The organism is Accumulibacter sp., assembly GCF_023806635.1.
In the GTDB taxonomy this organism is placed as follows: domain Bacteria; phylum Pseudomonadota; class Gammaproteobacteria; order Burkholderiales; family Rhodocyclaceae; genus Accumulibacter.
This window is the reverse complement of the sequence record NZ_JAMTDQ010000042.1, coordinates 1-102,420: the sequence shown is the minus strand read 5'-3', so window position 1 is coordinate 102,420 and position 102,420 is coordinate 1. Positions and strand designations below refer to the sequence as shown.

General features: G+C 64.3%; 85 protein-coding genes, 1 tRNA gene and 1 pseudogene. 43 read left to right on the top strand and 44 right to left on the bottom strand.

Features of this window, described 5'->3' with window-relative positions; all coding sequences use genetic code 11:
- The 10 genes and pseudogenes from NFW30_RS07820 to NFW30_RS07775 form a co-directional block, all read right to left on the bottom strand.
- Positions 1-344, bottom strand: a pseudogene (locus NFW30_RS07820) (protein TolA); the annotation flags it as partial.
- Positions 345-355: 11 nt separating this feature from the next.
- Positions 356-760 (bottom strand): protein TolR, encoded by a 405-nt coding sequence (tolR, locus tag NFW30_RS07815; RefSeq protein ID WP_295353194.1) that lies wholly within the window; start codon positions 758-760, stop codon positions 356-358.
- 4 nt (positions 761-764) lie between these two features.
- Positions 765-1,442, bottom strand: coding sequence for a protein TolQ (tolQ, locus tag NFW30_RS07810; protein ID WP_034932331.1), 678 nt, complete (start codon positions 1,440-1,442; stop codon positions 765-767).
- Entirely contained in the window at positions 1,439-1,879 is a 441-nt protein-coding gene (ybgC, locus tag NFW30_RS07805; RefSeq protein WP_295353200.1) for a tol-pal system-associated acyl-CoA thioesterase, read from the bottom strand. Before ybgC ends, tolQ begins: the two co-directional genes overlap by 4 nt.
- A 69-nt stretch (positions 1,880-1,948) precedes the next feature.
- On the bottom strand, positions 1,949-3,013 hold the full coding sequence (gene ruvB, locus NFW30_RS07800) for a Holliday junction branch migration DNA helicase RuvB (protein ID WP_295353203.1): 1,065 nt from the start codon (positions 3,011-3,013) through the stop codon (positions 1,949-1,951).
- The gene (locus tag NFW30_RS07795; protein WP_295353205.1) at positions 3,010-4,089 is read right to left on the bottom strand and encodes an AI-2E family transporter; all 1,080 of its coding nucleotides are present in this window, start codon (positions 4,087-4,089) and stop codon (positions 3,010-3,012) included. Before NFW30_RS07795 ends, ruvB begins: the two co-directional genes overlap by 4 nt.
- A 7-nt stretch (positions 4,090-4,096) precedes the next feature.
- Complete coding sequence (ruvA, locus tag NFW30_RS07790) at positions 4,097-4,672, bottom strand: Holliday junction branch migration protein RuvA (protein WP_295371960.1); 576 nt, start codon at positions 4,670-4,672, stop codon at positions 4,097-4,099.
- The gene (gene ruvC, locus NFW30_RS07785; RefSeq protein WP_295353211.1) at positions 4,669-5,253 is read right to left on the bottom strand and encodes a crossover junction endodeoxyribonuclease RuvC; all 585 of its coding nucleotides are present in this window, start codon (positions 5,251-5,253) and stop codon (positions 4,669-4,671) included. The genes ruvA and ruvC overlap by 4 nt, the downstream gene beginning before the upstream one ends.
- The gene (locus NFW30_RS07780; protein WP_295353214.1) at positions 5,250-6,113 is read right to left on the bottom strand and encodes a DMT family transporter; all 864 of its coding nucleotides are present in this window, start codon (positions 6,111-6,113) and stop codon (positions 5,250-5,252) included. The genes ruvC and NFW30_RS07780 overlap by 4 nt, the downstream gene beginning before the upstream one ends.
- 128 nt (positions 6,114-6,241) lie before the next feature.
- Positions 6,242-7,021: an IclR family transcriptional regulator gene (locus tag NFW30_RS07775; RefSeq protein WP_295353217.1), complete on the bottom strand. Its 780-nt coding sequence runs from the start codon at positions 7,019-7,021 to the stop codon at positions 6,242-6,244.
- A gap of 215 nt (positions 7,022-7,236) precedes the next feature.
- Here NFW30_RS07775 and NFW30_RS07770 point away from each other — a divergent pair, with 215 nt between their 5' ends.
- Complete coding sequence (locus tag NFW30_RS07770; protein WP_295353220.1) at positions 7,237-8,958, top strand: tetratricopeptide repeat protein; 1,722 nt, start codon at positions 7,237-7,239, stop codon at positions 8,956-8,958.
- Positions 8,959-9,020: 62 nt separating this feature from the next.
- Here NFW30_RS07770 and NFW30_RS07765 read toward each other — a convergent pair whose 3' ends face one another.
- On the bottom strand, positions 9,021-9,944 hold the full coding sequence (locus tag NFW30_RS07765; protein ID WP_295353223.1) for a LysR substrate-binding domain-containing protein: 924 nt from the start codon (positions 9,942-9,944) through the stop codon (positions 9,021-9,023).
- Between the two features lie 129 nt (positions 9,945-10,073).
- Between NFW30_RS07765 and NFW30_RS07760 the strand changes: the two genes are divergently transcribed.
- On the top strand, positions 10,074-10,541 hold the full coding sequence (locus NFW30_RS07760) for a hypothetical protein (RefSeq protein ID WP_295353226.1): 468 nt from the start codon (positions 10,074-10,076) through the stop codon (positions 10,539-10,541).
- A gap of 58 nt (positions 10,542-10,599) precedes the next feature.
- On the opposite strand, the gene NFW30_RS07755 is transcribed toward NFW30_RS07760, so the two are convergent.
- The 6 genes from NFW30_RS07755 to NFW30_RS07730 form a co-directional block, all read right to left on the bottom strand.
- Positions 10,600-11,358 (bottom strand): ABC transporter ATP-binding protein, encoded by a 759-nt coding sequence (locus NFW30_RS07755; RefSeq protein WP_295353229.1) that lies wholly within the window; start codon positions 11,356-11,358, stop codon positions 10,600-10,602.
- Entirely contained in the window at positions 11,355-13,127 is a 1,773-nt protein-coding gene (locus NFW30_RS07750) for a branched-chain amino acid ABC transporter ATP-binding protein/permease (RefSeq protein WP_295353232.1), read from the bottom strand. Before NFW30_RS07750 ends, NFW30_RS07755 begins: the two co-directional genes overlap by 4 nt.
- Positions 13,124-14,158 (bottom strand): branched-chain amino acid ABC transporter permease, encoded by a 1,035-nt coding sequence (locus NFW30_RS07745; protein ID WP_295353234.1) that lies wholly within the window; start codon positions 14,156-14,158, stop codon positions 13,124-13,126. The genes NFW30_RS07750 and NFW30_RS07745 overlap by 4 nt, the downstream gene beginning before the upstream one ends.
- Before the next feature lie 79 nt (positions 14,159-14,237).
- The gene (locus NFW30_RS07740; protein WP_295353237.1) at positions 14,238-15,392 is read right to left on the bottom strand and encodes an ABC transporter substrate-binding protein; all 1,155 of its coding nucleotides are present in this window, start codon (positions 15,390-15,392) and stop codon (positions 14,238-14,240) included.
- 92 nt (positions 15,393-15,484) lie between these two features.
- Entirely contained in the window at positions 15,485-16,258 is a 774-nt protein-coding gene (locus NFW30_RS07735; RefSeq protein ID WP_295353240.1) for a TSUP family transporter, read from the bottom strand.
- A gap of 6 nt (positions 16,259-16,264) precedes the next feature.
- Positions 16,265-17,026: a methyltransferase domain-containing protein gene (locus NFW30_RS07730; RefSeq protein WP_295353243.1), complete on the bottom strand. Its 762-nt coding sequence runs from the start codon at positions 17,024-17,026 to the stop codon at positions 16,265-16,267.
- Positions 17,027-17,216: 190 nt separating this feature from the next.
- Between NFW30_RS07730 and rfbA the strand changes: the two genes are divergently transcribed.
- From rfbA to NFW30_RS07585, 29 genes are all read left to right on the top strand, one after another.
- On the top strand, positions 17,217-18,095 hold the full coding sequence (rfbA, locus tag NFW30_RS07725; protein ID WP_295353244.1) for a glucose-1-phosphate thymidylyltransferase RfbA: 879 nt from the start codon (positions 17,217-17,219) through the stop codon (positions 18,093-18,095).
- A gap of 190 nt (positions 18,096-18,285) precedes the next feature.
- Positions 18,286-19,338 carry a Gfo/Idh/MocA family oxidoreductase gene (locus NFW30_RS07720; protein ID WP_295353247.1) on the top strand — a complete coding sequence of 351 codons (1,053 nt, stop codon included), beginning with the start codon at positions 18,286-18,288 and terminating at the stop codon, positions 19,336-19,338.
- A 7-nt stretch (positions 19,339-19,345) separates the two neighbouring features.
- Positions 19,346-20,413, top strand: a complete 1,068-nt coding sequence (locus NFW30_RS07715) for an FAD-dependent oxidoreductase (RefSeq protein ID WP_295353250.1) — start codon at positions 19,346-19,348, stop codon at positions 20,411-20,413.
- Positions 20,414-20,426: 13 nt separating this feature from the next.
- Positions 20,427-21,059 carry an acyltransferase gene (locus NFW30_RS07710; RefSeq protein WP_295353253.1) on the top strand — a complete coding sequence of 211 codons (633 nt, stop codon included), beginning with the start codon at positions 20,427-20,429 and terminating at the stop codon, positions 21,057-21,059.
- 75 nt (positions 21,060-21,134) lie between these two features.
- Positions 21,135-22,235, top strand: coding sequence for a DegT/DnrJ/EryC1/StrS family aminotransferase (locus tag NFW30_RS07705; protein ID WP_295353422.1), 1,101 nt, complete (start codon positions 21,135-21,137; stop codon positions 22,233-22,235).
- Complete coding sequence (gene wecB / locus NFW30_RS07700; RefSeq protein WP_295353256.1) at positions 22,232-23,368, top strand: UDP-N-acetylglucosamine 2-epimerase (non-hydrolyzing); 1,137 nt, start codon at positions 22,232-22,234, stop codon at positions 23,366-23,368. Before NFW30_RS07705 ends, wecB begins: the two co-directional genes overlap by 4 nt.
- Complete coding sequence (locus tag NFW30_RS07695) at positions 23,365-24,303, top strand: NAD-dependent epimerase/dehydratase family protein (protein WP_295353259.1); 939 nt, start codon at positions 23,365-23,367, stop codon at positions 24,301-24,303. Before wecB ends, NFW30_RS07695 begins: the two co-directional genes overlap by 4 nt.
- 12 nt (positions 24,304-24,315) lie before the next feature.
- Positions 24,316-25,251 carry an NAD-dependent epimerase/dehydratase family protein gene (locus NFW30_RS07690; protein ID WP_295353262.1) on the top strand — a complete coding sequence of 312 codons (936 nt, stop codon included), beginning with the start codon at positions 24,316-24,318 and terminating at the stop codon, positions 25,249-25,251.
- Between the two features lie 12 nt (positions 25,252-25,263).
- Positions 25,264-26,325, top strand: a complete 1,062-nt coding sequence (locus tag NFW30_RS07685) for an NAD-dependent epimerase/dehydratase family protein (protein WP_295353264.1) — start codon at positions 25,264-25,266, stop codon at positions 26,323-26,325.
- Positions 26,326-26,385: 60 nt separating this feature from the next.
- Complete coding sequence (locus NFW30_RS07680) at positions 26,386-27,366, top strand: NAD-dependent epimerase/dehydratase family protein (RefSeq protein WP_295353267.1); 981 nt, start codon at positions 26,386-26,388, stop codon at positions 27,364-27,366.
- Positions 27,366-28,511 (top strand): DegT/DnrJ/EryC1/StrS family aminotransferase, encoded by a 1,146-nt coding sequence (locus NFW30_RS07675; protein WP_295353270.1) that lies wholly within the window; start codon positions 27,366-27,368, stop codon positions 28,509-28,511. The genes NFW30_RS07680 and NFW30_RS07675 overlap by 1 nt, the downstream gene beginning before the upstream one ends.
- Before the next feature lie 3 nt (positions 28,512-28,514).
- Complete coding sequence (gene asnB / locus NFW30_RS07670; RefSeq protein WP_295371957.1) at positions 28,515-30,392, top strand: asparagine synthase (glutamine-hydrolyzing); 1,878 nt, start codon at positions 28,515-28,517, stop codon at positions 30,390-30,392.
- Positions 30,389-31,111, top strand: coding sequence for a metallophosphoesterase family protein (locus NFW30_RS07665; protein ID WP_295353276.1), 723 nt, complete (start codon positions 30,389-30,391; stop codon positions 31,109-31,111). The genes asnB (NFW30_RS07670) and NFW30_RS07665 overlap by 4 nt, the downstream gene beginning before the upstream one ends.
- Complete coding sequence (locus NFW30_RS07660; protein WP_295353279.1) at positions 31,108-32,160, top strand: ATP-grasp domain-containing protein; 1,053 nt, start codon at positions 31,108-31,110, stop codon at positions 32,158-32,160. The genes NFW30_RS07665 and NFW30_RS07660 overlap by 4 nt, the downstream gene beginning before the upstream one ends.
- A complete protein-coding gene (locus tag NFW30_RS07655) occupies positions 32,153-33,325 on the top strand; it encodes a methyltransferase domain-containing protein (RefSeq protein WP_295353282.1) in 1,173 nt (390 codons plus the stop codon). The genes NFW30_RS07660 and NFW30_RS07655 overlap by 8 nt, the downstream gene beginning before the upstream one ends.
- A 54-nt stretch (positions 33,326-33,379) precedes the next feature.
- Positions 33,380-34,798, top strand: a complete 1,419-nt coding sequence (locus NFW30_RS07650; RefSeq protein WP_295353285.1) for a hypothetical protein — start codon at positions 33,380-33,382, stop codon at positions 34,796-34,798.
- A 66-nt stretch (positions 34,799-34,864) separates the two neighbouring features.
- On the top strand, positions 34,865-36,172 hold the full coding sequence (locus NFW30_RS07645) for a GNAT family N-acetyltransferase (RefSeq protein ID WP_295353287.1): 1,308 nt from the start codon (positions 34,865-34,867) through the stop codon (positions 36,170-36,172).
- Positions 36,169-36,873 carry a WbqC family protein gene (locus NFW30_RS07640; protein ID WP_295353290.1) on the top strand — a complete coding sequence of 235 codons (705 nt, stop codon included), beginning with the start codon at positions 36,169-36,171 and terminating at the stop codon, positions 36,871-36,873. The genes NFW30_RS07645 and NFW30_RS07640 overlap by 4 nt, the downstream gene beginning before the upstream one ends.
- A gap of 24 nt (positions 36,874-36,897) precedes the next feature.
- Complete coding sequence (locus NFW30_RS07635) at positions 36,898-38,583, top strand: hypothetical protein (RefSeq protein WP_295353292.1); 1,686 nt, start codon at positions 36,898-36,900, stop codon at positions 38,581-38,583.
- Entirely contained in the window at positions 38,540-39,766 is a 1,227-nt protein-coding gene (locus NFW30_RS07630) for an ABC transporter ATP-binding protein (RefSeq protein WP_295353294.1), read from the top strand. Before NFW30_RS07635 ends, NFW30_RS07630 begins: the two co-directional genes overlap by 44 nt.
- Before the next feature lie 77 nt (positions 39,767-39,843).
- Complete coding sequence (locus tag NFW30_RS07625) at positions 39,844-40,983, top strand: ABC transporter ATP-binding protein (RefSeq protein WP_295353296.1); 1,140 nt, start codon at positions 39,844-39,846, stop codon at positions 40,981-40,983.
- A gap of 12 nt (positions 40,984-40,995) precedes the next feature.
- On the top strand, positions 40,996-41,781 hold the full coding sequence (locus NFW30_RS07620; RefSeq protein WP_295371953.1) for an ABC transporter permease: 786 nt from the start codon (positions 40,996-40,998) through the stop codon (positions 41,779-41,781).
- Positions 41,782-41,841: 60 nt separating this feature from the next.
- Positions 41,842-44,484, top strand: coding sequence for a glycosyltransferase (locus tag NFW30_RS07615; protein ID WP_295353301.1), 2,643 nt, complete (start codon positions 41,842-41,844; stop codon positions 44,482-44,484).
- 167 nt (positions 44,485-44,651) lie between these two features.
- Positions 44,652-46,553, top strand: coding sequence for an asparagine synthase (glutamine-hydrolyzing) (asnB, locus tag NFW30_RS07610; protein WP_295353302.1), 1,902 nt, complete (start codon positions 44,652-44,654; stop codon positions 46,551-46,553).
- 16 nt (positions 46,554-46,569) lie between these two features.
- Positions 46,570-48,465, top strand: a complete 1,896-nt coding sequence (gene asnB / locus NFW30_RS07605; RefSeq protein WP_295353305.1) for an asparagine synthase (glutamine-hydrolyzing) — start codon at positions 46,570-46,572, stop codon at positions 48,463-48,465.
- Positions 48,466-48,472: 7 nt separating this feature from the next.
- Positions 48,473-49,768: a hypothetical protein gene (locus NFW30_RS07600; protein WP_295353308.1), complete on the top strand. Its 1,296-nt coding sequence runs from the start codon at positions 48,473-48,475 to the stop codon at positions 49,766-49,768.
- 4 nt (positions 49,769-49,772) lie between these two features.
- Entirely contained in the window at positions 49,773-51,017 is a 1,245-nt protein-coding gene (locus tag NFW30_RS07595; RefSeq protein WP_295353310.1) for a glycosyltransferase, read from the top strand.
- The gene (locus NFW30_RS07590; protein ID WP_295353313.1) at positions 51,014-52,279 is read left to right on the top strand and encodes a glycosyltransferase family 4 protein; all 1,266 of its coding nucleotides are present in this window, start codon (positions 51,014-51,016) and stop codon (positions 52,277-52,279) included. Before NFW30_RS07595 ends, NFW30_RS07590 begins: the two co-directional genes overlap by 4 nt.
- A gap of 105 nt (positions 52,280-52,384) precedes the next feature.
- Complete coding sequence (locus NFW30_RS07585) at positions 52,385-53,344, top strand: aldo/keto reductase (RefSeq protein WP_295353316.1); 960 nt, start codon at positions 52,385-52,387, stop codon at positions 53,342-53,344.
- A 93-nt stretch (positions 53,345-53,437) separates the two neighbouring features.
- Here NFW30_RS07585 and NFW30_RS07580 read toward each other — a convergent pair whose 3' ends face one another.
- Positions 53,438-53,806, bottom strand: coding sequence for a DUF1622 domain-containing protein (locus NFW30_RS07580; RefSeq protein ID WP_295353319.1), 369 nt, complete (start codon positions 53,804-53,806; stop codon positions 53,438-53,440).
- A 366-nt stretch (positions 53,807-54,172) separates the two neighbouring features.
- On the opposite strand from NFW30_RS07580, the gene NFW30_RS07575 reads away from it, so the two are divergent.
- Positions 54,173-55,522, top strand: coding sequence for an adenylate/guanylate cyclase domain-containing protein (locus NFW30_RS07575; RefSeq protein WP_295353322.1), 1,350 nt, complete (start codon positions 54,173-54,175; stop codon positions 55,520-55,522).
- Between the two features lie 433 nt (positions 55,523-55,955).
- On the opposite strand, the gene NFW30_RS07570 is transcribed toward NFW30_RS07575, so the two are convergent.
- The 4 genes from NFW30_RS07570 to scpA all read right to left on the bottom strand — a co-directional run bounded on the left by NFW30_RS07570 (position 55,956) and on the right by scpA (position 62,806).
- Positions 55,956-57,944, bottom strand: a complete 1,989-nt coding sequence (locus NFW30_RS07570) for an acetyl/propionyl/methylcrotonyl-CoA carboxylase subunit alpha (RefSeq protein WP_295353325.1) — start codon at positions 57,942-57,944, stop codon at positions 55,956-55,958.
- Positions 57,945-57,963: 19 nt separating this feature from the next.
- Positions 57,964-59,496 carry an acyl-CoA carboxylase subunit beta gene (locus NFW30_RS07565; RefSeq protein WP_295353328.1) on the bottom strand — a complete coding sequence of 511 codons (1,533 nt, stop codon included), beginning with the start codon at positions 59,494-59,496 and terminating at the stop codon, positions 57,964-57,966.
- Between the two features lie 102 nt (positions 59,497-59,598).
- A complete protein-coding gene (gene meaB / locus NFW30_RS07560) occupies positions 59,599-60,597 on the bottom strand; it encodes a methylmalonyl Co-A mutase-associated GTPase MeaB (RefSeq protein ID WP_295353331.1) in 999 nt (332 codons plus the stop codon).
- Positions 60,598-60,631: 34 nt separating this feature from the next.
- Positions 60,632-62,806, bottom strand: a complete 2,175-nt coding sequence (gene scpA, locus NFW30_RS07555) for a methylmalonyl-CoA mutase (protein ID WP_295353334.1) — start codon at positions 62,804-62,806, stop codon at positions 60,632-60,634.
- A gap of 201 nt (positions 62,807-63,007) precedes the next feature.
- On the opposite strand from scpA, the gene NFW30_RS07550 reads away from it, so the two are divergent.
- Positions 63,008-63,682, top strand: a complete 675-nt coding sequence (locus NFW30_RS07550) for a GntR family transcriptional regulator (protein ID WP_295353337.1) — start codon at positions 63,008-63,010, stop codon at positions 63,680-63,682.
- The gene (locus tag NFW30_RS07545; protein ID WP_295353340.1) at positions 63,679-64,458 is read left to right on the top strand and encodes an enoyl-CoA hydratase-related protein; all 780 of its coding nucleotides are present in this window, start codon (positions 63,679-63,681) and stop codon (positions 64,456-64,458) included. The genes NFW30_RS07550 and NFW30_RS07545 overlap by 4 nt, the downstream gene beginning before the upstream one ends.
- Positions 64,459-64,465: 7 nt before the next feature.
- Here the strand turns inward: NFW30_RS07545 and NFW30_RS07540 are convergent, their stop codons facing one another.
- Genes NFW30_RS07540 through NFW30_RS07530 form a run of 3 tightly spaced genes read right to left on the bottom strand, consistent with a single transcriptional unit; the run spans position 64,466 to position 67,852 of the window.
- Positions 64,466-65,266 (bottom strand): sulfite exporter TauE/SafE family protein, encoded by an 801-nt coding sequence (locus NFW30_RS07540; RefSeq protein ID WP_295353341.1) that lies wholly within the window; start codon positions 65,264-65,266, stop codon positions 64,466-64,468.
- A 33-nt stretch (positions 65,267-65,299) separates the two neighbouring features.
- Positions 65,300-66,376, bottom strand: a complete 1,077-nt coding sequence (gene rfbB / locus NFW30_RS07535; RefSeq protein ID WP_295353344.1) for a dTDP-glucose 4,6-dehydratase — start codon at positions 66,374-66,376, stop codon at positions 65,300-65,302.
- Positions 66,377-66,430: 54 nt separating this feature from the next.
- Positions 66,431-67,852, bottom strand: a complete 1,422-nt coding sequence (locus NFW30_RS07530) for a mannose-1-phosphate guanylyltransferase/mannose-6-phosphate isomerase (RefSeq protein ID WP_295353346.1) — start codon at positions 67,850-67,852, stop codon at positions 66,431-66,433.
- A 147-nt stretch (positions 67,853-67,999) separates the two neighbouring features.
- Here NFW30_RS07530 and waaC point away from each other — a divergent pair, with 147 nt between their 5' ends.
- A complete protein-coding gene (waaC, locus tag NFW30_RS07525) occupies positions 68,000-68,956 on the top strand; it encodes a lipopolysaccharide heptosyltransferase I (RefSeq protein WP_295353348.1) in 957 nt (318 codons plus the stop codon).
- Positions 68,953-70,224, top strand: a complete 1,272-nt coding sequence (gene waaA, locus NFW30_RS07520; RefSeq protein ID WP_295353350.1) for a lipid IV(A) 3-deoxy-D-manno-octulosonic acid transferase — start codon at positions 68,953-68,955, stop codon at positions 70,222-70,224. Before waaC ends, waaA begins: the two co-directional genes overlap by 4 nt.
- On the opposite strand, the gene NFW30_RS07515 is transcribed toward waaA, so the two are convergent.
- From NFW30_RS07515 to rpsT, 3 genes are all read right to left on the bottom strand, one after another.
- Positions 70,199-71,548, bottom strand: a complete 1,350-nt coding sequence (locus tag NFW30_RS07515) for a TolC family outer membrane protein (RefSeq protein ID WP_295353352.1) — start codon at positions 71,546-71,548, stop codon at positions 70,199-70,201. The genes waaA and NFW30_RS07515 overlap by 26 nt on opposite strands.
- An 85-nt stretch (positions 71,549-71,633) precedes the next feature.
- Positions 71,634-72,284, bottom strand: a complete 651-nt coding sequence (locus NFW30_RS07510; protein WP_295353424.1) for a protein-L-isoaspartate O-methyltransferase — start codon at positions 72,282-72,284, stop codon at positions 71,634-71,636.
- Between the two features lie 230 nt (positions 72,285-72,514).
- Positions 72,515-72,784: a 30S ribosomal protein S20 gene (gene rpsT / locus NFW30_RS07505; protein ID WP_295353354.1), complete on the bottom strand. Its 270-nt coding sequence runs from the start codon at positions 72,782-72,784 to the stop codon at positions 72,515-72,517.
- A gap of 220 nt (positions 72,785-73,004) precedes the next feature.
- On the opposite strand from rpsT, the gene NFW30_RS07500 reads away from it, so the two are divergent.
- Together NFW30_RS07500 and NFW30_RS07495 are read left to right on the top strand one after the other, a co-directional pair.
- Positions 73,005-73,907, top strand: coding sequence for an ROK family protein (locus tag NFW30_RS07500; protein ID WP_295353356.1), 903 nt, complete (start codon positions 73,005-73,007; stop codon positions 73,905-73,907).
- A gap of 68 nt (positions 73,908-73,975) precedes the next feature.
- On the top strand, positions 73,976-75,175 hold the full coding sequence (locus tag NFW30_RS07495) for an MFS transporter (protein ID WP_295353358.1): 1,200 nt from the start codon (positions 73,976-73,978) through the stop codon (positions 75,173-75,175).
- 44 nt (positions 75,176-75,219) lie between these two features.
- Here the strand turns inward: NFW30_RS07495 and NFW30_RS07490 are convergent, their stop codons facing one another.
- From NFW30_RS07490 to rsmB, 10 genes are all read right to left on the bottom strand, one after another.
- Positions 75,220-76,440 carry a hypothetical protein gene (locus NFW30_RS07490; RefSeq protein ID WP_295353359.1) on the bottom strand — a complete coding sequence of 407 codons (1,221 nt, stop codon included), beginning with the start codon at positions 76,438-76,440 and terminating at the stop codon, positions 75,220-75,222.
- Between the two features lie 11 nt (positions 76,441-76,451).
- Entirely contained in the window at positions 76,452-77,984 is a 1,533-nt protein-coding gene (locus tag NFW30_RS07485) for an exopolyphosphatase (protein WP_295353361.1), read from the bottom strand.
- A gap of 237 nt (positions 77,985-78,221) precedes the next feature.
- Positions 78,222-80,252 carry a primosomal protein N' gene (locus tag NFW30_RS07480; protein ID WP_295353363.1) on the bottom strand — a complete coding sequence of 677 codons (2,031 nt, stop codon included), beginning with the start codon at positions 80,250-80,252 and terminating at the stop codon, positions 78,222-78,224.
- Between the two features lie 300 nt (positions 80,253-80,552).
- Positions 80,553-81,647 (bottom strand): uroporphyrinogen decarboxylase, encoded by a 1,095-nt coding sequence (gene hemE, locus NFW30_RS07475; RefSeq protein ID WP_295353365.1) that lies wholly within the window; start codon positions 81,645-81,647, stop codon positions 80,553-80,555.
- A gap of 60 nt (positions 81,648-81,707) precedes the next feature.
- Positions 81,708-83,162, bottom strand: coding sequence for a potassium transporter TrkG (locus NFW30_RS07470; protein WP_295353368.1), 1,455 nt, complete (start codon positions 83,160-83,162; stop codon positions 81,708-81,710).
- 11 nt (positions 83,163-83,173) lie between these two features.
- On the bottom strand, positions 83,174-84,604 hold the full coding sequence (trkA, locus tag NFW30_RS07465) for a Trk system potassium transporter TrkA (protein WP_295353371.1): 1,431 nt from the start codon (positions 84,602-84,604) through the stop codon (positions 83,174-83,176).
- 44 nt (positions 84,605-84,648) lie between these two features.
- A complete protein-coding gene (locus NFW30_RS07460) occupies positions 84,649-85,911 on the bottom strand; it encodes a response regulator (protein ID WP_295353374.1) in 1,263 nt (420 codons plus the stop codon).
- 2 nt (positions 85,912-85,913) lie between these two features.
- A complete protein-coding gene (locus tag NFW30_RS07455; RefSeq protein WP_295353377.1) occupies positions 85,914-88,067 on the bottom strand; it encodes an ATP-binding protein in 2,154 nt (717 codons plus the stop codon).
- Complete coding sequence (locus NFW30_RS07450) at positions 88,064-88,690, bottom strand: DUF4390 domain-containing protein (protein WP_295353380.1); 627 nt, start codon at positions 88,688-88,690, stop codon at positions 88,064-88,066. The genes NFW30_RS07455 and NFW30_RS07450 overlap by 4 nt, the downstream gene beginning before the upstream one ends.
- Positions 88,665-89,999 (bottom strand): 16S rRNA (cytosine(967)-C(5))-methyltransferase RsmB, encoded by a 1,335-nt coding sequence (rsmB, locus tag NFW30_RS07445; RefSeq protein ID WP_363322081.1) that lies wholly within the window; start codon positions 89,997-89,999, stop codon positions 88,665-88,667. Before rsmB ends, NFW30_RS07450 begins: the two co-directional genes overlap by 26 nt.
- A 92-nt stretch (positions 90,000-90,091) precedes the next feature.
- Between rsmB and NFW30_RS07440 the strand changes: the two genes are divergently transcribed.
- Positions 90,092-91,090, top strand: a complete 999-nt coding sequence (locus tag NFW30_RS07440) for a S1/P1 nuclease (RefSeq protein WP_295371950.1) — start codon at positions 90,092-90,094, stop codon at positions 91,088-91,090.
- Positions 91,091-91,135: 45 nt separating this feature from the next.
- Here NFW30_RS07440 and fmt read toward each other — a convergent pair whose 3' ends face one another.
- Positions 91,136-92,062, bottom strand: a complete 927-nt coding sequence (gene fmt, locus NFW30_RS07435; protein ID WP_295353386.1) for a methionyl-tRNA formyltransferase — start codon at positions 92,060-92,062, stop codon at positions 91,136-91,138.
- Positions 92,059-92,562, bottom strand: coding sequence for a peptide deformylase (def, locus tag NFW30_RS07430; protein WP_295353389.1), 504 nt, complete (start codon positions 92,560-92,562; stop codon positions 92,059-92,061). Before def ends, fmt begins: the two co-directional genes overlap by 4 nt.
- 181 nt (positions 92,563-92,743) lie before the next feature.
- On the opposite strand from def, the gene NFW30_RS07425 reads away from it, so the two are divergent.
- From NFW30_RS07425 to NFW30_RS07415, 3 genes are all read left to right on the top strand, one after another.
- On the top strand, positions 92,744-93,763 hold the full coding sequence (locus NFW30_RS07425; protein ID WP_295353392.1) for a LysM peptidoglycan-binding domain-containing protein: 1,020 nt from the start codon (positions 92,744-92,746) through the stop codon (positions 93,761-93,763).
- Complete coding sequence (gene dprA / locus NFW30_RS07420; protein ID WP_295353395.1) at positions 93,763-94,896, top strand: DNA-processing protein DprA; 1,134 nt, start codon at positions 93,763-93,765, stop codon at positions 94,894-94,896. The genes NFW30_RS07425 and dprA overlap by 1 nt, the downstream gene beginning before the upstream one ends.
- A 280-nt stretch (positions 94,897-95,176) precedes the next feature.
- Positions 95,177-97,771 carry a DNA topoisomerase III gene (locus NFW30_RS07415; protein ID WP_295371947.1) on the top strand — a complete coding sequence of 865 codons (2,595 nt, stop codon included), beginning with the start codon at positions 95,177-95,179 and terminating at the stop codon, positions 97,769-97,771.
- A gap of 63 nt (positions 97,772-97,834) precedes the next feature.
- On the opposite strand, the gene NFW30_RS07410 is transcribed toward NFW30_RS07415, so the two are convergent.
- Positions 97,835-98,746, bottom strand: coding sequence for a hydrogen peroxide-inducible genes activator (locus NFW30_RS07410; protein ID WP_295353402.1), 912 nt, complete (start codon positions 98,744-98,746; stop codon positions 97,835-97,837).
- 109 nt (positions 98,747-98,855) lie between these two features.
- Positions 98,856-99,629 (bottom strand): 16S rRNA pseudouridine(516) synthase, encoded by a 774-nt coding sequence (locus tag NFW30_RS07405; protein WP_295353430.1) that lies wholly within the window; start codon positions 99,627-99,629, stop codon positions 98,856-98,858.
- 71 nt (positions 99,630-99,700) lie between these two features.
- Here NFW30_RS07405 and NFW30_RS07400 point away from each other — a divergent pair, with 71 nt between their 5' ends.
- Entirely contained in the window at positions 99,701-100,045 is a 345-nt protein-coding gene (locus NFW30_RS07400; protein WP_295353404.1) for a DUF1840 domain-containing protein, read from the top strand.
- 40 nt (positions 100,046-100,085) lie between these two features.
- On the opposite strand, the gene thiC is transcribed toward NFW30_RS07400, so the two are convergent.
- On the bottom strand, positions 100,086-102,002 hold the full coding sequence (gene thiC / locus NFW30_RS07395; RefSeq protein WP_295353407.1) for a phosphomethylpyrimidine synthase ThiC: 1,917 nt from the start codon (positions 102,000-102,002) through the stop codon (positions 100,086-100,088).
- A 264-nt stretch (positions 102,003-102,266) separates the two neighbouring features.
- Positions 102,267-102,342: transfer RNA gene (locus NFW30_RS07390), tRNA-Glu, on the bottom strand.
- Between the last annotated feature and the right edge of the window lie 78 nt (positions 102,343-102,420).

Here is a 102,420-nt window from a genome sequence, read left to right as displayed (position 1 = left end):
GGCTTCGGCTCAGGCTTCGGCTCAGGCTTCGGCTCAGGCTTCGGCTCAGGCTTCGGCTCAGGCTTCGCTGGCGGCTTCGGCTCGGGTCTGGGCTCGGGTTTGGCTTCGGCCTTCGGTGTTGCCGGCCTGGGTTCCGGCCTCGGCTCGGGCTGCGCGCTCAACGGGGGCGCCGGTGCGGCACGCCAGACCTCGACTTCGACCGTCGCCGGCACCTTGCTCTTCCACTGCACGCCGAGGAACAGCGCACCCAGGAGCAACAGGTGGACGGCCGCGGAAAGGGCGAGGGACGGCCACTTCGCCGGCTCATCCGGCGGCATCCGCGGCAAGGTCTGAACCGCTTCCACAGCTCAGCGACTCACCTGTCGGAGGGCTGCACGAGGAGGCCGATGCGTTTGACCTGCTGCCGCTGGAGATCGTCCATCACTTCAAGGACCGCCTGGTAGCGGACGTTCCTGTCACCGGCGATGAGCACCGCCTGCTCCGGATTCCGGCGCTGCGCGCTGGCGATCTCCTGCACCAGTTCGCTCCGGCTCAGCGGTCGTTCGCTCTTGCCGGGAGCCAGCAGCGCCAGCGTCCGGTCGGCGCGGACGATCACCTGCAGCGCCTCGACCGGCGGTTGTGCAGCCTTGCCGACGGACGGCACGTCGATGCTGGCGGTGGTCATCATCGGTGCCGTCACCATGAAGATGACCAGCAGCACCAGCATGACGTCGATGTAGGGGACGACGTTGATCTCGTTCTTCAGGCGACGGGAACGCATGGCTCTACCTCATCTGCCGCTGCAGGATGTTCGAGAACTCTTCCATGAACGACTCGAAGCGCGACGACAGGCGGTCGATCTCGTGCGCAAAGCGGTTGTAGGCAACGACTGCCGGAATCGCTGCGAAGAGGCCGATGGCCGTCGCCACCAGCGCCTCGGCGATCCCCGGTGCCACCGCTGCCAGCGTCGCCTGGCCAACGTTCGACAGACCGCGGAACGAGTGCATGATGCCCCAGACGGTGCCGAACAGGCCGACATACGGACTGACCGAACCGACCGAGGCGAGGAAGGCGAGATGCGAGTCGATGCTGTCCATCTCGCGCTGATACGTGGCGCGCATGGCGCGTCGCGAGCCGTCGATGACGTCCTTCGGATCGAGGTTCTTCTGGCTGCGCAATTTGGTGAACTCACGAAAGCCGGATTCGAAGATGCGCTCCATGCTGCCCGTGCTGTGGCGATCGTTGATCGCGCTCTGGTAGAGACTGTTGAGGTCGCCACCACTCCAGAAGTCGCGCTCGAACTGCTCGGTCTGTGCGCGCGCAGCCTTGACGGTGAACCACTTGCGGAAGATGTAGTACCACGACATGAACGAGACGCCGGCGAGCAGCAGCATCACGGCCTGCACGACAGCGCTGGCGTTGAGGATCAGGTGCAGGATCGACAGGTCTTGCGAGACATTCATTGCAGTGCTTCCATCTTGTTGCGCAGAATTGCAGGGATCGATACCGCTCTCATCCGGCCCGCATGCACACAGACGATGTGCACGGCGGCGTGGATCAGATCCAGCGAGGATCGGTCGCCACCTTCCCCGGCGCGCCGGATGTGCTGCCGAAAGAAGACTTGGGCCCGACTGATCCGCTCCACTTCGAGGCCGACGATCAACTCGTCGTCCAACCGTGCCGGCCTGAGATACTCGACCGTGAGCTTGCGGACGACGAAGGCGATGCCCGGGTCGCGCAGCAGGTCGGCTTGCCGGTAACCGGCCGCGCGCAGCCATTCGGTACGGCAGCGCTCCAGATACTTCAGGTAATTGGCGTAGTACACCAGCCCGCCGGCATCGGTGTCTTCGTAGTAGATGCGCACCGCGCAGGTAAAAGTCGGTTTCCGCTCGTGGTCCATGGCCGGCCGCGATTCTACGGTAGCACCCTGTGGGCGAGTGTAAGTGATTGTGACCGCATCAGCCCACGCTCAGGGTACCTGCCAGAGTGCGCCCTGCCGCTGCTCGCCCGGGATGGTCAGGCCGAGATGCCGGTAGACCGCCGGCGTGGCGACGCGGCCCCGCGGCGTGCGCTGCAGGAAGCCCTGCTGGATCAGGAACGGTTCGAGCACATCCTCGATCGTGTCGCGCGCTTCGCCGATTGCCGCCGCCAGGTTGTCGACCCCCACCGGCCCGCCGGCGAACTTGTCGATGACTGCCGACAGCAGCTTGCGGTCCATCACATCGAGACCACCGTGGTCCACTTCGAGGAGCAGCAGCGCCGCGTCGGCCACCTCCAGCGTGATGTGGCCGGATGCCCGCACCTCGGCGAAATCGCGTACCCGCCGCAACAGGCGGTTGGCGATCCGTGGTGTGCCGCGCGAGCGGCGGGCGATTTCCAGCGCACCCGCTGCGTCGGCAGGAACCTTGAGCAGCTGCGACGAGCGGGCGACGATCAGGCTCAGCTCCTCGGGGGTGTAGAACTCCAGTCGGGCGACGATGCCGAAACGGTCACGCAGGGGGTTGGTCAGCATGCCGGCGCGCGTCGTCGCGCCAACCAGCGTGAACGGCGGCAGGTCGAGCTTGACCGAGCGCGCCGCAGGGCCCTCGCCGATCATGATGTCGATCTGGAAGTCCTCCAGGGCGGGGTAGAGGATCTCCTCGACGACCGGCGACAGGCGGTGGATCTCGTCGATGAACAGGACATCGCGCGGCTCGAGGTTGGTCAGGATGGCCGCGAGATCCCCGGCTCGTTCGAGCACCGGGCCGGAGGTCGAGCGCAGGTTGACGCCCATTTCGGCGGCGATGATGTGTGCCAGCGTCGTCTTGCCGAGGCCCGGTGGGCCGAAGAGCAGGACGTGATCGAGCGTGTCGCTGCGTTTCTTCGCCGCCTCGATGAAGATCGTCAGTTGCTCGCGGATCTTCGCCTGGCCGACGTAGTCGGCCAGGCGTCGCGGACGCAGCGCGCGCTCGATGGCCTCTTCCTGGGACGAGGTCGAGGCGGCGGACACCAGTCGTGCCAGCGGAAGCGCCGAGAGGTCTTCGGTCTCGATCATTGCGGCAGACCCTGATCCGCCGCAACCGATCGCGCAGCGGCGTGTGCCAGCCATTCACGGATCAGGACCTGACCAAGCGCCAGCAGGGTCGGACCGAGAAACAACCCGATGAAGCCGAAGACCAGCACACCACCAAACACCCCGACGACGATCAGCAGCAATGGCAGGCTCGAACTGCGCGAAATGAGGATGGGTTTGATGAAGTTGTCGACGCCGCTGATCCCGAACATCCCCCACAATACCATGAACACCGCCCAGCCAGTCTGCCCCTCGCTGTAGAGCCAGATGGCGGCGCCCATCCAGATCAGGGTGCCGCCGATCACCGGCACCATCGACAGGAAGAACATGGCGACCGTCAGGATCAGGACACCGGGAACGCCGGCAATGAGGAAGCCGATCATCGCCACCACCGCCTGCGCTGCGGCGGTGCCGACGATACCGACCATGACTCCCGTCACCGTTCCCTCGACCAGCGCCAGCATGCGCTCGCCGAGGTCGCCGGCAAGTGTCCGGCTGCCGACATGCAGCGCGTCGGCGTAGATGTGTGCATCGCGGAAGATGAAGAAGACGAAGAAGATGACCAGCAGCAACTGAAGCAGTCCCTGTGCCAGCAGTGCCGCGGTCGCCAGGGCCAGGTTGCGGGTCGGCTCGACGAACTGGTGCAGGAGATTGTTCATCTCCTCACGGCTGGCCACCAGCTTCTGCCAGTAGTCGGCGGCATCGCGCCCGACGAGGGGCAGCGTCGCCAGCCAGCTCGGTGGTTCCACCGGCAGGCCATTCTCCAGCAGCGGTTTGAGATAGCGGATGGCAAGTTCGATGCCGTCGGCAATCGACCCGGAGAGCAGTGCGACCGGCGCGACGAGGAGCAGCAGGAGCAGGATCGAGACCAGCAGCGCCGCCAGATTGCTGCGTCCGCGACAAAGCCACAGGAGCCGGTTGCGAATTGGCAGGGTGACGATGCAGATGACGACGGCGAAGAGCAGCGTGCCGGTGAAGGGCAGGAGCACGGCGATGCAGCCGGTCAGCAGCAAGGCGACGAGGGCGATCTGCAGAAGCTGCTTGTGGCTCGGATTCATCGTCGATTCAGACCTTTGACAACATCTTCAGCGCCTGTCGAATGCCATCCGCGGTCGTGAGGCCGGGTGCCAACTGCTTCAGTGCCGCCGCCGCTTCGCGCTCATTGTAGCCCAGAGCCAGCAGGGCATTGAGCACGTCGTCATGCGCATCGACCGTCGCGGTCGTACTGCTCGGCAGCGCGTCGGCGAGCTTGCCCTTCAGCTCGAGCAGGAGGCGCTCGGCGGTCTTGGTGCCGATGCCCGGGATCTTCGTCAGGCGGCCAACCTGCTGCTGCGCCACCGCCGCTGCCAGTTCGCCCACCGAGAGACCCGAGAGAACCGACAATGCAAGGCGGGCGCCGATGCCCGAAATCTTCAGCAACTGGCGAAACGCATGTCGCTCGCCTTCACTGGCAAACCCGTAGAGAAAATGCCCGTCCTCGCGCACGACGAAGTGGGTCAGCAGGCTCAGCCGGTCACCGTTCGCCGGCAGATTGTAGAAGGTGCTCATCGGCACGTCGAGTTCGTAGCCGACACCCTGCACGTCGAGTACCACCTGCGGCGGATTCTTCTCCAACAAGACGCCGGTCAGCCGGCCGATCATCGCTCACCCCCCTCCTTCTTGCCGACGACCTTCCTGAGGATCAACCGGCCGCCACGCACCTGCAGGCTGCCAGCCGCCAGACGCCCGAGTCCGTGTCCGCCGTGCGCGTGCGCGATGGCACAGGCGAGCGCATCGGCGGCATCGGCAGCCGGCATCGACGACAAGGATAACAGGTGACGCACCATGTGTTGCACCTGCACCTTGTCGGCGTGACCGTTGCCGACCACCGCCTGCTTCACCTGCAGGGCGGTGTACTCGGCAACGGCCAGTCCGCTGGTGACCAGGGCGCTGATCGCCGCCCCGCGCGCCTGCCCGAGAAGCAGGGTGGATTGTGGATTGACGTTGACGAAGACGATTTCGGTCGCTGCCTCGTCGGGTCGATGCTGCGCCACCAGCTCGCGCAATCCGGTGTGGATCGTTCCCAGGCGGGTGGGCAGCGAATCGCCGACCGTGGTCCGGATGCAGCCGCTGGCGAGGTAGCGCAAACGGCTGCCGACCTTCTCGATCACGCCGAACCCGGTGACGCGCAACCCGGGGTCCACGCCCAGGATGCGCAACGCAGGCAGCCCGGTCTCGCTCATCGTGGTGGCAAGCGCGCCAGATACACCCCGAGTACGGCCAGCAACATGCCCGCGATGGCCACGGCACCGAGGGTCTCGCCGAAGACCAGCCAGGCGATCAGCGCCGTGCTCGGCGGCGTCAGGTAGAAAAGACTGGCGACATTGACGGCGCTACCGCTGCGAATCAGTAGATTGAGGAGGCTGATCGCACCAACGGAAAGCACCAGGACGAGCCAGAGAAGGGCGAAAACGAACTCCGCCGTCCACTCGATGTGCATGCTTTCGGTCCACCACGCGACCACGGCAGTGCAGACCGCCGTCGGCAGGAACTGGACGACCGATCCGCTGCGCAGATCGAAGTGGGCACAGAAGCGCTTCTGATACAGCGTGCCGGCAGTGATTCCGAACAGCGCCGCAATCGCAGGCAGGAGCATCGCGACCAGCGGCAGATCGCCGATCCTGTTCGCCACCACCAGCGCCACTCCGGCCAGGCCGATGACCAGTCCCAGCCACTGCCGTGGCGCGACCCGCTCGCCGAGCAGAAAGCCGGCGCCGGCGGCGGTCAACAGCGGTTGCAGGCCGACGACCAGGGCCGTCACACCAGCCGGCAGTCCATTCTTGATCGCCATGAACACGCCGCCCAGGTAGAGCGCGTGCAGCAGCAGGCCGGAAACGCCGAGATGCAGCAGCTGGCGGCCACCGCTCGGCCACGGGGCGCCGGAAACGAGTGCCAGGATGGTCATCAGGGCGAGCACGAGCAGGTAGCGGACGAGCAGGAAGCTCAACGGTTCCGCGTAGGGCAGACCGAACTTGGCGCCGATGAAACCGGTGCTCCAGAGGAAGACGAAAAGAAGGGGCAGCATCGAGGGTACGGGGCGCATGGCATGGGCTCATTGCAGCCTGGCAGGAGTGTAGCAGGCGTCGCCCCAAGCTCGATCGCCTGCGCCTTGCGAGAGCTCACTGGCCGCCGGCGTACACCCGCTCCTGCTTCCGGAAGGACGTCGTCCGCTCACAGCGGCAGCGGCTGACGATAACCGAGTGCCTGTTCGATCCGGCTTGCCGTAGCCTTGATCGGCGCCACCCACTCCGGATCGTGGCGCTCGCTCGGTGCCGAGACCGAAAGTCCGGCGGCGAGGTGGCCCTCGTCATTGCGGATGGGCGCGGCGATGCAGCGCAAGCCGATCTCGGCTTCCTCGTTGTCGGTGGCGAAGCCGTGCCGGCGAATCCAGTCGAGCTCCCTCTCGAGCGCATCGAGGCGGGTCAGTGAATGCGGGGTCTTTCCGGGCAAACCGGTCCGGCGGGCATACGCGCGCACGTCAGCCGGACTGTCGGCAGCGAGGAACAGCTTGCCGACCGAGGTCAGGTGCAGGGGAGCACGCCCGCCAACCAGATAGACCACACGCAGGAGCGAGCGGCCGCTCGAAGTCCTTTCGACGTAGATGATCTCGTCCTCGTGGCGAACCCCCAGGTTGACCGCCTCGCCGATCGACTCGTGCAGTTGCTGCATGCAGGGCAGAGCCACCTGCCGGATGCTGATGCGCGACTTGACGATGTTTCCCAGTTCGAGCAGCCGGATTCCTAGCGTGTAGGTGCCGCTGTCGTGACGCTCGACAAGAGCCGAACCGATCATTGCCGCCAGGATGCGGTGCGCGGTCGAAGGGTGTAGGCCGGTGGCCTGTGCCAGCGCCTTCAGGCTCGCTGGTTCCGGCAGGTTGGCCAGAACTTCGAGCAGCGCCATCATTCGCTCGATGACCTGTATTGAGCCTTTGTCCGCCTGTTGTTCGGTCATTGCCTTCCTGTAGACCCGTCGATCCTGCGGCGAGCGGGATACGAACCGCGCACCACCAATTGTGCAGCGCGGTATCTTATCATCTACCGCCGCGACACGGCTGGTCGGCGGGCCCGGAGCCGCTCTCCGCCAATCGCCGGGAGGCAGCCGATGCGCTCGCGCGCCGAGTTCCGGCAGTGCTTGATGCACCTCGGAGTCTCCGGTAAGGTGTGGCCATGAACCCATCCGACGCCATCGCTGAGCTACTGCACAAGCTGGGCAAGGATCTGGCGCGCAAACGTGCGCTGCTGATCGACCGTTACCCCAATGCACGCAGCACGCTGCGGGCGATGCTGTCGACGATCGGCGTCACGACCGTGCATGCCGCCGGCACATCAGCGGAGGTCCTGCGACAGGTCAAGGCCAACAGTTTCGACATCATTCTCTCCGACTACCGGCTCGAGGATGGACGTGACGGTCAGCAGTTGCTGGACGAACTGCGGCAACAGCACCTGGTGAAACTGGCCACCGTTTTCATCATCGTCACCAGCGAGCGCACCTACCACAACGTCGTTTCGGTGGCTGAGCTGGCTCCGGACGATTATCTGATCAAGCCGTTTACGGCGGACGAACTGCGTGGCCGCTTGCTGCGCGCAATCAACAAGAAGCAGTTCCTGGCCGCCGTCTTCGATCACCTCGACAACGGCGCCTACGCGCAGGCGCTGCTCGCCTGCGACCGCCTCCTGGGGCAGGACAGCGGTTTCCTCATGGATCTGCTGCGCTGCAAGGGGGAGATTCTGAACGTGCTCGGACGTCCTGCAGAAGCGCAGGCGGTGTACCAGCAGGTGCTTGCGCAGCGGGTCCTTCCCTGGGCGCGAATGGGCCTGGCGGTCGCCTGCCGCAACCAGCAACAGTTGGCTGACGCCGAAGCCCTGGGGCAGTCGCTGGTCGAGGACTTTCCGGAGTTCACCGCCGCCTACGATCTCCTCGCCGGAGTCCGCGAAGAAATGGGCAAGCTGGCGGAAGCCCAGGCGGTGTTGCTGCAGGCGGCGGCGAAGTCGCCAAACAATGCATCAAGACAGCGGCTGGTCGGTGATCTGGCGGTGCGCAACAATGACCTGCCAACCGCCGAGAAAGCCTATGGCAAGGTGCTGGATCGTCGGCGCGGTTCGACCCTGAGCAATGTCGACGACTATACGAACCTCTCCCGAGTCCTGCTCGACCGCGGCCAGACCGACGGCGCCCACAGGATCACCGCACAGCTGCGGCGCGACTGGCGGGGCAGCAGGCAGGGCGAACTGGCGGCACTGGTCATGGAGACGCTCTGCGCCAACCAGGAAGGCAACCCGGCCAAAGCCCGCGAAATGATCGAGCAGGCGCTGCAGTTGAGCACGTCCCTGCACGAACCGGGCAAGGGCTCACCGCTGTCACACGCGCTCACCCTCGACCTGGCCCAGGCATGCCTGGCGACCGGCAAGGAGGAGGAGGCGCGGGACATCTTCCGCCGGGTGGCTGCCGAGAATCATGAGGATCGCAACATGATTGCCAAGGTGCAGGGCATCTACAGCAAGGCGGGCCGGGAGGCCGACGGGCAGGCGCTGCTGGCCGAAGTCGGCAAGGAGATCGTCGAACTGAACAACCGCGGCGTTCTGGCCGCACGCAACGGTGACGTCGAAGGTTCGGTCAGATTGCTGATGGAGGCCGCGGAGCGGGTGCCCAATCTGCAATTCCTGGTCAACGCGACGAAAGCGATCTTCACCCTCCTCGACCGCAAGGGCTGGGACGCCGACCTTGCGCGGCGCGGAATGCGTTACCTGCAGTTGGCGCAAGCGAAGGACATGCGCAATGTGCGGGTGATCTCGGCACGTGAACTGTACCAGCGCGTCGCGCGCAAGTACGGAGTGGCCCTGGTGCCGGCATCAGGCGTCGTGACTGCCGGCGGGCGGCCAACAACGTAGCCGGCAAAGAGGGGCGCCAAGGGTCAGCGGAACGACCCCCTTTGGCGCGATGCCCTCTGGCGTCAAGTGGCGGTCTGGTTGCTGTCCACAGGCGGCTGCCACCGTCCCCGCATTTCCTCGAGAAAGGCTCGCGCCGGCAGCGACAGGAGCTTGCAACGGCGATGCATGAGCAGCCACGGCTGGCGCAGCGGAAATCCGCCGACGTCCAGAATGCACACTTCCTGCTGGCGCGGATCCGTGCCCATTGCCTGCCGCGACAGGATGGCCAGTCCGGCGCCACTGGCGACCAGCTCGCGGATGGCCTCATTGCTGCTGACCGTCAGCTTGACGTCGAGCTTGATTGCCAGCTTCGCCAGGTGGGAGTCGATCGTCCGCCGTGAACCGGAGCCCGTTTCGCGCAGGATGAAGCGCTCGCCGCACAGCTCGGCCAGCTCGACCCGTCGCCCCACGGCCCAATGCGCGAGCGGCGCGATGACCACGAGCTCGTTGTCGACCAGCGGATGGGCTTCCACCTGCACGTCTTCCGGCGGATAGAGCAGGACGTAGAGGTCGTCCTGGTTGGCCCGCATGCGGGCAACGATGTGCTCGCGATCGGCCACCGCGAGCTCGACATGGACGTCCGGGTGGCGGCGAGAGAAGTCACCCACCAGGCGCGGCAGGAAGTACTTCGCCGTCGTCACCAGGGCGACCCGCAGGCGGCCACGCTTGAGGCCCTTGAGATCGGCAATGGTGGCCTCGAAGCTGGTCCAGAGGTCGTCCAGCGCGCGCGCCATCTGCAGCGTCTCCTCGCCGGCCTCGGTCAGTACCAGCGTGCGACCGACCTGCTCGAAGAGCGGCAGGCCGAGGGTGTCGGCAATCTGTCCCACCTGCAGGGACACCGCCGGCTGCGTCAGGTGAAGCTCCGCAGCAGCCTTCGAGAAGCTGCGATGGCGAGCGACGGCGGTAAAGCTCTCAAGTTGGCGAAGGGTGATTCTGCGGCGCGGCATGTATCAGTCGGAACAAATCGGTCACTCGATTATATCTTATTGGACTTTATGCATGCTCGACCCCATAGTCTGCCTTGTCCGCGGCCGTGCCGCGGATGTCAGTCGAACCAGTCAATCAAGGAGAAGCAAATGCGTCACTACACCACCGACAGCGCCGAAGCCATGTCACGAGTCGTTGCCCTCGCCCTGCTCGCCGATGGTGCGCTTGACCACCGGGAAGTCGAGTCGCTGTCGAGGCATGGAATCTTCGATCGCCTGCAGATCGCCCCGGCGACCTTCGATCGCGTGATTCACGAGTTCTGCGATGACCTGCTGCAATGCGCGCGGGCGCCGAATGTCGGGCAGATCGAGCTCGACCGGGAACTCGTCGATCATCTGCTCGACGACATCCGCTCACCGCAACTGCAGCAGCAGGCCCTCGGAGCGATCGTCGATATCGTCAATGCCGACGGCTGTCTCAATGGCGGCGAGGCAATCGTCATCTCCGAAGCGATGAGCCTCTGGGGACTGGAACTGCAGCGGGTGACCCACACGCTGGTCCGGCCAGCGCAGCCCTCGTCATCCGCGCCGCCGATCGTTCAGGGCTGGCTGGCATGATGCGGCACCAGGCCGTTGCCTGTTCCGGAAACCACTTCGCCACCGGGACAGACAACGCTCAGTGCCGGCCGCCCAGTCCGAGGTAGCTTTCGATGACGCGCGTATCGCTGGCGAGGGTTGCGCTTGGCCCTTCCAGCGAGATGCTGCCGGTTTCCAGCACGTAGGCGTAATCTGCCACCTGCAGCGCGGCGCGCGCGTTCTGTTCGACCAGGAGGATTGCGACACCCGTGCTCCTGAGCCCTGTGATGGTGCGGAAGATTTCCTTGATGACCAGCGGCGCCAAGCCGAGGCTCGGCTCGTCGAGCAGCAGCAACCGTGGTTTCGCCATCAGCGCCCGGCCCATCGCCAGCATCTGCCGCTCGCCGCCCGAAAGGGTGCCGGCCAGCTGCTGACGGCGCTCCATCAGTCGCGGGAAGATGTCGAAGACATGGTCGATCGTTTCCAGTTCATCACGATGGCCGGCACGGTACCGATCGAAGGCGCCCAGCAGCAGATTGTCGGTGACGCTCATTTCCGCGAACAGTTCGCGCTTCTCCGGCACCAGCGTCATCCCCTGCCGCACCAGTTGCTCGACGCTGCGCCCGACGCTCTGCCGCTCACCGAGATAGACCAGATCGCCACGCAACGGCAAGAGACCGATCAGCGCCGCCAGCAATGTGGTCTTGCCCGCACCGTTGGGGCCGATGACGGTCACGATCTCGCCCCGATGGACGCGCAGCGACAGGCCGTGCAGGGCTTCGACCTTGCCGTAACTGACCGCCAGGTCGCCGACCTCGAGCACCACGCTGCGCTCTTCGGCCGCCGGCGCGGCACTCATTCGACCCCCCCGAGATAGGCCTCGACCACTGCCGGATTGCGCTGGATCTCTTCCGGCAAGCCCGCCGCCAGCTTGCGGCCGAACTCCATGACGACCACCCGGTCGGCCAGGCCCATGACGAACTCCATGTCGTGCTCGACCAGCAGGATGCCGATTCCTTCCGCACGCAATCGGCGCAACAGTTCGGCCAGTGCCTGCTTCTCGCCGTAGCGCAGACCAGCGGCCGGTTCGTCGAGGAGCAACAGGCAGGGGTCGGCGGCCAGAGCCCGGGCAATCTCGACCAATCGCTGCCTGCCGAGAGGCAGCGTCCCAGCAGCTTCGTACATCTGGTCGCGCAGGCCGCAGCGCTCGATCTGCACGGCCGCTTCGTGCAGCAGGCGCGCATCCTCGTCACGATCGGCACGGCAGGCGGCGGCAATGAAGCTCTTGCGACCACGCAGGTGGGCACCAATGGCGACATTCTCGATGACGCTCATCGCCGGCAGCAGGCGGACATGCTGAAAGGTGCGGCTCATTCCCAGGCGAGCGATCCGACGTGCCGGCAGCGACTCGACACGCTGCCCACGAAAACTGACGCGGCCGGAAGTCAGCGGGTCCACACCTGAGATGCCGTTGAACATCGTGCTCTTGCCGGCCCCGTTCGGACCGATCAGGGCCATGATCTCGCCGGCGCGAACGCGGAAGCTGACACGGTCATTGGCCACCAGGCCACCGAAGCACTTGCTCGCATCGCTCACCTCGAGCAGTACGGCGCCAGGTTCCGGAAGCGATCGTCTCGCCAGGCGCGGCACTCCTTCGGTTGGCGTGCGGCGCACCTCCTGTGGCCAGAAGCGCTGCAGCATCGGCCATACGCCGTCGCGCGCCCGATGCAGGACGACGATCATCAGCAATCCGAAGACGATCATCTCGAAGTTGCCGCTCTGCCCCAGCAGGCGGGGCAACCAGTCCTGCAGCCACTGCTTGAGGACGGTGATCAGGCCGGCGCCGAGAATCGCGCCCCAGACGTGCGAGACCCCGCCCACGACGGCCATGAACAGGTATTCGATTCCCTGCGTCAGGGAAAACGGCGTCGGATTGACGAAGCGCTGCAGGTGGGCATAGAGCCATCCCGAAACGGCGGCATAGAGGGCGGCGACGGCAAAGACGACGATCTTCGAGCGGGGCGTGTTGACCCCCATCGCCTCGGCCATCACCGAGCCACCCTTGAGGGCACGTATCGCGCGCCCTTCGCGTGAGTCGAGCAGGTTGCGCGTCGCCAGTATCAGCGCCAGCAGGATCGCCCAGATCAGGTAGTAGAAATCGCGACCGGAGCGCAGTTCGAAGTCGAGGATGTGCAGTGGTGGCACGCCGGTGATGCCGGTGTGACCACCGAGTGCCGCCAGGTTGCCAAAAAGGTAATACAGGCTGATACCCCAGGCGATCGTGCCGAGGGGAAGGAAGTGGCCGGACAGCCGCAGGGTCACGAGACCCAGCGACAGGGCAACGATCGCCGTGACCAGCAAGCCCGCAGGCAGCGTCAGCCACGGCGACACCCCGTGCACCGTCGTCAGATAGGCGGTCGTGTAGGCTCCGAGGCCGGCAAAGGCCGCCTGCCCGAAGGAGGTGAGGCCACCGACACCGGTCAGCATCACCAGCCCGAGGGTGACGATGGCGTAGAGGCCGATGTAGTTCAGCAGCGTGACATGGAACTCCGGCAGCAGCGCTGGCGCCACCAGCAGTAAGACGACGAAGATCGGCAGGAGAACCGTCGCGTGCAGACTGCGCTTCATGCCTCCTCCACGTGACGCGTCTTCAGCGATCGCCAGAGCAGCACCGGGATGATCAGGGTGAACACGATCACCTCCTTGAAGGCGCTCGCCCAGTATGAGGAGTAGGCTTCGAGCAGGCCGACCAGAACGGCACCGGCAGCCGCCGCCGGATAGCTGGCAAGCCCGCCGATGATCGCACCTACGAAGCCCTTGAGGCCGATGAGGAAACCCGAATCGTAGTAGACGGTGGTGATCGGTGAGATCAGCACGCCGGAAAAGGCGCCGATGGCGCCGGCCAGGGTGAAGGAAAGCAGTCCCGCGAGGTCCCCGGAGATACCCATCAGGCGGGCACCCGTGCGGTTCATCGCCGTCGCCCGCAGGGCCTTGCCGTACAACGTCCGTTCGAAGAAGAGATAGAGCGCAACGATCAGCAGGGCGCTGGCGACGATGACCAGGAGTGTCTGCCCCTGCAGCACGACATCGCCGACCGCGAAGTTTGCATCGGTGAACGCCGGCGTCCGTGAACCCTCGGCGCCGAAGAACAGCAGCCCGATGCCGGTCAGCGTCACATGCACAGCGACCGAAACGATCAGCAGCGCCAGCACCGATGCCTCGGCAACGGGCTGATAGGCCAGGCGGTAGAGCATCGGTCCGAGCGGGACAACCAGCATCAGGGTCAGCAGGACCTGCACCAGGAGGGGCAGGCTTGCGGGCGAGACCGCCAGCAGGCTGGCTGCCAGGAGCAGCGGTGCGCCACAATTGATCAGGATGATGAGCGGCAGGCGGTGGAAGCGGCGCGCGCGCACTGCCGTCGTGCACTCGATGAGGCCGATCGCTGTCCCCATCGCGAGCAGCAGCCAGACCGTACCCGGCAGCTTGCCTGCCTGCAGGCTGGCCAGCGTCAAGGCGCCAAAGGCGACGAACTCGCCCTGCGGGATGAAGATCACCCGCGTCACTGCGAAAACGAGAACCAGCGCCAGCGCCAGCAGGGCGTAGATGGCGCCGTTGGTGACCCCATCCTGGCCCAGCAGCAATGCAATCTGCAAATCCATCAACACCATCCAGTCGCTGCGGCTGCCGATGGCGGCAGCCTGCGGGCGGCGCCTCTGGCGATCACGGGTCCCGCAGGCACTATTCGACGAGCTTCCAGGTCCCGTTGTCGATGCGCACCATCACCCGCGCCCGCTGATCGAATCCGAGATGGTCCTGCGGGCTCATGTTGAACACTCCGTGCGCAGCCGTGAGATTCGTCGTCTTCTCCAGAGCCTGGCGCAACGCCTTGCGAAACTCGGGCGTTCCCGGCTGCGCCTTCTTCAGTGCTTCCGGCACGGCATGGGCCAGCAACAGGCTGGCGTCCCAGGCATGCGCGCCGAAGGTCGAGACCGTTCCCTTGCCGTTCATCGCCTCGTACTTCGTGACATACTCGAGCGCCACCTTCTTGATCGGATTGCTGTTGGGCAGCTGGGCGGCCACCAGGACGGGACCGGCAGGCAGGAAGGTGCCTTCGCAGTCCTTGCCGCAGACACGCAGGAAGTCGGCGTTGGCCACCCCGTGCGTCTGGTACATCAGCCCCTTGTAGCCCTTTTCCTTGAGCGACTTCTGTGGCAGGGCGGCCGGTGTCCCGGCGCCACCCACGAGAACCGCGTCCGGCTTGGCGGCAAGGATCTTCAGTACCTGCCCGGTCACCGACGTGTCGGCCCGATTGAAGCGCTCGTTGCCGACGATCTGGATCTTGCGCGCCTCGGCGATCCTCGAGAACTCGTTCCACCAGCCCTCGCCGTAGGCGTCGGCGAAACCGATGTAGGCCACCGTCCGGACCTGGTTGTCGAGCATGTGCTGGACGATCGCCGTCGCCATCTGGGCATCGTTCTGCGGTGTCTTGAAGACCCAGGCGCGCTTGCCATCCATCGGATCGATGATCCGCGCCGAAGCCGCCATCGAGATCATCGGCGTCTCGCCCTCGGCAACGACGTCGATCATCGCCAGCGAGTTGGGAGTGGTCGTGGAACCGATCACCACATCGACCTTGTTCTCGGAGATCAGCTTGCGCGTGTTCTTGACTGCCGTCGTCGTGTCGGAAGCGTCGTCGAGGATGATGTAGTTGATCTTCTGGCCAGCGATCGTCGTCGGCAAGAGGGAGAAGGTGTTCTTCTCCGGAATCCCCAGCGAAGCAGCCGGACCGGTTGCCGACAGCGTCACGCCGACGTTGATCTCGGCACGCACACCGGCAGCGGGAACGATTCCCAGCAAGGCCAGCAGACTGGCCAGCAGCAGCTTGATTCTCATGCGTCCTCCCGTAAGTTGCCTGAACTTCCTGCAGCCGGCGAGTGCACGGCAGCAGGTAACCATTGTGCGGCCGCGGGCAGCGCGAGACAAGTCTAATGGAAGGTGTCGTAGGCGAACTTGAGGATGAACACGCTGACGACGGCGAGGAAAGCCCGCCTGACGAAGGTACTGCCATGCCGCAGTGCGAGATGTGTGCCGACGAACGAGCCGACGACATTGCACGCCGCCATCATCACCGCCAGCAACGGCATCAGATGGCCGTGCGGGATGAAGAAGCCGAGCGCCGCCAGATTGGTCGCCACATTGACGACTTTCGCTGCCGCCGAGGCGTGCAGAAAGTCGAAGCCAAAGAAACGGATGAAAAGGAAGATCAGGAAACTGCCGGTGCCCGGGCCAAAGAAGCCGTCATAGAAGCCGATGACCCCGCCCAGCAGCAGTGCGTAGGCAAACTCGCGCCGCCCGGCATGCTGTGGGCGATGAGTGCTGCCGAAGTCGCTGCGCGCGAAGGTATAGGCGGCGGCGCCGATCAACAGCAGCAGGATCAGCGGCCGCAGCACCGCCGGCGGCAGCCAGGCCACCGCCATCGCACCGAGATAGGAACACGCCAGCGCGGCCGCCGCCGCCGGCAGCGTCGTGCGCCACGGCATCTCGACACGCCGGGCATAGCGCCAGGCGGCGCTGCTCGTCCCGAAAATGCTGGAAAACTTGTTCGTCCCGAACAGCGTTGCCGGCAGCTCGCGTGGCAGCGTCTGGAACAGTGCGGGGATCTGGATCAGGCCGCCGCCGCCGACGACGGCATCGATGAAGCCGGCAAACAGGGCTGCGACCGCAAGCCCCACCAGCGGCAGGGCATCGAGTCCGTACATGCGGCTTCAGCGCCGGGCGACGAAGAACAGGCGCTTGAAAGGGAAGAGCGTCGTGCCGTCCGCAGCGGGCCGATGGACGGCAGCCAGCCGCTCGCGATAGGCGGCGAGGAAGCGGTTGGCGGCGGACTCGTCGAGCCGCTGCATGAAGGGCAACAGGGTCGTCCCCTTCATCCATTCGATGATCGGGTCCTCGCCGCTCAAGACATGCCAGTAGGTGGTCTCCCACAGCTCCAGCTGACTGCAGAGCGGCCGCAGCAGCCGCTCGTATTCGGTAGGGGACAGGATGCTGCCCATGCGAGCGCTGCCCAACGCAGCGCGCCAGCCAGCCTCGGCAGCGAGCTGGCGAAGGATATGGTGGGCCGGCTCGTCAAAGTTGGCCGGCATCTGAACCGCCAGGATCCCATGCGGAGAAAGCTGGCCGAGCAGTTCGGGAAGCAGCGAGCGATGACCGGGCAACCAGTGCAGGACCGCATTCGAGAACAGCAGGTCGGGGCTGGTGTCGGCCCGCCAGCCGGCGATGTCAGCCTGCTGCCATCGTATGGCGGACGGTGTGCTGGCGGCTCTGGCGAGCATCGCCACATCACTGTCCAGGCCGATGACCGCCGCCGCCGGCCAGCGCTCGGCAAGCAGCCGGGTGACGTTGCCGGCACCGCAGCCGAGATCGACGATGCGCCGGGGCTGGGAATCGCCCAGCCTGGCCAGCAGATCGAGCGCCGGTCGCAGCCGGGCGTCGGCGAACCTGAGATACTGCCCCGGATTCCAGCTCATCTGCGCGCCCATCACCTTCGCCGTGCGCCGGCGCAAAATGCCAACGGGGCTCGATGTTACCTCACCTTTCCTGACGCTGGGCAGTGCCGATCGTCGTCGGCGAACGACTGCCACTGATTCCGGCGACGAGCAACCCCGCCGGGAAAAGCCTTACACTCGCCCTTTTCCCTCAACCGAAGGGCTGTTCACGATGCGCAAAGGGATCATCCTTGCCGGGGGCTCCGGCACTCGCCTTCACCCGGCCACCCTGGCCATCAGCAAACAGCTGCTGCCGGTATTCGACAAGCCGATGATCTACTATCCGCTGAGCACGCTGATGCTGGCGGGTATCCGCGAGATTCTGGTCATTTCGACACCACAGGACACGCCGCGCTTCGCCCAGTTGCTCGGCGACGGCTCTCGCTGGGGACTCTCCCTGAGTTACGCGGTGCAACACAGCCCGGACGGGCTGCCGCAGGCATTCATCATCGGCGCGGACTTTCTCGGGGATGATCCGTCGGCGCTGGTCCTTGGTGACAACATCTTCTACGGTCACAGCTTCCAGAGGTTGCTCGCCCGGGCAGGCGAACGTGCGACCGGCAGCACGATATTCGCCTACCACGTACATGATCCGGAACGCTACGGCGTGGCGGAGTTCGACAGCGACGGCAGGGTACTGAGCCTGGAGGAAAAGCCGCAGGCACCGAAGTCGAACTACGCGGTCACCGGCCTCTATTTCTGTGACAACCAGGTGACCCAACTGGCCAGAGGCCTCAAGCCGTCGGCGCGCGGCGAGCTGGAGATCATCGATCTGACGCGTTCCTACCTGGCGCAGGGGCAGCTCAACGTCGAGCTGATGGGCCGCGGCTATGCCTGGCTCGATACGGGAACGCATGAAAGCCTCCTCGGTGCGGGGCAGTTCATCGCGACGATCGAGCACCGGCAGGGACTGAAAGTGGCTTGCCCCGAGGAGATCGCCTTCCGTAACGACTGGATCACCGCCGAACAACTCGAGTCGCTGGCGCAGCCCTTGACCAAGAGCGGCTACGGCAAGTACCTGCTTGCGCTGCTGCGGGAAAGGCCATTCTGAGAGTACCCGCGCGCGGGCCGCGAGTCGTGCTCGTCGCAAGGCGCCCTCCTGGTTGGCATGGTTGGCACCGCGTTCTTGAAGAGCCACCCCCCTGCCGGTATCATGCGTGCCTTTGCGCGATACCCGGTTGCTCACCAGCCGAGAGACGGCTGCAGGACTCCGGGTCGCCTGCCAACAGGGAGTCCAACCGATGTTCAAGACGATTCAGGGACGCCGCATCCGCGTCGGGGTAGTGGGATGTGGTCGTATCTCGAAAAACCACTTCGGTTCGATCGAGACCCACGGCAATGACCTCGAGTTGGCTGCCGTCTGCGACAATGACCGCTCCGTTCTCGACGCTCACGTCGGGAAGTACTCGGTCAGGGGCTACGCGCGCATGGGAGACATGCTGCGCGACGAGTCGCTCGACGTCGTCGCGCTGTGTACGCCAAGCGGACTGCATCCCGACCAGGCTGTGCTGGCTGCAGCTCACGGTGTCAACGTGGTCACGGAAAAACCGATGGCGACTCGCTGGCAGGACGGTGTCCGCATGGTCCGCGCCTGCGACCAAGCGAACGTGCGACTACTGGTCGTCAAGCAGAATCGCCGCAACTCGACCCTGCAGATGCTCAAGCGGGCATTCGACGAAAAGCGCTTCGGCAAGGTCTATATGGTCAGCATCAACGTCTTCTGGTCACGCCCACAGGAGTACTACGATTCCGCCAAGTGGCGCGGCACCTGGGAACTCGACGGCGGAGCCTTCATGAACCAGGCCAGCCACTACGTGGACCTCGTCGACTGGCTGGTCGGCCCGGTCGCCAGCGTCACCGCGATGACGGCGACCCTGGCACGGGACATCCAGGTCGAGGATACCGGTGTGCTCAATATTCGCTGGCGCAGCGGGGCCCTCGGCTCGATGAGTGTGACCATGCTCACCTATCCCAGGAACCTCGAGGGCTCGATCACCATTCTCGGTGAGAAGGGAACCGTCCGTATCGGCGGCGTCGCGGTCAACGACATCCAGGTCTGGGACTTCGCCGATCAGCGTGACTACGATGCCGACATCAAGGCTGCCAACTACGAGACCACTTCGGTGTACGGATTCGGTCACCCGCTGTACTACCGCAACGTCGTCGACGTCCTGCGCGGCGATGCCGAACCCGAGGTCGATGGGCGCGAAGGCCTGAAGTCGCTTGAAGTCCTGATCGCGGCCTACCTGTCGGCCCGCGATGGGCGCGAGATCGCCTTGCCACTCGAATATTGACCCGTTGATGGACATCGGCGTCGTTGGTGGTGGCATCAACGGTCTGTGTTGTGCCTGGCAGTTGCAGCAGCTGGGTCACGCAGTGCGCCTGTACGAGCGGAACCGACTGATGGCGGAGACCAGCTCGCGCTCATCCAAGCTGCTGCACGGCGGGCTGCGCTATCTCGAGAACCTCGAGTTCCGGCTGGTGCGCGAGGCGTTGCGCGAGCGCGACGGCTGGCTCGCACGGGTGCCCAGCCTGACCCGGCCGCTGCGGCTGCTGATGCCGGTCTACCGCGGCGGTCGTCGTTCACGCTGGCTGATTCGCGCCGGGCTGTTCCTCTACGACTCGCTGGCAGGCAGAAGCGAACTGCCGCCCGCGACCTGGCGCACGGCCGGGCAGATCCTGCAGGCCGATCCGCAACTGCGTCGCGAGGGACTGCTCGGCGGCTACAGCTTCTCCGATGGCCAGATGGACGATCGGGCACTGGGGTTGTGGGTCGCCGAGCAGGCGCAGGCAGCGGGCGCTGTGCTGCGCGAGCATTGCGAGGTACGACGGGTCGATCGCAGCGGCCGGGTTGAGTTCGCCGACGGTACGTCGGCTCGCCATGAGCGCCTGATCAATGTCTGCGGGCCTTGGGCCGAGCGCCTGCTCGAGCAGAGCGGAATCGCTTCCCCGTACCGCCTCGATCTCGTGCGGGGCAGTCACCTGGTCCTTGATCTTCCCTGTCCGCAGGCCTATGTGCTCGAGGTTCCTTGCGAGCCGAGAATCGTTTTCGTCCTTCCCTGGCAGGGACGAACGCTGGTCGGCACGACGGAGGTTCGGCAGGCGCTTGACGCCCCGGCAGTCTGCGATCCGAGCGAGCAGGATTACCTGCTGACGGTCATCGGCCATTATTTCCCGTCTGCCAGCGGTCCCGACCGGGTGCTCGAGGTCTTTGCAGGTGTCCGTCCGCTGCTTCACTCGGCCAGCAATCCGGCGCAGGCGACACGTGAGTACGCCTTGCACCGCGACGGCGCGCTGATCAGCGTTTTCGGCGGCAAGTGGACAACCGCTCAGGCGCTGGCGAGAAGGGTTTCCGACCACATTCACTGAATCCGGGAGGGTCATGAACGGTTTTACGGCAGATTCCACGGCGATCATCGACAGCGGTGCGGTAGTGGGCGACAATACTCGCATTTGGCAATGGGTACATATCTGTGCTCAGGCACGCATCGGCAGCGATTGCTCGCTGGGCCAGAATGTCTTCATAGGCAACAGGGTGATCATCGGCAACAACGTGAAGATCCAGAACAACGTTTCGGTCTATGACAACGTGACGCTCGAGGACGATGTCTTCTGCGGACCGAGCATGGTCTTCACCAACGTCTACAACCCGCGCAGCCATGTATCGCGCAAGCATGAGTACCGCGACACGCTGGTGAGACGGGGCGCCACCCTCGGCGCCAACTGCACCATCGTCTGCGGCGTGACGATCGGCGAGTACGCCTTTGTCGCTGCCGGCGCGGTGGTCAACCGGGACGTACCCGCCTACGCACTGATGGCGGGCGTTCCCGCGCGACAGATCGGCTGGATCAGCCAGCACGGAGAACGCCTCGATCTGCCGCTCAGCGGGGAAGGAGAAGCATGCTGCCCGGCGACAGCGGTGCGGTATCGGCTCCGGGAAGGGCAGGTCAGCTGCCTGCAGGACATCGAGGGCAACCCGCAGGCACCGTCAGCCGCCGGGCAGCATGGGCACTGACATCCGACCGACAGCCTCCCGACGACCAGCGGCAGGCACCCGCTTCAACCATCAGGCAGCAGGCTACGCATGAGCATCCAGTTCATTGACCTCAAGGCACAATACGCCTCCCTTCGCGGCCCGATCCATGAGCGCATGCAGCGCGTGCTCGATCACGGCCAGTACATCATGGGCCCGGAGGTCCGGGAACTGGAACAGCGGCTGGAGAACTACACGGGTTGTTCGCACTGCATCACCGCTGCGTCGGGAACCGAAGCCCTGCTGATCTCTTTGATGGCCCTCGGGGTCGGGCCGGGGGACGAGGTGATCACGACGCCGTTTACCTTCGTCGCGACGGCGGAAGTGATCGCATTGGCAGGTGCCACACCGGTCTTCGTCGACGTCGAGCCCGACACCTGCAACATCGACGCAAAGCTGATTGCCGCGGCAATCACGGCACGAACCCGAGCGATCATGCCGGTCTCGCTCTATGGCCAGGTCGCCGACATGGAAGAGATCGGCTCCATCGCCCGCCGTCACGGGGACATTCCCGTCATCGAGGATGCAGCGCAGAGCTTCGGCGCAACCTACCGCGGGACGCGGAGCTGCAACCTCTCGAGCATCGGCTGCACGAGCTTCTTTCCCAGCAAGCCACTCGGTTGTTACGGGGATGGCGGCGCAATATTCACCAACGACGACGGTCTCGCCAAAACCATGCGCGAGATTCGCGTGCATGGCCAGGAGCGGCGCTATTTCCACACACGCGTCGGAGTCGGCGGTCGCATGGACACGCTCCAGTGCGCGATCGTCCTCGCCAAGCTGGAGCAGTTCGACCAGGAAATCGAAGAACGAATCGCCGTCGGTGCCCGCTATCTGGAAATGCTGCGAGAGCTGCCGAACGTGCAACGACTGGCCGTTCGTCCGGATCGCAGTTGCGTCTGGGGTCAGTTTACCGTACAGGTAGACAAGCGCGAGCACGTTCTCCAGCAGCTTGCCGCGGCCGGCATTCCGACCGCCGTCCATTATCCGGTGCCCTTGCACCGGCAGCCGGCGTACGCCGCAAGCTGCCGCATCGCGGGCAGCCTGGCGCACGCCGACGCGGTGGCGGCGCGCGTCCTCAGCCTGCCGATGCATCCCTACCTCGAACAGCAGACCCAGGAAGCGATCGTTGCCGCGCTGGCGCAGGCGACGGCATGAAGCTATTGACCATCGTCGGCGCCCGGCCCCAGTTCATCAAGGCCGCTGCCGTCTCGCGTGCGATACGAGAGGACTTCTCGGCAGACATCGACGAGATCCTCGTGCACACGGGTCAACACTTCGACGAGAACATGTCCCGCGTTTTCTTCGACGAACTGGACATTCCGCAGCCGCTGTACAACCTCGAGATTTCCGGTGGCCAGCACGGTGCCATGACGGGTCGCATGCTCGAGGCGATCGAAGAGGTGCTGTTGCGGGAGAGGCCCGACTGGGTACTGATCTATGGCGACACCAACTCGACACTCGCAGGCGCGCTGGCCGCCGCCAAGCTGCATGTGCCGGTGGCACACGTCGAGGCCGGCCTGCGCTCGTTCAACATGCACATGCCGGAAGAGATCAACCGCATTCTCGCCGACCGCGTCTCCAGCCTCCTCTTCTGCCCGACGGAAACGGCGGTCAGAAACCTGCAGGCGGAAGGCATCGTCGAGGGTGTCGTCAACGTCGGCGACGTGATGTACGACGTCGCCCTCTACCATCGTGACCGGGCCCGGCTGGACAGCACGGTGCTGCAGCGCCTGCAGCTGACGGCTGCGGGTTTCGCCCTCGCGACGTGTCACCGCGCCGAGAACACGGACGATCCGCAACGACTTGGAGGCATCCTGTCGGCGCTGGCGCGGGTTGCGGAGGAGTTGCCCGTGGTCCTGCCCCTCCACCCGCGGACGCGCAAGCTTGCCGACAAGCATGGTCTGCTGCATCATCTGGACGCGCTGACGATCGTCGAACCATTGCCTTTCCTCGACATGCTGGCACTCGAACAGGCGGCACGGCTGATCCTGACGGATTCCGGCGGGGTACAGAAGGAGGCGTTCTTCTACCGCGTCCCGTGCATCACGATGCGCGATGAGACCGAATGGGTGGAGACCGTCGAGGCCGGCTGGAATCGGCTGGTGGGCGCATCCTTTCCGACGATCGTCGCCGCCGTCAGCGAGACACTTGACGGTCGCACCGGAACGGAGGAGGGGAACCCGTACGGCGACGGCAGGGCCGCGAGAGCGATCGTCTCCTGCTTGCTCCAGCCCGGGCGGCCGGACATCGATACGAACGTTTCACCATCAACAGGGAAAGCATCATGAAGGTCTTTGTCAGCGGCGGACTCGGGCAGATAGGCTCACATATCATCGAGATGCTGCTCGCGCGGGGCGACCAGGTCGTCACCATCGATAACCTCGCAACCGGACGCAGGGAACATCTCGCCGAGCATCCGGCACTGACGATCGCCATCGAGTCGATCGCCAACAAGGCGCTGGTCGACCAGTTGGTCGGCGATTTCAGACCGGAGGCCATCGTTCATACCGCGGCCTCGTACAAGGATCCGGACGACTGGTACAACGACACCCTGACCAACTGCGTCGGCGGCGCAAACATGGTCGACGCGGCGAAGAAGTTCGGCGTCAGCCGGTTCATCTACTTCCAGACAGCACTCTGCTACGGCCTGCGGCCCTTGCAGCAGCCGATCCGCCTGGACCATCCGCGCAACCCGGTCGGCAGCAGCTACGCCATCTCGAAGACCACCAACGAGTATTACCTCGAACTCTCCGGTGTCGACTACGTGACCTTCCGTCTGGCCAACGTGGTCGGACCGCGAAACGTTGCCGGCCCGCTGCCGATCTTCTACCAGCGGCTGAAGGACGGCAAGCAGTGTTTCGTCACGCGGGCGCGGCGCGACTTCGTCTTCGTCAAGGATCTCGCGCGCGTCGTTCTCAAGGCCATCGACGGAACGGGGCATGGCGCCTACCATTTCTCCTCGGGCAAGGACGTGGCCATTCAGGAACTGTACGACGCGGTGGTCACCGCTCTCGATGTTCCGGGCAGACCACAGGCCGAAGTCAAGGAACTCGGGCCGGACGACGTCTTCTCGATTCTCCTCGACCCCGGCCGCACCTTTGAGGACTTTGGCGAGATCAGCTTCACGCCGCTGCAGGAAACGGTCGGCGCTGCCATGGACTACTACCGCAGGCACGGCACGCTGGGTGAGTACACCCACCTGCGCCTGCAGGAGAAGGGGTAGAGGGGACGGACCATGCGCATCCTGATCACTGGTGGCGCCGGCTGCCTCGGATCCAACCTCGTCGAACACTGGTTGCCACGCGGCCACGAAATCCTCGTCCTCGACAATTTTGCCACCGGCAAGCGTGAGGTCGTCCCGCCGGTTCCCGGACTGACCGTCCGGGAGGGCAGCGTTGCCGACGCGCGGCTCGTCGACGACTGCTTTTCCCGCTTCCGGCCGGAGGTCGTCATTCACGCCGCGGCTGCCTACAAGGATCCTGACGATTGGCTCGAGGATTCCAACACCAACGTCATCGGCAGTATCGTCGTCGCCCGGTCCGCGCAGGCGTTCAAAGTCAAGCGCCTCGTGAATTTCCAGACTGCCCTGTGTTACGGCCGACCGCAGCAGCTGCCGATCCCGGAGAGTCACCCGACGGCGCCGTTCACCAGTTACGGTATCACCAAGACGGCGGGTGAGCAGTTCATGCTGCTCTCCGGCGTGCCCACGCTGTCTCTGCGCATCGCCAACGTCACGGGGCCGCGGCTTGCCATCGGGCCGATACCGACCTTCTACAAGCGCCTGCGAGCGGGGCAGAGTTGCTTCTGTTCCGACACCTCGCGCGACTTCCTCGACATGGCCGACTTTCTCGACTTCATGGATCGGGCGATCACAGAGAACGCGGCAAGCGGCATCTACAACCTCTCGACCGGCGAAGCGCACGCGATCAAAGAGATCTTCGATCTCGTCGCCGAGCACCTTGGCCTCGGCGTCATCGAGGTTCCGGTGGTGCCACCGGCGGCGGACGATGTACCGGTCGTTTCCCTCGATCCCGGTGCCGCCCTGGAGGTTTTCGGATGGCGTGCAGGGGTCGGCTTTGCCGATACGATCCGGCGCCAGTTGGCATGGTACGACCACTACGGCGTCAGCGACGTCTTCTCGCATCTCAAGGCCAGCGGACAGGATCAGTGAAAGAGGTTCAGCATGACAAGTAGTGCAAGCTTCTGCGGTTCCCGGGTACTGGTGGTCGGCGGTGCCGGTTTCGTCGGCAGCAACCTCGTGCATCAGATCCTCGACCAGGAGCCCGCCGAGATCGTCATCGTCGACAACCTGTTGTCTTCGGACGTGGCCAACATTCCCGCCGATGCGCGCGTGCGTTTCGTCTTTGGCTCGATCACCGACGACCGCATCCTGGCCGGCCTGGACGACGACCTGGACTACGTCTTCCACCTCGCCTGCTACCACGGCAACCAGTCGTCGATTGCCGACCCGTTTGCCGACCACGACAACAACACCTACACCTCACTCAAACTCTTCGACCGCCTGAAGGACATCACGGGACTGCAGAAGGTCGTTTACGCGGCGGCGGCCTGTGCAGTCGCCGAGAAGACGTACGATGCTCCAACGGCAACGACCGAGGATCAGCCAGTAACGCTCTACCACGACAGCCCCTACTCGATCTCGAAGATCATTGGCGAACTGTACGGCAACTACTATTTCCAGCGGCATGGTCTGCCCTTCGTCAAGGCCCGATTCTCGAACGTCTACGGTCCGCGAGAGATTCTCGGTGCCGGGCGATGGCGTGGTACCGTGCACACCGTCTGGCGCAACGTGACCCCCACCTTCATCTGGCGTTCCCTGCACGGCGAGGCGCTGCCACTCGACAATGGCGGCAACGCCAGCCGCGACTTCATTTTCGTCGAGGACATGGCGCGTGGATTGATGGCCTGCGCGCTGCGCGGATGCGCCGGCGAGGTCTACAACCTGGCCACCGGCTGCGAAACGAGCATTCTGGAACTGGCAACCATCATCAACGAGTACACGGGCAACACCACCCCGCTCGACCTGCGGCCCGCCCGCGACTGGGATCGTTCCGGCAAGCGCTTCGCCTCCACCGAGAAGGCTGCCCGTGAGCTGGGCTTCGGCGCGCAGGTGGACATCCGCGACGGGCTGCGCCGCACCGTCGATTGGACCAGGGCCAATCGGGAACTGATCGGCCGCAGCATTGCGAGGCACGACAAGCTGATGACGCAGGCGGGTGCGTGACGCGCCAGTGCCGATGAGTTCTTGCCCGCCTTCGGACCAGAAAGAACAGGGAACCGGTAGATGAATCCGTTGAACGATGCGCGCGTGCTGGTGATCGGGGGTGCCGGTTTCATCGGCAGCCATGTGGTGGGAGAGTTGCTCAAGACCGACGTCGGCGAAGTACTGATCTACGACAACTTTGCGCGCGGCAAGCGAAACCATCTCGCCCCGCACTTTCCGGATTGCAGGTGTCGCCTTTACCAGAACGGCGCTGACATCCGCGAGGTCGATCTCCTCGACGACGCCATGCACGGCTGTGACTACGTCATTCACCTGGCGGCGATGTGGCTGCTGCATTGCAAGGACTTCCCGCGCACGGCCTTTCACGTCAACATCGAAGGCACCTTCAACGTTCTCGAGGCGTGCGTCCGGAACAACGTGAAGCGCCTGGTCTACTCGTCATCCGCATCGGTTTATGGAGATGCGGTCGAGGTGCCGATGACGGAGGCGCATCCCTTCGCCAACCGGAACTTCTACGGTGCCTCGAAGATAGCCGGCGAAGCCATGTGCCGGGCGTTTCACGACCGCTACGGACTTTCCTACGTCGGACTGCGCTACATGAACGTCTATGGACCACATCAGGACCAGACGGCTGCCTATACGGGCGTGATCCCGATCATGCTGAACAAGATCGACGCCAATGAAGCGCCGGTGATCAACGGCGACGGCTCGCAGGCCTATGATTTCATCGACGTTGAAGATGTTGCCCGCTGCAACGTCCTGGCGCTGCAGGCCGAGGCCACCGATCAGTTCTACAACGTCGGTTCCGGCGTGCAGACCAGCATCAAGCAGTTGTGCGACCTCATCCTCGAACTGAAGGGCTCCAGCCTGGAGGTCACCTACAAGCCGTACAGCGCCGATGACGCTCGACGGCTGGTCCAGAATCGCATCGGTTGTCCGGCGAAAGCCGAGGCCGACCTCGGTTTCAGGTACCGCTACGGACTGCGTGAAGGACTCGAGAAGCTCATCGCCTGGCGCGACGCCAACAGGGACAGTTGCTGATGGTCACGCGATCGATCGCCATCTCGCTTCCGTGTACCGGCGACGAAGAGTGGCAGGCAACGCGCGAGCCGCTGCTGACCGGTTGGCTGACTCAAGGGCCGCAAGTCGCCGCTTTTGAACAGGCGTTTGCCGTGCGGCATGCGGTTGCACACGCCTTGGCCACCACCAGCTGTACAACCGGGCTCCACCTGATCCTGGCGGCGATGGGCATCGGTCCGGGCGATGAAGTGATCGTCCCGGCGTTCACCTGGGTGGCAACCGCCAACGTCGTCGTCTACTGTGGAGCAACGCCCATATTTGCCGACGTCGACCGTAGGACCTACAACCTCGATGTCGGCGATGTCGTGCAACGGCTCACACCGCGGACAAAGGCCGTCGTTGCGGTGCACCTGTTCGGGTTGTGTGCGGACATCGACCGCTTGCGCGCGGCACTGCCCGCGCATGTCCCGATCATCGAGGACGCGGCCTGTGCCGCCGGGGCCAGCTACAACGGCAAGCCGGCAGGCTCGCTCGGTTTGGCAGCAGCATTCTCCTTTCATCCGCGGAAGTCCATCACCACCGGCGAGGGCGGGATGGTGACCACCAACGACGCGGTACTGGCTGCGACCGCCAACATGCTGCGCAACCATGGCGCGAGCATCTCCGAAGAACAGCGCCACAACGGTCCGCGCCCCTATCTCCTGCCGGAGTTCAACCTGCTCGGCTACAACTACCGGATGACCGATCTGCAGGGGGCAGTCGGGCTGGTGCAGCTGGCGAAGCTTGATCGCTTCATCGCCGAACGTGCCGCTCGGGCCGCCTATTACAGCCGGTCGCTGGCCGACATCGAATGGCTGCAACCGCCGGTGACACCGTCTCAGGGCCAGCACGCCTGGCAAGCCTACGTCCTCTACGTCGACCCCGCCATGGCGCCAGCGCCGCGCAACGAGATCATGGAGCGCCTGCAGACCGCCGGCGTCGCCACTCGACCGGGCACGCATGCCGTTCACATGCTTGGCTACTACGCCGGCCGCTTTGGCCTGCGCCCCGGAGACTTCCCGGCCGCTCGGGACTGCAATGACCAGACGATGGCCATCCCGCTTCACAACCGGATGACGGAAGCCGACTACGCTCATGTCGTCGAGTCGCTGCACCGGATCGGCTGATCCATGTGCGGCATCGCCGGCCTCGTGAATCTTGATGGACGGCCGGCCTCACCTGCCATCCTGAAGTGCATGACCGATGCCATCGCGCATCGCGGACCGGATGGCGAAGGGCAGTGGGTCGATGGCTGCGTCGGATTCGGACACCGCCGCCTGGCGGTCATTGATCTCACCGCCGCTGCGCATCAGCCGATGCTCTCCGCCGACCATCGTTACGTCATCGCCTATAACGGAGAGATATACAACTACCGCGAGTTGCGCGCCGAACTCGAAGCCGAGGGGCTCCAATTCCGCTCGCAGTCGGACACGGAGGTCGTCCTCAACGCGCTGGCCGCCTGGGGATCCGGCGCGTTGGCCCGCCTCAACGGCATGTTCGCCTTCGCCTTGTGGGACCGGCACCAACGCCAGCTGATGCTGGCGCGCGATCGCTATGGGGTGAAGCCCCTCTACTATGCGCTGGTCGGAAACACCTTGGCCTTCGCATCGGAACAGAAGGGCATCATCGCCCAGCCGGGATTTCCACGACAGCTCGACAAGGAGGCCTTGTTCGAGTATTTCACCTTCCAGAACATCTTTACCGACCGGACCCTCCTGCAGGAGGTCCGGTTGTGCCCGGCTGGCCACTACGCACTCCTGGATCCCGCCTGCAGCGCTCCCGGACTGAAGTTCTTTCAGTACTGGGATTTCGCTTTTCGCGACCCCTCCGGCAAGGTGGACAAGCTGGCCTACGAGGGCGAGCTCGATCGCCTCTTCCGACAGGCTGTCAATCGCCAGCTGGTGACGGATGTCGAACTGGGCAGTTACCTCAGCGGCGGCATGGACTCCGGATCCATCACCGCCATCGCTGCCCGGTCGTACCCGTACATCAAGACCTTCACCTGCGGCTTCGATCTCAATTCGGCGTCCGGTCTGGAGCTTGCGTTCGACGAGCGCAGCAACGCCGAGTACATGTCGTATTGCTTCAAGACTGAGCACTACGAGATGGTGCTGAAGGCAGGCGACATGGAGCGCATCCTGCCCAAGCTCGCCTGGCATCTTGAAGAACCCCGTGTCGGACAGAGCTACCCGAACTATTACGCGGCCCATCTCGCGTCGAAATTCGTCAAGGTGGTCCTCTCCGGAGCGGGCGGTGACGAAATCTTCGGCGGTTACCCCTGGCGCTACTATCGGGCCGTGGTCAACGACGACTTCGAGCGATACATCGACAAGTACTACCAGTTCTGGCAGCGACTGATGCCGAATCAGCGCCTGCGCGAGGTCTTCGCGCCGGTCTGGGGTGAGGTGCGGCACGTGTGGACACGTGACATCTTCCGTGATGTCTTCCGGCATCACTCCGACAGTCTCTATTCCCCGGTCGACTACATCAACCACTCGCTGTACTTCGAGGCCAAGACGTTTCTCCACGGGCTGCTGCTCGTCGAGGACAAGCTCAGCATGGCGCACGGACTTGAGAGTCGGGTACCGTTTCTCGACAACGACCTGGTGGACTTTGCCATGCGCTGCCCGGTCTCATTGAAGCTGAACAACCTCGCGCAAGTCGTGCGCATGAACGAAAACGAGCCCGGGTCCAAGTCGTCCAGGTATTTCGAACGGACGCGGGATGGCAAACAGATTCTCAGGGACGTGATGGCCAGACACCTTCCTGAGTCCGTCACCAGCGCCCTGAAGCAGGGTTTCTCCGGACCGGACGCCAGTTGGTTCAAAGGTGAGAGCATAGATTTCGTGAAGCGCAGCCTGCTGGACAGAAATGCCCGCATCTACGAAGTTCTCGACCGCAAAGCGCTGTTGCCACTGGTGGAGCAGCACATGCGCGGCGAAGCGAATCAGCGCTTGTTGATCTGGTCGTTGCTCAATGTCGAAGCGTGGATGAAGGCGTACCTGTGATCGGCATTCTCTCGGATGCACACGGCAACACCGCGGCCTTTCGTGCAGCCATCGATCATCTCGGGAGGCTCGGCGCGCAACAGTTCTACTTTCTCGGCGATGCCCTTGGATACATTCCAGCTGTCGAGGTAGTCGACGACCTGGAGCGGATGGGAACGACGGTTACCTGTATTCTCGGCAACCATGAGAGCCTGCTGCTGAGCGGCACCACGGATCCACAGCGCGAGGCGGCATACCAGCATCAGCTGATCCGCAGCCGGTTGAGCGGAAAGCAGTCAGCCTTCATAGGATCCTGGCCGACACACTGTCGACGCTCTCATGGCGCAGTGGAACTGCTGTTCGTACACGGAAGCCCGGCCGATTTCACGAACGAGTATCTTTACCCAGACAGCGATCTCGGCCGATTCGTTCTCAGCGAGAGTTTTGTCTTCATGGGACACAGTCACTACCCGTTCATCCGTGCGGTGGGCGGAACCACTTTTGTCAACGTCGGCAGCTGTGGTCTGCCGCGGGATGACGGACGTTACGGCTCTTTCGCGACCTTCGATCCCACAGTCCAGATGGCCAGGCTGTATCGCTTCGACATTGGCGGATCGCTTGCCTCGCTGGCTGAGGATTCCCGGAATCTGGTACACTCCTCGGTCATCCGTCTGTTCGCCCGCAGGGCGGCTTCACTGGTAGGCACGGTCATGGAAGCCGAGAGAGGCAACACCCGATGATCAGGATTCTGGTTACAGCGATGGGTGGTGGCGGTCACGGCGAACAGATCCTCAAGGCCCTGCGTCTCGCCGGCAATGGGCTCTACTGGATTGTCGGGGCCGATGCCAATCCGAAGTGCCCGCAGTTCGACATGGTGGACCAGCGCGCCGTGCTGCCGCTTGCCAGTTCCCCGCGCTATCTCGATGAGCTTCTTGCCCTCATCGAACGGCACCGCATACGGGCCCTGTTCCATGGCTGTGAGCCCGAGCTCAGGCTCTTCGCCAGAAATCGCGACGAGATCGAACGGCGCGGCGTCTTCCTCCCGGTCAATCCGACGCCTGTCATAGACCTCTGCATGGACAAGGAAAAGACCAACAGGCGCCTTCTCGAGCTCGGCTTCGCGCCGCCCCGCTTCGCGGTCGTGGAAGGAACGGCGGATCTGGCATCGATCGACTGGTTTCCCGTCGTCGTCAAGCCATCGTTGGGCGGCGGCGGTTCGGCCAACGTTTACATCGCGCAGAACCCGCGAGAACTCTGCGGCTTGGCCCAGTTCCTCAACCTGGGCGCCAACGACATCAGGTTCTTCATCCAGGAATACGTCGGCACTCCCGATGCGGAGTACACCGTCGGTGTCCTGCATGACATGGATGGCGAGTACGTCAATTCGATTGCTGTCCGGCGGGCGTTGACCGGGCAACTGAGCATACGCACGAGCGTCCCGAATTCGACCGGAAGAGGAGAACTCGGGCCACGCCTGATCATCAGTTCGGGAATCAGCCAGGGAGAGATCGACCGCTTCCCCGAGGTTTCCGAACAGTGCAGCGCGATCGCCCGGGCGATCGGTGCAAGAGGCCCCCTGAACATACAGTGCCGGCTGGTGAAGGGTGTGGTGAAGGTGTTCGAGATCAACCCGAGATTCTCGGGAACGACCTCCCTGCGGGCGATGGTTGGATACAACGAGCCGGACCTCCTGATACGCAGGCATCTGCTGCACCAGAAGCTGGAAGCAGGCTTCCCCTACGGCAGGGGGCTTATCCTGAGAAACCTGACCGAGCATTATTATGGCTAGTTGCGGCCCCGATCCGATCAGCAGGAACGCCTGTCCCGCCTGCGGCTCCTCGGAAATCATCGAGATTCCCTCCGGTGACGTGTTGCCGGCGATCCTGTTCCCGGTCGAGAGCGCTCGCGCAGCCGATGTTCCGGCACGGGCAATCCGGGCGGCAGCCTGCTCGGAGTGTCAGCACGTGTTCCTGACGCAGATCGACCCGGATTTTTCCGCGAGGCTGTACGCGGATTATTACAATCTTTATCCCTTCCGCACGCTGGAGACGTTGAACGTTTTCTATCGCGAGCCGTTCGACGAGGTCTTGCGGGTTTTCTGCCAACCCGGCAGCCACAGTCTCCTGGAGATCGGCTGTGACGATGTGCAGCAAATGCGCTACTTCCTGGACCAGGGATATCGCTGTACGGCGATCAATCCGGGTGCGGAGGACTGCGGCGATGTCCATTTCATCGACGGGTACTATGGTCTTACCGTGGTTGAGGGAGATTTCGATCGCATCATTTCGCGCTTCAACCTGGAGCACATCGTCGACATCGATGCCTTCTTCGAGCAACTGCAGCACAACCTCAAGGGCAACGGCATCGCGATCGTGCAGGTGCCGAATGCGCAGCACTTTCTGCATCTGGGTGTCTTGAACATGTTCGCGCACGAACACCCGCACTACTTCTGTCGCAGGTCGCTGGCGGCGATGATATCGAGTCGCGGCTTCGAGATCCGGTTTCTCAACGGCGCCGGCGAGCCGAGCCTGATCTGTGCGTTTGCCCACGGCACAGACAATACCTACGACCCTCTGGCGAGGATCGGCAACCTCAGGCGAGTGATCTCGCAAGTCTGTGCGTTCATCGCTGACAGAAGCGATCGAGTGGTTCTGTATGGCGCCGGTTTGTCTGCGACCGCCCTGCTGTATTGGTCCGAGTTTCGGGCCGAATGGTATGACCGCTTATCGATCGTTGACGACAACGTCGTCATTCAGGGGCGTCTGATGCCGAATACACCGCTGGCAATCGGTCGGCCCGACGACAAGGTCCTGCAAGGCGCGAGTTCGATAATACTCACCCTGAGTCAGCAGTATCATCCGACCGTGATTGGCCGACTGCGGGCGCGCGGTGTCGCAGCCGATATCTATGCCATTTCCGACAATGGTTTCAAGGCGGTTTCCCGAGATGACTGACGACCATTCTACACGTCGTGGCTGCGTTGTCGTTCCGGGAATGAAGGGAGCCGCATGATATCGGTGGATAACCGGCCGGTGCATGCCGTCCCGCGCAACGAGGATTTCACGGTCGAGGCTTATCGTGATCTCCTGCGGCTTTGCCTGTCGTCGTACTCCCCTGCCAGTTACGGCTGCATTCCGTGGGGCGAACGCTTCGTCCTCTGGCGCCACGACTGCGACTATTCCTTGAATCGGGCGCTCGCAGTTGGCCGGGCCGAGCACGAGGAAGGGCTGCGGTCGACCTTCTTCGTGAACCTGCACAGCGAGTTCTACAATCTGCTCGAACGTGGCCAGATCGAGATCCTGAATCGGCTGCTCGCGTTCGGTCACGACGTTGGCCTGCACTTCGACGCAGCCTTCCATTCGACGCGCTCGGAGGAGGAGTTGCATGATCAGGTCGACCGCGAGGCCGGGCTGCTCGAGCACTTCCTCGGCAGGCGTCCAGCTGCCTTCAGCTTTCACAATCCGACTGCGTTTCATCTCAGCTGTGAGTCCGACCGGTACGGCGGTCTGGTCAACTGCTACTCGAGGCGGTTCAAGACCGAGGTGCCGTACTGTTCCGACTCCAATGGATACTGGCGCTTTCGTCGCCTGGCCGAGGTGCTGAACGATGCCAGCGATCCGTGTCTGCAGATCCTGACGCATCCAGGATGGTGGCAGTCACGCGCCATGCCGCCGCGTCAGCGCGTCTTCCGCTGCGCCTTTGGCCGGGCCCGGGCGACGATGCGGCTCTACGACGACGCGCTCGAGCAGTGGGACCGCGAGAACTTCGCCGGCACGGCGACGTCGATCAGGTTCCTGCGATCAATCGACTTCAAGACCTTCGAGACGCTCGATTACCTGTGGAACGGGAGGCGCTTCGCGAGCCTGTTCCTCGAGCTTTCGCGCCTCCACGAGACACAGCTGTGGCGGATCTGCGAGGCCATACTGGGCCGCCAATGGCGGCTACCGGCCGCAGAAGTGAGCGCACTTCTCGATCACGTCGGCGTCGAGCTTGACGTCTTGAGGGTGTTCGAAAGTGTGGGCGGCAAGAGCTGGCTGCAGGCGGAGCCGGAGGACGACGAGATGCGCCGGAAGTGGTCGATGGTCCGCTACCGGTTGGCACACGGCTTGCCAGCGCCAGCCGACGACGCACTCGAGGCGGGTTGCGTCGAGCTGTGTCGTCGAGTCGAGTCGCTCGCCGCGTGGGGCCGGCGGGAGTCGATCGGCTTTGACGGCCTGGGGCTTCGCGAAGCCGTCAGTGCTCCATCCGATGTCACGCCGACCCGGCACAGCGGGGAAGACCGGGCGGCGCACGATGGCGGGGAACCCGCCGCGACGGCTCGTGGCAGTTTGGAGGACCTCAGGACGTACCTGGAAGGATTCATTTCGGGGGAGGCACTGGGAGAGAGAACCTCAAGTCAGGGACCGCGACGGCAGCGGCGGCCGTAGAAGCACGATTGAAGTCGTGCAGCCTCGCTCGCGACTGCCGGCGAACACTTGGAGCAAATCAGGAACGTGTTGCGAATCGTTGTTTTCGGCGACTTCCCGGGTGTTGCCCAGCTGCTTCGCCATCTGCCGGCGTGCCACGTCGCAGGGCTGGTGGGTGCGGCAATCAGACCGCAGTATCTCGGCGACCTGCATGCGCTTGCCACACGCATGACCGTGCCGTTCCTTGTCCAGCCGCAATGGGGTAGCACCGACTATCCCCGTTTCAGGTCTGCCGTCGCTGCGCTGATTCCCGATCTGATCTGGGTCAACTCCTACAGCATGATCGTGCGGGAAGACGTTCTGAGTCTGCCGCGCATCGGCGGCATCAATGTCCACGGCGCGCTCTTGCCCCGGAATCGCGGCTGTAACCCAGTCCAGTGGGCGATCATCAACGGCGATGTCGAGACTGGCGTGACCCTGCACGAACTGACGCCGGGTATCGACGAAGGCCCCATCATAGACCAGCGTCGGGTACCGCTTTTCTTTGCGGATACCTCGCAGACACTCGCCGAGCGCATGGCGCGAGCGGCTGACGACCTGATCGCGGCGAACCTGCCGAAGATTCTCGCTGGCAGGTGGACGGCCGAGAAGCAGGACGAACGGGCAGCCAACTACTGCCGCCGGCGAACGCCCGATGATGGGCTGTTCGACTGGAGACAGCCGGTGATCTCGATTTACAACCGTATCAGGGCCCTGCTGCCACCGCTACCGCCAGCCTTCTATCTCGACGGCAACGGCCAGCGGATCAGCATGGATCGCCACCTGACCCCAGCCGAGGTGGCGGCGTTGAAATATGGAACGTTGGGGAAGTGCGTACTGGAGAGCGATACGGTTCGGCTCCGTCCCCTGAGCCATGCCGATTCGGCGCTGGCTGGAGAACCGTTCACGCGTCGCCAATCAGCGGTCCGGACGACGCCGTTGTGCCACCCGCCGCAGATGAGCCCCGGGGTGTCTACCGAATCGACGCGGCCCGGGTGCGCGGATCTGCTGCTGTTCGTGATTGAAGAGCTGCCAGGCAATACGGCAGCCGGCACCTGCCAGTTGCTGAACATCGACTGGCAGAACCGTAACGCCGAGCTGCGGGTCCGGGTCCACTCTGACCGCTTTGCGCCCGACGGCACCCTTGCCGAGACGCTCACGCTCCTGAGCCACTTCGGCTTCGAGGACCTGAAACTGCGTCGAGTCTTCGTGCACGCGTGCGAGAACGACGGGTCAATCATCCGTGCGTGCGAAAAGACCGGCTTTGTCCGTGAAGGGTCCTTCGAGGAAGCCGCGGTCGCCAATGGTACTTCGCTGAACGTTGTGGTGTTGGGACTGGTCGGGGACCACAGATGAGCAGAACCATTGCCATCCACCAGCCCAACTTCTTCCCCTGGCTCGGCTATTTCGACAAGATGGCACGAAGTGATGTGTTCGTGTTTCTCGATCACGTCCAGTTCCCCAAGAAGGGCGGCGTATGGTGCAATCGCGTGCAGATGCTCGTGGCCGGCGAGGCGCGCTGGGTCACGGCGCCCATCCGCCGCGCATTCCATGGCGTTGCGCCGATCAACGAAATCGAGTGGGCCGACGAGCAGCCGTGGCGCAGCAGGCTCCTGAAGACGTTGGCCGCAAACTACTCGAGGGCGCCGTTCTACAGCGAAACCATGGACTGGCTTGCACCGCTGATACTCTCGCCGGAGAACAACCTGGCGCGGTACAACATGGCGGTGATCAGGGCGATAGCTGACCAGGTTGGACTGCGGCACGACCACTGCGTGCCGTCGTCGGCGCTTGGCTGCGACGGGCAGGCAAGCGATCTGCTTATCAGCCTGACACGCAGGCTCGATGGCAGTTGCTACCTGTGCGGCGGGGGGGCCTCCGGCTATCAGGACGATCAGGCGTTCGCGCGGGCCGGCATCTCGCTTGCCTACCAACGCTACCAACACCCAGTATATCGACAAAAGGGAGCGGAGGACTTCGTGCCGGGTCTTTCCATCGTTGATTCGTTGGCGAATGTCGGCAAGGCTGGAGTCGGCACGCTGCTCGCGGTAAGATGATCGATTGATCGGAAGGAAGACTGCTTGAGTCCGTACCATCGCCTCGTCAGACGCGCCGCGCGTGCCGGCGTCGGCCTCGTTCCCGATGAAGTCAAGGAAGCGCTGAAGAACAGGCTGAGCGCGTCGTTGAAGCCGGACATCAAGGCCGAACTCGAACTCGAGATCCGGGCCCAGCTCAAGGCCGAGCTGAAGGCCGAACTCGAGTCCGAGCTGAAGGCCCAGCTGAAGACCGAGCTGGAGGCTGAACTGAAGACCGGACTGAAGGCGGAACTGCTGGCGTTCGTGGGCTTTCTGCACGATCTTCCGCGTCGCGTCGAGGCCTTCCGCGTCGCGGTTGGCGCCAAGGGATCAGCGAACGTCCCGGGCGCAGATCGCCATGCCCGCGAACTTCGCCGCGTGGTCCGCTCAAGTGCCGGCCTGACGGCCGATCCGCCGGCCCCCCCCGCAGCGAACGACTTGCTGGCGGAACTTGCCTTTCTCCACAGCACTGCGCACGCACTCAGGCCGGCGTTCGCTGCGCTGGCATCCTGCCGAGTGCTTTTCTGCGGCCAGTCCTACTACAACGTGTGGTATCTCTCGCGAGCCCTGCGTCCGCTCGGGTGGAAGGCCGACGTCTATAACTGGGACACCAACCCGACCAACTGGATTTACTACCACGGCGAGGATTTCCACCTCGGCGGCAATATCGCGTTGAGTCTCGAAGGGGAACTGGATTTCTACCTTTCCGCCCTGTATGGCTACGACGTCTTCCATTTTGCCAACGCCCACGGCATTGCCTTCGGCTGGAATGTCCAGTCGGCTGCAGCGCGGCGCCTGGGAGAGAACGGAGAAATCCATCTTCTCAAGGCACTCGGCAAGAAGCTGGTCTATTCGCACAACGGCTGCCTGGACGGTGTTTCGCAAACAGCCTTTTCCAGATGGGGGCCGGAGCCAGTCTGCTCCATCTGTCGCTGGCAGCATGAGCCGACCGTGTGCAGTGACGATCGCAACCTCGCCTGGGGGTGGTTCAGGAACTCCGTAGCCGATTATCAGTGCACTCTGGGCGGCAACCGGGTTGATTGCAACGACGATCCCAGGGTCCATGAGGTCCCGGAATTCTATTGCCTCGATCCCGGATTCTGGCATCCGGAGATCGAGATTCCGGAGCAGTACCTCCTGCCACCACTGCCGGATGGCGGCGTGCGTCTTTATCACGCGGTCGGGCACCGGGACGAGCGGACCCGCAGCGATGGAGTCAACATCAAGTCCACCCACGTTTATCTTCCCCTGCTCGAGCGCCTGCGTGGCGAGGGTATGATGCTCGAGCTGATCGAGCCAACCGGCATTCCCAACAAGGAAGTCCGTTTCCTGCAGGCGCAGGCCGACATCTTCCTGGACATGCTGACCTTTGGCTGGTTCGGCGCCAATGTCCGTGAAGCGATGATGCTGGCCAAACCGGTCATCTGCTTCATCCGTCCCGAATGGCTCGAGAGCGTCCGCGAGGAACTCCCCGAGTACGCCGAAGAGCTGCCGATCATCAGCGCCACCCCGAACACGGTGGAGGCCGTGCTGCGCGAGCTCATCGCCGACCCCGGCAAGCGGCGTGAGATCGGTCGGCGCAGCAGGGATTTTGCCGTCAAATGGCATTCCGCCGCGGCAGGTGCAACGCGCATGGACCAGATTTACCGTGCGCTGCTCGCAGGCGATTCCCTCGTGCGAGAAAGGCACTGAGCACAAGATGCAGCAGCCCTGCCGCGACTTTGCCTTGCGCTGTGTCCATCTCGGCAAGAGCTTTGCCGTGCACCGCGAGCAGCGCGTCTGGCGCCTGCTCCTCGGCATGGAGACTCACCGCAAGGGGCCGGTGGTTGAGGCTCTGCGGGATATCTCCCTCACTGTTCCACGCGGGAAGATCGTTGGGGTCATCGGCCGCAACGGTGCGGGAAAGAGTACCCTGCTCCGCCTTCTCGGCCAGGTCTACACGCCGACCACCGGTAGCATCGAGATCAACGGGCAGATTGCCGGCCTTTTCGAACTGGGCGGCATGGGAAATCCGAACCTCACCGGTCGCGAGTACGCCATCCGCTACCTGCAGTTCATGGGCGTCCCCGGCGCTTCAGTCGCCACCGTTCTGGACGATATCGCCGACTTCTCGGAGCTCGGCGGTGCCTTCGATCAACGAATTCGCACCTATTCGTCGGGAATGGCGGCGCGGCTTTACTTTGCCGTGGCCACTGCTTGCCAGCACGAGATCTACCTCATCGACGAGTTGCTGTCGGTTGGCGACGAACACTTCCAGGCCAAGTGCTGGCGCAGGATGCGCGAGCGCTTGCTGAACGGCGCCTCCGGTGTTCTCGTCACGCACGACTGGACAGCCATCGTCAAGCTCTGCGAGCAGGCCTGCGTCATCGATGAGGGCCGCTTCTCGTTTGTCGGGTCCAGTGACCTCGCGGTCGTGCGCTATCTTGACCTGCCGGTGCCTGAAGCCAGAGCTGCACGATTTCCGGACACGATCCCGCAAGAGTTCGTCCTGGAATCCGGTGAAGACTCGTCCGTCACAGTACCGGTCGAGGTTCTGGAAGATCTGCCGGTCGAGCTCGCCATATCGGTAGAGATGTTGCGCATCGGCATTGGTTGGGAGATCGTCATCCTTTCCGAGTACCACGCGGTAGGTGACAAGGCCGGACGCTACACGGTAGTGTTCACAATCCCGGCATTGCCGCTGGCTCCGGGCAGGTATTCCCTGAACCTGTTCCTGGCTCGGCGCGCATTGCCAGGACAACGCCACAGGGTCGGTCTTGATTGCCGATCCTGGACCTATGGCAACGGCTTGGCCTTGCGTATCGAAGGCAGACCACTCCCAGCCGCGGTCACTCTGCCTTTCAGGGTGCAGGCCATTCCGGCGGAGGTTGCGTGAGCCTATACGTCGAGTTGCAGCAAGTGTCCAAGGTATTCCCCGTCGCCAGCTCGGCGACCGGCGAGCTGGTCGCGGCCATGGCGCGCGACGCCGAGCACGACAGTGTTCCCGGCGGCAAGGTCGCGGTGGACCGGCTCAGCCTGAGGATCGCCGAAGGAGAGCGCCTCGGCATCATCGGCCGCAATGGCGCCGGCAAGTCGACCCTCCTGCACATGATTGCCGGCATCGCCGAGCCGACCGCCGGAACCATCCGGATCAAGGGAAGGGTGACCTCGATCATGACCCTGGGCGTGGGCTTGCGCGATGACTTGAGCGGACGCGAGAACATCTACGTCGATGGCGAGATCCAGGGCAGGTCGCGAGCCGAAGTAGACGAGGTGATCGGTCAGGTCATCGAGTTTTCCGAACTGGGCAAGTTCATCGATTATCCCGTACGCACGTATTCCACGGGGATGAAGGCGCGACTGGCATTTTCGATGATCACCCACATCGACCCGGAAATCCTGATCATCGACGAGGCTCTCTCGGTGGGTGATGCTTCGTTTTCGGCAAAGGCCACCGCCCGCATCCTTGAAATCTGCGCCCGCGGCAAGATCGTGATCCTGGTTTCCCATGGCATGCAGTCGATCCGCGACATCTGCAACCGCTGCATCTATCTCAGGGATGGGCAGGTCGTGCTGGACGGGTCTCCGGAGGACGTGACCAGGGCCTATATAGACGAGGTTCGCGGCGAGGACGAGGCCGCCCTGATGGGACGGTTTGCCGCGCATGTCGGCAAGCGCTCGTATCGGGCGGGCAGCGAAATTCGGCGGGTTGCCCTGCTCTCCGGAAACAACCGGGAGGCATCGGTACGGGTGGAGGCGCGCGAGCGCTTGCGCATCCAGGTGACCGGTCGGGCCGGGGCCTGGCTGGATGACGGGTTGTGCCGTCTGCGAACTTTCCGGCTGGATGAGCTGCTCGTGTTCGAGCAGGATTTTCGACTTGGCGATTTTGCAGACGAGGCTGGCGAGATCGGCATCGAGATCGAGTTCGCTCCGCTGGTGCTGGGCGCGGCGATCTACCGTCTCGACGTCCTGTTCATCGATGGTCGAGGCAGCGCAGGGGAAACGATCGCGGATTCGTCGACGGTATTCGAGGTTTACACATTGACTCCGCCCGTGGGCGGGAAGCCGATGCTCTATTACCCTGTTGCGGCCACGGCGGCCAGTGCAGCTTAGGAGAAGCGCATTTTGTACGGTTTCAACCGATTCGATTGCAGGTTGATGGTCAATCTGTTCAGGATGACCGTGCGCGACCGCTATCTCGGGTCATCGCTGGGCAGCTTCTGGGCGATAACCAATCCGCTCTTCATGCTTGCGCTTTTCACCTACGTGTTCGGCTTTGTCTTCAAGGTCCGCCTGCCGGGCTCGGAAACGACGCTGGCCTACGTGATCTGGCTGATCAGTGGTTATGGGCCATGGATCGCGATGACGGAAGCCATCACGGGCGCGACGAACTCGGTGATCGGCGCTTCCGGTCTGGTCAAGAACATGGCGTTCAAGACTGAACTCCTGCCGATTGCCGGAACCCTGGTCGGCCTGATCAATCTCGCGGTGAGTCTCGTTTTTCTCTTCGTGCTCCTGATCTGGTCAGGAAGCACGATTTCCTGGCATGTTCTCTTGCTGCCGGTGGTGGTGATCCTGCAGTTTGCATTTGCGGCAGCCCTCGGCATGTGGTTGTCGGCCATCGCAGTCTTCATCAGGGATGTGGTGCAGATCCTGCCCACGTTGCTCACGGCCCTCATGTTCATGACACCGATTTTTTACCCATTCGAGTCGATGCCGGCGATCATCCAGAAGGTATCGGTTGCAAATCCGTTCTACCAGATTGCGGAGGGCTATCGCGCGACTCTGCTTGAGAATCGGGTACCGGATGTGCTCGGCCTCGGCTATGTCACTTTACTGTCGGCAGTGATATTTCATTTTGGCCTGCGTGCGTTTCGTCGGGCGAAGGGGGCTTTCGATGCGGCGATGTGAAGCTGTACTTCCCGAACGGTCGCGTCTCGAGAACCTTCACGAAAGAGGGTGGGTGGAGTCATGATCGAGTTGTGCAAGCACTTCGACGCCGTAGTCATGCTGACCTGGTCGGACTGGGCGACCGAACCGCGCAGCAACCGTTACCATTACGCGACCCGTTTTGCCAGACACCTCCCCGTGCTTTTTGTCCAGAATCAACGTTCGGCTGACGGCGGAATTCGTGTCACCGGAAGTGGCATCCCGAATCTCGATGTCGTCGATGTTTCTGCGCCTCTCCTCCCGGACCAGACAAGGGATCTGAAGACGCTCATCCGCTACCGTGGCTTCAAGCGACCGCTGATCTGGATCTACGATTCTGTGAATTATTGGCCGCTACTTGATCGGCTGCCGAATCATTTTCGCGTCTACCACGCCACTGAGGATTATTTCCGCATGGAGTCCGAGACAGGCGACGGACACCTCTTCCTACGTGACCAGTTGCAGCGCTTGTTGGTGGAGACGGATCTGGTCGTTGCCGTTACCGAACGCGTGCTGCAGAACATCTGCGTTGACGGCGGCTATCGTGGCGCATCGATCGTCGCAGAGAATGGATGCGATTTTCAATTCTTTGAACGGTTGAAGATCGGCCGCGAGAAGGCTGCGGACGCTGAAAAACCGACTGTCATCTATCAGGGTGGCGTCAACAGCCGTCTTGACTATGACCTGATCGTTTCACTTGTCCGGAAGCTGCCGGAGTTCGAATTCAGGTTCTTCGGCCAGATCGTCGAATCCGAAGGCGTGCAGCATCTGCGCAGCTTTCGCAATTTGCGTCTGTACGGTTCGGTCTCCCCCGAAACTTTTGGTGAGGAGATGCTGAAGGGGATGGTCGGGATCGTGCCCTTCCTGCAGAATGAACTGATCTGGAACTCCCTGCCACTGAAGGTCTTCGAGTATGTAGCCTGTGGATTGCCGGTCGTGTCCATTCCCATCCAGGCGCTCGAGAAGTATGGACATGAAGACGACATCATTCGCTTTGCAACGACTGCGGACGAGTTCGCGGCCTCGATACGTGCGCTGGCGAAAGTCCGGAACGAACCGGAGCGCGTTGCACGCGGCGAGCAGTTGGCGCGCTTGAGTTCCTACGATGCTCGCTTCGAGGGCGTTGTGGCGGCTATTGTCGCCAATGCGGATGCCCGACGTCGAAGTGCGGAGCCGCTCAATGTCGCGCTGCTGTATGACCCCGCGTCCAGTCATGTCGGGACTGTTCGCGAGCATCTCGAGGCGTTTCGGCGTCACTCCAGGCATACGTACACCTTCGTCCCGGCCGTTGCTGGCGGGAGAGTCCTGCGGGCCAACGCTGAACGCAGCCCGATTGATTTGTCGCTGTTTGATGCGGTCGTTGTTCACTATTCTATCCGGATTTCCCTTCAGTCGCATCTGGCGGAAGATTTCGCTGTTGCACTCGATCAGTTCAATGGCCTCAAGGTGCTTTTCATACAGGATGAATATGACTCTGTTGAATGCACCAGGCAATGGATGGATCGCATCCAGTTTGACCTGGTTTACACTTGCGTTCCACTGGATGAAAGCGACAAGGTGTACCCGTCCTCGCGCTACCCCGCGACCGATTTCCTGCCGACGCTGACCGGGTACGTTCCGGAATCAGCCAACATCGATCGCTTTGTCAGGCCCTTGGGTGAAAGACGGCTGGCCTTCGTCTACAGGGGGAGGGAATTGCACCCGATCTACGGGCGACTTGGACACGAGAAACTGATGATCGGTGTTGAAGCGCGTCGCCGCGCCGAGGCGATGGGAGTCCCGGTGGACATTGCGTGGGACGCCGAGTGTCGAATCTATGGAGATGACTGGTATCGTTTCCTTGCTTCCGGACGGGCCACGCTTGGGACGGAGAGCGGCTCAAACGTCTTCGATTTCGACGGATCGTTGGTGGCGGAGATCGAACGCCTGAAAAGGAAACGCCCCGAGATGTCCTTCGACGAGATCTGGGAGCGCCTTCTCAAGCCGCACGAAGGCCATGTCCGCATGAATCAGATTTCACCGAAGATCTTTGAGGCGATCCGCCTGCGGACGGCACTGGTTCTCTTTGAGGGCGAGTATTCCGGTGTGGTCCGGCCGGACATCCACTTTATCCCTCTGAAGAAGGATTTCTCGAATTTCGAGGATGTGGTTGCCAAGGTCATGGACGACAATCTGATCGGCCAGATGACCGAGCGTGCGTTCAGTGACGTGATTGCTTCCGGGACATATTCCTATCGGAGCTTCGTTGACGGCGTCGACAGGGATATCCAGGAGCGATGCCCGCGTCGCAGGAAAAGGAGGCTGATGTACGGTACCGTTTATGTAATGGACGACGACGGTCTCGCCCGACAATGCCTGCCGGTGATTCCCTTGGCGCTGCCATGTTCTGCTGACGTCCTGGATAACCGCGAGCCGCTCAAACGATTGCACGAGCTTTTTGATCCAGTGTCTGGCCAAGTCGCGGCCTCCAGCGCCCGTGGCTCCACCTCAGGCTACGCCGGCACTGCCGAGAAACAAGGGGCGGTGATTCGGCGTCTGATTATACGAGCAGGAATTCCCGCAGCAAGGGCACTTCACAAAGCTGTGCAACGCCATCCGAAAATGAGCGAGGCGACGCGCTGGCTGTATCGTCAATTGCCAGAGAGAATCCGGTTGAAGGTGAGAAAGAGGGTGTTCCCCGGGTAACGCGAAAGCTCTTGCGGCGCAGCGCATTCGCCAAGGTCAGTCAGGTTGTTGCCGATGGGAGTAACTGAGCGGACTCGACGTCAAGATGGATTTTCATGGATTGGCTGCAGCACTTGTCCGCACGGGTATTGATGCGAGCCATGTTCTGATCGAGGAGTGTCGTTGAGATGTGCGGCATCGTTGGGGTGATATCGCCTGCGCTCCCGGTTCGCGATGACTTGTTGTCTGCCATGCGTGACCGGTTGCGCCATCGCGGCCCGGATCATGGTGCCAACTGGTTTCGTTCCGGCGGCAGGGTGGGTCTTGCCCATCGCAGGCTGTCGATCATCGATACGACCCATGCAGCGGACCAACCGATGCAGCGCGGCAGCGGCCGCCTGTGCATAGCGTTCAACGGGGAGATCTATAATTACGTCGAACTCCGGGACGAACTAATTCGCCTCGGTCACACGTTTCACACGCGCAGTGATACGGAGGTGCTGTTGGCGGCACTGCAGGAATGGGGTGAATCCGCCTTGCTCCGTTTGAACGGCATGTTTGCGTTCGCGCTGTGGGACGAGCTTTCGCGCAGAATGATGGTGGCGCGGGATCGCTTCGGGGAAAAGCCGCTCTTCGTCGGCCGCGGGCGACTGAGTACGGTTGTCGTTGCTTCGGAAATGAAGGCGATACTCGCTCATCCATTGATGGCGTGTTCCGTAGATCCCGTTGCGCTCCAGCGCTTCGGCACCGGCACATGGTATGAAGACGACCGCACGACCTTCTTCGAAAATATCGAGCGTTTTCCACCTGCTCATGCAGCCTGGTTTCGCGAGGACGGGTCGGAAGAGCGGCGGTGGCGTTACTGGACGCCTGACTATACCCGGATAGATGATGGCTTGAGTCCTCGCCACGCCGTCGAGAGATTCGCCGATCTGATGCGGCGCAGCGTGAGCATGCGGCTGCGTGCCGACGTTCCGGTCGGGTCAAGTTTGTCCGGTGGCCTGGACTCCTCGGTAATCGTTGGCTATCTCGGGCGAGAACGAAGCGATTCCAGCTTTACGCAGAACACTTTTTCTGCGGTATTTCCGGCCGACCCGACAATGTCCGAGGACAAGGAGATCGATGCGGTGGTCACGCACACCGGGGTGGCCTCCTACCGGGTCAGCCCGGACCCCTTGAGGCTGATCGAGGAATCGAGACTTCTGCATTGGCATCAGGAAGAGCCGTTCCTTTCGGCTTCGATCTATCTCCAGTGGTGCGTGGCGAGGCTGGCACGGCAACACAGCACCACCGTCCTGCTGGACGGGCAGGGCGCCGACGAACTCCTAGCGGGCTATCAGTTCTACTTCCGTCAACGGCAACTGGACATGCTGGATGCCGGGCGTACCTCGCTGGCATTGCGCGAGTCCGCCAAGTTCAATCGGCGGCTGCGGGTTGCCAGCGAACAGTACGCGGGCGCGCAACGCCGGTTCAATGCTTCCGTCGCGTACTCTGAGCAGGAGTTGCGAAACATGGGAAAGCCTCTGGAGACGGTCTTCCATGGCGAATACGATGTGGGCGTATCTCTTGCCAAGCCGTGTTTCCGATTGCGGCGAACCTTGTCCGAAGCGTTGTTGTACAACAGCTTGCCAATGCTGTTGCGTTATGCGGACCGGAATTCGATGGCGTTCTCGCGTGAGGTGAGGCTGCCGTTTCTGGATTACGACCTGGTGGATTTCTGCATCAGCCTTCCGGATCACTACTACGTGAGGAACGGCTGGCAAAAGTGGGTTCTCCGGATGGCGGCAGGCAAGTCAATTCCGAAGTCGATTCGCTGGCGGGCGGACAAGGTCGGTTACGCGGCGCCTCTGGATCACTGGCTTCGGGCCGATCTTTTGGAATGGGGACGCGAAAGGGTTTTCGACAGCTCACTTCGTGCCGTCCCTGGATATGAGCTCGGGGCGGTCGAGTCGCTTTGGCAGGAGCATCAGGATGGCGTCGCGAACCACTCATGGGCGCTGTGGCGGTGGATCAGTCTTGCGGAGTGGAAGGCGATCTATCGGGCCGGGAATTGGCGAGGCGGCTTCGTCAGTCATCCTCCTTTGAACTGATTTTGGGCGAAAGCGTATGTGCGGTATTTTCGGGTTCGTAAGGGATGTGCCAGCAAGCTCGTCCAGGTTGGCAGTTGAAGAGCTCCGGCTGGGGATGGAGCGAATTCGGCACCGTGGGCCGGATGGTTCAGGCAGCTGGGTGTCCCCGGACGGTCAGGTCGGCCTTGGACACGTCCGGCTGGCAATCATCGACCTCGAATCCGGGGCGCAGCCGATGCACAGCGACGATGGACGTTTCACGATCATCTACAACGGCGAGATATACAATTATCTGGAACTCCGTGCGGAACTCGACGAGGAATCCTTTCGCACGCGGTCCGATACGGAAGTCGTGCTCCGTGCCTTTCAGCGCTGGGGGGTCGAGTGCGTCAAGCGCCTGCGCGGCATGTTCGCTCTGGCCATCTGGGATGCTTGTGAACAGAGGCTCTTCCTGGCCCGCGACCGCTTCGGCATCAAGCCCCTGTACTGGGCCCGGACCCCGGAAGGATTCTATTTCGCTTCCGAAGTCAAGGCGCTGCTGCCGTTTCTCGGGCGACGCAGTGCCAGCCAGGCGGCACTTTCGGACTATTTCACGTTTCAGTTCTGCCTTGGCGACAAGACGCTCATGGAAGGCGTCTGGCAACTGCCAGCCGCGCATTGCGCGTTTCTCTCGCCCGGGCAGGAACAGATCGTTCGTCGCTACTGGGAAGTCCACTACGACATCGATTACGATCATACCGAGCGCTGGTTTACCAACCGCCTGATCGAGCTGCTGTACGACTCGGTTGCGATGCACCTGCGGGCTGACGTCGAGGTCGGCAGTTACGTGAGCGGCGGCGTTGACTCGAGCCTGCTGGCAGCGCTCGCTCGCGAAGCCAGGCCGGATGGCCCGTTCAAGGCGTTCAACGGGCGCTTCCTGGATGGTGTGGACTTCGATGAGTCGGGCTACGCCAGGTCCCTGGCCGATGAACGAAACATGGAACTCTTTGTTGCCGACATCGGTGAACAGGACTTCGTCGACCACATTGCCAAGGTCATCTGGCACCTTGATCAGCCGGCAGCTGGCCCAGGGTCGTTTCCGCAGTACATGGTGTCGAAGGAGGTCGGCAGGCACATCAAGGTCGTGCTTGGGGGACAGGGCGGCGACGAGATCTTTGGCGGTTACGCCCGTTACCTCGTGGCCTACTTCGAGCAGTGCATCAAGGGGGCGATCGAGGGAACGCTGCACAGCGGCAATTTCCTCGTCACCTATGAGTCGATCATTCCCAACCTGGAGACTCTGCGGCAGTACAAGCCGATGCTGCGGGAGTTCTGGGCAAGTGGCGTCTTTGGCGAACGCGACGAGCGCTACTGGCGTCTGGTAAACCGCGCCAATACCTTCGGGACGATCATTGCGCCCGAGGTTCTCGACCAGCGCGCGACCTTCGACGAGTTCAGGAGCATCTTCTGGGGCAGCAATGTCGGCAAGGAGTCGTACTTCGATTCGATGACCCACTTTGATTTCAAGACCTTGCTGCCGGCACTGCTGCAGGTCGAGGACCGCATGAGCATGGCGCACGGGGTCGAGGCAAGAGTCCCGTTCCTCGACCATCCGCTGGTCGAGTTTGCCGCCACCATCCCGGCGGACATCAAGTTCCGCAATGGTGAACTCAAGCGATTGCTCAAGGCCGTCTTCGCCGATCATCTGCCCGTCGCGATTCGCGAACGGAGGGACAAGATGGGCTTCCCGGTTCCGCTCAATCAGTGGCTCAGGCGCCGCGGACCGACACGCGACCTGATCGGCGACATCTTCGGTACACAGGCAGCCCGGTCGCGTCCCTATCTGAACGGGCCGCTGTCGATCGATGCCGTGCTCGATTCACAAAGCACCTATGGCCGGAACCTGTGGGCCCTGTTAAGCCTGGAGCTATGGCACCAGCAGTTCATCGATTGAAACGGGAATGAGCCGCCTGAACATTCTGGTGTTGCATCGACTGGGGAACCCTCGTCTGGCCCCCAGCTTCCTGTGTCACCATGTATTCGCGCTGCGCGACGCTTTTCCCGAGCACAACTACCTCTATCACGATACGGAACTGCCGCTGCCCGACTATGTGCGGGATGTCGCTTTCGATGCCATCGTTCTCGATGTCACTTTCCTCTGCATTCGCTGGCTGCCTGCGGCCACGTTCCAGAACATCAGGGAGACCTACAGCTTCGTCGGCAACAGCGGCGCACTGAAGCTTGCCTTCCCGCAGGACGAGTACGACTGCAACGAACTCCTCGACGACTGGCTGTGCGACTGGCAGGTCGACGTGGTGTTTTCGGTGATCTCCTCGCATTGGCAAGTCCTGTATCCCCGCTACCATCGCCAGGGTTCGATCCGTCTGGGCTATACGGGCTACGTTGACCAAACCCTGCTCGCCAGGGAGGCAAGGCCGCTCTCGTCCAGGCGCATCGATATTGGCTACCGGGCGCGCAGGCTGCCGCCGTATTTCGGCAGGATTGGCGTGACGAAATGGGCAATTGGTGAACTGGTGGAACCACTCGCCAGGCGTGCCGGCCTGACCACCGACATCGTTCTCGGAGACCAGGGGACCTTGCTTGGACCGCAGTGGCTCGATTTCCTCGGTGATTGCCGTTTCACCCTGGGTGCCAACAGCGGCAGCAGCCTGCTCGACCCGCGCGGGGAGATTCAGGCCGCTGTGCGGGCTTACCTGCGGAGCCATCCGGGTGCCCCTTTCGAGGAGGTCGAGGCAAACTGCTTTCCCGGCCTGGACGGACGCTACGCTTTCACCGCCATTTCGCCGCGCGTCCTGGAAGCGGGCTTGCTGGGCAGCTGTCAGATCCTGGTGGAGGGTGACTACAGCGGCATCGTCAGACCATGGGAGCACTACATTCCGATCCGCAGCGATGCCACCGATTTTCCGCAGGTGCTGGAGGCGCTGCGCGACCGCCAGCTCGTGGCGCGGCTGGTCCGGAACTGTCGCGAGACGATCCTCGGCAGCAAGGAGCTGCACTACGGGCACCAGGCGGCGACCGTCATCGGGCTGATCGAGTCCCACCGGGCCAGGAAGGCCACGGCGCCCGATCCCGACGCCGTGCAACGGACCATCCGTCGTTATCAGGAGGACATGCAGCCGACGTACCGGAAGCACTGGCGCCGACAGTCGTTCAGGCGCACGCTGAGCCGCTTCGTCGATCGCTCGCCGACGGTCTCACGGCTGGCCAGAGGTGTCTGGTCGAAGCTCAGAGGATAGAGCCATGCTGGCTGCAGCCGCGCGCCAGGGCCGCGAATCGGACTCGATCCTGATGTTGACGGCGGACCGGCAGATCGACAGGCGAATCCTCCTGCAGGCCGACAGCCTCGGGAAGGCCGGCTGGCGGGTGACGATTCTGGCGATGAAGGACGACGACACCGGCCGCCGGGACGATTCGAGGGTGGTGCGTGTCAGCGGCGGCGGCAGCGGCGGGCTCGAAGAGCGGGTGGCAGATGGCTACCGCCGGCTCGCCGGGTGGCTGCCGATGAACGGCTCGGTGATGCGCACGCTGAAGCGGCTCGCCTGGCGGTTCGTCGTCGATCAGGAGACCTTTCACGCCAGACTGTACAGCGACGCGGCCTCGCGTTTCACGCCGCAGGTCGTCGTAGCGCACGATCTGCCGATGCTGCCGGTCGCCAGCCAAGTCGCGCGCGCCTGCGCAGCGCGCCTGGTCTACGACAGCCACGAACTCTACAGCGAGCAGGAGTTCTCCGCTCGCGAGAGGAAGCGCTGGGCAGAGATCGAGGCCCGCTACATTGGCCATTGCGACGCGGTGATGACCATCAACGAGTCGATCGCCCATGAACTCCGCTGTCGCCATGCGCTCCACCGGGTGCATGTCATCAGCAATGCCGAGCGGGCAACCGGCGCGCCACCAAGGTCGCGACGCTTCCATCAACGGTTCGGTCTGCCCGCGACTTGCAAATTGCTGCTCTTCCAGGGCGGGCTCTCGGAAAACAGGAACCTTCAGGTGCTGGTTCAAGGCATGCGTCATGTGACGAACCCGGACGTCGCCCTGGTGATCCTCGGCGACGGCGCGCTGCAGCAGAGACTGATGCGCGACGCCCGATCACTGCCGGGCGCCCAACGAGTCTTCTTTCATCCCGCGGTGCCGCAGTGCGAGTTGCTCGCCCATACCGGCGCGGCCGACGCAGGCGTGATTCCGTACCAGGCAACCTGTCTCAACAATCACTTTTGCACGCCAAACAAGCTGTTCGAGTTCATCGCCGCCGGCATTCCGATACTCGGCAGCGATCTACCGGAAATCCGCAGCATGATCACCGGGCGCGGCATTGGACTCGTCGGCGACATGAGCAGTCCCCGGGCAACGGCCAGCCTGATCGACGACCTGTTCGCCGACGAGGCGCGCCTCTCGGCGTGGCGGGACAATCTGCAGCAGGTGCGCAGGACGGTCTGCTGGGAGGCGGAGGAAGGAAAGCTCATCGCCATCTACGAGGCCCTGCGATGAAGATCGCGATCGTTTATCAGTACTACCAGGGGACCGGGTCGCCGGGCCATTCGCTGATCTACGAGCTGGCGCAATTCCTCGCCGGCCGTGGTCACGAGGTGACCGTCGTCAGCGGCGAAACCGGGTACATGCAGCGCGACACGCCGACCCTGCCATGGTACCGCCGCCTGCGGCGGGAGGAGCGGGATGGACCGGTGAGGGTGCTGCGCACCTTCACCTATTCCGAACTTCATCGCAGCTACCTCGGGCGCCTGCTGAGTTTCGCGTCCTTCTCGCTGTCGGGCGCAGCCGGGCTGGTCGGCATCGACAAGGTCGATCTGGTTCTCGCTTCCACGCCGCCCATCTTCCCGATGTTCGCCGCTGCCCTCGTCTGCCGGCTGCGGCGAGTGCCGCTGGTGATCGAAGTCCGCGACCTCTGGCCCGAATCCGCCGTGCAGATGGGAATCCTCAGAAATCCTGCGCTCATCCGCATCATGGCGTGGATGGAGAGGCAGATCTACGACCAGTCGGCACGCATCGTTGCCCTGACTGAGGGAATTCGCGACGACATTCGCGCGCGCGGCTGGCCGGAGGAGAAGCTCGAGGTGGTCACCTGCGGCGTCGATTTCGGACGGCTCTACCCGGATCCGCAGGGAGCGGCACGGACGCGACGGACTCTCGGCTGGGAAGAACGGAAGATCGTCCTGTACTTCGGCGCCCTCGGCGAAGCGAACAACATCCCGGTCATCCTGCGCGCGGCGCGCTCACTGCGCGAGCGCAGCGACGTTCTCTTCGTGCTCGTTGGCGACGGCCTGCGGCGGACGGCAATCGAACAGGAGGTCGCAGACGGCGGACTCACCAACGTCTCGATTCTCCAGCCCGTCGCCAAGGACCTGGCGCGGGTCTATCTCAGCGCCGCCGACCTCTGCCTCGTCACGCTGAAGGACATCCCCCTCTTCGACGGCGCGATCCCGACTAAACTGATCGACTACATGGCCTGTGCGCGGCCGGTTCTGTGTGGCATTCGCGGCGAGGCACGGCGGATTCTCGACTCGGCGCAGGCGGGATTGGGCTTCAACCCGGATGACGACCGGCAACTGGCGGGATTGATCCGCGAGTTGCTCGCTGACCCCCGGCGCTGCGACCGTCTGGGTGCCAACGGCCTCGCCTACGTCCAATCCCACTTCTCGGCGGAAATGATGCGCGCGAAGATGGAAGGGATCCTGCGCGCGGTTGCCGGGACAACGCGAGCCGGCAATGCGGCTGCCGATGGGGTGCGGTAGGCCGCGGATGGCGACGTGTGGTTGTGGGCATCGGCATGCGCCCATGATGCGGCCGCGGCAACGGCCGTCGGCGACCCTGCGGGCACTGACGGCGAAGGGTGAAGCATGAAGTACCGGCAGCTTGGCAGGACCCGCCTCGAAGTCTCCGCGATCGCGCTTGGCTGCTCCGGTTACTGGGGTGACCGGACGTTCCCCGAGAAACAGGCGGCAGCGGTGGTTGTCGAGGCAGTCGAGAACGGAATCAACTTTTTCGATACCGGGCACAACTACTCGGGCTTCAATGCCGAGCCACGTCTCGGACGACTGCTGGGCACGGTCCTCAAACACGACCGGGCGCGCCTGGTCGTTTCGTCGAAAGCGGGAACCATCGTCCCAGCCGGTTCGCTCTTCCGCCGCCCCGGTGGCAGGGTCAAGGACTTTTCCCCCGACCACATCGAGTGGTCCTGTGCGCAGTCGATCGCCAACCTTCGCTGCGGCTATCTGGACATACTGCAACTGCACGGCATCACGCCTGCAGAAATCAGCGAGCCGCTGCTCGAGCGCCTCGATGCGATGCGGGTACGGGGGATGTATCGTTACCTCGGCATCAATACCCACAGCGAGCCCGACATGTCCTTCGTTGCCAGCCACCCCGGACTCTTCGACATGACGCTGATTGACTACAACGTCGCGCAGCTCGACCGCGAACCCGTAATCCGTCGGCTGGCGGAGGCTGGAACGGGAGTCGTCGCCGGAACGGTGCTTGGACAGGGACATCTCGTCAAGGGGAAGATCGGCAGACTCAGGAGTCCAGCCGACCTCTGGTATCTGGCGCGAGCGTGGCTGCGGCCGAGCGGCCGGCAACTGTGGAAGCTGTCCGCGAGCCTGCGCGAAACACTCGCGGCAATCAGGGAAATGTCCCCCGCACAGGCGGCCATCGCCTACGTTCTCGCGAATTGCGGGATCGCATCCTGTGTCGTCGGAACGACCCGGGCTGCCAATCTGCGCGAGATTGTCGCGGCCGTGGACAAGACGCTGAGCGACGAAAGCCTGCAGGCCATCCGGCGCAGCTTCGGACTACCCTGAGGCACCGCGGGGCAGCCCGTCCAACGACGCAGCCGTGCTCCAGAGGCGCGCTGAGGCGTCCGCAAACTCGACAGCGAGCGCGCAAACCCTGGTTCAGCGAGACTCGTGCGGGCCAACCGCGCCCTCACTCGCCCGCTGCCAGGGCCAGCGACCCTCGAGTTCGACCTGCAAAGCCGTACTGAGAACGGTCCGGATGAAGACGATCAGGCCGAGCACCAGGACGCCGTCGAGCGTCGGTGCGACGGCCACCGTGCGGATGATGTCGGCAGCGACGAGAAACTCGAGGCCAAGGAGGATTCCGCGCCCGATGTCCTGCCGGAACTGCCGATAGCGATCGCCGCTGCCCGTGCGCACGACGAACTGACGGGCGGCGGCGACCAGCGTACCGAGGACGATGACGAGAACGCCGAGGCCGTCGAAGAACAGGCCGACGGTCTCGGCAACTTCATTGAACGATGACATCGAGGGTTCCTCCAGCGATGCAGCCCCTCGCACCCGCAAGGCGTGAGGGACCTTCTGCCAATCGGCGAGGCGGAGACATCGAGCAAGTGCTCGGAGCGCGCCCCGTCGCACTCATTGTATCGTAGGCGCGCCACACATCTCATCGCTGCGCGCCTCGGCGGCAGGGGCCGGCATCGCATGCGCCGCGTCGCGACACTGCCGACGCAGCGATCGGCGACCGGTACCCTCCACCAATGCGTCTCCGCCGTCATCTGCTGCAACAACCGGCAGGCCTGCCTCAAGGCGGCGGCCGTTTGACTGCCGGCGCCCAAGGACGCATACTCCGCGCCCCGCCCGTGCTTTCGGGCTGTAACGGATAAATCGACCGTGAGCAGTGCAGGCAACGCGCGCGAGTTCGTCTTCACCGACGTGGCGTTTCGCCAATACCGGCGGCGACGGGCCGAGCGCCTGTTGCGGACGGGAATCGGTCTACTCGTCGCCTATGCCCTCGCCTGGAGCTTCGTCGCGTTGATCCGTGACGATCTGCCGACGCTCCTGCTCCAGGCTGTCTCGCTCTGCGGTGCGGCGTGGGTGTGCTCCTGCCTGTCGCGTGAACAACTCGGGCTTGCCAGCCACAGCTACTTCTGGGTGGTGATCCCAGTGGTCGCCAGCCTGATCGCACTCGAAGGAGTCGCCGCACCGTTTCACAGCATGAGCCACTATCACCTGCTGCCACTAACGATCGGCGCGTACCTTCTGTTCTTCGAGCACGGCAGCCGCGCCCGTGAACTGTACGCCCTGGTCTGTCTTCTGATCTTCGTTGCCGTCGAACTCGGGTTGCTGTCGTTGCCGGCCGCCGGTCTTCCCTACTCTCGCGAGGCGCAGGCGGGCGGTCGCTGGATCCTGTTCTTTGCCGGCGTCTTGTCGCTGACGTACGTGGCCCATCTCTTTCTGGCGGATCTGGCAGAAGCCGAAAAGCAGCTTGCGGCTGCCAGCGGGCGACTCGAGGAGTTGCTCGAAAACATGCTGCCGGCGTCGATCAGCCGGCGTCTGCGTCGTGAGGGGCGGACCTTTGCCGACGCCTTCAGCGACTGCAGCGTGCTCTTCGCCGACATCGTCGGTTACACATCGCTATCGGAGTCGGTCCCCAACGTCGTTGGCCTCCTTGACGCGATATTCTCGAGCTTTGACGACCTCACCGAGCAGGGCGGTCTGGAGAAGATCAAGACGATCGGTGATGCCTACATGGTGGCCGCAGGAATCCCGGAGGCACGAGCCGATCACGCCGTGGCGGTCGCCGACCTGGCGCTGCGACTGCAGGCTGCGATCAGGGAGTTCCCGGGACTCGAGATTCGCATTGGCATCAACTCGGGCCCCGTCGTCGCCGGCGTGATCGGCAAGAAGCGGTTCATTTACGACCTCTGGGGTGACACGGTCAACATCGCTTCGCGCATGGAGTCACAGGGGATCGCCGGCGAGATTCAGATCAGCGAAGCGACACGCTCCCTGCTCACGGCGGACTTCGTCTGCGAAGAGAGGGGCGAGATTCCGGTCAAGGGCAAGGGCACGATGCGCGTCTTCCTGCTCAAGGAACGGCTGGCTGGGGGCTGCGAGCGAGGCCAGCCAACCGCTGACCAGGCCGGAAACTCCGGAACCGCAACGGCGATCCGATGCGCCGCGTTCATGGGCGACTCCAGCGACATCAGGCACCGTGATCAGACGGGTTCTGGCCGCTGATCACAGCGTCAGCGAAGTGGCGATCGATCGAGTCGAGGTTCCCGGACTTCACGGTCCATCAGGCGATGCGAGGCTCGCGCATCGGTCGCGGGGCGATGTCGCGCGACTGCTGACCTGAGCGCTTGCCTCGAGGGGTAGCTCCACGGGCTGGCGGAAGCCCGCCGACAGTCGTCCGCACGCCGTCTTCGAGCAGGCTCTCAACGCCCCACAGCGTTCGTAGTACTCATCAGGGTTGCCCGGAACACAGAACGGATTGCAGCCCGACGATCGCGCATGTCAGCCAACCGTCAAGACCACATCCGCATCTGTCCAGCACGGTGATTGCTCTGACGGACCGGCCGCCCGCGCTGCTGACGGCCGGAGCATAACCGGCACGAAGAAAGCCCGCCGGGTGGCGGGCTCTGGTTGCGGTCGGGCCAGCGACAGCGGCGGTTCACTCGAACTCGATGATGACCTGATCGACCGACAGGCTCTCGCCCGGAGAGGCAACGACCTTCTTGACCTTGCAGTCGCGTTCGGCCTTGAGAACGTTCTCCATCTTCATCGCTTCGATCACTGCCAACTTCTCGCCAGCAGCCACGTCCTGCCCGTTCGCGACGGCTACCTCGCGCAGCAGCCCCGGCATCGGCGAGAGCAGGAACTTCGACAGATCCGGCGGCACCTTCTTCGGCATCAGCGCGAGCATGCGCGCCGCATTGGCGGTCATCACCGTCGCCTTGACCTGCTTGCCGAAATGGACCACGCGATAGAGCAGACCGATGCGCTCGAGTTGCAGGCAGATCGGCGCTCCGTTGCATGTGCCGCGAAAGACGAGTTCACCGAACATCCAGTTGGAAACGAGATCGTACTTGTCGCCACCGTGGGTTGCCGAGTAGCCACCCGGGATCGGCGCGAGCGAAATCGGGTAGTCCTTGCCTTCCATCTGGACGACCCAGTCCTTGCCGACCTTGCGCTGATGCCCAGGCATCTGGTCGCTGATCTGGACGGCACGATCGATGTAACGACGACGACCAAAGGCGGCAAGCGCGGCGAGCAGACCCGGATCCTGATGCACCACGCAGGACTCGTCGAAGCCGTTCGGAAACTCCTCGGCGATGAACGAGGTGGTAAACACGCCCGAGAGGAAGCGCTGATTCTGCATCAACGCTGCCTGGAACGGGATATTCGAGTCGATGCCGCGGATGACGAACGCGTTGAGCGCGTCACGCACGCGGCTGACCGCCTGGTCGCGGGTGCCGCCGTGGCAGATCAGCTTGGCGATCATCGAATCGTAGTACATCGAGATCTCGCCGCCCTCGAAGACACCGGTGTCCACCCGCACCTGTCCTTCGATGACCTCGGGCGGACGGTACTTGACGAGACGCCCGACCGACGGCAGGAAGCCGCGGAACGGATCCTCGGCATTGATCCGGCACTCGATGGCCCAGCCATTGATCTTCAGATCCTCTTGGGCAAAGGGCAGCTTCTCCCCGGCGGCGACGCGGATCATCAGCTCGACGAGGTCCAGCCCCGTGATCATCTCGGTCACCGGATGCTCGACCTGCAGACGGGTGTTCATCTCCAGGAAGTAGAACGACTTGTCGGAACCGACGACAAACTCGACCGTTCCCGCACTCTGGTACTTCACCGCCTTCGCCAGCGCCACCGCCTGTTCGCCCATCGCCTTGCGGATCCTTTCGTCGATGAACGGCGACGGGGCTTCTTCGAGGACTTTCTGGTGGCGACGCTGGATCGAGCATTCGCGTTCGAAGAGGTAAGCGGTGTTGCCAAAGGAGTCGGCGATGATCTGGATCTCGATGTGGTGCGGGCCCTCGACGAACTTCTCGATGAAGACGCGGTCGTCACCGAAGCTGTTGCGGGCCTCGTTGCGACAGGCATCGAATCCCTCGGCCGCTTCCTTGTCGTTGAAGGCGACTCGCAGGCCCTTGCCGCCGCCGCCAGCGGAAGCCTTGATCATCACCGGGTAACCGATGCCACTGGCAATCGACACCGCCTGTGCGGCGTCGGCGATCTCGGCGTTGTAACCGGGGATGGTGTTGACCCCCGCCTCCATCGCCAGCTTCTTCGAGGCGATCTTGTCACCCATCGCCGCCACCGAGTAATGCTTTGGACCGATGAAGACGATACCGCTCTCCTCGAGGCGACGCGAGAACTCCTCGTTCTCCGACAGGAAGCCGTAGCCCGGATGCACGGCCTCGGCGCCGGTCCGCTTGCAGGCGTCGATGATCTTGTCGATGACCAGATACGACTCCTTCGACGGGGGCGGACCAATGCAGACGGCTTCATCGGCCATCAGTACATGCATCGAATCCTTGTCCGCTTCGGAGTAGACGGCCACCGTCTTGATGCCCATCTGCTTGGCGGTCTTCATCACCCGGCAGGCGATTTCGCCCCGGTTGGCGATCAGAATCTTCTTGAACATCACTATTTCTCCCCGGGTATCAGAGCGGAATGTTGCCGTGCTTGCGCCACGGGTTTTCCAACTTCTTGTTGCGCAACATCGCCAGCGAGCGGCAGATGCGCTTGCGCGTCTCGTTCGGCATGATCACGTCGTCGATGAAGCCACGTGCACCAGCAACGAAGGGGTTGGCGAACTTTGCCTTGTACTCGGCCTCGCGCGCAGCCAGCTTGGCGGGGTCGTTCTTCTCCTCGCGGAAGATGATCTCGACCGCACCCTTCGGCCCCATGACCGCGATTTCCGCCGACGGCCAGGCGAAGTTGACGTCGCCACGCAGGTGCTTCGACGCCATGACGTCGTACGCTCCACCATACGCCTTGCGCGTGATGACGGTGATCTTCGGCACCGTGCACTCGGCGTAGGCGTAGAGCAGCTTGGCGCCGTGCTTGATGATGCCCCCATATTCCTGCGCGGTGCCCGGCATGAAACCCGGCACGTCGACGAAGGTGACCACCGGGATGTTGAAGGCATCGCAGTAGCGGACGAACCGGGCAGCCTTGATCGAACTCTTGATGTCGAGGCAGCCAGCGAGCACCAGCGGCTGGTTGGCAACGATACCGACCGTCGAACCGTCCATGCGGGCGAAGCCGATGACGATATTCTTGGCGTACTCGCGTTGCAGTTCGAAGAAGTCGCCATCGTCGGATACCTTGATGATCAGTTCCTTGATGTTGTACGGCTTGTTCGGGTTGTCGGGAACCAGCGTGTCGAGCGAGAAGTCGAGGCGGTCCGCCGGATCCTGCGATGGCACGCGCGGCGGCTTCTCGCGGTTGTTCGACGGCAGGAAGCTGATGAAGCGGCGCAGCATCATCAGTGCCTCGACGTCATTCTCGAACGCGAGGTCGGCAACGCCTGACTTGCTGGTATGGGTGATCGCGCCGCCGAGTTCCTCCGCCGTGACATCCTCGTGCGTGACCGTCTTCACCACCTCCGGGCCGGTGACGAACATGTACGAGGAGTCCTTGACCATGAAGATGAAGTCGGTCATCGACGGGCTGTAGACGGCGCCGCCGGCGCACGGGCCCATGATCAGGGAGATCTGCGGCACGACCCCGGAAGCCAGGACATTGCGCTGGAAGACCTCGGCGTAACCGGCGAGCGAGGCGACACCTTCCTGGATGCGCGCGCCGCCCGAGTCGTTGAGGCCGATCACCGGTGCGCCGACCTTCATCGCGTGGTCCATCACCTTGCAGATCTTCTCGGCGTGTGCTTCCGACAGCGAACCGCCAAAAACCGTGAAGTCCTGCGAGAAGACGAACATCAGGCGGCCGTTGATGGTACCGCAGCCGATGACCACGCCATCACCGGGCACCGACTGTTCGGCCATGCCGAAGTCGGTGCAACGGTGTTCCATGAACATGTCCCACTCTTCAAACGAGCCGCTGTCGAGCAGCAGCTCGATCCTTTCGCGGGCTGCCAGTTTCCCCTTGCTGTGCTGGCTGTCGATGCGTTTCTGCCCACCACCAAGACAGGCCGCCGCGCGCTTTTCTGCAAGCTGGCGAATGATGTCGTGCATAAGTTCTACTCCCTAACGGTCGCGTCAATCAGGACTACTCAAACAGGTCGGAGATCTCGCTTGAAAACCCCCGGCAATCGGGTTCCTTTTCTTCTGTCTTTTTCAGTGTTTCAGGTACGCGAGCAGGCGCGACGCCGCAGCACCGGGCGTCGTGCGGCCCTCGGCGACATCGCCGGTAAGCACCGGGAGCGCGGAGCGCACCGTCGCATGCGAACGAAAATACTGCCGCAGGCCCGAGTCGATCAGATTCCACATCCAGTCGACGGCCTGACGGCGCCGCTTGTCGTCGAACTCGCCGCTGGCCAGCATCGTCGTCCGATAGCGCTCCACCTCGGCCCAGAACTCCGCGATGCCGCGCTTGGCAAGGGCGCTCATCGTCAGCACCGGCGGCCGCCAGTTCGGGCTCGTGCTGCGCAGCATGGTCAGGGCGGCGCGCATCTGGTTGCGGGCAAAGGCCGCCGCCCGCTCGTCGATGTCGGCCTTGTTGAACACGATCAGGTCGGCAATCTCGACGATGCCCTTCTTGATCGCCTGCAGGTCGTCGCCGGCGTTCGGCAACTGCAGCAGGACGAAGGCATCGACCATGCCGGCGACGGTGGTCTCCGACTGCCCGACACCGACCGTCTCGACGATGATGACATCGAAACCCGCCGCCTCGCAGACCAGCATCGCCTCGCGCGTCTTGTCGGCGACGCCGCCGAGCGAACCGGCCGATGGACTCGGTCGGATGAAGGCCTCGTCGCGCTGGCAGAGCAGTTCCATGCGCGTCTTGTCGCCAAGGATGGAGCCGCCGGAAACCGACGACGACGGGTCGACGGCGAGCACGGCAACCCGGCGCCCGGACTCGATGAGGTGGAGCCCGAGCGATTCGATGAAGGTCGACTTGCCGGCGCCGGGAGCCCCCGAGATACCGACACGGATCGTCCGCCCGGTGTGCGGCAGCAATGCTGCGAGTACGTGGCGAGCGCGCCGCTGGTGCTCACCATGGGTCGACTCGACGAGGGTGATGGTCTTCGCCAGCGCCCGTCTGCGACCGGCGAGAACGCCATCGACGAGGTGCTGGTCGGCAGCCGTAAGGCTGCCGGCAGTCGTACTGGTCATATCCACGCTTCCTGCTCGCGGGCAAGGAAACCGCTCAGGCGGGGGCGTGTGCGCGTGCCTTGCGAATCTCCGCCAGAACCGTCATTGCCGAATCTTCGATGCGTGTGCCGGGGCCAAAAATGGCTTTCGCGCCGGCCTGGAACAGGAAGTCATAGTCCTGTGCCGGGATGACGCCGCCGGCGAAAACGATGATGTCATCGGCTCCCTGCTCCTTGAGCGCGCGCACGAGAGCCGGCAGCAAGGTCTTGTGGCCGGCGGCGAGCGAGGACACGCCGACGGCGTGGACGTCGTTCTCGATCGCCAGCCGCGCAGCCTCTTCGGGCGTCTGGAAAAGCGGTCCGACGTCGATGTCGAAACCGAGGTCGGCGAAGGCGGTGGCAACCACCTTGGCGCCGCGGTCGTGGCCATCCTGCCCGAGCTTGGCGATCATGATCCGTGGCCGACGGCCCTCTTCCTCGTTGAACTTGAGGATCTCGGCCTTCAGCGTCTCCCAACTCGCCAGGCCGTCGACGACCGCGCCATAGACGCCGGAAACGGTCTGTTGTGTCGCACGGAAGCGCCCGAAAACCTTCTCCATGGCGTCCGACACTTCGCCAACGGTGGCCCGCAGCCGCATCGCACGCACCGCCATGTCGAGCAGGTTGCCCTCACCGGTCTCTGCGCAACGGGTCAGGTCGGCAAGCGCCGCATCGACCCTGGCGCTGTCGCGGCCGGCACGAACCGACTTCAGGCGCGCCACCTGCGCCTCGCGCACGGCGTTGTTGTCGATGTCGAGGATGTCGATCGCGTCCTCCTTCGCCAGCTTGTACTTGTTCACGCCGACGATGACGTCCTTGCCCGAGTCGATTCGCGCCTGCTTGTCGGCGGCGCAGCCTTCGATCTTCATCTTCGCCCAACCGGATTCGACGGCATGCGTCATGCCGCCCATGCTCTCGACCTCCTCGATCAGCTTCCACGCCTCGTCGACCAGGTCCTGCGTCAGCTTCTCCATCATGTACGAACCCGCCCACGGGTCGATGACGTTGGTGATGTGCGTCTCCTCCTGGACGATCAGCTGCGTGTTGCGGGCGATGCGCGCGGAGAACTCGGTCGGCAGGGCGATCGCCTCGTCGAGGGCGTTCGTGTGCAGCGACTGCGTGCCGCCGAAAACGGCGGCCATCGCCTCGATCGTCGTGCGGACGACGTTGTTGTAGGGATCCTGCTCGGTCAGCGACCAGCCGGAGGTCTGGCAGTGGGTGCGCAGCATCATCGACTTCGGGCTCTTCGGCGAGAACTCGCGCATGACCCGCCACCACAGCAGGCGCGCAGCCCGCAGCTTGGCGACCTCGAGGTAGAAGTTCATGCCGATGGCAAAAAAGAACGACAGCCGGCCGGCAAACTCGTCAACGTCGAGACCCGAGGCGAGTGCCGTCTTCACGTACTCGCGCCCGTCGGCGATGGTGAACGCGAGTTCGAGTGCCTGTGTCGCGCCGGCTTCCTGCATGTGGTAACCGGAGATCGAGATCGAATTGAACTTCGGCATGTGGTGAGCCGTGTAGCCGATGATGTCCGAGATGATCCGCATCGACGGCTTCGGCGGGTAGATATAGGTATTGCGGACCATGAACTCCTTGAGGATGTCGTTCTGGATCGTCCCCGACAACTTGTCCTGCGGCACGCCCTGCTCTTCGGCAGCGACGATGTAGCCGGCCAGGATCGGCAGCACGGCGCCGTTCATCGTCATCGACACCGAGATCTTCTCCAGCGGGATACCGTTGAACAGGATCTTCATGTCCTCGACGGAATCGATCGCCACGCCCGCCTTGCCAACGTCGCCGGTGACCCGCGGATGGTCGGAATCGTAGCCGCGGTGCGTCGCCAGGTCGAAGGCAACCGAGACACCCTGGCCGCCGGCGGCCAGCGCCTTGCGGTAGAAGGCGTTCGACGCCTCGGCGGTTGAAAAGCCGGCGTACTGGCGGATGGTCCACGGCCGCACGGCGTACATCGTCGCCTGCGGGCCACGGACGAACGGCGCCAGGCCGGGCAGGGTGTCGGTGTACTCCAGATCCTCGACATCCTTCTTCGTATACAGCGGCTTGACGACGATGCCCTCGGGCGTCACCCAGTTCAGGGCGTCGACGTTGCCACCCGGGGCGGACTTGCTGGCGGCCTTCTTCCAGGCGTCGAGATTGGCGGAATTCGGCAGATCAGGCTTGTTCTCGTTGGACATGACGGAACCTTTCAGGAAATCTGTGGATTGGGGCGGGCAGGCCACATGGCGAGGCCGCAGCCATGGTATTCGTGGCGGGAGACGCGCACCCTGGCGCAGCCTTTTCCAGCTCTTGACACCCCGCCCAGCGAATAATACTGTATCCATAATTATGAAAGCAAGTTTCCAGGACTCCGATTCGCTGGGCAGGAAGGGCCAGTCATGGCACCCGGTCGGATAGCGCAGACCGCTCTCTACCAGGAGGTCGCCGAGCGGCTGCGACAGAGGATCTTCGCGCACGAGCTGCTGCCCGGAATCCGCATCGACGAACAACAGTTGGCCGTCGAATACGGCATCAGCCGGACACCGCTGCGGGAGGCACTGAAGGTGCTCGCCGCCGAGGGACTGGTCACCCTGCGTCCACGCCGCGGCGCTTTCGTCACCGAGATCTCCGATCAGGATCTCGACGAGATCTTTCCGCTGATGGCGATGCTCGAAGGACGCTGCGCCCTCGAAGCCACCAGAAGGGCCAGCCCGGAGCAGATCGCCAGGCTTGAGGCACTGCATCGGCAGTTGCAGCGCTTTGCCGCCAGCAATCAGATCGGGCGCTTCTTCGAGGTCAACCAGGAGTTCCACCTGCGCATCCAGGAGATGTCCGGCAACCGCTGGCTGCGGCAGATGATCCAGGATCTGCGCAAGGTGCTCAAGCTGACCCGGCTCTTCTCACTGAGCATCGATGGGCGACTGCAGCAGTCGCTGGATGAGCACGTGGGCATCCTCGAGGCGATCAGGACTGGCGACGCGCTGCGCGCGCAGACGATGATGCACGACCACATCCTTGCCGGGCGGCAAGCGCTCGTGCGTGGCGCAGGCGAGGAAGCGAGAGTGCCGTCATGAGCGGCCGCATCGACTGCACCCGCGATCACGAGGTGGCGACCGTCACCCTTTCGAATCAGGCCAAACTCAACGCCGTCGACTCCGCCATGTGGCAGCAGCTGGCGCAGCTGGTCAGCGGGCTGGCTGCCGACCCCGAGCTGCGTTGCCTCGTGCTGCGAGGCGAAGGCGAGCAGGCTTTTGCCGCCGGCGGCGACATCGAGGAGTTCAGCAGCCAGCGGGACACCGTCGACCGGGCAATGGCCTATCACGCGCAGGCCGGAGCCGCACTAAAGGCGGTCGGCGACTGTCCGCTGCCGACCGTCGCGCTGATTCATGGCGCCTGCATTGGCGGTGGGCTCGAGATCGCAGCCCAGTGCGACCTGCGCATCTGTGGTGAGTCCGCACGCTTTGGCGCGCCGATCAACCGGCTTGGCTTCTCGATGTATCCGGTCGAATTGCAGGCGTTGCTGCGCCTGGCCGGCGCCGCAACGATGCGCGAACTGCTACTCGAGGGGCGTATCCTGGGGGCAGCCGAGGCTCTATCCAAGGGACTCGTGACGCGTGTCGTCGGCGACGGCGCAGTCGTCGCGGAAGCCTACGCGACGGCCCGGCGCATCTGCAACGGAGCACCCTTGGTCGCGCGCCGGCACAAGGTGCTGCTGCAGCGCCTGCAGGAGAACCAACCGCTGAGCGAGGGGGAGTTGCGTGACTCCTTCGCCTTCCTCGATACGGAAGATTATCGCGAGGGGCTGGCCGCCTTCCTCGCCAAGCGGGCACCGCGGTTTCGCGGCTGCTGAGCGGGAATCAGGCGAACAGCCGCCACAGCATCCGTGCCGCAAGCACGACCAGCAGACCGGCAAAGAGGCGTTTCAGGGTGGCCACCGGCAGGCTGTGCGCCAGCTTCGCCCCGAACGGTGCCATCAGCATGCTGCTCGGCACGAGCCAGAGGAAAGCGGGCAGGTAGATGAAGCCGACACTTCCCGCCGGCAGCCCGGGATGTCCCCAGCCGTTGAACAGGTAACCCAGCGAACCGCCAATGGCGATTGGAAAACCGATCGCCGCCGACGTGCCAATGGCGTCATGAACGCGTACGTTGCACCAGGTGAGGAAGGGGACGGTCAGCGAGCCACCGCCGATCGAGACCAGCGCCGAGACGGCTCCGATGCCGATGCCGACGATGACGACGCCGCTGCGTCCCGGCAATTCGCGCGACGCCTTCGGCTTCAGGTTGAAGACCATCTGCAGCGCGACCACACAGACGAAGGCACTGAAGAAGATGGCGAGCGGCTGTGCCGGGACGCTCGCGGCGAGCAGCGTCCCGAGCATCGTGCCGAGCAGGATGCCCGGCGTGATCTGGCAGACGATCGGCCACGACACCGCACCGTGGCGATGGTGCGCCAGCAGACTGGAAAGCGAAGTGAACAGGATCACCGCCATCGAGGTGCCGAGCGCCAGATGCAGTACCTCGGTCGCTGGAAAGCCGGCCTGCGCGGCAAAGATGATGGTCAGCGACGGCACCAGAACCAGTCCACCGCCGATCCCCAGCGCGCCGGCCGAAAAACCGCTGAACAAGCCCAGTGCGACGTACGCCAGCCACCAGCCCAAGAGCGCCTCCCGGCAGAAAGAACTTGCAGACGGCTATGATCCCACTTTTTCCCGATCGGCGTAGTTCTTCTCGACCCACTCGCGGTAGGCTCCCGACTGCACGTTGTGCACCCAATCCTGGTTCGCCAGATACCAGCGAACGGTCCGGTCGATGCCGGAGGCAAAGCTCTCCGCGGGTCGCCAACCCAGTTCCCGTTCGATCCGGCGGGCATCGATCGCGTAGCGGCGATCATGGCCGGGACGGTCGGTGACGTAGGTGATCTGCTCGCGATAGGCCCGGCCGTCAGGGCGCGGGCACAGTTCGTCCAGCAGTCCGCAGACGGTGTGGACGATATCCAGGTTTGCCTTCTCGTTGCCACCACCGACGTTGTAGGTGGCGCCCGGAACGCCGGCAGCAAGTACGCGCCGGATTGCCGCACAGTGATCGCCGACATAAAGCCAGTCGCGAATCTGCTGGCCGTCACCGTACACCGGCAGCCGCTTGCCCGCCAGAGCGTTGACGATCATCAACGGGATCAGCTTCTCGGGAAACTGGTAGGGACCGTAGTTGTTCGAGCAATTGGTGGTCAGCACCGGCAGGCCGTAGGTGTGGTGGTAGGCGCGCAGCAGATGGTCGCTGGCTGCCTTGCTCGCCGAATAGGGGCTGTTCGGCTGATACGGGTGATCCTCGGTGAACGCCGGGGCGTCCGGCGCGAGCGAGCCATAGACCTCGTCCGTCGACACGTGCAGAAAGCGGAAGCTCCGTCGACCATCCTCCGGCAGTTCCTTCCAGTACGTGCGCACGCTCTCGAGCAACTGGAAGGTACCGACGATGTTGGTCTGGATGAAGTCGGCAGGGCCGTGGATCGAGCGGTCCACGTGTGACTCGGCAGCGAAGTTGATGATCGCTCGTGGCGCGTACTGCGCGAGCAGGCGGGCACCAAGTTCACCGTCGCCGATGTCGCCATGCACGAAGATGTGACGCCCGTCGCCGCTCAGAGAGGCAAGGCTCTGCCGATTGCCGGCATAGGTCAGCCGATCGAGATTGATGATCGGCTCGTCGCTCGTCGCCAGCCAGTCGAGTACGAAGTTGGCGCCAATGAATCCGGCGCCGCCAGTAACCAGGATCATGTGCACAAGCCTTCGCGTGCGGCTGCCGCCGGCGAACCGACCGCGAGCCGAGGGTCATCTGCCATAGGTGTCTTCGAGACGGACGATGTCGTCCTCGCCAAGGTAACTGCCGGACTGCACTTCGACGATCTCGAGGTCGATCTTTCCCGGATTTTCCAGCCGATGGACGACCCCGAGCGGAATGTAAGTCGACTGGTTCTCGGAAAGCAGCAGCGATTCGTCGCCGCGAGCTATCACGGCCGTGCCCTTGACGACAACCCAGTGCTCGGCCCGATGGTGATGCTTCTGCAGGCTCAGACTGGCGCCGGGCTTCACCAGGATCCTCTTGACCTGGTAGCGTGGGCCATGTGCGAGACCTTCGTAGCTGCCCCACGGTCGATGGACGACATGGCGGAACTCCGTCTCGCAGCGCCCCGCGCGCTTCAGATCATCGACGAGCATCTTGACGTCCTGTGCCTTCGCCTTGTCGGCTACGAGCACCGCGTCGGGTGTCGCGATCACCACCAGATCGCTGACACCGACCGTCGCCAGCAGCCTGCCTTCGGAGAACAGCACGCAGTTGCTGGTATCGATGCTGCTCACGTCGCCGCGTCGCGCGTTGCCATCGCCGTCCACCTGGCCGACGGTCGCCAGCGCATCCGAAGCGCCGATGTCGTTCCAGCCGGCGTCGAGGGGAATCACGACACCGTGATCGGTCTTCTCCATGACCGCATAATCGATCGAGTTCGATGGGCTGGCGGCGAAGGCAGCCTCGTCGAGCCGGAGAAAATCGAGATCCCGTCGTGCCGCCTCGCAGGCTGCGGCCACCTGCTGGCGCATGACCGGCGCAAAGCGCTGCAACGCGTCGAGAAAGCTGTCGGCACGAAACAGGAACATGCCACTGTTCCAGAAGTAGTCGCCAGCGTCGAGGTAGGTCTTCGCCGTTTGCGCGTCCGGCTTCTCGACGAAGCGGTCGAGAACATAGCCGCCGTCCAGCGGAGCGCCGCGTCGAATATAGCCATAGCCCGTTTCCGGCCGGTCCGGCAGGACACCAAAGGTCACCAGCGCCCCCGCCTGGGCATGCGGAATCGCCGCCCGAACGGCCTCCTGGAACGCGGCGACACCGGCGATGACGTGGTCGGACGGAAGTACCAGCAGCAGCGGCGGCGCGTCGCCGCCGGCGTCGGCGAGTGCCCCGACGGCTGCGGCGGCGACCGCCGGCGCCGTATTGCGGGCTGCCGGCTCGAGCAGGATGTCGGCCTTGAGGCCGATCTCGAACAACTGCTCGGCTACCAGGAAACGATGGTGCTCGTTGGCGACGGCAATCGGCCTGCCGAGGCCGTCGAGGCCGTCGAGTCTGCGCAAGGTGTTCTGCAACAGAGAGTAGTCATCGACCAGGCAAAGGAACTGCTTCGGGTAGTGGGTCCGCGAGAGTGGCCACAACCGGGTTCCTGACCCTCCGCAGAGGATGACCGGACGAATCACAGGGGGTTTCATTTGCATCGTCTCCAGACGGAACCGACTTGCCACGCAGGGCTCGCGCGAGGCAGGATTATAGCCGGCCGAGGTCGCCCGGCGACGCTCGCCGAGGTCCTATAATGCGCACTTCACGGCTGCCACCGATCCCGTCACCCTGACCCGGCGATGCACATCCTACTGCTCAAGACCTCGTCTCTTGGTGACGTAATTCACAACCTGCCGGTAGTCAGCGACCTGCGGCGCAGTTTCCCCGAAGCCGAGATCGACTGGTGCGTCGAGGAGAGTTTCGCCGACATTCCACGCCTGCACCCGGCGATTGGCGAGGTGATTCCGGTGGCCATCCGGCGTTGGCGCAGCCAGCTCGGCCGGGTCGCCACCTGGCGCGAGATGCGGGACTTCCGGCAACGGCTGCGGTCGCGAACCTACGACTTCGTTCTCGACACCCAGGGCCTCGTGAAGAGCGCTCTCGTTGGCCGTCTGGCGCAGGGACGGCGACTCGGCTACGCCGCTGAAGCGGCGCGCGAATCCTTCGCCGCCCGCTTCTACGACGACACCTTCGTCATTCCGTGCAACCTGCACGCCGTACAGCGCAACCGCTGGCTGGCGGCCGCGGCCTTCGACTACCCGGTGGACCTGCCACTCGACTACGGGATATCGCCGCCGGCCGTCGACATCGGCTGGCGGCCGGGTGGACCCTTTGCCGTCCTGCTGACGGCCACCAGCCGTGACGACAAGTTGTGGCAGGAGGCCCACTGGCACGCGCTCGGTCGCGCCCTGTCGAGAGCCGGTGTGACCGCGGTGCTGCCGGCCGGCAACGCGCGCGAGCGCGAGCGGGCCGAACGCATCGCCACTGCCGTCGCCGGCGCCATGGTCGCGCCACCACTCGGTCTGCGGGAAGTCGCGGCGCTGCTGGCAGGGGCGGGCGTCGTGATTGGCGTCGACACCGGCCTGGCACACCTTGCCGCAGCCCTGCGCGTGCCGGTGATCGCCCTCTACGTGGCGACCGATCCGTCGCTCACCGGGGTGTTCGGCGACGGTTTCGTCCGCAACCTGGGCAACACCGGCAGGCCGCCCACACCGGCCGACGTCATCGCGGCCGCCGAACGGGCACTGCGTCGGTGATCCGCCTGCTCTATTCGCTCCTCTTTCATCTGGCCATGCCACTGGTCTGGCTGCGCCTGCTCTGGCGTTCCCGTCGCCAGCCCGAATACCTGCAGCACATTGGCGAGCGGCATGGCCATTACCCACCATCGTCGGGCGGACCGCTGATCTGGCTGCATGCGGTGTCCGTCGGCGAGACCCGCGCCGCCGAGCCGCTGGTCGAATTGCTGCTGCAGCGCTTCCCCGAACACCGCATGCTGCTGACCCACATGACACCGACCGGCCGGGCGGCCGGCCGTGAGCTCGTGCAACGTCACCCCGACCGTCTGTATCAGGCGTACCTTCCCTACGACCTGCCGGCTGCCTGCGGCCGCTTTCTCGATCATTACCGGCCGCGGGTCGGGTTATTGATGGAGACGGAGATATGGCCCAACCTGATCGCCGCGGCAAAGCGGCGAGGATTGCCGCTGGCACTGGTCAATGCCCGCCTTTCAAGCCGCTCGCAACGCGGCTATGCCCGCCTTGCGGGCCTCAGCCAGCCAGCGATTGCAGCTCTTGACGCGATCGCCGCACAGACGGTGGCCGACGCCGAGCGCCTGCGGGCCGTCGGCGCCAGGCAGACGGTCGTCTGCGGCAATCTGAAGTTCGATGTCACGCCGCCGCCCGAGAAGCTGCGCCTCGGAGCGCACTGGCGGCAAGCGCTCGGCCGCCGCCAGGTGTGGCTGGCTGCCAGCACGCGCGAGGGCGAGGAAGCGCTGTTGCTCGACGCGTTCGCCCGCCTGCCGCATCGCCACCTGTTGTTGCTCGTGCCCCGACACCCTCAGCGCTTCGCCGAGGTCGCCGAGCTGATCGCCAGCCGACAACTGACCGCCTGCCGACGCAGCAGTGGCAGTCTGCCGGACGAGGAAACGCGCGTCTGGCTGGGGGACAGCATGGGAGAAATGCCGGCTTACTACGCGCTGGCCGAGATCGCAGTGATCGGTGGCACGCTCCTGCCCTTCGGCGGACAGAACCTGATCGAGGCGGCAGCCTGCGGCTGCCCGGTGCTGCTCGGACCGCACACCTTCAACTTCGCCCAGGCCAGCGTGGACGCCATCGCCTGTGGCGCCGCCCGCCGCGTCGCCACAGCCGACGAGGCCGTTGCAACCGCCGCAGAACTCCTGCAGCAGCCGCTGCAGCTGGCCAGCATGCGCGCTGCAGCGAGCCGCTTCAGCCAGGCGCATCGAGGCGCCACCGAACGGACGGTAGCGCTGATCGAGAGCCTCATGGCGCCTCGAGCAGCAGGTTGATCCGTTCGACGTCGGCCTCGTTCAGGGTGCCGACGGCTGCCTTCAGTTTGAGCTGGTTCTGCAGGGTATCGTAGCGGGCTCGCGCCAGATCCCGGCGCGTCACCAAGACCTGGTTCTCGGCATTGAGGACATCGATGTTGATCCGGACGCCGACTTCGTAGCCGAGCCGGTTCGACTCGAGCGAGCTGAGGCTCGACAGCAGCGCGGCTTCCAGCGCCCGCACCTCGGCAAGGCCGTTGACCACACCAAGGTAGGCCTGACGCGCGTTCAGCGCCGAGGTGCGGCGGATGTTGTCGAGCGAGGCCCGTTCAGCGTCGCGACGGGCGGCCGCTTCACGGGTACGTGAGTTGACCGCACCACCCTGGAAGAGAGGAATATTGACCTGCAGGCCGATCTGCCGCGTCGTCGTGTCGACCGAGCCCAGCCCGGACTGGCCAGGACCGTTGTTCTGGCCATAGTTGGCGACCACGTCGACGGTCGGGAAGTGACCGGCACGGTTGATCTCGACCGCCTTGGCGGCGGCCTCGGCCGCCGCTTCCTGCGCCTGGACGACGAAGCTGTCGCGCTCGGCAGCCTCGACCCACGGATCCATGCTCGCGGGCTGCGGTGCTTCCATGACCGCGTTCTGCTTCAGCCGGTTGAGTTCGCCGGGATCCCTGCCAACCAGCACGCGCAAGGCGTAACGCTTCACTTCCAGCTCGTTCTCGGCGGCGATCTGCTGTGCCGTCGCCAGGTCGAAGCGTGACTGCGACTCATAGGTATCGGTGATGGTTGCCGTACCGACCTCGAAGTTCTTCCTGGCCTGCTCGAGCTGCTGCGCGATTGCCGTCTTGGTGGCCTGCACCGCGCGCAGCTTCTCGATCGCGACGAGGACGTCGAAATATGCTTGCGAGACGCGCAGGATCAGATCCTGCCCGGCCTGCGCAAAGCTGGCCTCTGTTTGCATGACGAGCAGCCTGGACTGGTCGTACTGGACGAAGTTCTGCCAGCGGAACAACGGCTGCGTCAGGTTGACGTTGTAGGCGTTGCTGTTGAAGCTGCTGCGGGTGCTGACGTTGATCGCGCTGCCATTGATCCGTGTGTCGAACCTGGCGTCGTTGGCAAAAGTATTCGCGGTCGCGGCGACCGTGGGCAGCAGGCCGGCAAGCGCCTGCGGCTGCTTCTCCCGCCCGGCTTCGGCGGCAGCTCGCGCCGCAGCGTACTGCGCATCGTAGGCGAGGGCATCACGATAGACCTGCAGCAGGTCGGCCGCCATCACCGAACCGGCAAGGAGAAAGCCGGACAGCAGGAAGGCCGGCTTTCCCGAGCCATGAGGACGAAGCATCGAGCTATCTCACTTTCGGCCCGGATCGCGCAAGCGCCAGGCAGCGCGCCGCGGCCTCACTCTGCCACTCGTGGTGGGCCTCGTCTCAGAAGACGAAGCCCGAATGTTGAGGCGCGGTCAACGGGCTGACCACGGTTTCAAAGAGGTTGCGAGTCTTGTAGGCCTGTTCCCCCGTGCGGACGATCAGGCGAGCCTCCATCACCGGAGCCCGGCCGATGAACGCGACCAGCCTGCCACCCACCTTCAGTTGCTGCAGAAAGGCCTGCGGCAACTCGGGAAGCGAGCCCGAGATGAGGATCACATCGTAGGGCGATGGACCGGACCATCCTCTTGATGCGTCCCCGGTCTCCACCGTGACGTTCACCACCCCGGCCTGCTGCAGCCGTTGCCTGGCGTTCTCGGCCAGGACCGGGTCGATCTCGACACTGAACACGTACTCCGCCTGCGAGGCCAGCAGGGCCGCCATGTAGCCACTGCCGGTACCGACTTCGAGGGCGATGTCGGTGTTTCTGATCGCCAGTTCCTGCAGCACGCGAGCCTCGATCTTCGGTTGCAGCATGGTCTGGCCGTTGCCGATGGGCAACTCGACGTCGGCGAAGGCAAGTGCCTGCAATGCCTCCGGCACAAAGTCCTCACGCTTCACCTCGCCAAGCATGTCGAGTACGGCTGGGTCCAGCACCTGCCAGGGGCGAATCTGTTGCTCGATCATGTTGAAGCGAGCCCGCTCCATGTCCATATTCACCACAGCCATAGCATTCCCCGTCGCAAGCATGTCGTCAGTCGTCCTGGAAGCAGGTGGCGCTTTCCGCGACTACCTGCGGCGGCGATTATAACCCCTATCGGCCGGCCTTCGGCGCCGTCAGGACTGGCAACCGCCGGGGTTCGGCTGGCCGCAGGCGGCAGCGGACGGGGGGTAAACGCAAGACGGCGCCTGCCGGCGCCGCCTCGCTGTCGCTAGCCTTCGCCTCAGGCGGCGGCCAGACCCTTGATCTGCGCCGACAGCCGGCTCTTGTGGCGTGCCGCCTTGTTCTTGTGGATGATGTTCTTGTCGGCGATGCGATCGATGACCGACACCGAGTCCTGATAGACGCTCTGGGCGACAGCCTTGTCGCCCGCCAGAATCGCCTTCTGGACGCGCTTCACCGCCGTGCGCAGCGTCGAGCGCAGGCTGGTGTTGTGAGCGCGCTGCTTGACGGCTTGGCGAGCACGCTTGCGGGCTTGAGCGCTGTTGGCCATGAGTCGGGTCCCCTTGAAATGCTGCGGATCAGTCGAAAGGCGCGGAGTATACCGACTGCCACCAGCCGATGCAAGAGCAAAGCGCTCCTTTCGCGGATGCCTGCGGGCTATTGCATTCCGCTGCGTTCTCCCCCATCCTGCCGGCGTTGGGCGATGCCGGTCGACAGCACAGCGGCCGGCTGGCGACTGCGCAACGGGATGATCAGGGAGAGGTGCGACCTTGCGACTCGGTGTGGACCTGGGCGGCAGCAAGATCGAGCTGGTGGCGCTCGACGACGGCGGACAGGTCCTCCTTCGGCGAAGGCGGGCGACCCCGGGCGGCAGCTACCACGGGACGCTGGCCGCCATCGGCGAGCTGGTGGTGGCGGCCGAGCGGGATCTCGGGCAGCAGGGCAGCGTCGGTGTCGGCATGCCGGGCGCCGAGTCTACGGTCGATGGTCGGATCAAGAACGCCAATTCGACGTGGCTCATCGGCCACGCGCTGCGCAACGACCTGCAAGACATCTTGCAGCGCGAGGTGCGTCTGGCCAACGACGCGAACTGTTTCGCGCTCTCCGAGGCAACCGACGGCGCCGCCGCAGGCGCGGAAACGGTCTTTGGCGTCATCCTCGGTACGGGGGTTGGCGGCGGCTTCGTCGTCCGCGGGCGGGTGCTCACGGGCGCCAACCGGATTGCCGGCGAGTGGGGGCACAATGCATTGCCCCTGCCGGACGAGGAGGAGGAGCAGCAGCAGCCGCGATGCTACTGCGGAAGCCGTGGCTGCATCGAGACCTGGCTCTCGGGGCCGGCGCTGGCTGCCGATCATCTTCGCCACACTGGCATTGCGCTGAGCGCCGTGGAGATCAGCAGCCGGGCGAGCAGTGGCGATGCTGCCTGCGAGGCGACGCTGCAGCGCTATGAGCGACGCCTGGCGAAGGCGCTGGCCATGGTGGTGAACATCGTTGACCCGGATGCGATCGTGCTCGGTGGCGGGCTCTCGAACATCGACCGGTTCTACGGGTCGGTGCCGCGACTGTGGCGCCGGCACGTCTTCTCCGATGTCGTTCAGACGAGGCTTCTGCGCAACAGGCATGGCGACTCTTCGGGCGTCCGTGGCGCAGCCTGGCTGTGGAATGCCGACTGAGCGCCATGGAGAGGTCATCGCCTGCAGAACGCCGCACGGCTGCCGCCATCAGCGGAGCCGCGTAGGCGATGCTGTGGCTGCGCCTCTTCCTTCCCTTTGCCGGCGCCTACTTCCTCTCCTACCTCTACCGGACGGCGAACGCGGTCATCGGACCGGTACTGTCCGACGAGCTGAAACTCGGTGCCGGCGACCTGGGTCTGCTGACCAGCGCCTACTTCCTCGCCTTCGCCGCCGCTCAGCTGCCGCTGGGTATGCTGCTCGACCGTTTCGGCGCACGCCGGGTTGAGTCGGCGCTCCTCCTGGTCGCCGCCGCCGGTGCCGCCACCTTCGCCATGGGCCAGGGAATCGTCGACCTTGCCGTCGGCCGAGGCCTGATCGGCCTCGGCGTGTCCGCCTGCCTGATGGCAGCGTTCAAGGCGTTTTCGCTCAGCTTTCCGGCCGAACGTCAGGCTTCACTGACCGGTTGGATCATGACCTCGGGCGGACTCGGCGCGCTGGCGGCGACGGCACCGCTGGAAGCGGCACTGCAACTGACCGGATGGCGAGAAGTCTTCACCGTCCTCGCCGGGCTGACGTTTTTCGTCGCCGGCTGGCTGTTCGTCAGTGTTCCGGAAGAGCAGGGGACAGGCCGGCCGGAGAGCGTCGCGACGCAGTGGGAGGGAGTGAAGGTGGTTTTCGGCAGCGCCCATTTCTGGCGTTTCGCGCCGCTCGGCCTCTGCCTCACCGGCGGCTTCATGGCGGTGCAAAGCCTGTGGTCGATCTCCTGGCTGATGCAGGTCAACGGCTACACGCGCGCCGTTGCCGCCGAGCACATGGCGGGGATGAGCGGCTCCATGCTGCTCGCCTACGTGTTCATCGGCCTCCTCGCCACCGCCCTCGCGCGACGCGGGATCAAGCCAGTGCAGTTGCTCGGCGCCGGCCTCAGCATTTCACTCGTCACGCTGGCGTTGATCGTCAGCGGAGGGCTGCACCAGAGCTACCTGCTCTGGCTGGTCTACGGGACCTTCTCCAGTTTTGGCACGCTGGCGTATTCGCAGGCGGCGGGCGGTTTCCCGCTGTCCCTTTCGGGTCGAGCGAACACGGCTTTCAACCTGATGGTCTTCATCGGTGCCTTCGGCGTCCAGTGGGGGCTCGGCCTGCTGATCGATCTGCTGCAGGGATACGGGCTGAGCCCGGCGATGGCGCACCGCAGCACCTTTCTCGTCCTGCTCGTGGCGCAGGCGGCGTCGCTGATCTGGTTCTGGGTCGCCGGCCGCCGCCGGCGCTGAGGCGCTGAGGATCGCAGCCGGTCGCCGTTGCCCGCTGCCAGCCGTCAGCGGTAGAGCGGCATCGCGCGGAGGCGACGCTCGATCTCGCTCTTGACCTGCCGGTAGTCCGCGCTCTCCGGGGCGGCGAAGCGGCGTTCGAATTCGGCTGCCGACAGGCCTTCGGGCAGCCCTGCAAGCGACGGAGCCAGGTCGCTGTCGCTCAGGGGGCGCTGCAATGCCGCCTGCAGACGCGGCGAGTTCGCCGCAACCAGCTCGCCGAAGCGGCTGCCGGCACGGTCGGCGGCGAGATCGGCAAAGGAGAATCCGCTACCGCTGCGCGCGTCGCGCATTTCCTTGTCAAGGCCGATCGCGTCGGCTGCCGATTCACCCGCCCAGGCGGCGAGCGCCGCCGAGACGACGAAGTGCTGGGCGCTGTCATGGCGACCGTGCAGGCTCAGTTTGACGCGTCGTGGGCGGGCCCAGGATCGTGCCTCCGGCAGCAGTCGCGAGAGCGAGTTGCCGGAGACGTGTGCTGCCAGGACGAGCAGCGCGGCGCGGCCATGGCCAGCCGATGCTTCACCACAGCAAGCCAGGAGCGGCGTCAGAACCTGTCCCAGCGGTACCACCCCGGCGCGGTGGTCGAGGAGCCCAGCCAGGGCGGCCTGGGCATTGCGCAGATTGGCCATGTCTGCGGGCGTGACGGCGAGTGGGCGGAGCTGCTCGAGCAGTTCCGGCTGCCAGACGTAGTTGAGGACGACATGGCTGGCGGCAGCATCGAAGTCCACCCGTCTTACGGCCCGTGCCGCGACCTGCCACTGCCCGGCCAAGCCGGCGGCGCGGATCGCCGTGCCGGCGGCGGCTTCAGCCAGCCACCCGGGCAGCGGCAGCGCGCCCAAAGAAGCCGAGTCGATCCGTGGGTGCCCATCGGCTGCGGCGATGACAGCCGACAGGTTGAGGTAGCGCCTGGCGGGCAGGCCCCGCAGGGGGATGCTCAGACGAAGCTCGCCGCTACGCCCGATGATGACGAACGCCGCACGCGCCCCGAGAGTGCGACTGGCGAAATGGTCGATGGCGGTGTCGAGCAAGCCGGCGGGAATGATGGCCGTGCGCTCGTCACCGTCCTGCAGGCGACCGGAATCGTGGTTGGCCAGCAAACGCCGGACCTCGACGATCGAGCTGGCGGCGATGCCGTCGCTGCGGCTGACCAGCGGCTGCCGCTCGGTGAGCACCGGCAACAGCGACGCCGCCAGCAGCGGTGGCAACAGGAGAAATGGCCAGGCCCGCACTCGCCGCCCGCTCAGGAGGTGCTGGGCTGCAGCTGCCGGTCGCGTTGCCGGGCGTCGCCAAAGCGCAACGCGAAGCCGGCCTTGGCGAGCAGCGCCGCCTCGATCTGCAGGTCGGCCCGAGTCAGCGGATGGGCTGCCAGCCAGCCCCCCGGGAAGAGCAGGTGCAGGCGCTGCCGGTCGACCTGCAGGGCGATCGGCGGCAGTGGCTCGCTGCTGCGACCGCGATGCAGGACGACGGCCAGACGCAGGAGCGTGCAGAGACGCCGGGCGGCGCCAGCAGAAGCCTTCGGCAGGGCAGCGAACGCATCGGCGGGAAGGGAACGCCGGTGACGCCGGACGAGAACTGCCAGCAATAGCTGGTCATCGCGCGAGTAGCCTGGCAGGTCGGCATGCTCGAGGACATAGGCGCCGTGCTTGTGGTACTGGTCATGCGACAGCAGCAGGCCGATCTCGTGCAGGCGGGCGGCCCGTTCGAGCACATGTCTCGCCTCCTTGCCGGCAAGACCCCATCTGCTGCGCACCTGGCGCAGCAGATCGAGCGCCGTCGCGCTGACCCGCTCGGCCTGTGCCTGGTCGAGAGCGAAACGGCGGATGATGTCGGCAATCGTCCGGTCGCGCACGTCCTCATGCCGGATGCGACCGAGCAGATCGTAGATCAACCCCTCGCGCAAGGCGCCTTCCGAGACCTCGAGCCGCTCGATGCCGAGTGTTTCGCAGAGTCCATGCAGGACCACGAAGCCACCGGCGAAAACTCGTGCACGCTCTGGCTCGAGTTGCCAGCGGCTGCTGAGGCCCGCCATGTCGGATGTTTCCAGGAGGGCGCCGCGCAGCCGGCGCAGCGCGTCGAGCGTGATCCCCTCGCGACCCCAGCCCTCGCGGACGATCACCTCCTGGATCGCCTTGATCGAGCCGGAGGCACCGGTCACCATCTGCCAGCCACGCGCGAGGTATTCCTCACGGACGGGTTCGAGATGCAGCTGCACCAGCAGTTCGGCCTGGCGCAAGCGGTTGGCCGTCACCCGGCCATCGCCAAAACAGGCGCGGCTGAGGCTGACACAACCCATGCGCAGGCTGGCCAGATGCAGCGGGTCGAAAGCCTCACCGATGATCAGCTCGGTGCTGCCGCCGCCGATATCGATCACCAGGCGCTGTCCGGCAAGATCGCCGACGCTGTGCGCGACGCCAAGATAGATCAGCCTCGCCTCTTCCTGGCCGCTGACGACCTCGACGCGATGACCGAGAGCCTGCTCGGCGCGAGCGACGAACTCCGCGCTGTTGCGCGCCTGGCGCAGGGTGTTGGTGCCGACGATGCGCAGGCGCGCCGGCGGGATGTGGCGCAGACGCTGGGCGAAGCGCGCCAGACAGTCGAGGGCGCGCTGCTGGGCTTGCGCCGACAGGCGGTTGTGGTCGTCGAGTCCGGCGGCAAGCTGCACCATTTCGCGCAAGCGGTCGAGAATCTGGACGTGGCCGTCGCTGATGCGCGCGACGACCATGTGGAAGCTGTTCGACCCGAGGTCGATGGCAGCGACGAAATCGGAAGACACGGGAAGACTCCTCAGGCTGACAGACGGAGAAAGGACGGACGCCGACCGGGCAGGCAGCCGGAGCGGGCCGCATTCGTCCCGAGTATCGGCGCCTTCACCGCCGGCAGTCAAGCGGCGCCCGTTGGCGACAGGTCCTCTTGCGTCCGTTGGCTGGTTGCGGGCTGGAGAGCGGCACGAGGGTCAGCTGGCGCCCGGCGGCCCGTTCCTTCTTCGCGGCGGTCGAGTGCCGGCGAACGGTCAGAGATCGAGCGGGTCCACCTCGACGTGCCAGCGCAGCCGTGATGGAACGTGCAAGGCCTCGATCTGCGTCAGCCAGTCGGCGAGAAAGGTCTGCAGGGCGCGACGGGACGGCGACTCGACCAGAAGCTGACCCCGCTCCATGCTCGCACGGCGCGCCAGGCGCATCGGCACCGGATCGTAGTAGCAAAGTGCCGGCGCGGCAGCCACTGCCGCGCAGTCCCGCGCCGCCAACAGGAAAGCCATGGCCTCGGCCATGTGTGGCGCTTCCGCGCGCAGGACGGCCTGATGCGTGTAGGGCGGAAACCCGGCCTGGCGCCGCTCGTCGAGTTGGGCGGTGGCAAAGCTCTCGTAGTCATGGCGGCACAGGGCCTGGTAGAGAGGATGCCCGGGAAACTGCGTCTGCAGCAGAACTTCGCCCGGGCGCTCGGCCCGACCGGCGCGCCCGGCCACCTGCATCAGCTGGGCAAAGAGGCGTTCGGGTGCTCGCCAGTCGGCGGCGAAGAGCGCGGCATCGGGAGCGATCGCTCCGACCAGCGTCAGCCTCGGAAAATCATGGCCCTTGGCAAGCATCTGCGTGCCAACCAGGATGTCTGCGTCGCCATCGTGGATCCGCCGCAGCAGTTCTGCCCATTGCTTGCGACTGCTCGCCGAGTCACGGTCTACGCGCAGCAGACGGGCTTGCGGAAAGCGTTCGGCAAGAACCATCTCGAGACGTTGCGTGCCCCGGCCAAGGGCACGCAGGTCCTGGTTGCCGCAGGTCGGACACTGCCGCGGCAGGCGGGTCTGATAGCCGCAGTGGTGGCAGCGCAGGCGGCGGTCGACCAGATGCAGCACCAGGTGCGCCGCGCAGCGCTGGCAGCCCGAGACCCAGCCGCAGGCAGGGCAGCTCATCACGGGCGCGTAGCCGCGCCGGTTGAGGAAGACGAGGCTCTGTTCACCGCGCTGGAGGCGCTGCTCGATCGCTTGCAGGAGAGTGCCCGTGAGCCCGTCCCGCGGCTTCTCGAGCCGCGTGTCGATGATGCGCACCAGTGGCAGCCGCGAACCTTCGACAGCCCGCTGACGCAGCGTGAGCAGGCGATAACGTCCACGCCCGCCGTTGCCGGTGGCGTTGGCCCAGCTCTCGAGCGACGGCGTCGCCGATCCAAGAACGACCGGAACGCCGCTGTCGCGGGCCCGGACGACAGCCAGGTCGCGCGCCGAATAGCGGACGCCATCCTGTTGCTTGAACGAGGCGTCGTGCTCTTCGTCGACGATGATCAGACCTAGTTCCGGCAGCGGCGTGAACACGGCGAGGCGGGTACCGAGAACGATGCGCGCCTCGCCGCCGCATGCCGCCAGCCAGTTGCGGCTGCGCGCCGCGTCGGCAAGATCACTGTGCAGGCTGACCAGCCCGGCAGCGGGAAAGCGTTCGCCGACCCGTCCTTCGAGCTGGGGGGTGAGATTGATTTCCGGCACCAGGACGAGCGCCTGCCTACCGGCTGTCAGCACCCACTCGATCAGGCGCAGGTATACCTCGGTCTTGCCACTCCCCGTCACGCCATGCAGCAGGTAGGCATGAAACCCCGTTCCCTCGGCCAGCACGGCACCGAGGACCGCCTGCTGCTCGACCGTCAGCGGTGGTGGCTGCGGGGCCGGTCTGTTCTCCGCGCGGTGCCGCCCAGCCCGCGTCCCGGCCGCCGCCACTGTCCGCAGTCTGGCAGGGAGCGTCGCAAGCATGACCTGGCCGAGTGGCACGTGGTAATAGGAAGCACAGAAGCGGGTCAACCGGAACCACGCGTCCGGCAACGGGCGCAGGTCGCGGAGGACTTCGCCGACCGGCTTCAGGTCCTCGGGAGCGACGTCGCTGTCCACGTCGACGGCTACGATGATGCCGATCCTCTGCCGCTGGCCCAGCTGTACGCGGACGCGGTAGCCGACATCGGCAATCGTCAGCGGGGAATCGTCCGGACAGCGGTAATCAAACAGGCGGCGCAGCGGCAGGTCGAGCGCGACACGCACCACGCACGGCTCGGTCCGTCGTTCGGCCATCGCTCAGACCGGCGGCCCGAGGGGACCACTTAGCACCACAAGCTCGAGCCAATTCTGGCAAAGAAGGGTAAGACGCTCAATTAGCACACGTTTTCGCTCTTCCCCAGAACCTGTGGATAACTCTGTGGATCGAAACCCCGGAAAGCCTCGCGAAGGCCCGTGCAGCAAGGGCTTCAGCGCACTTGCCCAAAAACTTAGCAATCCAAAAACATATATAAATCCGATAGTTACAAATAATGCTCAGCGTCATCAGCAGACCGGTCGGCGCCGTCGCGCTCATGGGACATTTCTGTGAACAAGTCAACTCCCCCGAGTCAATTCATTGCCTGACCGGCGCAGTTCACGGCTTCGCTGGTGCACCGCATCAACCAGTGCCCTGACGTTTTCCGGCGGGGTGAACTGCGATATCCCGTGTCCAAGGTTGAACACGTGGCCGCAACCATCGGCACCGTAGCTGGCGAGGACCTTTCTGGCTTCGGCGACGATCTGCTGCGGCGAAGCAAAGAGGACTGCGGGATCGAGGTTGCCTTGCAGCGCAACACGCTGACCGACGCGACGGCGCGCTTCGCCGATGTCGATCGTCCAGTCGACACCGATCGCATCACAACCGCTGTCGGCGATCGACTCCAGCCACAGGCCACCGCCCTTGGTGAACACGATCGACGGCACCGGCTCACCAGCACGTTCGCGGATCAGCCCGTCGACGATCCGCCGCAGGTAGCTGAGCGAGAACTCCTGATAGGCTGCGGCCGAAAGCGAGCCGCCCCACGAGTCGAAGATCATCACCGCCTGGGCGCCCGATTCGATCTGCGCGTTGAGGTAGGCGGTGACGGCATCGGCAGTCACCGACAGGATCCGGTGCAGGAGGTCAGGCCGCCCGTAGAGCATGCTCTTGATGTGGCGGTAGTCGCTGCTCGCGCCACCTTCGACCATATAGCAGGCGAGGGTGTAGGGACTGCCCGAGAAGCCGATCAGTGGCACCGAGTCGTGCAGGGCCCGTCTGATCTCGGCGACGGCATCGGTCACGTAGCGCAAGTGGTCCCACGGGTCCGGTGCCGTCAGGTCGCGGATCGCCCATTCCTCGCGCAACGGACGTTCGAAGCGTGGACCCTCGCCATCGGTGAAGAAGAGGCCCAATCCCATCGCATCCGGTACCGTCAGGATGTCGGAGAAGAGGATGGCGGCATCGAGGTCGTAGCGCGCCAGCGGCTGCAGCGTCACCTCGCAGGCCAGCGCCGGATTCTTGCACAACTGCAGGAAACTGCCGGCACGTCGCCGCGTCTCGCAGTACTCCGGCAGATAGCGGCCGGCCTGGCGCATCAGCCAGACCGGCGTCTGCTCGGTCGGCTGCCGGCGCAGGGCACGCAGGAAAGTGTCGTTGCTCGGTCGGCTCACGGTCGGCTCCACGGTTCGGGGATTGGCTTGCACACAGGGAATCGTCCGCCGTTGCCGCCGCTACTTGCGCCAGAAAGCAGGCGTCAGGACCACCAGCAGCGTGAAGATCTCGAGACGGCCGAGAAGCATCGCCACCGTACACACCCAGGTCTGGAAGTCGGTGAGGCCGGCGAAGTTGTTCGCCGGGCCGACTTCCCCGAGGCCGGGACCGGTGTTGTTGATGCTGGCGATGACCGCCGACAGCGCGGTGATGATCTCGAGACCGGAGAACGACAGCAGCAGGGTCATCGAGACGATGCACACCATGTAGATGAAGCCGAAGGCGAGCACGGCGAAGAGGATGTTCGACGGCACGACGCTGTTGCCGATCTTCACCGGGTGCACGGCGCTCGGGTGCATCGCCCGCGCCAGTTCCCGGTACACCTGCTTGTAGAGGACGATGGCGCGGATCATCTTGATGCCGCCACCAGTCGAACCGGCGCTGGTGGCGAAACTGCACAGGAACAACATCCACAGCGGCGCGAAGAACGGCCAGAGCGCGTAATCGGTATTGGCAAAACCGGTGGTGGTGGCAATCGAGACGACATTGAACGCCGCGAAGCGCAGTGCCTCGAGGAGGCTTGGATAAACCTCGTGCACGTCGAGGAAGACGGCGATGCCGATGACGCTGCCGATGGTCACCAGCAGGAACCAGCCGGCCTCGGGATCGGACGCGTACGGGCGGAAGGAGCGCTGCGAGAGGACGAGGAAATGGGTGGCGAAGTTGCAACCGGCAATCAGCATGAAGACGATGCTGACCGCCTCGATGGCCGGGGAGTCGAAGAAGCCGAAGCTGGCGTCGTGACTCGAGAAGCCTCCCAGTCCCATGGTCGCGAACATGTGCATGATCGCGTCGAGCCACGACATTCCCGCCCAGTGGTAGCCGAGGGTACAGGCGATCGAGATCAATATGTAGACCAACCAGAGCCCCTTCGCCGTTTCGGCCATGCGCGGCGTCATTTTCGAGTCCTTCATCGGGCCCGGGGTCTCGGCCTTGAACATCTGCCGGCCGCCGATTCCCAACAGCGGCAGGATGGCTACAGCGAGTACGATCAACCCCATGCCGCCCAGCCAGACGAGTTGCGTGCGCCAGAAGTTGATCGACACCGGCAGCTCGTCGAGACCGACGATGACCGTCGCGCCGGTCGTCGTCAGGCCCGAGACCGCCTCGAAATAGGCGTCGGTGAAACTGAGGTGAAGCTGCAGGATCAGCGGCAGCGCAGCGTATACCGGCAGCACGGTCCACACCAGGGCGACCATCAGGAAACCGTCGCGGATCGTCAGGTCGCGCGTCTCGCGGCGCGTCGCCCACCACAGGCCAAGGCCGGTGGCGACGGTGAGAACGACCGCCTCGTCGAAAGCGCTCTCGGCGCCATCGTGCATGAACCAGGAAAGCAGCAACGGCACCAGCATCGTCATGCCGAACATCAGGATGACCAGCGAAAGCACCCGTACCACCGGGTAATAGCGTTGCATGGCGCTCTGCCTCAGAAGAAGTGGAAGCCGACGGCGAAAAGCTTCTCGACCTGCTTGACCACCTTCTTGTCCAGGCAGAAGACGATGACGTGGTCATCGGTTTCGACGACCACGTCCTTGTGCGCGATCAGCACGCGGCCCTTCTGCTTCTTCTTCGCCAGCCCGAGGTAGCCGACGTCACGATTGCGGTTGAGATCGCGGACGATGGCGGCGATGAAGGCGCCATGAATCTGCGGCAACTCGTCGATTCGCCGACCGACGACCTTCGACGTCTTGCGATCCCCGTGTGCGACCACCTCGAGCGCCTCGGCGGCACCCCGTCGCAAGCTGTGCACCTGCGCCACGTCGCCATGCCGGACATAGGTCAGCAACGAACCGATCGACACCTGCGCCGGCGAGATGGCGATGTCGATCGGGCCTCCCTGGACCAGTTCGGCGTAGGCCCGGCGATTGATCAGTGCCAGGACGCGGGCGCAGCCCATCCGCTTCGCCAACGACGCTGCCATGATGTTGTCCTCGTCGTCATTGGTCAGCGCGAGGAACAGGTCCATCGCGTCGATCGCCTCCTGCTGCAGCAACTCCTCGTCGGTGGCATCGCCGCTGAGCACCAGGGCCGATTTCAGTGCGCCGGCGACGTGTTCGGCACGCCGCCGATCCACCTCGATCACCTTGACCTGGCAACGCGCCTGCAGCGCTTCCGCGACGCGCAGCCCGATGTTGCCACCGCCGGCGATCATCACCCGCTGCACCGGTTCGACCGAGCGACGCAGCTCGCGCATCACGGCCCGGATGTGCTCCTCGGCGGCCAGCAGGAAGACCTCGTCGCCGTCCTCGACCACCGTTTCCCCGCTCGGCGTGATGGCGCCATCGCGGCGGTAGATGGCGGCGATGCGGCCATCGATCTCGGCTGGCAGATGGCTACGCATCTCCTTGATCGCACTGCCGACAAGGAGGCCGCCGGCGTAGGCCCGCACGCCCACCAGGACCACCGAACCACCGGCAAAACTGAGCACCTGCAGCGCCTCAGGGAAGTCGACCAGGCGCGCAATGTACTCGGTGATCACCTTCTCCGGTACCAGCGCGTAATCAACGGCGAAGTTCTCCGGCGCCAGCAGCTTCTCGCTGTCGACGAAGTCAGGGGCTCGCAGGCGGGCGATTCGCGACGGCACGTTGAAGACACTGTGCGCCACCTTGCAGGCGACGAGATTGGTCTGGTCGCTCTGGGTGACGGCGATCAGCAGGTCGGCGTCGTCCACACCGGCGCTCGCCAGAACGGAAGGATGCGCCGCGTTGCCCTGCACCGTCTGGATGTCCAGGCGATCCTGCAGGTATGCGAGGCGGTCCGGGTCGCTGTCGACCATGGTGATGTCGTTGTTCTCGGAAGCCAGACTCTCGGCAACGCTGGCCCCCACCTGCCCAGCACCCAGGATCACGATGCGCACTGTCCCTCCTCCGCCCCGACATGCAGGAAACCGGTGGTAGCGCCTCAGTCGCGTTCGTCTCCACGCCGGCCGATGTTCAGGCCGAGTTGCTTCAACTTGCGATAGAGGTGCGTCCGTTCGAGACCGGTCTTCTCCGCCAAGCGCGTCATGCTACCGCGTTCGCCGGTCAAGTGGTACTCGAAGTACATCTTCTCGAAGGCCTCCCGCGCCTCGCGCAACGGCTGATCGAAAAAGGCTGCCGGCAAGGCCTGCGTGACGCCGTTCTCGACCACCTCGGTCTGCAGGATGCGGGTCACGTCTTCGCTGCTGATTTCCTCCTCGAGCGCGGAGAGGGCGAGGTTGCGCACCGTGCCAAGCAGTTCCGCCCACTCCCCGTGCCAGCGGTGCATTCGAAGTGCGTTCTGCGCGCCGCTGGAGAAACGCCGCAACGGCACTTCGCCGCGCTCCGCCAGGTGGGCCAGGAGCAGCGAGGCAATCTCGGGCACATCGTCGGCGTGACCCGAGATCTGCGGCAGAGCCACCCATACCTCACCCAGCCGGCTCACCAGCGCCGCGTCCCAGCCCGACTCGACGAGGCTTGCCAGCGGCCGGCTGGAAGCTGCCACCAGTTGCAGGTTGAGACGCTCGAGACGCTCGAGGGCGAAAGCCATGCTCATCTGCTGCAGCTTGCCGAGATGAGCCAGATCGGCGATGAAGACGATGCCACCGCTGGCCTTCTGCAGCATCTCCTGCGTCAGGGCCGAACTCGCCGTCGACAGGTCGAGCCAGGGGGTCAGCGGCGTCTGCAGCGTGCGGGCGCAGATCTCGGCAATCGCACCCGAGGTGCTCTTCAGCAGCAGCACCGACGTCTTCGCCGCTGCCTGTTCCAGACGGCGCTTGAGATCCTTCAGCAGCGGGGAGTGGGCAAAGGCATCGAGGGTGAGCGGCTTCTTGACCTGCAAGGTCTCGTGCTTGAGGGCCTTCTTGACGGTGAGCAGCAGCTTCTGCAGCGCGATCGGCTTCTCCAGGAAATCGGTGGCGCCGATGCGCGTCGCCTCGACCGCCGAATCGATCGTGCCGTGCCCCGACATCATCACCACCGGCATCGTCAGCAGTCCGCCGGCCGACCACTCCTTCAGCAGCGAGATGCCATCGGTGTCGGGCATCCAGATGTCGAGCAGGACGAGATCCGGTCGTCTTTCGGCACGCAGCCTGCGCGCCGCCGCGGCATTCTCCGCCAGCCATACCGAGTGGCCCTCGTCGGCCAGGATCTCCGACAGGAGTTCTCGAATGCCCATTTCGTCATCGACGATCAGTACTTGCGCCATGCTCAGGTCCCGGAAAGAGTCTTCTTGGAACGGCTGTCGGAGTCCGCCTGCGGCGCAAGTGGCAGGCTGATGCTGACCTCTGCGCCGACCGGCTGACGGTTGTTGATGGTGATGCGGCCATGATGCTCATCGACGATCTTCTTGACGATGGCGAGGCCGAGTCCGGTACCACGGGCCTTGGTCGTGACGTAGGGCTCGAAGACGCGGGCGATGATCTCGGGCGGAAACCCGGGCCCGTGGTCCTTCACCACCAACTCGGCCATGTTCTCTGCGCAGCGGGTGACGATGACGACACAGGGCGCGGCGGCTCCCTCCTGCGCCTCTTCGGCGTTGCGCAGGAGATTGTGGATGATCTGTCGCAACTGGGTAGCGTCGCCGAGCACCAGAGGCGTCCTGAGGTTGAGCTTGCGCTTGATGTGCACGCCGGAGGTCTCGTAAAGGCCGAGTACCTCGGTGATCAGTGCATTCAGGTCGACCGCCGCCAAGTCGGGTGCCGGCAAGCGCGCATAGTCGCTGAAATCGTTGACCATCCGTTTCATCGCCTGCACCTGGGTGATGATCGTTCGCGTCGCCCGCTCGAGCATCTCGGCGTCCACACCGCTCAGGTGATCGGCAAGCTTCATCTGCAAGCGCTCGGCCGAAAGCTGGATCGGCGTCAGCGGGTTCTTGATCTCGTGCGCCAGACGGCGTGCCACCTCGCCCCAGGCCGCGCTGCGCTGCGCCGCGATCAGTCGCGTGACGTCGTCGAACACGACGACGTAGCCGCCGTGTGACTCGGCGGGCAGTTCGGTGCCACGCAGGAGCAGAATCTGCGGCAGGCCACCGGAATGATCGAGTTCGATCTCTTCCTGCCATTCGCGGCGCCCGTGCTGGACAAAGGCGCGGTCGATCGCCTTCCCGAGCAACTGCTGGCGCACCCAGAGATCGGTCGGTTGGCCAAGCAGACCGTCGAAATCGTCAGACAGGATGGTCGACGCACCCTGGTTGACGGTTCGCAGGACCAGGCGCCGGTCGAAGACCAGGACACCGGCCGAGAGGTTGGCGAGGATCGATTCGAGGTAGGCGCGAGCCGCTTCCAGTTCGCTGCGGTGGCGCTCGTTGTCGCGCCGCGCCTCGTCGAGCTGGCTGGTCATCTGTTTGAAGGAACGGGTCAGAACGCCGAGCTCGTCCCGACTGTAGACCGCCTGGCGGGGCGTGTAGTCGCCAGCGGCCACGGCCTGCGTTCCCTCGGCGAGAATGGACAGCGGTGCCGACAGGCGACGGGCAAGAACGAAGGCCAGGGCGATGGCGGTGAACAGTGCCAGCAGCACCGTCAACGTCAGGGTCATGGCATAGATGCGCGTCAGACCCTCGCGGCCCAGCGACAGTTCCTGATAGTCCGCGTACACAGTCTGTACCCGGTCGGCGTTGAGCGCAAGGGCACTTGGTACCGGGTCGATGAGCTGCAGCAAGCGGGTCTCGACCCCGAGGCCGGCCGGCATCACGGCAACCAGGACGCGCAGCGTCAGATCCTTCTCGCCGCTGCCCTCGATGACGGCATGGCGGCGCTCCTTGCGGGCCAGGCGGAGTTGCTCGTCGGCCGGCTGCGACGGCAGCAGCGTCGACAGATCGCCCGTCGCCGTCGCCAGCAATTCGCCGCTGGTCGAGAACAGTGCTGCCGACTGCACGCCGTGCTGCTCGCGCAGGCGATTCAGATCGAGTCGCCGCTGCGCTTCCGAACGATCGGCCAGTTCGAGCGCCATGATCTGTGCCTTCACCGCCAGGTCCTCGAGCAGCGAATCGAGCGCGCTGCGGCCGAGGTTGAGACCGGCCTCGAGCGCCTTCTCGACGCGGACGTCGAACCAGGTCTCGATGCTCTTGGTCACGAACTGGACTGAAACGGCATAGATCAGGACGCCAGGCAAAACCGCCATCAGTCCGAACATGAGCATCAGGCGCAACTTGAGACGCGAACCGAAGACTTGCGCCCTGTGCTCCCGCCAGAGGGCGTGCAACTGCCAGGCAATCAGTGCCAGGAGCGAAAGCGCGACGATCGCATTGAGGCCGAGCAACCATGGATAGTGGCTGGCGAAGAGCGCCGTATTGGCGCTCGCCGAAGCGAGGAGAAACAGCAGGATGCCGCCAAAGGAGGCAGCGGCGACGATCAGGCTCTTCATCTGCTGTCGGACGCGGCGGCGGGTACGGGCACTGCCGTGGGCAGCAAGGGTACGACGAGTTCCGACGGGGTGAAAATCCAGCGCGCCCACTCCGACGACAGGTTCCAGTCGCGATTGGCAAGGGCGTTGACCTGAAAGGTCTTCGGCATCTGGCTCAGGTCGAGGCGCATGCGAACGGCGGCCTGGTAGCTCTCCCCAGGTCTGAAGGCACCGCGCTCGAGTACCAGCCAGTTTCGCAGGCGTGACAGGATCCGCTGTGCGTCATCGAGCGAAGTGAAGCTCTGATGCAGCGCGCCGCTCGACAGGCGGTACTGGCGGGTGAGTGCATGATAGGAAAGCTGGAACGTCTGGCTGCGACTGATCACCTGCTCGTCGAGCCAATACCAACGCGCCCGTGTCAGTTCGAAGTCGACGACGAAGTACAGTGTGACCCCACGTGCTATGGCGTCGTCGAGGCGGGCATTCAGATTGATGTTGAAGTCAGCCGACAGCAGGTAGCCTTCGTCGCTGGGCGAAAGAACGGGGTTGCGGACACTGATGTCGGAAGCCAGGATGGTGGAAGACCCGGACAGCAGCAGCAGGCCGCAAAGCCAGGCGTTAAGCAGCCTTCTCCAGTAGCGCATAATAGAATCCGTCATGTTCTTCGCGGGGCAGCCATCGTTCCTCGGTCACGCGCCTGGCAGCGGCTTGGCGAAAGAGAAAGGCGTCGATCTGCGCCGCATTCTCCTCCTCAAACAGAGAGCAGGTCGCATAGAGCATCTTTCCGCCCGCCTTGAGCAATGGCCACAGGCCATCGAGTATTTCCCGCTGCAGGTGAACGAACTGCCTGATGTCGCTCTGGCGGCGCAGGTACTTGATGTCTGGATGCCGTCGCACGACACCGGACGACGAACAGGGCACATCGGCAAGTACGAGGTCGAAGGCTCGTCCGTCCCACCAGTCCGAACTCCGCCGGCAGTCTGCCAGCACCACCGTCGCCGGTAGGCACAGGCGATGCAGGTTGTCTCTGATCCTTCGTACCCGGCTTTCCTGGACGTCGAGCGCCAGCAAATCGATGTCGGCCAGTTCGAGAAGGTGGCAGGTCTTGCCTCCCGGCGCCGCGCAGGCGTCGAGAACGCGTTGGCCCGTCTGCGGCGCCAGCAACTCGGCGGCACGCTGTGCCCCTGCATCCTGGATCGACACCAGGCCATCGGCAAAACCGGGGACCGCGTCCACCGTCAGCGCGTCGGCGAGCAACAACCCGGCCGGGCCAATGGGCCGCGCAGTGAGGCCGGCAGCGTGCAGCCTCGCCACGTACTCCGCGACGCGACAGCGCCGCTGATTGACGCGGAGCGTCATCGGCGGCGGCCGGTTGGCGATGGCGACGATCTGCTGCCAGCAGTCGGGGTATCCACGGCGAAGCCGCTGCAACCACCACGCCGGATGCTGATGCCTCGCCTCCTCGTCATCGAGCATCGCCCGCTCGAGGTCCTCACGCTGCCGCAGGTAGTTGCGCAAGACTGCGTTGACCAGTCCCTTGAAAGCACCTGCCGCCAGTTCGGCAGCCGCCGTCACCGCCTGATCCACCACCACGTAGGCGGTCTCCGGTCGGGAGCGCAGGCGATACAGGGCGGCCAGCAGAAGTGCCTCGGCCTCCGGATGTGGCAACGGCCTGGCGAGCAGGCGGCGCAGGAGGAACTCGCCGCAGCCGTAGCGCCGCAGTGTCGCGTAGGCGGCATCCTGCGCCTCGGCGCGGGCAGAAGCAGGCTCGCCGGCCAGCGGCGCCAGAGCTTGCGTCAAACTCCGGCCAGCGCGCACGGCAGCCAGGACACGTGCCGCCAGCAGCAGGCTGAAGGCCAGCGAATCGCGTGGCAGCCGACCGGGCTGACTGGCCGCTGCTCCAACGCGGACCCGCTGGGCGCGCGACGACGGGGCGGCTGATTGTGATGGCAAGCGCTGGGTCTTCATCGGCGGTCAAGAGTGCGGCGAGTTTAGCACGATGCCGGCAACTGGCGAGCCGGGCACCAAGAGCCGATAATGCGCGCATGCTGCAAACGTCAGGCAAAGCCATCCTGCTGCTACTGCTGCTCGGCCTCGCGCCGACAGCAGCGGCGTGGAACGCCGCCGGCCATCGCATCAGCGCGATGATCGCCTGGGAGAACCTCGACCAGGCGTGTCAGGCCGCGGTGACGACGATCCTGCGCGGGCATCCCGATTTCGACCGCTGGCTGGCGCGCAGCAAGGACGTCGATCCTGGCCGAACAGCGTTTGTCGAAGCGTCCACCTGGCCCGACGACATCCGCCGCGACCAGCGCTTCTACACCGCCGGCGACGAGGAGCCGACGCCGACGCTGCCTGGCTTCCCGGACATGGAGCGACGACTCGACTGGCATTACGTCGACCGGCCTATCAAGGAGGGCGCGGCAGTCCGCAAGGCGCCAGCGGGTGACATCGAACGGCAGATCGAGAGGCTGGCGCGGGTGATCGGCAACCCCCGCGCAAGTCGGGCAGAGCGTGCCTACGCCTTGCCTTGGCTCATTCACCTGGTCGGAGACGCACATCAGCCATTGCACGCTGCCAGTCGCTACTTGCCTGATGGCAGGAGCGATCAGGGCGGCAACACGGTCCGCATCGTCAATCCGTTCAACACGCGCCACCCCGAGACGACACTGCACCGCTACTGGGACGACCTGCCAGGCCCGCCGTGGCTGCGCGATGGCCGTCTGGCAGCCGCGGTCAGCAGCCTCACGACCCGCCATGCGCCACCACAAAGGGGAACGGCGGCGGCGCAGTCGATCGACGAGAGCTGGCGGCTCGCGCGTGACCATGCTTACCCGCCAGGTGCCGATGAGGTACCGACGATCGGCCCCGACTTCCACCGGCAGGCTCTGGAGATCGCCAATCGTCGCGTCAGCGAGGCCGGCTACCGACTCGCCGATCTGTTGCGTACCGTGCTGGCGAACCGCGAGGCACCCTCCTGGAAGGAATCCAGCCAGCCGGACATGCGTCGTGTTTCACGTGAAACATGCGCCAGCGGAGACTGAAGACCAACCCACAGCGTCCGTTCCGGAAACGCAAGCAGGCAGCGTTCAGGGCGCCAGCAGCGGGCAGCGGGAACCAACCGGTACCGCCAGGCCGTTGAGGAACTCCGCCGCCGACATGCGCCGCCCACCCGCCTGCTGCACCTCTTCGATGCATAGGGCTCCTTCACCACAGGCGATCAGCAGTCCGTCCCGGCCAGCCCCAAGGACAAGGCCGGGAGCACCGCATGCGGCCAGCGGACGTGCTGCCCAGACCTTGAGCACGCTGCTGCCCAGAGAGCAACGTGCCACCGGCAGCGGATTGAAGGCTCGCACCTGCCGTGCGAGCTGCACGGCAGGCAGGCGCCAGTCGAGCACAGCCTCAGCCTTGTCGATCTTGGCGGCGTAGGCAATCCCTTCAGCCGGCTGCTCGCAGCCGGCGAACGGCAGTCGATCGAGTACCTCGAGCAGGAGGCCGGCACCCAGATCGGCCAGCCGGTCGTGCAGCGAAGCGGCGGTGTCATCGTCACGAATGTCCTGCCTCGCCGACAACAACACCGGGCCACTGTCCAGCCCGGCGTCCATCTGCATGATGCTGATGCCGGTTTCCCGATCTCCGGCCAGAATGGCGCGCTGGATCGGCGCCGCGCCACGCCAGCGGGGCAGCAGCGAGGCGTGGATGTTGATGCAGCCCCAAAGCGGCAGGTCGAGAATCGCCTGCGGCAAGATCAGCCCGTAGGCGGCGACGACCAGGACGTCCAAGTCGCGGGAACGAATCTCTTGCTCGACGAGCGGGTCACGCAGTGTCGGTGGCTGCAGCAGCCTGAGTCCCGCGGCTTGCGCCAGTCGCTTCACCGGTGACGGACGCATGGCCAGGCCACGGCCCGCGGCACGATCGGGCTGTGTCAGCACCAGCTCGACCTCGTGGCCGGCTACCAGCAAGGCCCGCAGCGCAACGGCCGCGAAATCGGGCGTGCCGGCGAAGCCCAGCCTCATGCGGTGATCCGTGCCTGCTTGGCCAGCTTGCTACGGATGCGCAACTGCTTCAGTTGTGACAGGTGCTCGACGAATACCCGACCTTGCAGGTGATCGATTTCATGCTGCAGGCAGACGGCCAGCAAGCCGCTGGCGTCGACGACCTGTTCCCGCCCGTCGAGATCAAGATGGCGCACCACCACATGCTCGGCCCTCTCGACCCGATCGTAGATGCCCGGTACCGACAGACAGCCCTCCTCGCACTTCTGCAAGCCATCCTGCGCCTGGATTTCCGGATTGATGAGCACGAGCAACTGGTCCCGGGTTTCGGATGCATCGACGACGATCAAACGCAGGTGCACGTCCACCTGTGTCGCCGCCAGACCGATCCCCGGCGCCTCGTACATCGTTTCCGCCATGTCTCTCGCCAGCCGGCGTATGCCGTCATCGATGGCCACCACCGGCGCGGCAACCTTTTTCAGACGTGGGTCAGGGAAACGAAGTATCGGCAGCAAAGACATAAAAAACTTGATCGAATAAGTAACTACGTGCAGAATTTAAGGCAGTGTCTCGACAATGCCGGCGTCCGTGTATCGCACGCACCGGAAGCTTGGCGGCCGGGCTGCCGAATCGCTACGCTCCGACAGGAGCAGTGACCCTGAGTTCCCCCGAGAGTGCGGCTACACGTACGAGGATAACACGATGATCCGCTTCCTGTTCGCCTTCATCCTCGCCACGCTTGGCGGAATGTCCGGCGCTGCCGGTCAGGGCCTCGAGCTGGCCAGCGGGGCTCCCGAAAGACACATCGTCGTCCCTGGAGACACGCTCTGGGGAATCGCCGGCAAGTTCCTCAAGAACCCGTGGGAATGGCCGCTGATCTGGCGCATGAACCGGTCCGAGATCCGCAATCCACACCTCATCTACCCGGGAGACGTCATCGTCCTCGAACGCCACGCCGACGGCAGCCCGTGGTTGCGCCTGCAGAGTGCCAAGCTGATGCCCCAGGTTTACGCCGAGGGGATCGACCCGGGCGTACCGCCGATTCCGCCGAACGAAATCCGCCCTTTCCTTTCCGAGCCGCTGATCGTCGACAAGGACGGTCTCGCGAACGCCGCGCGCATTGTCGCCCTGCCGCCGGACCGCCTTTTCCTTGGCCGCGGCGACCGTGCCTATGTCGCCGATGCCGATCCCGGCCAGCGCGGATGGCAGATCTACCGCCAAGGCAAGCCCCTGGTCGATCCGGAAAGCAACGAGATCCTCGGCTATCAGGCTTACTACCTGGGTACCGCACGCCAGGTCGAACCCGGCAGTCCGGCCACCTTCGAGATCCTGACGTCGAAGGAGGAGATCGGACGTGGCGACCGCCTGGTGCCGCTGGTACGTCCCGAGTTGGTTCCCTACGTCCCCCACAAGCCCGATTTTGCCGTCGACGGCCGAGTGATATCGGTCTACGGCGGTGTCGATGCCGCCGGCCGGGGATCGATCGTCGCCATCAACCGGGGCCGCGCCGACGGCATGGAGATCGGTCACGTGCTCGCTCTCGAGCGCAACCGCACGATCGTCGAGCGCGACGAATACGACGCCACCGTCGTCATCCCGATACCCCCGGAGCGGGTCGGCCTGTTGTTCATCTTCCGCACCTTTCAACGGATTTCCTACGGCCTCGTCGTTCAGGCCATCGGTACCGTCGAGGTCAACGACTTCGCCCGCGTGCCGCAGTAATGGGTACCCGGGCAGCCGAGCTGCTGCCGTGGCTGCGCCTGACTCTGACCCCGGGAATTGGCGGCGAGACGCAGCGCAAGCTGCTGCGCGCCTTTGGTCCACCGGAGGCGATCTTCAGTGCTGAGCGCCCGGCGCTCGCGGCAGTGGCGGGGGAACGTGCCGCCAGCCTGCTGCTCGACCAGTACGATGCGGAACGACTCGAGAGCGCTCTCGCATGGTCGACACAGCCGGCACAGCACCTGGTATCTCTCGCCGATCCCGAGTATCCGCAGTCGCTTCTGCAGACCCCTGATCCACCCACCCTGCTCTATGTCCTCGGCCGTCTCGAACTCCTGAATTCGCCAGCTCTGGCGATCGTCGGCAGCCGCAACCCGACGCCACAGGGCCTCGGCAACGCCGAGCGCTTTGCCGCAGCGCTGGCCGACGCCGGTCTGACGATTGCCAGCGGGCTCGCCCTGGGCATCGATGCCGGCGCGCACCGGGGTGCGCTGGCGCGATCGGGAAACACCGTCGCTTTCATCGGAACCGGTATCGACCGTGTTTACCCCGCCCGCAACCGGGAGCTGGCGCGAGAGATCGGTCGCCGGGGTACGATCATCTCCGAGCTCGCCCTCGGCACGCCACCAGTGGCGGCCAATTTCCCACGTCGCAACCGGCTGATCGCCGGCTTCTCGCGCGGCACGCTGGTGATCGAAGCAACCGTCGACAGCGGCTCGCTGATTACCGCCCGCATCGCTGCGGAACAGGGACGAGAGGTCTTCGCGATCCCGGGATCGATCCACTCGCCTCAATCGCGCGGCTGCCACCGGCTGATCAAGCAGGGAGCAAAGCTGGTGGAAACCGTCACCGACGTCCTGGACGAACTACGCTGGAACGTGTCGAGGGAGAGCTCGACAACGACGGCAGAGACTGTCGCGGACGCGCCTGCGGACACAGCGACAGATGCCGCGCGCCTCCTGCAGTCCTTCGGTTTCGATCCGTTCAGCCTTGATGAATTGGTCACACGGGCCGGCCTGACCGCTGAGTGTGCTGCCGTGCTCTTGCTCGAGCTCGAACTGCAGGGTCAGATCGGCAGCATGCCCGGCGGCCGCTACCAGAGGCTGTCGGGCCCATCGACCAGCGGCCGTTCCTAGGCCGCCCGACGCAGTTCCCGGCCGGCGCCGCACGCGCTTCCACGGCAAGACCGGTCGCGGGCGGCTACGCCAGAGCGACTCGGCGCTGTTGACGGCATGCCTGCCACCACCGCGCCTGCCGGCAACCACCGGCTGGTCGGGAGGCCGGCTGCCGACTGGCTGCTCGTCGGGCTCGCTTGCCAAGCGCGGGGAACTGCTCTTATCATCGTCCGCAGGCAGCTCTGCTGTGGAGTACCCCGCAACCCCACCGTCGGCCCCTTTGCGGCTGACAGAGACCCCGATGAGCAAGAAACTGATCATTGCCGAGAAGCCGTCCGTCGCCGCCGACATCGCGCGAGCTCTGGGCGGTTTCGTTCGCCATGAGGACTATTTCGAGAGTGAGGATTACGTTCTCTCTTCGGCCATCGGCCATCTGCTTGAACTGGCCTGCCCCGCCGAGTATGAGGTCAAGAGGGGCAAGTGGTCCTTTGCTCACCTGCCGGTGATTCCTCCGCATTTCGCGCTGCAGCCGATCGCCAAGACGGAAGCACGCCTCAAGTTGCTGCTGCGTCTCATCAAACGCAAGGACGTCGTCACTCTGGTCAACGCCTGTGACGCCGGTCGTGAAGGCGAGTTGATCTTCAACTACATCAGCCAGCACGCGGGCAGCGGCAAGGCCGTCGAGCGGCTATGGCTGCAGTCGATGACGCCGCAAGCTATCCGCGAGGGTTTTACCCGGCTGCGCCGGGGCGGCGAGATGCACGGGCTGGCGCAGGCAGCGGTCTGTCGTTCGGAATCCGACTGGTTGGTCGGCATCAATGGCACACGGGCGATGACGGCGTTCAACTCCAAGACCGGCGGCTTCCACCTGACCACAGTCGGGCGCGTCCAGACTCCGACGCTGGCGCTGATCGTCGACCGCGAGGACCGCATCCGCAGGTTCAGGCCGCGCGCCTTCTGGGAACTGGAGGGCCGCTTCGTCTGCGCCGCCGGCGACTACCGCGGGAAGTGGTTCGACGAGAAGTTCCAGGGCAAGGACGACGATGAGCACGCCCGCGCCGACCGGCTGTGGGACGAGGAGCGGGCAACAGTCCTGCAACGGAAGTGTCTTGGCAAGCCGGGCAGCGTCAGCGAGGAATCCAAGGCATCCAGCCAGGTCTCGCCCCTCCTCTATGACCTCACGAGCCTGCAGCGCGAGGCGAACAGCCGCTTCGGCTTCTCCGCCAAGGCCACTCTTGGGCTGGCACAGGCACTGTACGAGAAACACAAGGTCCTCACCTACCCGCGCACCGACTCCCGCGCCTTGCCCGAGGACTACCGGCCGACTGTGACCAGCACGCTGGCGATGCTCGCCGGTGATGCGGGCAGCAAGGCGCATGCCGAAGGGCTGCTGGCGAGTTATGCCCCCTTTGCGCAGACGATCCTTGAACGTCACTGGGTGCAGCCCAACAAGAGGATTTTCAACAACGCCAAGGTCGCCGATCACTTCGCGATCATTCCAACGTTGCAGGCCCCAAAGCACCTTTCCGAGCCCGAGTCGAAGCTCTACGACATGGTCGTCAAGCGATTCCTTGCCGTCTTCCATCCAGCTGCGGAGTACCAGATCACTACCCGCATCACCCGCGTCGAGGGTGAGCCCTTCAAGAGCGAAGGCCGGATTCTCGTCAATGCCGGCTGGCTGGCCGTCTATGGCCGCGAGGCGCAGGAGGGCGAAGACGGCAACCTCGTAGCGGTCGTGCCAGGGGAGATGGTGCGCACCAGCGATGTGGTGGTCTCAGGGCATCAGACCCGCCCACCGGCGCGCTACTCCGAAGCCACGCTCCTGACGGCAATGGAGGGCGCTGGCAAGGCCATGGACGACGAGGAACTGCGCGCGGCTATGGCCGGCCGAGGTCTGGGCACGCCGGCCACGCGCGCCCAGATCATCGAGAACCTGTTGGCGGAACAGTATCTGCTGCGCGAAGGTCGCGAGCTGCTCCCGACTGCCAAGGCCTTCTCCCTGATGACCCTGCTCAATGGACTCGGCATCCCCGAGTTGACCGCACCCGAACTGACCGGCGAGTGGGAGTGGAAACTGGCACGGATGGAGCGTGGCGAACTGACGCGCGACGACTTCATGCGCGAGATCGCGGAAATGACCCGGAGGATCGTCGACCGCGCCAAGAGCTACGACAGCGACAGCGTTCCCGGTGATTTCGGCGAGCTGGCGGCTCCCTGTCCCAAGTGCGGCGCGGTCATCAGGGAGACGTACAAGAAGTTCCAGTGCCAGGGCTGCGACTTCTCGCTCTGGAAAATCGTCGCCGGGCGCCAGTTCGAAGCGCGCGAGATCGACGAGCTACTCGAGCAACGGCGGATCGGCCCACTGACCGGCTTTCGCAACAGGCTCGGCCGCCCGTTCAGAGCCATCATCCTGCTCAATGAAGAGAATGCACCCGTTTTCGATTTCGGCCAGGGCAGCGTCAACGACGATGGCAGCGCCGATGAGCCGGACTTCTCCGAAAGCGAGGCGCTCGGTGCGTGTCCCAAGTGTGGTGCCCGTGTCTTTCGCCACGGCCTCGCCTACGTCTGCGAAAGGTCCGTCACCGCGGGCCGCAGCTGCGACTTCCGCTCGGGCACCATCATCCTGCAGCAACCCATCGAACCCGAGCAGATGCGCAGGCTCCTTGCAGACGGACGTTCCGAGCTGCTGCGAGGATTCGTATCTGCCCGCACCCGCCGCAAGTTTTCCGCCTATCTGGTCCGTACGGCCGACGGCAAGGTCGGCTTCGAGTTCGAGAAGTGGGAACCGAAGCCGACCGCTGCGAAAGCACTCAGCGCAGCCAGCAAGACGGCTGCAACGACAGCCGTCTCGACCACCGAAACGCCGCCGACAAGACGCCGAAAGGCTGTCGGCTGACTGACCGGCTGTTGACGCAGATGACACTCCCGTTCCACGTGAAACACCGCTTCCCGACCTCAGTCAGACGATGAGCACTCCCGGCGGAGGGCAATCGACGATCGCTGCAAGCAGGACATCTATCGCCTGCGGCCTGGGAAACGTCGCCCGCCACGCAATCACCACCTTCCGTACCGGTACCGGCTCGCTGAACGGGCGCACGCTCAACAGGGAATCCGCAGGCGGCCAGGACGCCGCTGCCGATGCCGGAACAACCGAAATCCCGGCTCCACTGGCTATCATGTAGCGCACCGTCTCCAGCGAGCTGCCTTCCAGCGAGCCATCGGTTCCGCCAGGCGCCGATAGTTGCGGACAGGCCTGCACCACCTGATCCCGAAAGCAGTTGCCATTGCCCAGCAGCAACAGGTTCTCGGCGGCGACCTGCCGAGCGTCAATCCGCTCGTGCTGCGTCAGTGGATGCCGTGGTGGCATCACGACGCAGAAAGGCTCTTCGTAAACCACTCGCGAAACGACGCCGGGCTCGGCAAACGGCAGGGCGACGACGATCACGTCGAGATCTCCCCGCCGCAGTTGCCCTGCCAGGTTGACGGTGAAGTTTTCCTGCAGGTAGAGCGGCATCCTGGGGGCGCGCGCGTGCAGCGCGGGGATCAGCCGCGGCAGCAGATAAGGTGCCACCGTATAGATCGCTCCCAGCCGCAACGGCCCCAGCAACGGGTCCTTGCCCTGCGCCACGATCTCCTTCAGCCGCGCGGCCTCCTCCAGTACCCGCTCCGCCTGTCGCGCAATCTGCTCACCCATCATCGTCAGGCGTACGTCTGCCGAGGAGCGCTCGAAAAGAACCACGCCATGGCGCTGCTCAACCTTCTTGACGGCCACCGACAGGGTCGGCTGACTCACATGGCACTTCTCGGCTGCATGCCCGAAGTGTCGTTCGCGCGCCAGTGCCACGATGTAGCGCAGTTCGGTCAGGGTCATTGCCAGCCTCCAACGGGGCGGGCATCACTTCGGCGCCAGGTGCTGGACACCCCGGCGAAAGCTGCAGCTGCCGGCATTCGCCCGACAGCGACCAACGCCAGCGCTCTCATCACGATCCTTGCCCTCCCAATGTCGCCGGACGGTCGCCGTGCACCGGGTCACCGCCCGCTGCCGTCAGCCTACCGACAGCCAGAAGATCGAGGTCAGCCGCCTCGAGCCAGATCCACTCCCCTGCGCGCAGGTCTGGCGGCAGCACGAAGCCGCCTATGGCCACCCGATGAAGACTCTCCACGCGGTTGCCGACCGCCGCCAGCATCCGTTTGACGAGGTGGTAGCGACCGAGCGTCAGGCTCAGGCGCAAGTGCCTGTCGTCCAGGCGCTCGCAGCCCGCTGCAGCCACCGGCAGGGCTTCATCGCGCAGCGTCACACCTTCGAGCAGGGTCCGCACTTGCCCGTCATCGACCATATGCCGCGTTCTGACCTCATAGACCTTCTCGACCAGCTTACGGGGTGAAGTGTAGCGGTGAACGAAGGCGCCATCATCGCTCAGCAGCAGTAGACCCGTCGTATCCTGGTCGAGGCGGCCAACCGCCTGTACGCCGCGCCTCGTCAGTGGCCGCGGCAACAACGAGTAAACGCTCTGATGCCGTTGTGGCCGATGCGAACACTCGTAGCCCGCGGGCTTGTGCAGCGCCAAATAGGCCGCTTGGCGATAGCGCCAGGAGACATCATCGACCGAAAAGACCAGTCCCTCGCCTTCGTACGGCCTCGCCCAGTCGGTACACCGCCTACCGTTCACGCACACCCGGCCGCTGGCGACCAGCGCCCGACACTCGGCGCGACTGCCGAAACCCTGCGACTGCAACAGGCGAGCGAGCTCCATCACGCTATTGTCATTCGATCCCGTACCTGCCACAATGGCTGTACGGTTCACGACCCAAGGAGACGCGAGCGATGCTGGTCAAGTTCACATCAAGCACCTCCGGCCAGATCATGATGTTCGCCGCCATCGCACGACAGCTGCTGCAGGCCATCGGCAAGGACTGCAGTGCTCGCGGCGTCATCACCACCGAACAGCTGCCGGAAGCAATCACACGCCTGCGCCAGGCAGCCGCCGAGCATAAAGCCACGCCACCCGCCTCATCGGGCGACGACGGCGGACGCGCCAGTACCGTCGGCGACGAAGACGAGTCAAGGCCCGTCGGCCTCGGCCAGCGAGCGTTTCCATTGATCGAGCTGCTGCAGTGGACGCAACAGGAAGAGGGCTTCGTCCTCTGGGAGGCCGCCAGCGACTTCTAGCCTGCTGTGCGGCGGTTGTGCGCCGTCGCGCTCCAACGTATCAGACCTTGTGATACACCTCTGCTCCGCTTCTGACGAACTCGATCGATTTTTCCTCCATCCCTCTTGCCAGGGCATCCTCGTCGCTCAGACCCTCGGCCAGAGCGAACTCGCGTACCTCCTGGGTGATCTTCATCGAACAGAAGTGTGGCCCGCACATCGAGCAGAAGTGCGCCACCTTCGCCGACTCCTTGGGCAGCGTCTCGTCATGAAACTCGCGCGCCTTGTCCGGATCGAGCCCCAGGTTGAACTGATCCTCCCAGCGAAACTCGAAGCGCGCCTTTGACAGCGCATTGTCGCGAATCTGTGCGCCAGGGTGGCCCTTTGCCAGATCCGCGGCGTGCGCGGCGAGCTTGTAGGTGATGATACCGGTCTTGACGTCATCCTTGTCCGGCAGGCCCAGGTGCTCCTTCGGCGTGACGTAGCAGAGCATCGCCGTGCCATACCAGCCGATCATTGCCGCCCCGATGCCGCTGGTGATGTGATCATAGCCTGGAGCGATGTCGGTGGTCAGTGGTCCGAGGGTGTAGAACGGCGCCTCGCGGCAGCACTCAAGCTGCAAGTCCATGTTTTCCTTGATCATGTGCATTGGCACGTGACCCGGGCCCTCGATCATCACCTGCACGTCATGCTTCCAGGCGACCTCGGTCAGCTCGCCGAGGGTTTTCAGCTCGCCCAGCTGCGCCGCATCGTTGGCGTCATGGATCGATCCGGGCCGCAGGCCGTCGCCAAGGCTGAAGGCCACGTCGTAGGCCTTCATGATCTCGCAGATCTCGTCGAAGTGCGTGTACAGGAAGCTCTCGCGGTGATGTGCCAGGCACCACTTGGCCATGATCGAACCGCCGCGCGACACGATCCCCGTCAGCCGTCCAGCCGTCAGCGGCACGTAGCGCAGCAGGACCCCGGCATGGATGGTGAAGTAATCGACGCCCTGCTCAGCCTGCTCGATCAGCGTGTCGCGAAAGATCTCCCAGCTCAGCTCTTCGGCCTTTCCGCTGACTTTCTCGAGTGCCTGGTAGATCGGCACCGTGCCGATCGGTACCGGGCTGTTGCGGATGATCCACTCCCGGGTTTCATGAATGTTCTTCCCGGTCGACAAGTCCATCACGGTGTCCCCACCCCAACGGATCGCCCAGGTCATCTTCTCGACCTCCTCCTGGATGCTCGATCCAAGTGCCGAGTTGCCGATGTTGGCGTTGATCTTGGTCAGGAAGTTGCGGCCGATGATCATCGGCTCGCTTTCCGGATGATTGATGTTGCAGGGAATGATCGCCCGGCCGCGAGCCACCTCGGAACGGACGAATTCGGCCGTGATCTCATCCGGGATGCTTGCGCCGTGGCTGTTGCCGCGATGCTGACGACAGAGTGTCTCCGCCAGCCGCTGGCCCTGCGGCCCAGCCTGGCGCAACTGCTCGACATACTGCTGTCGATTGCCGTTCTCGCGGATGGCTACAAACTCCATTTCCGGCGTGATCATGCCGCGTCGCGCATAGTGCATCTGGCTCACGTTGCCACCCGGCTTGGCGCGCAGCGGCTTTCTCTGCAAACCGGGAAATCGCAGTTCGTCCAACGCCCCATCAGCGGCGCGCTGGCGCCCAAATTCCGAACTCAGTCTCGCGAGTGGCTCGCTGTCGCCACGTTCAGCAATCCATTGCGCGCGCAAGGCCGGCAAGCCCTGACGAACGTCGACTCGCGCCAGTGGATCCGAGTACGGGCCGGAGCAGTCGTAGACATAGATCGGGGGATTCTTCTCTCCGCCGAAAGCGGTATCGGTATCCGCCTGCGCAATCTCGCGCATCGGCACGCGGATATCCGGTCGACTGCCAACGACAAAAATCTTGCGTGAGTTTGGCAGCGGCCTGATCGCTGCCTCATCGACATGCGCCTCAGCGGCCATGAACTTCTCGTTAGCATTCATCGTTCTTCCTCGCAAGGGCGGATGGCGGGCCTGGCATTGCAGCTTCGGGATGCATGGGCTTGACCGGGCGCCCGGGACAAAGTTTCATCCCCGTTCCGCTGCTCCCCGACCGGTGGACGGCTCATTGCCACCTGCGCCCGGCATCAGTTGCGCTGCGCCGTCGGTGCTGACGGGGTCAGCCGGCGACCGCCAACGTGTACTGCCAACTTAATTGATTTGCCGATCCTTGGCAAGAATGCCGGCGGCGCTGAGAACCGCAAGAGCTGGCGTCCCCACGGGGATTCGAACCCCGGTACCTACCGTGAAAGGGTAGTGTCCTGGGCCTCTAGACGATGGGGACCCGGATCAATGATCTTTCGCTGCGCTGGTGGAGGTACGCGGGATCGAACCGCGGACCTCTTGCATGCCATGCAAGCGC

Coding starts and splice junctions, on each gene's coding strand:
- tolR (WP_295353194.1), bottom strand. CDS start 760: ATGCGTTCCCGTCGCCTGAAGAACGAGATCAACGTCGTCCCCTACATC.
- tolQ (WP_034932331.1), bottom strand. CDS start 1,442: ATGAATGTCTCGCAAGACCTGTCGATCCTGCACCTGATCCTCAACGCC.
- ybgC (WP_295353200.1), bottom strand. CDS start 1,879: ATGGACCACGAGCGGAAACCGACTTTTACCTGCGCGGTGCGCATCTAC.
- ruvB (WP_295353203.1), bottom strand. CDS start 3,013: ATGATCGAGACCGAAGACCTCTCGGCGCTTCCGCTGGCACGACTGGTG.
- NFW30_RS07795 (WP_295353205.1), bottom strand. CDS start 4,089: ATGAATCCGAGCCACAAGCAGCTTCTGCAGATCGCCCTCGTCGCCTTG.
- ruvA (WP_295371960.1), bottom strand. CDS start 4,672: ATGATCGGCCGGCTGACCGGCGTCTTGTTGGAGAAGAATCCGCCGCAG.
- ruvC (WP_295353211.1), bottom strand. CDS start 5,253: ATGAGCGAGACCGGGCTGCCTGCGTTGCGCATCCTGGGCGTGGACCCC.
- NFW30_RS07780 (WP_295353214.1), bottom strand. CDS start 6,113: ATGCGCCCCGTACCCTCGATGCTGCCCCTTCTTTTCGTCTTCCTCTGG.
- NFW30_RS07775 (WP_295353217.1), bottom strand. CDS start 7,021: ATGACCGAACAACAGGCGGACAAAGGCTCAATACAGGTCATCGAGCGA.
- NFW30_RS07770 (WP_295353220.1), top strand. CDS start 7,237: ATGAACCCATCCGACGCCATCGCTGAGCTACTGCACAAGCTGGGCAAG.
- NFW30_RS07765 (WP_295353223.1), bottom strand. CDS start 9,944: ATGCCGCGCCGCAGAATCACCCTTCGCCAACTTGAGAGCTTTACCGCC.
- NFW30_RS07760 (WP_295353226.1), top strand. CDS start 10,074: ATGCGTCACTACACCACCGACAGCGCCGAAGCCATGTCACGAGTCGTT.
- NFW30_RS07755 (WP_295353229.1), bottom strand. CDS start 11,358: ATGAGTGCCGCGCCGGCGGCCGAAGAGCGCAGCGTGGTGCTCGAGGTC.
- NFW30_RS07750 (WP_295353232.1), bottom strand. CDS start 13,127: ATGAAGCGCAGTCTGCACGCGACGGTTCTCCTGCCGATCTTCGTCGTC.
- NFW30_RS07745 (WP_295353234.1), bottom strand. CDS start 14,158: ATGGATTTGCAGATTGCATTGCTGCTGGGCCAGGATGGGGTCACCAAC.
- NFW30_RS07740 (WP_295353237.1), bottom strand. CDS start 15,392: ATGAGAATCAAGCTGCTGCTGGCCAGTCTGCTGGCCTTGCTGGGAATC.
- NFW30_RS07735 (WP_295353240.1), bottom strand. CDS start 16,258: ATGTACGGACTCGATGCCCTGCCGCTGGTGGGGCTTGCGGTCGCAGCC.
- NFW30_RS07730 (WP_295353243.1), bottom strand. CDS start 17,026: ATGAGCTGGAATCCGGGGCAGTATCTCAGGTTCGCCGACGCCCGGCTG.
- rfbA (WP_295353244.1), top strand. CDS start 17,217: ATGCGCAAAGGGATCATCCTTGCCGGGGGCTCCGGCACTCGCCTTCAC.
- NFW30_RS07720 (WP_295353247.1), top strand. CDS start 18,286: ATGTTCAAGACGATTCAGGGACGCCGCATCCGCGTCGGGGTAGTGGGA.
- NFW30_RS07715 (WP_295353250.1), top strand. CDS start 19,346: ATGGACATCGGCGTCGTTGGTGGTGGCATCAACGGTCTGTGTTGTGCC.
- NFW30_RS07710 (WP_295353253.1), top strand. CDS start 20,427: ATGAACGGTTTTACGGCAGATTCCACGGCGATCATCGACAGCGGTGCG.
- wecB (WP_295353256.1), top strand. CDS start 22,232: ATGAAGCTATTGACCATCGTCGGCGCCCGGCCCCAGTTCATCAAGGCC.
- NFW30_RS07695 (WP_295353259.1), top strand. CDS start 23,365: ATGAAGGTCTTTGTCAGCGGCGGACTCGGGCAGATAGGCTCACATATC.
- NFW30_RS07690 (WP_295353262.1), top strand. CDS start 24,316: ATGCGCATCCTGATCACTGGTGGCGCCGGCTGCCTCGGATCCAACCTC.
- NFW30_RS07685 (WP_295353264.1), top strand. CDS start 25,264: ATGACAAGTAGTGCAAGCTTCTGCGGTTCCCGGGTACTGGTGGTCGGC.
- NFW30_RS07680 (WP_295353267.1), top strand. CDS start 26,386: ATGAATCCGTTGAACGATGCGCGCGTGCTGGTGATCGGGGGTGCCGGT.
- NFW30_RS07675 (WP_295353270.1), top strand. CDS start 27,366: ATGGTCACGCGATCGATCGCCATCTCGCTTCCGTGTACCGGCGACGAA.
- asnB (WP_295371957.1), top strand. CDS start 28,515: ATGTGCGGCATCGCCGGCCTCGTGAATCTTGATGGACGGCCGGCCTCA.
- NFW30_RS07660 (WP_295353279.1), top strand. CDS start 31,108: ATGATCAGGATTCTGGTTACAGCGATGGGTGGTGGCGGTCACGGCGAA.
- NFW30_RS07655 (WP_295353282.1), top strand. CDS start 32,153: ATGGCTAGTTGCGGCCCCGATCCGATCAGCAGGAACGCCTGTCCCGCC.
- NFW30_RS07650 (WP_295353285.1), top strand. CDS start 33,380: ATGATATCGGTGGATAACCGGCCGGTGCATGCCGTCCCGCGCAACGAG.
- NFW30_RS07640 (WP_295353290.1), top strand. CDS start 36,169: ATGAGCAGAACCATTGCCATCCACCAGCCCAACTTCTTCCCCTGGCTC.
- NFW30_RS07625 (WP_295353296.1), top strand. CDS start 39,844: ATGGCGCGCGACGCCGAGCACGACAGTGTTCCCGGCGGCAAGGTCGCG.
- NFW30_RS07615 (WP_295353301.1), top strand. CDS start 41,842: ATGATCGAGTTGTGCAAGCACTTCGACGCCGTAGTCATGCTGACCTGG.
- asnB (WP_295353302.1), top strand. CDS start 44,652: ATGTGCGGCATCGTTGGGGTGATATCGCCTGCGCTCCCGGTTCGCGAT.
- asnB (WP_295353305.1), top strand. CDS start 46,570: ATGTGCGGTATTTTCGGGTTCGTAAGGGATGTGCCAGCAAGCTCGTCC.
- NFW30_RS07600 (WP_295353308.1), top strand. CDS start 48,473: ATGAGCCGCCTGAACATTCTGGTGTTGCATCGACTGGGGAACCCTCGT.
- NFW30_RS07595 (WP_295353310.1), top strand. CDS start 49,773: ATGCTGGCTGCAGCCGCGCGCCAGGGCCGCGAATCGGACTCGATCCTG.
- NFW30_RS07590 (WP_295353313.1), top strand. CDS start 51,014: ATGAAGATCGCGATCGTTTATCAGTACTACCAGGGGACCGGGTCGCCG.
- NFW30_RS07585 (WP_295353316.1), top strand. CDS start 52,385: ATGAAGTACCGGCAGCTTGGCAGGACCCGCCTCGAAGTCTCCGCGATC.
- NFW30_RS07580 (WP_295353319.1), bottom strand. CDS start 53,806: ATGTCATCGTTCAATGAAGTTGCCGAGACCGTCGGCCTGTTCTTCGAC.
- NFW30_RS07570 (WP_295353325.1), bottom strand. CDS start 57,944: ATGTTCAAGAAGATTCTGATCGCCAACCGGGGCGAAATCGCCTGCCGG.
- NFW30_RS07565 (WP_295353328.1), bottom strand. CDS start 59,496: ATGCACGACATCATTCGCCAGCTTGCAGAAAAGCGCGCGGCGGCCTGT.
- meaB (WP_295353331.1), bottom strand. CDS start 60,597: ATGACCAGTACGACTGCCGGCAGCCTTACGGCTGCCGACCAGCACCTC.
- scpA (WP_295353334.1), bottom strand. CDS start 62,806: ATGTCCAACGAGAACAAGCCTGATCTGCCGAATTCCGCCAATCTCGAC.
- NFW30_RS07550 (WP_295353337.1), top strand. CDS start 63,008: ATGGCACCCGGTCGGATAGCGCAGACCGCTCTCTACCAGGAGGTCGCC.
- NFW30_RS07545 (WP_295353340.1), top strand. CDS start 63,679: ATGAGCGGCCGCATCGACTGCACCCGCGATCACGAGGTGGCGACCGTC.
- rfbB (WP_295353344.1), bottom strand. CDS start 66,376: ATGATCCTGGTTACTGGCGGCGCCGGATTCATTGGCGCCAACTTCGTA.
- NFW30_RS07530 (WP_295353346.1), bottom strand. CDS start 67,852: ATGAAACCCCCTGTGATTCGTCCGGTCATCCTCTGCGGAGGGTCAGGA.
- waaC (WP_295353348.1), top strand. CDS start 68,000: ATGCACATCCTACTGCTCAAGACCTCGTCTCTTGGTGACGTAATTCAC.
- NFW30_RS07515 (WP_295353352.1), bottom strand. CDS start 71,548: ATGCTTCGTCCTCATGGCTCGGGAAAGCCGGCCTTCCTGCTGTCCGGC.
- NFW30_RS07510 (WP_295353424.1), bottom strand. CDS start 72,284: ATGGACATGGAGCGGGCTCGCTTCAACATGATCGAGCAACAGATTCGC.
- rpsT (WP_295353354.1), bottom strand. CDS start 72,784: ATGGCCAACAGCGCTCAAGCCCGCAAGCGTGCTCGCCAAGCCGTCAAG.
- NFW30_RS07495 (WP_295353358.1), top strand. CDS start 73,976: ATGCTGTGGCTGCGCCTCTTCCTTCCCTTTGCCGGCGCCTACTTCCTC.
- NFW30_RS07480 (WP_295353363.1), bottom strand. CDS start 80,252: ATGGCCGAACGACGGACCGAGCCGTGCGTGGTGCGTGTCGCGCTCGAC.
- NFW30_RS07470 (WP_295353368.1), bottom strand. CDS start 83,162: ATGCAACGCTATTACCCGGTGGTACGGGTGCTTTCGCTGGTCATCCTG.
- NFW30_RS07460 (WP_295353374.1), bottom strand. CDS start 85,911: ATGGCGCAAGTACTGATCGTCGATGACGAAATGGGCATTCGAGAACTC.
- NFW30_RS07455 (WP_295353377.1), bottom strand. CDS start 88,067: ATGAAGAGCCTGATCGTCGCCGCTGCCTCCTTTGGCGGCATCCTGCTG.
- NFW30_RS07450 (WP_295353380.1), bottom strand. CDS start 88,690: ATGCGCTACTGGAGAAGGCTGCTTAACGCCTGGCTTTGCGGCCTGCTG.
- NFW30_RS07440 (WP_295371950.1), top strand. CDS start 90,092: ATGCTGCAAACGTCAGGCAAAGCCATCCTGCTGCTACTGCTGCTCGGC.
- fmt (WP_295353386.1), bottom strand. CDS start 92,062: ATGAGGCTGGGCTTCGCCGGCACGCCCGATTTCGCGGCCGTTGCGCTG.
- def (WP_295353389.1), bottom strand. CDS start 92,562: ATGTCTTTGCTGCCGATACTTCGTTTCCCTGACCCACGTCTGAAAAAG.
- NFW30_RS07425 (WP_295353392.1), top strand. CDS start 92,744: ATGATCCGCTTCCTGTTCGCCTTCATCCTCGCCACGCTTGGCGGAATG.
- dprA (WP_295353395.1), top strand. CDS start 93,763: ATGGGTACCCGGGCAGCCGAGCTGCTGCCGTGGCTGCGCCTGACTCTG.
- NFW30_RS07415 (WP_295371947.1), top strand. CDS start 95,177: ATGAGCAAGAAACTGATCATTGCCGAGAAGCCGTCCGTCGCCGCCGAC.
- NFW30_RS07410 (WP_295353402.1), bottom strand. CDS start 98,746: ATGACCCTGACCGAACTGCGCTACATCGTGGCACTGGCGCGCGAACGA.
- NFW30_RS07405 (WP_295353430.1), bottom strand. CDS start 99,629: ATGGAGCTCGCTCGCCTGTTGCAGTCGCAGGGTTTCGGCAGTCGCGCC.
- NFW30_RS07400 (WP_295353404.1), top strand. CDS start 99,701: ATGCTGGTCAAGTTCACATCAAGCACCTCCGGCCAGATCATGATGTTC.
- thiC (WP_295353407.1), bottom strand. CDS start 102,002: ATGAATGCTAACGAGAAGTTCATGGCCGCTGAGGCGCATGTCGATGAG.